Origin of the sequence: uncultured Henriciella sp. (genome assembly GCF_964005855.1) — a bacterium.
In the GTDB taxonomy this organism is placed as follows: Bacteria; Pseudomonadota; Alphaproteobacteria; order Caulobacterales; family Hyphomonadaceae; genus Henriciella.
This window is the reverse complement of sequence record NZ_CAXFSW010000002.1, coordinates 162,861-272,447: the sequence shown is the minus strand read 5'-3', so window position 1 is coordinate 272,447 and position 109,587 is coordinate 162,861. Positions and strand designations below refer to the sequence as shown.

Annotated in this window: 118 protein-coding genes (1 of these 118 cut by a window edge); 64 read left to right on the top strand and 54 right to left on the bottom strand. The window is 62.0% G+C overall.

What is annotated here, in order from left to right:
* The 4 genes from cobT to rpmB all read right to left on the bottom strand — a co-directional run.
* Window positions 1–453: the 5' portion of a cobaltochelatase subunit CobT gene (gene cobT, locus ABNU55_RS04455; protein ID WP_290752060.1), read on the bottom strand. Its footprint begins 1,551 nt before the window's first position; 453 of the gene's 2,004 nt are visible here — the first part of the coding sequence; the start codon lies at window positions 451–453; its stop codon lies beyond the left edge, outside the window.
* 59 nt (window positions 454–512) lie between these two features.
* Window positions 513–1,496: a cobaltochelatase subunit CobS gene (gene cobS, locus ABNU55_RS04450; RefSeq protein WP_290752063.1), complete on the bottom strand. Its 984-nt coding sequence runs from the start codon at window positions 1,494–1,496 to the stop codon at window positions 513–515.
* Window positions 1,497–1,586: 90 nt separating this feature from the next.
* Window positions 1,587–3,272, bottom strand: coding sequence for an amidohydrolase (locus ABNU55_RS04445; RefSeq protein WP_290752065.1), 1,686 nt, complete (start codon window positions 3,270–3,272; stop codon window positions 1,587–1,589).
* A gap of 118 nt (window positions 3,273–3,390) precedes the next feature.
* Window positions 3,391–3,684: a 50S ribosomal protein L28 gene (gene rpmB / locus ABNU55_RS04440; protein ID WP_290752067.1), complete on the bottom strand. Its 294-nt coding sequence runs from the start codon at window positions 3,682–3,684 to the stop codon at window positions 3,391–3,393.
* Window positions 3,685–3,893: 209 nt separating this feature from the next.
* Here rpmB and ABNU55_RS04435 point away from each other — a divergent pair, with 209 nt between their 5' ends.
* Together ABNU55_RS04435 and ABNU55_RS04430 are read left to right on the top strand one after the other, a co-directional pair.
* Window positions 3,894–4,760, top strand: coding sequence for a DUF3108 domain-containing protein (locus ABNU55_RS04435; protein ID WP_290752070.1), 867 nt, complete (start codon window positions 3,894–3,896; stop codon window positions 4,758–4,760).
* A gap of 72 nt (window positions 4,761–4,832) precedes the next feature.
* Window positions 4,833–5,651, top strand: a complete 819-nt coding sequence (locus ABNU55_RS04430; protein WP_290752073.1) for an exodeoxyribonuclease III — start codon at window positions 4,833–4,835, stop codon at window positions 5,649–5,651.
* A 6-nt stretch (window positions 5,652–5,657) separates the two neighbouring features.
* Here ABNU55_RS04430 and ABNU55_RS04425 read toward each other — a convergent pair whose 3' ends face one another.
* Window positions 5,658–6,356, bottom strand: coding sequence for a response regulator transcription factor (locus ABNU55_RS04425; protein WP_290752075.1), 699 nt, complete (start codon window positions 6,354–6,356; stop codon window positions 5,658–5,660).
* A gap of 98 nt (window positions 6,357–6,454) precedes the next feature.
* Between ABNU55_RS04425 and ABNU55_RS04420 the strand changes: the two genes are divergently transcribed.
* Window positions 6,455–6,970 (top strand): L,D-transpeptidase family protein, encoded by a 516-nt coding sequence (locus tag ABNU55_RS04420; RefSeq protein ID WP_290752078.1) that lies wholly within the window; start codon window positions 6,455–6,457, stop codon window positions 6,968–6,970.
* On the opposite strand, the gene ABNU55_RS04415 is transcribed toward ABNU55_RS04420, so the two are convergent.
* Entirely contained in the window at window positions 6,967–7,635 is a 669-nt protein-coding gene (locus tag ABNU55_RS04415) for a YggS family pyridoxal phosphate-dependent enzyme (RefSeq protein WP_290752079.1), read from the bottom strand. The two genes, ABNU55_RS04420 and ABNU55_RS04415, sit on opposite strands and share 4 nt — an antisense overlap.
* A gap of 7 nt (window positions 7,636–7,642) precedes the next feature.
* Between ABNU55_RS04415 and ABNU55_RS04410 the strand changes: the two genes are divergently transcribed.
* Window positions 7,643–8,245 carry a thiamine phosphate synthase gene (locus tag ABNU55_RS04410; protein WP_290752081.1) on the top strand — a complete coding sequence of 201 codons (603 nt, stop codon included), beginning with the start codon at window positions 7,643–7,645 and terminating at the stop codon, window positions 8,243–8,245.
* Window positions 8,246–8,257: 12 nt separating this feature from the next.
* Here the strand turns inward: ABNU55_RS04410 and ABNU55_RS04405 are convergent, their stop codons facing one another.
* Together ABNU55_RS04405 and ABNU55_RS04400 are read right to left on the bottom strand one after the other, a co-directional pair.
* Window positions 8,258–8,698 carry an NtrZ family periplasmic regulatory protein gene (locus ABNU55_RS04405; protein WP_290752083.1) on the bottom strand — a complete coding sequence of 147 codons (441 nt, stop codon included), beginning with the start codon at window positions 8,696–8,698 and terminating at the stop codon, window positions 8,258–8,260.
* A gap of 53 nt (window positions 8,699–8,751) precedes the next feature.
* Window positions 8,752–9,909 carry a porin gene (locus tag ABNU55_RS04400; RefSeq protein ID WP_290752084.1) on the bottom strand — a complete coding sequence of 386 codons (1,158 nt, stop codon included), beginning with the start codon at window positions 9,907–9,909 and terminating at the stop codon, window positions 8,752–8,754.
* A gap of 116 nt (window positions 9,910–10,025) precedes the next feature.
* Here ABNU55_RS04400 and ABNU55_RS04395 point away from each other — a divergent pair, with 116 nt between their 5' ends.
* Genes ABNU55_RS04395 through holA form a run of 4 tightly spaced genes read left to right on the top strand, consistent with a single transcriptional unit; the run spans window position 10,026 to window position 14,612 of the window.
* Entirely contained in the window at window positions 10,026–10,457 is a 432-nt protein-coding gene (locus ABNU55_RS04395; protein ID WP_290752086.1) for a DUF3576 domain-containing protein, read from the top strand.
* A 41-nt stretch (window positions 10,458–10,498) separates the two neighbouring features.
* On the top strand, window positions 10,499–13,060 hold the full coding sequence (gene leuS / locus ABNU55_RS04390; protein WP_290752089.1) for a leucine--tRNA ligase: 2,562 nt from the start codon (window positions 10,499–10,501) through the stop codon (window positions 13,058–13,060).
* Window positions 13,057–13,572, top strand: coding sequence for a hypothetical protein (locus tag ABNU55_RS04385; RefSeq protein WP_290752091.1), 516 nt, complete (start codon window positions 13,057–13,059; stop codon window positions 13,570–13,572). Before leuS ends, ABNU55_RS04385 begins: the two co-directional genes overlap by 4 nt.
* Window positions 13,569–14,612 (top strand): DNA polymerase III subunit delta, encoded by a 1,044-nt coding sequence (holA, locus tag ABNU55_RS04380; RefSeq protein ID WP_290752093.1) that lies wholly within the window; start codon window positions 13,569–13,571, stop codon window positions 14,610–14,612. Before ABNU55_RS04385 ends, holA begins: the two co-directional genes overlap by 4 nt.
* Here the strand turns inward: holA and ABNU55_RS04375 are convergent.
* The 8 genes from ABNU55_RS04375 to hemE form a co-directional block, all read right to left on the bottom strand.
* Complete coding sequence (locus ABNU55_RS04375; RefSeq protein ID WP_290752095.1) at window positions 14,609–15,514, bottom strand: ParB/RepB/Spo0J family partition protein; 906 nt, start codon at window positions 15,512–15,514, stop codon at window positions 14,609–14,611. The genes holA and ABNU55_RS04375 overlap by 4 nt on opposite strands.
* Entirely contained in the window at window positions 15,514–16,335 is an 822-nt protein-coding gene (locus tag ABNU55_RS04370; RefSeq protein ID WP_290752097.1) for a ParA family protein, read from the bottom strand. The genes ABNU55_RS04375 and ABNU55_RS04370 overlap by 1 nt, the downstream gene beginning before the upstream one ends.
* Window positions 16,328–16,945, bottom strand: a complete 618-nt coding sequence (rsmG, locus tag ABNU55_RS04365) for a 16S rRNA (guanine(527)-N(7))-methyltransferase RsmG (protein WP_290752099.1) — start codon at window positions 16,943–16,945, stop codon at window positions 16,328–16,330. Before rsmG ends, ABNU55_RS04370 begins: the two co-directional genes overlap by 8 nt.
* A complete protein-coding gene (gene mnmG, locus ABNU55_RS04360) occupies window positions 16,945–18,819 on the bottom strand; it encodes a tRNA uridine-5-carboxymethylaminomethyl(34) synthesis enzyme MnmG (RefSeq protein WP_290752101.1) in 1,875 nt (624 codons plus the stop codon). Before mnmG ends, rsmG begins: the two co-directional genes overlap by 1 nt.
* 83 nt (window positions 18,820–18,902) lie before the next feature.
* Window positions 18,903–20,225, bottom strand: a complete 1,323-nt coding sequence (gene mnmE / locus ABNU55_RS04355) for a tRNA uridine-5-carboxymethylaminomethyl(34) synthesis GTPase MnmE (RefSeq protein ID WP_290752103.1) — start codon at window positions 20,223–20,225, stop codon at window positions 18,903–18,905.
* Window positions 20,226–20,227: 2 nt separating this feature from the next.
* Entirely contained in the window at window positions 20,228–21,547 is a 1,320-nt protein-coding gene (rho, locus tag ABNU55_RS04350; protein WP_290752105.1) for a transcription termination factor Rho, read from the bottom strand.
* A 146-nt stretch (window positions 21,548–21,693) separates the two neighbouring features.
* Window positions 21,694–22,119, bottom strand: coding sequence for a CopD family protein (locus tag ABNU55_RS04345; RefSeq protein WP_290752107.1), 426 nt, complete (start codon window positions 22,117–22,119; stop codon window positions 21,694–21,696).
* A gap of 21 nt (window positions 22,120–22,140) precedes the next feature.
* A complete protein-coding gene (hemE, locus tag ABNU55_RS04340) occupies window positions 22,141–23,190 on the bottom strand; it encodes a uroporphyrinogen decarboxylase (protein WP_290752109.1) in 1,050 nt (349 codons plus the stop codon).
* Between the two features lie 360 nt (window positions 23,191–23,550).
* On the opposite strand from hemE, the gene ABNU55_RS04335 reads away from it, so the two are divergent.
* From ABNU55_RS04335 to dnaQ, 5 genes are read left to right on the top strand one after another with little or no spacing between them, the layout of a single operon-like run.
* A complete protein-coding gene (locus tag ABNU55_RS04335) occupies window positions 23,551–24,381 on the top strand; it encodes a pyruvate, water dikinase regulatory protein (protein WP_290752112.1) in 831 nt (276 codons plus the stop codon).
* Window positions 24,378–24,971, top strand: coding sequence for a Maf family protein (locus ABNU55_RS04330; protein ID WP_290752115.1), 594 nt, complete (start codon window positions 24,378–24,380; stop codon window positions 24,969–24,971). The genes ABNU55_RS04335 and ABNU55_RS04330 overlap by 4 nt, the downstream gene beginning before the upstream one ends.
* The gene (aroE, locus tag ABNU55_RS04325; RefSeq protein WP_290752118.1) at window positions 24,971–25,792 is read left to right on the top strand and encodes a shikimate dehydrogenase; all 822 of its coding nucleotides are present in this window, start codon (window positions 24,971–24,973) and stop codon (window positions 25,790–25,792) included. The genes ABNU55_RS04330 and aroE overlap by 1 nt, the downstream gene beginning before the upstream one ends.
* Window positions 25,789–26,394, top strand: a complete 606-nt coding sequence (gene coaE / locus ABNU55_RS04320; RefSeq protein WP_290752121.1) for a dephospho-CoA kinase — start codon at window positions 25,789–25,791, stop codon at window positions 26,392–26,394. The genes aroE and coaE overlap by 4 nt, the downstream gene beginning before the upstream one ends.
* Window positions 26,391–27,095 carry a DNA polymerase III subunit epsilon gene (dnaQ, locus tag ABNU55_RS04315; protein ID WP_290752123.1) on the top strand — a complete coding sequence of 235 codons (705 nt, stop codon included), beginning with the start codon at window positions 26,391–26,393 and terminating at the stop codon, window positions 27,093–27,095. The genes coaE and dnaQ overlap by 4 nt, the downstream gene beginning before the upstream one ends.
* Window positions 27,096–27,120: 25 nt before the next feature.
* Here dnaQ and secB read toward each other — a convergent pair whose 3' ends face one another.
* Complete coding sequence (gene secB, locus ABNU55_RS04310) at window positions 27,121–27,684, bottom strand: protein-export chaperone SecB (protein WP_348764240.1); 564 nt, start codon at window positions 27,682–27,684, stop codon at window positions 27,121–27,123.
* Window positions 27,685–27,806: 122 nt separating this feature from the next.
* Here secB and ABNU55_RS04305 point away from each other — a divergent pair, with 122 nt between their 5' ends.
* From ABNU55_RS04305 to ABNU55_RS04295, 3 genes are read left to right on the top strand one after another with little or no spacing between them, the layout of a single operon-like run.
* Window positions 27,807–28,412 (top strand): Tim44/TimA family putative adaptor protein, encoded by a 606-nt coding sequence (locus ABNU55_RS04305; protein ID WP_348764239.1) that lies wholly within the window; start codon window positions 27,807–27,809, stop codon window positions 28,410–28,412.
* Window positions 28,413–28,470: 58 nt separating this feature from the next.
* Window positions 28,471–29,766, top strand: a complete 1,296-nt coding sequence (locus ABNU55_RS04300) for an MltA domain-containing protein (RefSeq protein ID WP_290754594.1) — start codon at window positions 28,471–28,473, stop codon at window positions 29,764–29,766.
* Between the two features lie 9 nt (window positions 29,767–29,775).
* The gene (locus ABNU55_RS04295) at window positions 29,776–30,285 is read left to right on the top strand and encodes a Smr/MutS family protein (RefSeq protein ID WP_290754595.1); all 510 of its coding nucleotides are present in this window, start codon (window positions 29,776–29,778) and stop codon (window positions 30,283–30,285) included.
* On the opposite strand, the gene hisE is transcribed toward ABNU55_RS04295, so the two are convergent.
* The 4 genes from hisE to hisH are packed head-to-tail and all read right to left on the bottom strand — an operon-like array spanning window position 30,282 to window position 32,802.
* Window positions 30,282–30,638, bottom strand: coding sequence for a phosphoribosyl-ATP diphosphatase (gene hisE / locus ABNU55_RS04290; protein WP_290754596.1), 357 nt, complete (start codon window positions 30,636–30,638; stop codon window positions 30,282–30,284). The genes ABNU55_RS04295 and hisE overlap by 4 nt on opposite strands.
* A gap of 20 nt (window positions 30,639–30,658) precedes the next feature.
* The gene (gene hisF / locus ABNU55_RS04285; protein ID WP_290754597.1) at window positions 30,659–31,417 is read right to left on the bottom strand and encodes an imidazole glycerol phosphate synthase subunit HisF; all 759 of its coding nucleotides are present in this window, start codon (window positions 31,415–31,417) and stop codon (window positions 30,659–30,661) included.
* Window positions 31,418–32,161: a 1-(5-phosphoribosyl)-5-[(5-phosphoribosylamino)methylideneamino]imidazole-4-carboxamide isomerase gene (gene hisA, locus ABNU55_RS04280; protein WP_290754598.1), complete on the bottom strand. Its 744-nt coding sequence runs from the start codon at window positions 32,159–32,161 to the stop codon at window positions 31,418–31,420.
* Window positions 32,158–32,802, bottom strand: a complete 645-nt coding sequence (gene hisH / locus ABNU55_RS04275) for an imidazole glycerol phosphate synthase subunit HisH (protein WP_290754599.1) — start codon at window positions 32,800–32,802, stop codon at window positions 32,158–32,160. The genes hisA and hisH overlap by 4 nt, the downstream gene beginning before the upstream one ends.
* 107 nt (window positions 32,803–32,909) lie before the next feature.
* Here hisH and ABNU55_RS04270 point away from each other — a divergent pair, with 107 nt between their 5' ends.
* Together ABNU55_RS04270 and ABNU55_RS04265 are read left to right on the top strand one after the other, a co-directional pair.
* On the top strand, window positions 32,910–34,346 hold the full coding sequence (locus ABNU55_RS04270) for an amidohydrolase (RefSeq protein WP_290754600.1): 1,437 nt from the start codon (window positions 32,910–32,912) through the stop codon (window positions 34,344–34,346).
* A gap of 30 nt (window positions 34,347–34,376) precedes the next feature.
* Window positions 34,377–34,988: a class I SAM-dependent methyltransferase gene (locus ABNU55_RS04265; protein ID WP_290754601.1), complete on the top strand. Its 612-nt coding sequence runs from the start codon at window positions 34,377–34,379 to the stop codon at window positions 34,986–34,988.
* Here ABNU55_RS04265 and hisB read toward each other — a convergent pair.
* On the bottom strand, window positions 34,983–35,579 hold the full coding sequence (hisB, locus tag ABNU55_RS04260) for an imidazoleglycerol-phosphate dehydratase HisB (RefSeq protein ID WP_290754602.1): 597 nt from the start codon (window positions 35,577–35,579) through the stop codon (window positions 34,983–34,985). The genes ABNU55_RS04265 and hisB overlap by 6 nt on opposite strands.
* Before the next feature lie 235 nt (window positions 35,580–35,814).
* Here hisB and ABNU55_RS04255 point away from each other — a divergent pair, with 235 nt between their 5' ends.
* Genes ABNU55_RS04255 through hslU form a run of 3 tightly spaced genes read left to right on the top strand, consistent with a single transcriptional unit; the run spans window position 35,815 to window position 39,606 of the window.
* Window positions 35,815–37,683 carry a GGDEF domain-containing phosphodiesterase gene (locus ABNU55_RS04255; protein ID WP_290754603.1) on the top strand — a complete coding sequence of 623 codons (1,869 nt, stop codon included), beginning with the start codon at window positions 35,815–35,817 and terminating at the stop codon, window positions 37,681–37,683.
* Window positions 37,684–37,735: 52 nt separating this feature from the next.
* On the top strand, window positions 37,736–38,302 hold the full coding sequence (hslV, locus tag ABNU55_RS04250; protein WP_290754604.1) for an ATP-dependent protease subunit HslV: 567 nt from the start codon (window positions 37,736–37,738) through the stop codon (window positions 38,300–38,302).
* Window positions 38,302–39,606: an ATP-dependent protease ATPase subunit HslU gene (hslU, locus tag ABNU55_RS04245; protein WP_290759599.1), complete on the top strand. Its 1,305-nt coding sequence runs from the start codon at window positions 38,302–38,304 to the stop codon at window positions 39,604–39,606. Before hslV ends, hslU begins: the two co-directional genes overlap by 1 nt.
* On the opposite strand, the gene ABNU55_RS04240 is transcribed toward hslU, so the two are convergent.
* Window positions 39,596–39,943, bottom strand: a complete 348-nt coding sequence (locus ABNU55_RS04240; RefSeq protein ID WP_290755103.1) for a helix-turn-helix domain-containing protein — start codon at window positions 39,941–39,943, stop codon at window positions 39,596–39,598. The two genes, hslU and ABNU55_RS04240, sit on opposite strands and share 11 nt — an antisense overlap.
* A gap of 54 nt (window positions 39,944–39,997) precedes the next feature.
* On the opposite strand from ABNU55_RS04240, the gene ABNU55_RS04235 reads away from it, so the two are divergent.
* Both ABNU55_RS04235 and ABNU55_RS04230 read left to right on the top strand, forming a co-directional pair.
* On the top strand, window positions 39,998–40,720 hold the full coding sequence (locus tag ABNU55_RS04235; protein WP_290755105.1) for an SDR family oxidoreductase: 723 nt from the start codon (window positions 39,998–40,000) through the stop codon (window positions 40,718–40,720).
* Between the two features lie 21 nt (window positions 40,721–40,741).
* On the top strand, window positions 40,742–41,347 hold the full coding sequence (locus ABNU55_RS04230; protein ID WP_290755107.1) for a 2-hydroxychromene-2-carboxylate isomerase: 606 nt from the start codon (window positions 40,742–40,744) through the stop codon (window positions 41,345–41,347).
* Between the two features lie 74 nt (window positions 41,348–41,421).
* Here ABNU55_RS04230 and ABNU55_RS04225 read toward each other — a convergent pair whose 3' ends face one another.
* The 6 genes from ABNU55_RS04225 to ABNU55_RS04200 form a co-directional block, all read right to left on the bottom strand.
* Window positions 41,422–42,174, bottom strand: a complete 753-nt coding sequence (locus ABNU55_RS04225) for a response regulator (protein ID WP_290755108.1) — start codon at window positions 42,172–42,174, stop codon at window positions 41,422–41,424.
* A gap of 96 nt (window positions 42,175–42,270) precedes the next feature.
* Window positions 42,271–43,269: an adenosine kinase gene (locus ABNU55_RS04220; RefSeq protein WP_290755110.1), complete on the bottom strand. Its 999-nt coding sequence runs from the start codon at window positions 43,267–43,269 to the stop codon at window positions 42,271–42,273.
* An 81-nt stretch (window positions 43,270–43,350) separates the two neighbouring features.
* Window positions 43,351–44,001 carry a fructose-6-phosphate aldolase gene (gene fsa / locus ABNU55_RS04215; RefSeq protein ID WP_290755111.1) on the bottom strand — a complete coding sequence of 217 codons (651 nt, stop codon included), beginning with the start codon at window positions 43,999–44,001 and terminating at the stop codon, window positions 43,351–43,353.
* Between the two features lie 54 nt (window positions 44,002–44,055).
* Entirely contained in the window at window positions 44,056–45,006 is a 951-nt protein-coding gene (locus ABNU55_RS04210; RefSeq protein ID WP_290755113.1) for a UDP-glucuronic acid decarboxylase family protein, read from the bottom strand.
* Complete coding sequence (locus ABNU55_RS04205) at window positions 45,006–46,310, bottom strand: UDP-glucose/GDP-mannose dehydrogenase family protein (protein ID WP_290759605.1); 1,305 nt, start codon at window positions 46,308–46,310, stop codon at window positions 45,006–45,008. The genes ABNU55_RS04210 and ABNU55_RS04205 overlap by 1 nt, the downstream gene beginning before the upstream one ends.
* Before the next feature lie 151 nt (window positions 46,311–46,461).
* Window positions 46,462–47,979 carry a phosphomannomutase/phosphoglucomutase gene (locus ABNU55_RS04200; protein WP_290748410.1) on the bottom strand — a complete coding sequence of 506 codons (1,518 nt, stop codon included), beginning with the start codon at window positions 47,977–47,979 and terminating at the stop codon, window positions 46,462–46,464.
* Window positions 47,980–48,391: 412 nt separating this feature from the next.
* Here ABNU55_RS04200 and ABNU55_RS04195 point away from each other — a divergent pair, with 412 nt between their 5' ends.
* On the top strand, window positions 48,392–48,571 hold the full coding sequence (locus tag ABNU55_RS04195) for a hypothetical protein (protein ID WP_290748412.1): 180 nt from the start codon (window positions 48,392–48,394) through the stop codon (window positions 48,569–48,571).
* Window positions 48,572–48,575: 4 nt separating this feature from the next.
* Here ABNU55_RS04195 and ABNU55_RS04190 read toward each other — a convergent pair whose 3' ends face one another.
* From ABNU55_RS04190 to ABNU55_RS04180, 3 genes are all read right to left on the bottom strand, one after another.
* Complete coding sequence (locus ABNU55_RS04190) at window positions 48,576–49,307, bottom strand: glutamine amidotransferase (RefSeq protein WP_290748415.1); 732 nt, start codon at window positions 49,305–49,307, stop codon at window positions 48,576–48,578.
* Entirely contained in the window at window positions 49,307–51,175 is a 1,869-nt protein-coding gene (locus ABNU55_RS04185; RefSeq protein WP_290748417.1) for an ABC transporter ATP-binding protein, read from the bottom strand. Before ABNU55_RS04185 ends, ABNU55_RS04190 begins: the two co-directional genes overlap by 1 nt.
* Window positions 51,176–51,246: 71 nt before the next feature.
* The gene (locus tag ABNU55_RS04180) at window positions 51,247–53,001 is read right to left on the bottom strand and encodes a DUF885 domain-containing protein (RefSeq protein WP_290748419.1); all 1,755 of its coding nucleotides are present in this window, start codon (window positions 52,999–53,001) and stop codon (window positions 51,247–51,249) included.
* A 114-nt stretch (window positions 53,002–53,115) separates the two neighbouring features.
* Here ABNU55_RS04180 and sdhC point away from each other — a divergent pair, with 114 nt between their 5' ends.
* From sdhC to ABNU55_RS04155, 5 genes are all read left to right on the top strand, one after another.
* Complete coding sequence (sdhC, locus tag ABNU55_RS04175; protein ID WP_290748421.1) at window positions 53,116–53,517, top strand: succinate dehydrogenase, cytochrome b556 subunit; 402 nt, start codon at window positions 53,116–53,118, stop codon at window positions 53,515–53,517.
* Window positions 53,518–53,526: 9 nt separating this feature from the next.
* Window positions 53,527–53,919, top strand: a complete 393-nt coding sequence (gene sdhD, locus ABNU55_RS04170; RefSeq protein ID WP_290748423.1) for a succinate dehydrogenase, hydrophobic membrane anchor protein — start codon at window positions 53,527–53,529, stop codon at window positions 53,917–53,919.
* Window positions 53,920–53,952: 33 nt separating this feature from the next.
* Window positions 53,953–55,743, top strand: coding sequence for a succinate dehydrogenase flavoprotein subunit (gene sdhA, locus ABNU55_RS04165; RefSeq protein ID WP_290748426.1), 1,791 nt, complete (start codon window positions 53,953–53,955; stop codon window positions 55,741–55,743).
* 9 nt (window positions 55,744–55,752) lie between these two features.
* Window positions 55,753–56,535: a succinate dehydrogenase iron-sulfur subunit gene (locus ABNU55_RS04160; RefSeq protein WP_290748429.1), complete on the top strand. Its 783-nt coding sequence runs from the start codon at window positions 55,753–55,755 to the stop codon at window positions 56,533–56,535.
* Between the two features lie 118 nt (window positions 56,536–56,653).
* Complete coding sequence (locus tag ABNU55_RS04155; RefSeq protein ID WP_290748432.1) at window positions 56,654–57,337, top strand: glutathione S-transferase; 684 nt, start codon at window positions 56,654–56,656, stop codon at window positions 57,335–57,337.
* A gap of 70 nt (window positions 57,338–57,407) precedes the next feature.
* Here the strand turns inward: ABNU55_RS04155 and ABNU55_RS04150 are convergent, their stop codons facing one another.
* On the bottom strand, window positions 57,408–58,109 hold the full coding sequence (locus ABNU55_RS04150; protein ID WP_348764238.1) for a hypothetical protein: 702 nt from the start codon (window positions 58,107–58,109) through the stop codon (window positions 57,408–57,410).
* Window positions 58,110–58,457: 348 nt separating this feature from the next.
* Between ABNU55_RS04150 and ABNU55_RS04145 the strand changes: the two genes are divergently transcribed.
* Window positions 58,458–59,519, top strand: coding sequence for a hypothetical protein (locus ABNU55_RS04145; RefSeq protein ID WP_290755159.1), 1,062 nt, complete (start codon window positions 58,458–58,460; stop codon window positions 59,517–59,519).
* A gap of 2 nt (window positions 59,520–59,521) precedes the next feature.
* On the opposite strand, the gene ABNU55_RS04140 is transcribed toward ABNU55_RS04145, so the two are convergent.
* Window positions 59,522–60,514, bottom strand: a complete 993-nt coding sequence (locus ABNU55_RS04140) for an NADPH:quinone oxidoreductase family protein (RefSeq protein ID WP_290755156.1) — start codon at window positions 60,512–60,514, stop codon at window positions 59,522–59,524.
* 139 nt (window positions 60,515–60,653) lie between these two features.
* Here ABNU55_RS04140 and ABNU55_RS04135 point away from each other — a divergent pair, with 139 nt between their 5' ends.
* From ABNU55_RS04135 to folK, 6 genes are read left to right on the top strand one after another with little or no spacing between them, the layout of a single operon-like run.
* Window positions 60,654–61,526, top strand: a complete 873-nt coding sequence (locus ABNU55_RS04135) for an isoaspartyl peptidase/L-asparaginase (protein WP_290755153.1) — start codon at window positions 60,654–60,656, stop codon at window positions 61,524–61,526.
* A gap of 7 nt (window positions 61,527–61,533) precedes the next feature.
* Window positions 61,534–61,881: a hypothetical protein gene (locus ABNU55_RS04130; RefSeq protein ID WP_290755151.1), complete on the top strand. Its 348-nt coding sequence runs from the start codon at window positions 61,534–61,536 to the stop codon at window positions 61,879–61,881.
* A gap of 7 nt (window positions 61,882–61,888) precedes the next feature.
* The gene (locus ABNU55_RS04125) at window positions 61,889–62,371 is read left to right on the top strand and encodes an RNA methyltransferase (RefSeq protein ID WP_290755148.1); all 483 of its coding nucleotides are present in this window, start codon (window positions 61,889–61,891) and stop codon (window positions 62,369–62,371) included.
* Window positions 62,368–63,210, top strand: a complete 843-nt coding sequence (gene folP / locus ABNU55_RS04120) for a dihydropteroate synthase (protein ID WP_348764237.1) — start codon at window positions 62,368–62,370, stop codon at window positions 63,208–63,210. The genes ABNU55_RS04125 and folP overlap by 4 nt, the downstream gene beginning before the upstream one ends.
* Complete coding sequence (gene folB, locus ABNU55_RS04115; RefSeq protein WP_290755136.1) at window positions 63,197–63,565, top strand: dihydroneopterin aldolase; 369 nt, start codon at window positions 63,197–63,199, stop codon at window positions 63,563–63,565. Before folP ends, folB begins: the two co-directional genes overlap by 14 nt.
* Entirely contained in the window at window positions 63,558–64,046 is a 489-nt protein-coding gene (gene folK, locus ABNU55_RS04110; protein WP_290755134.1) for a 2-amino-4-hydroxy-6-hydroxymethyldihydropteridine diphosphokinase, read from the top strand. Before folB ends, folK begins: the two co-directional genes overlap by 8 nt.
* A gap of 316 nt (window positions 64,047–64,362) precedes the next feature.
* On the opposite strand, the gene ABNU55_RS04105 is transcribed toward folK, so the two are convergent.
* Entirely contained in the window at window positions 64,363–65,169 is an 807-nt protein-coding gene (locus ABNU55_RS04105) for a LytTR family DNA-binding domain-containing protein (RefSeq protein ID WP_290759623.1), read from the bottom strand.
* Window positions 65,170–65,308: 139 nt separating this feature from the next.
* Here ABNU55_RS04105 and ABNU55_RS04100 point away from each other — a divergent pair, with 139 nt between their 5' ends.
* From ABNU55_RS04100 to odhB, 8 genes are all read left to right on the top strand, one after another.
* On the top strand, window positions 65,309–65,857 hold the full coding sequence (locus tag ABNU55_RS04100; protein WP_290755131.1) for a DUF2306 domain-containing protein: 549 nt from the start codon (window positions 65,309–65,311) through the stop codon (window positions 65,855–65,857).
* Window positions 65,858–65,932: 75 nt separating this feature from the next.
* Window positions 65,933–67,120 (top strand): alkaline phosphatase D family protein, encoded by a 1,188-nt coding sequence (locus tag ABNU55_RS04095; RefSeq protein WP_290755129.1) that lies wholly within the window; start codon window positions 65,933–65,935, stop codon window positions 67,118–67,120.
* Between the two features lie 55 nt (window positions 67,121–67,175).
* Window positions 67,176–68,414 carry an MFS transporter gene (locus ABNU55_RS04090; RefSeq protein ID WP_290759629.1) on the top strand — a complete coding sequence of 413 codons (1,239 nt, stop codon included), beginning with the start codon at window positions 67,176–67,178 and terminating at the stop codon, window positions 68,412–68,414.
* A gap of 137 nt (window positions 68,415–68,551) precedes the next feature.
* A complete protein-coding gene (gene sucC, locus ABNU55_RS04085; RefSeq protein ID WP_290754920.1) occupies window positions 68,552–69,745 on the top strand; it encodes an ADP-forming succinate--CoA ligase subunit beta in 1,194 nt (397 codons plus the stop codon).
* A 9-nt stretch (window positions 69,746–69,754) separates the two neighbouring features.
* On the top strand, window positions 69,755–70,357 hold the full coding sequence (locus tag ABNU55_RS04080) for a hypothetical protein (protein WP_290754921.1): 603 nt from the start codon (window positions 69,755–69,757) through the stop codon (window positions 70,355–70,357).
* A 10-nt stretch (window positions 70,358–70,367) separates the two neighbouring features.
* Window positions 70,368–71,270, top strand: a complete 903-nt coding sequence (sucD, locus tag ABNU55_RS04075; protein WP_290754923.1) for a succinate--CoA ligase subunit alpha — start codon at window positions 70,368–70,370, stop codon at window positions 71,268–71,270.
* Window positions 71,271–71,362: 92 nt separating this feature from the next.
* The gene (locus ABNU55_RS04070; protein ID WP_290754924.1) at window positions 71,363–74,371 is read left to right on the top strand and encodes a 2-oxoglutarate dehydrogenase E1 component; all 3,009 of its coding nucleotides are present in this window, start codon (window positions 71,363–71,365) and stop codon (window positions 74,369–74,371) included.
* 31 nt (window positions 74,372–74,402) lie between these two features.
* On the top strand, window positions 74,403–76,025 hold the full coding sequence (gene odhB, locus ABNU55_RS04065) for a 2-oxoglutarate dehydrogenase complex dihydrolipoyllysine-residue succinyltransferase (RefSeq protein ID WP_348764236.1): 1,623 nt from the start codon (window positions 74,403–74,405) through the stop codon (window positions 76,023–76,025).
* A gap of 99 nt (window positions 76,026–76,124) precedes the next feature.
* On the opposite strand, the gene ABNU55_RS04060 is transcribed toward odhB, so the two are convergent.
* Entirely contained in the window at window positions 76,125–76,805 is a 681-nt protein-coding gene (locus tag ABNU55_RS04060; protein ID WP_290747960.1) for a class I SAM-dependent methyltransferase, read from the bottom strand.
* 173 nt (window positions 76,806–76,978) lie between these two features.
* On the opposite strand from ABNU55_RS04060, the gene ABNU55_RS04055 reads away from it, so the two are divergent.
* Window positions 76,979–77,647 (top strand): hypothetical protein, encoded by a 669-nt coding sequence (locus tag ABNU55_RS04055; protein WP_290747961.1) that lies wholly within the window; start codon window positions 76,979–76,981, stop codon window positions 77,645–77,647.
* Here ABNU55_RS04055 and pyk read toward each other — a convergent pair.
* Window positions 77,644–79,047, bottom strand: a complete 1,404-nt coding sequence (gene pyk, locus ABNU55_RS04050) for a pyruvate kinase (protein ID WP_290747964.1) — start codon at window positions 79,045–79,047, stop codon at window positions 77,644–77,646. The genes ABNU55_RS04055 and pyk overlap by 4 nt on opposite strands.
* 134 nt (window positions 79,048–79,181) lie before the next feature.
* On the opposite strand from pyk, the gene ABNU55_RS04045 reads away from it, so the two are divergent.
* On the top strand, window positions 79,182–79,913 hold the full coding sequence (locus ABNU55_RS04045; RefSeq protein WP_290747971.1) for a hypothetical protein: 732 nt from the start codon (window positions 79,182–79,184) through the stop codon (window positions 79,911–79,913).
* Window positions 79,914–79,987: 74 nt separating this feature from the next.
* Here the strand turns inward: ABNU55_RS04045 and ABNU55_RS04040 are convergent, their stop codons facing one another.
* The gene (locus ABNU55_RS04040; RefSeq protein WP_290747976.1) at window positions 79,988–80,551 is read right to left on the bottom strand and encodes an HNH endonuclease; all 564 of its coding nucleotides are present in this window, start codon (window positions 80,549–80,551) and stop codon (window positions 79,988–79,990) included.
* A gap of 171 nt (window positions 80,552–80,722) precedes the next feature.
* Window positions 80,723–81,373, bottom strand: a complete 651-nt coding sequence (locus ABNU55_RS04035) for a DNA-3-methyladenine glycosylase 2 family protein (RefSeq protein WP_290747978.1) — start codon at window positions 81,371–81,373, stop codon at window positions 80,723–80,725.
* A 127-nt stretch (window positions 81,374–81,500) separates the two neighbouring features.
* On the opposite strand from ABNU55_RS04035, the gene ABNU55_RS04030 reads away from it, so the two are divergent.
* Window positions 81,501–82,112, top strand: a complete 612-nt coding sequence (locus ABNU55_RS04030; protein ID WP_290747980.1) for an HD domain-containing protein — start codon at window positions 81,501–81,503, stop codon at window positions 82,110–82,112.
* Between the two features lie 79 nt (window positions 82,113–82,191).
* On the opposite strand, the gene ABNU55_RS04025 is transcribed toward ABNU55_RS04030, so the two are convergent.
* From ABNU55_RS04025 to ftsE, 3 genes are read right to left on the bottom strand one after another with little or no spacing between them, the layout of a single operon-like run.
* On the bottom strand, window positions 82,192–82,947 hold the full coding sequence (locus tag ABNU55_RS04025; protein ID WP_290747983.1) for a lysophospholipid acyltransferase family protein: 756 nt from the start codon (window positions 82,945–82,947) through the stop codon (window positions 82,192–82,194).
* A complete protein-coding gene (locus ABNU55_RS04020) occupies window positions 82,944–83,813 on the bottom strand; it encodes an FtsX-like permease family protein (protein WP_290747985.1) in 870 nt (289 codons plus the stop codon). Before ABNU55_RS04020 ends, ABNU55_RS04025 begins: the two co-directional genes overlap by 4 nt.
* On the bottom strand, window positions 83,813–84,526 hold the full coding sequence (gene ftsE, locus ABNU55_RS04015; RefSeq protein ID WP_290747988.1) for a cell division ATP-binding protein FtsE: 714 nt from the start codon (window positions 84,524–84,526) through the stop codon (window positions 83,813–83,815). Before ftsE ends, ABNU55_RS04020 begins: the two co-directional genes overlap by 1 nt.
* A 66-nt stretch (window positions 84,527–84,592) precedes the next feature.
* Here ftsE and ABNU55_RS04010 point away from each other — a divergent pair, with 66 nt between their 5' ends.
* Both ABNU55_RS04010 and ABNU55_RS04005 read left to right on the top strand, forming a co-directional pair.
* Window positions 84,593–85,282: an MJ0042-type zinc finger domain-containing protein gene (locus tag ABNU55_RS04010; protein ID WP_290747990.1), complete on the top strand. Its 690-nt coding sequence runs from the start codon at window positions 84,593–84,595 to the stop codon at window positions 85,280–85,282.
* A complete protein-coding gene (locus ABNU55_RS04005; protein WP_290747999.1) occupies window positions 85,279–85,812 on the top strand; it encodes a phosphoribosyltransferase family protein in 534 nt (177 codons plus the stop codon). Before ABNU55_RS04010 ends, ABNU55_RS04005 begins: the two co-directional genes overlap by 4 nt.
* Here ABNU55_RS04005 and ABNU55_RS04000 read toward each other — a convergent pair.
* The 6 genes from ABNU55_RS04000 to ABNU55_RS03975 all read right to left on the bottom strand — a co-directional run bounded on the left by ABNU55_RS04000 (window position 85,809) and on the right by ABNU55_RS03975 (window position 91,830).
* On the bottom strand, window positions 85,809–86,615 hold the full coding sequence (locus ABNU55_RS04000; RefSeq protein WP_290748001.1) for an alpha/beta hydrolase: 807 nt from the start codon (window positions 86,613–86,615) through the stop codon (window positions 85,809–85,811). The two genes, ABNU55_RS04005 and ABNU55_RS04000, sit on opposite strands and share 4 nt — an antisense overlap.
* 1 nt (window position 86,616) lies before the next feature.
* Window positions 86,617–87,135: an RNA pyrophosphohydrolase gene (locus ABNU55_RS03995; protein ID WP_290748011.1), complete on the bottom strand. Its 519-nt coding sequence runs from the start codon at window positions 87,133–87,135 to the stop codon at window positions 86,617–86,619.
* Entirely contained in the window at window positions 87,132–88,463 is a 1,332-nt protein-coding gene (locus ABNU55_RS03990; protein WP_290748013.1) for a divergent polysaccharide deacetylase family protein, read from the bottom strand. Before ABNU55_RS03990 ends, ABNU55_RS03995 begins: the two co-directional genes overlap by 4 nt.
* Window positions 88,464–88,544: 81 nt before the next feature.
* A complete protein-coding gene (locus ABNU55_RS03985) occupies window positions 88,545–89,870 on the bottom strand; it encodes a S41 family peptidase (RefSeq protein WP_290748016.1) in 1,326 nt (441 codons plus the stop codon).
* Window positions 89,871–89,893: 23 nt separating this feature from the next.
* Window positions 89,894–91,117: a peptidoglycan DD-metalloendopeptidase family protein gene (locus ABNU55_RS03980; protein ID WP_290748021.1), complete on the bottom strand. Its 1,224-nt coding sequence runs from the start codon at window positions 91,115–91,117 to the stop codon at window positions 89,894–89,896.
* Window positions 91,118–91,227: 110 nt separating this feature from the next.
* A complete protein-coding gene (locus ABNU55_RS03975) occupies window positions 91,228–91,830 on the bottom strand; it encodes a hypothetical protein (protein WP_290748024.1) in 603 nt (200 codons plus the stop codon).
* A 134-nt stretch (window positions 91,831–91,964) separates the two neighbouring features.
* Between ABNU55_RS03975 and ABNU55_RS03970 the strand changes: the two genes are divergently transcribed.
* From ABNU55_RS03970 to ABNU55_RS03955, 4 genes are read left to right on the top strand one after another with little or no spacing between them, the layout of a single operon-like run.
* Window positions 91,965–93,101, top strand: a complete 1,137-nt coding sequence (locus ABNU55_RS03970; protein WP_290748027.1) for an AGE family epimerase/isomerase — start codon at window positions 91,965–91,967, stop codon at window positions 93,099–93,101.
* A 52-nt stretch (window positions 93,102–93,153) separates the two neighbouring features.
* Entirely contained in the window at window positions 93,154–93,867 is a 714-nt protein-coding gene (gene gpmA, locus ABNU55_RS03965) for a 2,3-diphosphoglycerate-dependent phosphoglycerate mutase (protein ID WP_290748029.1), read from the top strand.
* Window positions 93,868–93,875: 8 nt separating this feature from the next.
* Window positions 93,876–94,730, top strand: a complete 855-nt coding sequence (gene purU / locus ABNU55_RS03960; RefSeq protein ID WP_290748031.1) for a formyltetrahydrofolate deformylase — start codon at window positions 93,876–93,878, stop codon at window positions 94,728–94,730.
* Entirely contained in the window at window positions 94,727–95,170 is a 444-nt protein-coding gene (locus tag ABNU55_RS03955; RefSeq protein WP_290748033.1) for a riboflavin biosynthesis protein RibD, read from the top strand. The genes purU and ABNU55_RS03955 overlap by 4 nt, the downstream gene beginning before the upstream one ends.
* On the opposite strand, the gene ABNU55_RS03950 is transcribed toward ABNU55_RS03955, so the two are convergent.
* The 3 genes from ABNU55_RS03950 to ABNU55_RS03940 are packed head-to-tail and all read right to left on the bottom strand — an operon-like array spanning window position 95,140 to window position 96,511.
* A complete protein-coding gene (locus ABNU55_RS03950; protein ID WP_290748035.1) occupies window positions 95,140–95,934 on the bottom strand; it encodes a glycosyltransferase family 2 protein in 795 nt (264 codons plus the stop codon). The genes ABNU55_RS03955 and ABNU55_RS03950 overlap by 31 nt on opposite strands.
* A complete protein-coding gene (zapA, locus tag ABNU55_RS03945; protein ID WP_290748037.1) occupies window positions 95,931–96,236 on the bottom strand; it encodes a cell division protein ZapA in 306 nt (101 codons plus the stop codon). Before zapA ends, ABNU55_RS03950 begins: the two co-directional genes overlap by 4 nt.
* Window positions 96,236–96,511, bottom strand: coding sequence for a DUF4164 family protein (locus tag ABNU55_RS03940; protein ID WP_290748039.1), 276 nt, complete (start codon window positions 96,509–96,511; stop codon window positions 96,236–96,238). The genes zapA and ABNU55_RS03940 overlap by 1 nt, the downstream gene beginning before the upstream one ends.
* A 99-nt stretch (window positions 96,512–96,610) precedes the next feature.
* On the opposite strand from ABNU55_RS03940, the gene tkt reads away from it, so the two are divergent.
* The 9 genes from tkt to thiE all read left to right on the top strand — a co-directional run bounded on the left by tkt (window position 96,611) and on the right by thiE (window position 105,536).
* Entirely contained in the window at window positions 96,611–98,581 is a 1,971-nt protein-coding gene (gene tkt, locus ABNU55_RS03935) for a transketolase (protein WP_290748042.1), read from the top strand.
* A gap of 80 nt (window positions 98,582–98,661) precedes the next feature.
* On the top strand, window positions 98,662–99,129 hold the full coding sequence (locus ABNU55_RS03930) for an ABA4-like family protein (RefSeq protein ID WP_290748045.1): 468 nt from the start codon (window positions 98,662–98,664) through the stop codon (window positions 99,127–99,129).
* The gene (gene purT, locus ABNU55_RS03925) at window positions 99,126–100,310 is read left to right on the top strand and encodes a formate-dependent phosphoribosylglycinamide formyltransferase (protein WP_290748047.1); all 1,185 of its coding nucleotides are present in this window, start codon (window positions 99,126–99,128) and stop codon (window positions 100,308–100,310) included. The genes ABNU55_RS03930 and purT overlap by 4 nt, the downstream gene beginning before the upstream one ends.
* Before the next feature lie 183 nt (window positions 100,311–100,493).
* The gene (gene gap, locus ABNU55_RS03920; RefSeq protein ID WP_290748049.1) at window positions 100,494–101,501 is read left to right on the top strand and encodes a type I glyceraldehyde-3-phosphate dehydrogenase; all 1,008 of its coding nucleotides are present in this window, start codon (window positions 100,494–100,496) and stop codon (window positions 101,499–101,501) included.
* Window positions 101,502–101,528: 27 nt separating this feature from the next.
* The gene (locus tag ABNU55_RS03915; protein ID WP_290748051.1) at window positions 101,529–102,737 is read left to right on the top strand and encodes a phosphoglycerate kinase; all 1,209 of its coding nucleotides are present in this window, start codon (window positions 101,529–101,531) and stop codon (window positions 102,735–102,737) included.
* A 34-nt stretch (window positions 102,738–102,771) separates the two neighbouring features.
* Window positions 102,772–103,665, top strand: coding sequence for a fructose bisphosphate aldolase (locus ABNU55_RS03910; RefSeq protein ID WP_290748054.1), 894 nt, complete (start codon window positions 102,772–102,774; stop codon window positions 103,663–103,665).
* 84 nt (window positions 103,666–103,749) lie between these two features.
* Window positions 103,750–103,980, top strand: a complete 231-nt coding sequence (locus ABNU55_RS03905) for a DUF1272 domain-containing protein (RefSeq protein WP_348764235.1) — start codon at window positions 103,750–103,752, stop codon at window positions 103,978–103,980.
* Window positions 103,981–104,042: 62 nt separating this feature from the next.
* Window positions 104,043–104,828: a glutathione S-transferase family protein gene (locus tag ABNU55_RS03900; protein ID WP_290748057.1), complete on the top strand. Its 786-nt coding sequence runs from the start codon at window positions 104,043–104,045 to the stop codon at window positions 104,826–104,828.
* A gap of 42 nt (window positions 104,829–104,870) precedes the next feature.
* On the top strand, window positions 104,871–105,536 hold the full coding sequence (thiE, locus tag ABNU55_RS03895) for a thiamine phosphate synthase (RefSeq protein WP_290748059.1): 666 nt from the start codon (window positions 104,871–104,873) through the stop codon (window positions 105,534–105,536).
* Window positions 105,537–105,539: 3 nt separating this feature from the next.
* Here the strand turns inward: thiE and ABNU55_RS03890 are convergent, their stop codons facing one another.
* Together ABNU55_RS03890 and ABNU55_RS03885 are read right to left on the bottom strand one after the other, a co-directional pair.
* Window positions 105,540–105,800, bottom strand: coding sequence for a hypothetical protein (locus tag ABNU55_RS03890; protein WP_290748062.1), 261 nt, complete (start codon window positions 105,798–105,800; stop codon window positions 105,540–105,542).
* A gap of 56 nt (window positions 105,801–105,856) precedes the next feature.
* Entirely contained in the window at window positions 105,857–106,144 is a 288-nt protein-coding gene (locus tag ABNU55_RS03885; RefSeq protein WP_290748065.1) for a DUF4282 domain-containing protein, read from the bottom strand.
* A gap of 159 nt (window positions 106,145–106,303) precedes the next feature.
* On the opposite strand from ABNU55_RS03885, the gene efp reads away from it, so the two are divergent.
* Window positions 106,304–106,870, top strand: coding sequence for an elongation factor P (gene efp, locus ABNU55_RS03880; RefSeq protein WP_290748068.1), 567 nt, complete (start codon window positions 106,304–106,306; stop codon window positions 106,868–106,870).
* Window positions 106,871–106,882: 12 nt separating this feature from the next.
* Window positions 106,883–107,695 carry an inositol monophosphatase family protein gene (locus tag ABNU55_RS03875; RefSeq protein WP_290748070.1) on the top strand — a complete coding sequence of 271 codons (813 nt, stop codon included), beginning with the start codon at window positions 106,883–106,885 and terminating at the stop codon, window positions 107,693–107,695.
* Window positions 107,696–107,703: 8 nt separating this feature from the next.
* Here ABNU55_RS03875 and ABNU55_RS03870 read toward each other — a convergent pair whose 3' ends face one another.
* Window positions 107,704–109,545, bottom strand: a complete 1,842-nt coding sequence (locus ABNU55_RS03870) for an ABC transporter transmembrane domain-containing protein (RefSeq protein ID WP_290748074.1) — start codon at window positions 109,543–109,545, stop codon at window positions 107,704–107,706.
* Window positions 109,546–109,587 lie beyond the last annotated feature (42 nt).

The window sequence follows — 109,587 nt, the reverse complement described above, 5'->3', positions numbered from 1 at the left end:
ACGCAGCAGGAACTCGATCGCCGGCGCAATCGGCGCATCGGTCCGGTCCTGCATGCGGGTATATCCGGCCTTCTCGCAGCGCGCGGCCAGCGCCGCATCGAGATTGGCGGCCGTGCCGTTCATCGCATTGGCGCCTATGGACTCGATGCGCGCACGCTCGGCGGCCTCATAGACCTGTCGGGCCATCTCGCCGCTCGGACGGTCTGCAAGGTGGGCCGCTTCATCATGGTGGGCCATGCGCAGCGACAGGGCATCTGCCTCCCCGCGCGCCCGCGCGGCCTGCTGCGGGGAAAGCTCCCGCGGCGGCGACTGCAGCATGAGGCGCCTGTCGTCAGCGCGGCCCGCTTCGGACACGAACGAGGTTTCGACGTCCCGCGTCTGGCTCATCGCCTTGGCGGTGGCCGCAAGCGCCTGCTTGAAGAGTTCGTAAGGCGTATCGTCCTTGTTTGCCATGAGTCTTACCTAGCGCCGGATTTCGCAGATGCGATGAAGAATGCAGGCTGGCCCAGCGATCAGGCCACCCGCACCATCAGGGCGCTTTCCGGCAGCTCCTCGCCAAAGCAGCGCTGATACATCTCGGCCACCAGCGGGCGTTCGAGTTCATCGCACTTGTTGAGGAAGGTCATCCGGAAAGAGTGCCCCAGATCGCCGAAGATCTTGTAGTTCTCCGCCCAGGTGATCACGGTCCGCGGGCTCATCACGGTAGAGATGTCGCCATTCATGAAGGCGTTCCGCGTGAGATCGGCCAGACGCACCATCTTGGACAGCAGCTCCTTGTCGAGGTCGGGCGCCTTGGTCGAGACGATCTCCACCTCGGCGTCATGCTCGAGATAGTTGAGCGTGGTGACAATGCTCCAGCGGTCCATCTGGCCCTGGTTGAGCTGCTGTGTGCCGTGATAGAGGCCGGTCGTATCGCCGAGGCCAACCGTGTTGGTCGTGGCGAAGAGGCGGAAATACGGGTTCGGCGAGATAACGCGATTCTGGTCCAGCAGGGTCAGGCGGCCGGAGGCCTCAAGCACGCGCTGGATCACGAACATCACATCGGGGCGGCCGGCATCGTATTCGTCAAAGGTGATCGCGACCGGGCGCTGCAGGGCCCATGGCAGGATGCCTTCGCGAAATTCGGTGACCTGGACGCCTTCCTTCAGGACGATGGCATCCTTGCCGACCATGTCGATCCGGCTGACATGGCTGTCGAGGTTGATACGGATCATCGGCCAGTTCAGGCGCGCGGCGACCTGTTCGATATGGGTCGATTTGCCGGTGCCGTGATAGCCCTGCACCATGACGCGGCGATTATGTTCAAAGCCGGCCAGGATCGCCATCGTGGTTTGCGGGTCGAACCGGTAGGACGGATCGATTTCGGGCACATATTCGGTCTTCGTCTCGAAGCCGTGAACGACCATGTCGGTGTCGATGCCGAAGACATCGCGGACGTTGATCTCCACGGTCGGCTCGAGCTCGGTCAGAACATCGGTATCGCTGGTCAGGCTCATAAAACTATCGTCCTCGAATTGGTCTCGCGGGTCTCAACAGGGGGTTCTAGCACGCGAATGACATGCGACTAGTGCGACGTGAGGTAAAGGTCACTCCGCCGCAGACCAGACGATTTCACCGTTGACGACTGTCATCACTGCATTTGCCTCCAGGATTTCGTCTTCAGGGACCGTCATCAGATCCCGGTCGAACACAGTGAAATCTGCAAGCTTGCCCGGCTCAATCGTTCCCAGATCATCCTCCATGAAGGCCGCATAGGCCGCTGAAGAGGTAAAGAGCGCCAGCGCATCCTGACGCGAGAGCGCCTGTTCTGGATGCCAGCCCTCACCGGAATTGCCTTCCAGATCCTCGCGCGCCACAGCAGCATAGAATTCGATCAGCGGGGAGCCGACCTCGACGGGCGCATCCGACCCGCCAGCTATCACCGCGCCGGCATCCAGCAGGTTCTGCCAGGCATACGCGCCGTCCAGGCGGTCGAAACCGAGCCGGGCAGGGGCGAATTTCAGGTCTCCAATGGCATGCGAGGGCTGCATGGAGGCAATCAGACCGAGCTCCGGGATACGGGCAATATCATCGGGGTGCAGGATCTGGGTGTGCTCGATGCGCCAGCGCCGGTCGGGGCTGATGTCCAGCTCCTCATAGACGTTCAGGATGCGGCGATTGGCAAGATCACCAATGGCGTGGATCGCGAGCTGAACGTCCTCTTCCTCAGCCTTCATCATGAGATTGTGCAGGCCCTCAGGCTCCAGAAGGGAGAGCCCGTTCGTATCCGGCCTGTCGGAATAAGGCTCTATCAGCAGAGCCCCGCGAGAGCCGAGTGCGCCGTCCATATAGAGCTTCACTGCCCGGTTCGAGATTGTATCGGTCTCGTACTCATGTCCGGCGGCGAGCGGAAAGCCGTCTTCCGACAGGGCATTATAAATTCGCACGGGCATCTCACCGGCCGCGTCCAGCTCCGCCATCAGCGGGGCATGCGCAGGCGGCACACTCATATTGTGAAGGCCCGTCCAGCCGCGCTCTGCATAGACGCGCGAACCCTCGACATAGGCGCGGCGGATTTCCTCCTCGCTTGGCTCGGCAACCAGGCCCCAGACGGGTGTCATCGCATTGTCGATGAGAATTCCCGTCGCCTTGCCATCGCTATCACGTTCGATCTTGCCGCCTTCCGGGTCAGGCGTCGTCTCATCGATGCCGGCGGCGTTGAGTGCAGCTGTGCTTGCCACAAGGGCGTGCCCGTCGGCCCGCATCAGGATAACCAGCCGGTCGCCCACCGCCGCATCGAGATCCGCGGCAGCCGGCATGCGGCCCTCCGGCCAGTCGGTCTCGATCCAGCCGCGCCCCACAATGATCGCCTCATCGCCAAGACCGCCGGCTTCCGCCTCTATCCGTGTCACCAGCTCTTCGAGCGAGGCGGTGTCAGCAAGATCGAGCGACAGCTCCCGCTGACCGATACCAAGAAGGTGAGCGTGGCTGTCTGTAAAGCCGGGATACATGAAATTATTGTCCAGCCAGACGAACTCAGCCCCCTCGATATCCACCTCTGCATCAAGATCGTCGATGGAGCCGGTCCAGACGATGCGGCCATCATCATCGACCGCCACTGTATCCACTGTCTCACCCTCGACACCCGTATAGATCGTGCCGCTTGCGAAAATGCGCGCCGCTACCGGCTGAACCGTTTCCGCAGACTCAGAGGGCCCCGCCGCTCGCGGCATGGAAGGCTGCGCACAGGCAGACAGGACAATGGCGGACAGAATGAAGGTGTTTCGCAACATGATGAGGGCTCCCCGGACTTTCCCCTTTCTGGCTGACCCATATATCCGCGCAACGCAAACAAAAACGCGCCCCGGGAAGGAGCGCGTTTTCAGAATGTTCAAAGTTCAATCGGGCGTCTTAGGCGCTTGCTTCAGCAGCCTGCTTCTGGATGTCCCGCTTGATCTTCAGCGCTTTCGGGGAAAGCGTGTCGTCCTTCGACTGGGCCAGATAGCCGTCGAGGCCGCCCAGCTTGTCGACCGTGCGCAGCGTCTTTGCGGCAATGCGCAGGGAAACGTTGCGGTCAAGGGCTTCAGAGCGAAGGGTGACGTTGACCAGGTTCGGCAGGAACCGGCGCTTGGTCTTGACGTTCGAGTGGCTCACTTTGTGGCCAATAATCGGCTTGACGCCTGAAAGTTCGCATTGGCGTGCCATGGGGCGCTCGCTTAAATAGTGTTAGATCAAATCCGAAGCGGCGCTCATACGCGCCGGGGGCGCCGACGTCAACCGCCACCCACAGCCCATCGCACAAGGCAGAACAGTGATATAAATGCGGCAAAGCACAGGCGCCCCTGTTCAGCCCGGGTTGAGGTGTGCACATTTATGACCGGCGTGCCGAAATGCCCAACAAGGACCAATCCCTTATGAAGAAGATGATCGCAGCCACCAGTCTCATTGCGCTGACCGCAGCAGGCGCCACCTCTGCCCAGAGCGCCTCTGGCGCCATGGCAACACCGCTGACCGATATCCGTGATGGCGAGCCGATGCGGCTCATCTATGAGGTCAAGGCGACCGCCTGGGCGCTGTTCATCCCGATCACGGGCAAGGCAAATTTCCGAATGGACCTCAAGCCCGACACCTATTCGATCAACGGGAATGTGAAGACCACCGGTCTTGCCGACATTCTGGTTAATTATGACCTTCGCCTGGCCGCCAGCGGCTATGTGAGGGAAGATCATCTCGAACCCTACGCCTATATTTCGCAGAACCGGGACGGGAAGAAGAACCGCCGCGTTGAAATGACTTATGGCAAGGATGATGTCGCCATGACCGCGACGCCGGCCTTCGGCAATCTTGGCGAACCTCCGGCCACACCTGCGCAGAAACTCGAAGCCGCCGATCCCCTCACGGCCTTTCTGGGTCATGCCTTCACCCCGCGCCCCGCAGACGGCAATCCATGCGGCGGCCCGATGAAGATTTTCGACGGCCGCCAGCTCACCCATCTCACTTTCGAGAATGCCGGCCTCAAGGACGTGAAGACTGCCGCCTATCGCGGCAAGGCCTATGAGTGTCACGTCTCCATGGACAAGGTGGCCGGCTATGACGCCGACGAGATCAGCGCCAAGGAAACACTGACCGGGATCGACGGCCCGCTCCGCATGTGGATGGCCCCGCTCGACAATGGCGCCTACATGCCTGTGAAAATCCAGGCCGATACGGATGATATCGGTACGGTCACGCTTCAGGTCTCGAAGCTGCGCTTTGAACCGCTGGATACGGAGTCAAACTAGCGTCCCGGCCGCCCTTCTCGTTTGCCAGCGTCTGCGTTGACCAGCCCGGGCGGCGCGGCTAAGGCCATCGCCATGCCTTCGACCCCGTTCAAGATCACCACCTGGAACATCAATTCGATCCGCCTGCGCGCACCGAATGTCCAGACCTTCCTGAAAGAGGAAGCCTCTGACGTTCTCTGCCTGCAGGAGATCAAGTGCCAGACCGATCAGTTCCCGCAGAAAGCTTTCCGCGAAATCGGCTACAATCACTTTCAGGTGCTCGGCCAGTCCGGCGGCCATCACGGCGTCGCCATTGTGTCACGCCATCCGATTGAACCGGTAGACCCCCATCCACTTTGCCGGGAGGGTCATGCCCGCGTGCAGACTGCGCGCATCAAGGGGGTGGAGATCCACAATATCTACCTGCCCGCAGGCGGCGATGAGCCGGATCCTGAGACCAATGACAAGTTCGCGCACAAGCTGGACTTTCTGGCCTGCATGGCCCGCGATTTTGCGCCGGCAGCGTCTGACAGTTCCCCGCGCCTCCTGGTCGGCGACCTGAATGTGGCGCCGCATGAGAATGATGTCTGGTCGCACAAGCAGCTTCTGAAAATCGTATCGCACACCCCCGCCGAGACCGAGGCACTGGAAAAGGCGCGGAAGGCTGGCGGCTTTACCGACATCGCCCGCGAGCGCCATTCTGACGACCAGAAACTCTATAGCTGGTGGTCCTACCGCGCCAAGGACTGGGCCGCCTCTAACCGTGGGCGCCGTCTGGACCATATCTGGGCCAATGACGCGGCGATGAGCGGCGCGGACCTGGACAGCTATGAGATTCATCTCGCCTGGCGCGGTGGATGGAAACCTTCAGATCACGCGCCTGTCAGCACCACTTTCCACATACAGAAATAAACCCGCTCAGGCCGGGTCGCCCGATTGCAGGCGATAGCCACCGGCCTCGGTCAGAAGAAGGCGCGCATTGGCCGGGTCGGGCTCGATCTTCTGGCGCAGGCGGTACACATGCGTCTCCAGCGTGTGGGTCGTAACAGCCGCGTTGTAGCCCCAGACTTCCGATAGCAACTCATCGCGGGCCACCGGCTTTCCCCCCGCGCGGTAGAGATATTTGAGGATGCTGGTCTCTTTCTCGGTCAGGCGCACCTTGCGGTCGTTTTCCATGACCAGAAGCTTCATCGCCGGCTGGAATTCATAGGGACCCAGCTTGAAGATCGCGTCCTCGCTCTGTTCGAAACTGCGAAGATGCGCCCTCACCCGGGCGAGCAGCACCGAGAAGCGAAAGGGCTTGGTCACATAGTCATTGGCCCCGGACTCCAGGCCGAGAATTGTGTCCGCATCACTATCCTGACCTGTCAGCATGATGATGGGGGCCCGAAGGCCGCGCTGACGCATCAGCTTGCAGGCCTCGCGCCCATCCATGTCCGGCATGTCGACATCAAGAAGAACGAGGTCCAGCCGCTGCGCCTCTGCTGTCTGCAGGGCTTCCGCCGCATTCGCCGCCTCAACGGCTTCGAACCCGTCATGCAGGCTGAACTGTTCGGCGAGCGCGCCGCGAAGCTCGTCATCATCATCGACGAGAAGGATGGTCTTGGTGCTGATCATGGTCTGTGCAGTGGTTGCTGGCTATGGCCCGGGCGCGATACACATAATACCGACTCGCCGTCGAATAACTAGGCGATCACGATTTTGGGAGCGGCCGCATGCCAACACGTTTCCGGGTGACCCCCGACAGGAAGATTTCAGGTCAGGGCCTGACCTTCCAGTGCGCCATCGGGCGCGGCGGTATGCTCGATGCCGACCGCAAGGTGGAAGGCGATGGCGCCTCACCGATCGGTCTCTGGGCGGTCAAGCGGGTCTTCTGGCGGGCCGACAAGTTCGACCGGCCGAGGACAGCCCTGCCGGCGACCCCCCTTCATCCGGACGATGGCTGGTGCGATGCACCCGGCGACCCGCTCTATAATTGCGCCGTCAAACGCCCCTATCCGGCCAGCCATGAGGTCATGTGGCGTGACGATGACCTCTATGACATCGTCGTCCAGCTCAGCCACAACACCGATCCGGTCGTGCCCGGCAAGGGGAGCGCCATATTCATGCATGTCGCAAAACCCGATTACGCCCCAACCGAGGGCTGTATCGCCCTCAGCCTCGACGATCTGCGCCAGCTCCTCGCGCGCTGCGAGAAGGATACGAAGATCGAGATCCTGCGCGCGAGCTAGGCCGTCTCGCGCTCGCCGAAGAAGGCACTGCCGACCCGCACATGCGTCGCACCAAGCTGCGCGCCCAGCACGTAGTCGGCACTCATCCCCATGGAGACCCAGGGCAGACCGGCCGCATCAGCCATCTTCTTCAAGAGCGCAAAGTGCGGCGCGGCCGGCTCATCCACCGGGGGTATGCACATCAGGCCCTTCAGCTCACCTGGATAGGTCTCGCGCGTATAGGCGATGAGATCATCGAGATCGCGCGGCAGCACACCAGACTTCTGCTCTTCCTCGCCCGTATTCACCTGGATGAGGAGGTCCGGATACCGGCCAAGCTTCTCGGCTGCTTCGGACAGGGTGCGCACGATCTTCTTGCGATCCACCGTCTCGATCACGTCGAAGAGGGCAACGGCGTCCTCCGACTTGTTGCTCTGAAGCGGGCCAATGAGATGCAGCCGCAGCCCGTCAATATCTCGACGCGCCTGCCAGTGCTCCTGGGCTTCCTGAACACGGTTTTCGCCAAAGACACGCTGGCCGCAATCGAGCGCGGCCTGCAGCCGCTCATCGGGCTGTTTCTTGGAGACAGCCACAAGCTCGACCTCATGGCTGGCGGCCTCGCTGAGTTCCTTGAGGATCCGCGCGCGGCTGGCTTCTATATCCGGCTCTGTATGGGTGCTAGTCATACCTGCGATGAAGCACGCCCCGGCCCGTTCCCGCAAGTTTCGAAACGCTGCGCGCCGCGCCAGCGCGCACACAGGGCCGCACCTGCCGGGCGGCTTTTTCCTGACAGACCCGGATCGTCTTTATAGCGCGCGCACCATAGCTGCCGGTCTTCCGGAAGGTATAGGCGTGATCATCCGCCACTTCGGACAGGCGGAGGCGATAGGGGAAGCCCGCGCCATTGTCGCCGACGCCAGACGGGCAGGGCGCATCGTTCTCATCGCGGCAGACCCGGCGCTGGCAAAAGAAACCGGCGCCGATGGGGTGCACTGGCCGTTTCGCCTGCAGCGGCAGATGCTGAAGCAACGCCATGAGGGCGGACTTCATACGATGAGCGTACATTCGGCCCATGAAGTCCGGGCCGCCACACGCTGCCGGCCGCACGCGCTGATCTATTCGGCCGTTTTCCCCTCATCCAGCCCCAGCGCCGGAGCGGCCAAGGGCCTCATGCGGTTTGCTGCCATAGCCCGACAGACCCAGTGCCCGGTCTATGCACTCGGCGGAATCACGCACATAAATGCCGAAAGAGCCGCGCAGTTTGGCGGCTTTGCGAGCGTGTCTGGTTTCAGGTGAAAGGCAAAATGCCTAGAATTTGAAGGCCGACCGCAGACGGATACCCGTCTCGATTTCCTCGTTCTGAAGCTGCTGCAGATTGTCGTCCAGCTCCGTCGCGCCCAGCGTCAGGACACCGCCAACACTGATGCGCGGCGTAATGCGGAACTCTGCCCCAGCGCGCATTTCTTCCTTCGCCAGTGGGGACTCTGCAGGACGCGAGGTCAGATCGACGCTCAGCTGCCACCGGTCGCCCTTCACCCAGGCGAGGCGGACTTCCTTGCTGGGCGCGCCTTGCCAGATCGGCGTGGCGTCGGATGGGGAGTTGAGCGTAAACTGGCGGTACCAGTCCGGCTCTGCCTCTTCCGTCTCGGAAACGGTTGGCGGCGACAGCTCAATAGGCTCGGATTGCGCCGCGGCCGGAAGGGCCGTGAACGCACCGAGCGCCGCAAGAGCTGTCAAAGAATATTTCATCTGCCACCTTGTTCTGAGCGGTTACATAATCAGACAGAAACGCGAAATGAATATTAATTCCTGCTCATCCGGAAAAAATCACTGCTGAGTGTGATTTCTACCACAATGCCCGCACCGGACCTTTCGCCTGCCGGAGTATCCAATTTCTCGTCCTGATAAGAAAGCGCGACGTCAAAACCGTCGGAAAGTTCCCGCGCGGCTGCGATATTGAAGCCTTTTGAGGAAAGGCGGGCCAGATTGTCATCGGCTTCTCCATAGCCAAGCGAGACCTCCGTCTCCCCGAAATCCCGCGCGATGCCGGCCTCCCAGGCTTCATAATCACCGCCCTGAAACCCGTTATCGCTGCCCAGCCAGGAAGCGCCGACGGAAAATTCGCTAAACTCGACATTCGCCCCCGCCGACCAGGTCTCCATCCGGCCGCGTGCGCCTGGCGCCGGACTGTCGATCTTGGCGCTGGACCAGCCCAGCGACGCCTCGATCCGCGTGCCGGAGCTGCGCAAAGTGCGGGAAAGATTGGCAGCAACCTCGAAGACATCGCTGAGGCCTGGCTGTTCGCGAAACTGCGACAGGCTCCGGTCAAGATGGCGCCCATCGCCATCCGGGGTGAAGGACGCCCCCGCGCGCAGCCCGAGGATGCGCGGCGTCGCATAGCTGAGCTTTACCGACGGCCCAGTCACGTCGTGATTGGTCCGGTTTATCTTCAGGCCCGTCGGATCGAGATACGGGTTGGAAACACCTGAAAAGACAAGGCTGGTCGGACCGCCTTCGTGAAATCGTGCCGCAACGCCCCGGTCCTTGCCAAGGCGCAGCTCGCCATAGCCGCCATCGGCGACAAGATAGGCTGTCTCCAGACGGCCCCGCGCGCCGGTCTCCTCGTCAGGGGCCAGGCCTGACAAGCCGCTATATCCGCCCGCCAGGGGAGCGCCCGTGTCGAACCGGCCTGCAAATCCCGGCCGGTCCGGATGGTCGCGCTGGCCGCGCAAGGTCAGCCTGGCGCCCAGCACTGTCCCGTTCTTCAGGATGGTTTCCGCCTCGGTGTCCAGCGTGATCTCATAGAGTATGTCCTCCGCGTCGCTGGCGTCTTCATCGAGCAGGCCGATCACGGTCGCCGCTTCGATCTCCGATTCAATATCGAGGGGCAGGGCGGCCGCAGGCAGGGCCAGCAGGGAGGTCCCGCCAAACAGGGCAGTGATGAGGGCGGTTCGTGTCATGGCAATCGGGTCCGGTCGGCTGGTATTGGTCGAGCACATATCAGCACTGGCCCGACGGGTCGCAGATGATATACAGGTCGGCGAACAAAGAAGATATTGCCGACAGGATTCTCGATATGAAGGCTTCCATCAAGATTGCCGCCGCCATGACCGGACTGTTTGCCCTCTCCGGGTGCCTGTTCGGTGGCAATAGCTCTGACCAGAATATCAGTGTGGCTGAAGATTTCGAAGGCGGGGTCAATCCGTATCTCTGGCGTGCCAGCCTCGATACGCTCGACACGCTCCCCCTGATGACGGCCGACCCGATTGGCGGCATCATCAATTATGACTGGAAGTCCTATCCCGGCGCGGAAGGCGAACGGATCCGCGCGACCGTCTACATCCTCGACTCCCGGCTACGGGCTGACGGTGTGAAAGTGTCGGTCTTCCGCCAGGTCCAGGAAAACGGAACATGGACGGATGCGCCGGTCGACCGGGCCACAGGACCCCAGCTGGAGAATGCCATCCTGACCCGGGCACGCGTTCTCAAATCTTCTGAACTCAGCTAGGCGAGCACGCCGGCACATAATCAATTCCAGGAGGGGCGCCCGTGACGTCTCGCTATGATCCGCAGGCTGCGGAAACCCGATGGCGTAAGGCCTGGGCCGATGCAGGGATATTCCGCACCCGGCCACCGTCCGAGGCCAAGGACCAGCCAAAATCCTATGTCCTTGAAATGTTTCCCTATCCCTCAGGGAAACTGCACATGGGACATGTGCGCAATTATGCGATGGGCGACGTCGTCGCCCGTCACCGCCGGGCAAAAGGCCATAATGTGCTTCACCCGATGGGCTGGGACGCTTTTGGCCTGCCGGCGGAGAACGCTGCCATCGAGCGCGGCGTGCATCCGGGCGAGTGGACCTACAAGAATATCGACGCGATGCGCGCCCAGCTGCAGAAGCTCGGCCTGACCCTCGACTGGGACCGCGAATTTGCGACGTGTGACACCGATTATTATGGCGAGCAGCAGCGTCTGTTCCTGAAGCTGCTCGAAGGCGGGCTCGCCTACCGCAAGGCAAGCAAGGTCAATTGGGATCCGGTCGACAATACGGTTCTGGCCAATGAGCAGGTCATTGACGGCAAGGGCTGGCGCACGGGCGCCCCGGTCGAGCAGCGGGAGCTGACCCAGTGGTTCTTCCGGATCACAGCCTATGCGGATGAGCTCCTTGAAGGCATAGAGACGCTGGACAACTGGCCTGAGAAAGTCCGCGTGATGCAGGCCAACTGGATCGGCAAGTCCAAGGGCGCCACCGTTCGTTGGGTTGTGGACGGTGACGACGCACAAGCCAGGTTCGGAAAAGAGATTGAGGTTTATACCACGCGGCCGGACACGCTTTTCGGCGCGAGCTTTCTCGCCCTGGCTCCCGATCATCCCATAACAAAGGCCCTGGCCGAGGACCGCCCGGATATCAAGCAGTTCATGTCTGACGCCGCAAAGATCGGCACGTCGGAAGAGGCCATCGAGAAAGCGCCCAAGCTGGGTATTGATCTTGGTCTCAGGGTTCAGCATCCGTTCAATCCGGAGTGGACCATACCTGTCTGGACGGCGAACTTTGTCCTTTCCGGTTACGGCACGGGCGCGATATTTGGCTCGCCCGCCGGCGACCAGCGCGACCTCGATTTCGCACGAAAGTACGGCCTGCCTGTACAGCCCGTCGTCCTGCCGCCCGATGAAGCGGCGGAAACCTACGAGGTTACTGACACAGCCTATACCGGGCCGGGCACGATCTTTAATTCTGATTTCCTGGATGGCATGGCCACAGACGAGGCCATCAGCGCCGCGATCGAGAAGCTTGAATCTCTTGGCCTCGGCGGAGGCAGCGTGAATTATCGCCTTCGCGACTGGGGCGTCTCGCGCCAGCGCTATTGGGGTTGCCCGATCCCGATCATCCATTGCGCCGCGTGTGGCTCGGTCCCGGTGCCAGAGGCTGATCTGCCGGTAAAACTGCCGGAGGATGTGAGTTTTGACAAACCCGGCAATCCGCTCGCGCATCACCCGACATGGAAAAAGGTCAAATGCCCGGAATGCGGCGGGGATGGCCAGCGTGAAACCGACACGCTCGACACCTTTGTCGATTCCTCCTGGTATTATGCCCGGTTCGCAGGGATCAAGGACCGGGAGGAGCGCGCCTACTGGCTGCCCGTCGACCAGTATATCGGGGGCGTCGAGCACGCTGTGCTTCACCTTCTCTATTCGCGCTTCGTCGCCCGGGCCCTTCATGCTCTGGGAGAGCTGGATCTGCCGGGAGGAGAGCCGTTTCTGGGCCTTTTCACCCAGGGCATGGTCACCCATGAGACCTATCGCACGGCCGATGGAAAATGGGTCGAGCCGGCTGATGTTGACCGCCGCGATGAGGGCCTCTTCCTGAAGGGCAGCGATGAACCGCTAACCGCGGGCCCGATCGAGAAGATGTCGAAATCGAAGAAGAATGTCGTCGACCCGGACGCCATTATTGCGACCTTTGGCGCGGATGTCGCCCGCTGGTTCGTCCTTTCCGACAGTCCGCCCGAACGCGATGTCGAATGGTCCCAGGCCGGGGCGGAAGGTGCCTCCCGTTTCGTTCAGCGTGTCTGGTCGATCTTCGCAGGGCTCGAAGGCACGGCGGCGTCCGGCAAGACCGATCCGACGCCGTTGCTGCGCTTCTCGCACCGGGCTGCCGCGGAGGTGGACAAGGCCATCGCAGAGTTCCGGCTCAACGCGGCCATTGCACTCTGCCACGACTGGGTGAACACGCTCAAAAAGGCGGAATCCTCAGACGCGGAAAACCTCGCCGCCCGGCGCGAAAGTGCGCGCATGCTAGCCCTGTGCCTCACACCCTTCATGCCGCACCTTGCTGAGGAATGCTGGCGCGCGCTCGGACAGGAAGGGTTTGCCTCAGACGCGGCCTGGCCGGTGTCCGACCCGGACCTCATGGTTGAAAACACCATGACCCTGCCCATCCAGGTCAATGGCAAACGCCGCGGCGAAATTGAGGTCGAACGGTCCGCCAGCAAGGACGACATTGAAAGCCTCGCGCTCGCCAGCCCCGACGTCTCCAGCTTCATTGAAGGCAAGGAGATCAAGAAAATCATTGTGGTCCCCGGCCGCATCGTGAATATCGTGGCGTCATGATCCGACTTGCCAGCCTGCTTGCCGCTATCGCGCTCCTTCCCGCCTGTGGGTTTCAGCCGCTTTACGCGGGCAGTGATTTCAGCGGCGTCAATTCGTCCGGGATCCAGATAGCCGAGATTCCGGGCAGGTCGGGCTATATGCTGCGGCGGGAGCTTATGCGCGAATTGTCGGTGGGCCTTCCGAATCTGGAAGAACCTGCGCAGCTGACAATATCACTCTCGGAATCCTATCCGCGGATCGCCCTGTTCCCGGACGGCGGCGTCTCCCGCTCCTATTATGATGGACGTGCCAATTATGTGCTGGCGACGAGCGACTCGACGCTGAACGGATCCGCCGGCGTTCAAGTGCCATTTGCGGCCGCGCCCTCTCCCTTTGCGGACGTCGCGGCCCAGACGCAGTCCGCCGAACAGGGCATGCAGCTGCTCGCCCGCCGGATCGTCGCGGACCTCAGAATCCAGCTGCAAAATGCCGACGACACCGATACGCGGCAACCCGACCCGACGAAGAAATGATCCTGAAAGCCGGACAGGTCTCCAGCCGTTTAGGAAAGTCCGACACATCTCCATGGTGCGCGCTTGTTTTTGGCGACGATGATGGCGTTGTGAATGATCTCGCAGATGAAATTGCGGACGTATGGACCAACAAGGCCAGCGGAGCGGCACGTCAGATCACGCTGGATGACGATGATATACGCCGCGAGCCGCACCTTCTGTCAGACAGGATTGAAACCGGCTCGCTTCTTGGAGAGATCGAAATCGTACGGGTGCGAACCTCGGGCGAGAAGATATCCAAACCGGTTCTCGACCTCATAGCCCGCGCCGATCAGATGTCGGCTGGTTTTGCCAACCGTCTTCTCGTCCTCAATGGCAGCCTGAACAAACGCTCCAAACTTCGAACGACGATAGAACAGTCGAAGTCGGCCGCGGCGATCCAGGTCTATTCGGATACCACTGAAAGTCTGAAATCCATTGTGCGGGACAAGCTCGCCGCCTTCGATGTGGAGATTGCCCCTGAGGCGCTGGAGGATTTCGTCGGTCTCCTGCCGGGGCATAGAGGACTTGCCAATCAGGAAACCGAAAAGCTTGCCCTCTATGGCAAGGGGCTCGGCCGGCCACTCTCGGTCAGTGACGTGCGCGAGGTTTGCCGGACCGATGCCGAGGACAGCGTCCGCGATCTGGCCCAGGCCGCCCTCAGCGGCGAGCCAAACCGCACCCAGGCAGAATATGAACGCGTCATCGAAAGCGGCACGACGACAATCAGCGTGCTTCGCGTGCTTGAGATGGAGATCCGGCGCCTCCTCCAGGCGCGCGGTCTACTCGGAACGGGCGGTGATATCGGCAAAAGACTGCGCCCGCCGGTCTGGGGCTCCGAATGGCCCGGTTTCAGAGCCCGGCTCGATCTCTGGTCGGCGACCTCGTTGACACGGCTGCTGTCTGCTGTCCACGACATGGAAATGCAGGCGAAGACAGCCGGCGCGGCAAGCGATCCGGCCCTGCGGCTGCTTCTACTTGATATCGTGCGGTCTGCGGCCGTTCGCCGAAAGCAGGTCTAGCGCTTCGCAGTCAGCCGGCGACACAGGTCGTCCAGCTGCTCTAGGTCACTGTATTTAATACGGATTTCGCCCTTATCGCCTTTGTGGCGGATATCGACATCAAGGCCAAGCGCCCGGCCGAGGTCGGCCTCAAGCGCCTCTGTATCGACATCCTTCTCCGCCCGGCGTACCCGGCCGGCGACGGCCTCGACGCTCCCATCATCCTTGGCCGAGCGTGAAAGTTTCTCGACCTCGCGCACGCTGAGCCCCTTGGTCACCGCCATCGCGATGACCGCGTCAGGATCCGGTGCCCCCAGCGCCGCGCGCGCATGGCCGGCAGAAATGCGGCCTTCGCGCAGATGGTTGCGCGCAACCTCTGAAAGGTTGAGCAATCTCAATGTATTAGCGATGTGCGCCCGGCTTTTTCCAACGCTTTCGGCAAGGCCTTCCTGCGTGCGGCCAAAACGCTTCATCAGCGCGCCATAGGCCTCGGCCTCTTCAATCGGGTTGAGATCTGTCCGCTGGACGTTCTCGATGATACCGATCTCGAGAAGCTCCAGCTCATCCATCTGGCGGATTGTGGCCGGAATCTCGGTCAGCCCCGCCTGTTTTGCCGCCCGCCAGCGGCGTTCACCGGCGACGATCTGATACTTCCCGCCGCTCTTCGGGTCCGGGCGCACCAGAATAGACTGAAGCACACCCTTCGCCCGGATGGATTCGGCCAGCTCCGCAAGGTCGGCCTCCGCGAAATAGCGGCGCGGCTGCTGCGGGTTTGGACGAATATCGCTGATCGCGATGGTCGACGCGTCGGTCTTTGCCTCCGGGTCGCGGCTTTCATAGCTGGAGGCCCCTTCGACCTCACCGATCAAGGCGGAGAGGCCGCGGCCCAGGCGGCTCGGCTTCTGCTTCGGATCACCAGACATCAGGCTGGCTCCATCGCGCGGGCGCGCTCTCTCTGCAGCACCTCAGAAGCGAGCCGGATATAAGCCTCACTCCCGGGACAACGATAATCATAGAGCAGGGCGGGTTTGCCGAAACTCGGCGCCTCGGACAAACGTACGTTGCGCGGGATCACGGTTTTATAGACCTTTGAACCCAGAACCTCACGTACCTCATCAGCCACCTGGTCGGACAGGTTGTTGCGCCGGTCATACATGGTGAGCACGATGCCCTGAATCTCAAGGTCCGGATTGAGACCGGAGCGCACAACTTCCACCGTCCGCAGCAACTGGCTAAGCCCCTCAAGTGCCAGGAACTCACACTGGAGTGGCACAAGCAGCGCATCCGCGGCTGTCATGGCGTTGATCGTCAGCGAGGAAAGCGAAGGCGGGCAGTCAATCAGGATGAAATCATACCGCTTGTCCGGGTCATTGGCGTACTTTTCCACATGGCCACGAATAGCATCCCGCAAACGATAGGAGCGCCGCGCCTCATCAGCGAGTTCGGTCTCCACACCAGAGAGGTTTTCGTCCCCAGGTACGATTTCAAGACGCGGGACGAGAGTTGGAAGGATCGCCTCTTCAAGCGGCAAGGCGTCGACAACCACGTCATAGCTGGTCAGCTTCCGGTCGGCCCGGCTGATGCCAAGTCCGGTGGAGGCGTTGCCCTGCGCATCGAAATCCACAACAAGGACGCGGCGGCCCACAGCGGCGAGCGCCGTGCCGAGATTGATTGACGTTGTGGTCTTGCCCACGCCGCCTTTCTGGTTCGCGATAGCCAGGATCCGGGTACCAGTCTTAGACACGGTGGGCCTCCTCGATCTTGAGTATGATCCCGGCCGGGTTGGTTCGACTCGGGATCGCTTCATGCCTCAAAGTCCAGTAATCTGAGGCATCCGTCAATTCTTCCTGCCACCGTTCGCCCTTGAAAAACAGCCCCGTCGCGCCACGTGAAATCCACGGATATGCGTAACTAAGGAGACGGGGCAGGGGGGCGAGCGCCCTCGCTGTAATAAAATCAACGCGTTCCGGAGGCGCAGACTCGATCCGCGCGTTGATGACCTTTGCCGGGAGCTTCAGATCGGCGATGACGGTCTGGAGAAATGCACACTTTTTTGCGGTCGACTCCACCATGGTCACGTCGCCGCCACGCGTCGCTGCCTCACAAGCGAGCACGAGACCGGGAAACCCGGCCCCAGATCCGATATCGACAATCCTCTTTTCCGGCCCCGTCAGCGCAATCATTTGCGCGCTGTCGATGATGTGGCGCGTCCAGATCTGCTCCATCTCACGCGGCCCGATCAAATTCATCCGCTGGCGCCACTCATCCAGTAGCGCGACAAGCCGCTCGAGCCGCTCGAATGTTTCACGTGAAACACCCAGCTGGCTGAGTTCGTTTTCAATATCTTTCTGCATCACCCAACCGAACGCAGCTTCTGGCTACGCTTTACATGAGAGAGAAGAGCGATGAGCGCGCCCGGAGTCACGCCTTCAATGCGCGAGGCCTGGCCAATCGTCGAGGGACGGATGGTTTCCAGCTTGGAGCGGGCCTCATTGGAAAGCCCGCCGACCCGCGCATAATCGAAGTCCTTCGGAATCTCGACTGCTTCGTCACGGCGTAAGGCCTCAACGTCGGCGCGCTGGCGTTCGATATAGCCCGAATAGATCGCTTCGATCCCAAGCTGGGTCTTTGTCGGCTGATCCAGATCTTGAAGTTCGGGAAAGGCGGTCTCGATCTCAGCAAAACCAATATCTGGGTATGCCAGATAATCCCAGGCGCTCCGCTTCTGGCCGTCCTGATTGATCTTCCAGCCCTGTTTAGCCGCCTCGTTTGGCGTGAGGGCAAGCGACTGCAGAACATCGCGCCCGCGAGAGAGCTTCTTATGTTTCACGTGAAACATCTCTTTTCTGGACCCATGCACAAGTCCAGTCTCGATACCCTTCGGCGTAAGCCTCTGGTCGGCATTGTCGGCGCGTAGGGCCAGACGGTATTCGGCGCGCGAGGTAAACATCCGATAGGGCTCGGTGACTCCATGTGTTGTCAGATCATCGACGAGCACCCCGATATAGGCCTCAGCACGATCGAACTCGACGGGTGAATGGCCCGCAGACGCCCGGGCCGCATTCATGCCAGCAACAAGCCCCTGAGCGCCCGCCTCTTCATAGCCCGTTGTCCCATTAATCTGGCCGGCCAGATAAAGCCCGCCGAGTGCCTTGACTTCCAGGCTGCGGTAGAGCGCGCGCGGATCAACATAATCATACTCAATGGCATAACCGGGCTGGATGATCCGGACATCTTCCAGACCCTCAATTGTGCGGATAAATGCCTCCTGCACATCTACGGGCAGGGAGGTCGAAATGCCGTTCGGGTAGACCGTGTCATCGTCCAGCCCCTCGGGCTCCAGAAAGATCTGGTGGCGATCCTTGTCCGCGAACCGGTGAACCTTGTCCTCGATGGACGGGCAATAGCGTGGACCCTTACCGGCAATCGCACCGGAATAGACCGCCGACTTGTCGAGGTTCTCCGCGATGATGCGGTGGGTCTCTGCATTCGTATAGGTGATCCCGCACGCGACCTGGGGCACATCAACGCTTTCGTTCAGAAACGAAAAGGGCACCGGGCGCTCATCTGCAGGCTGTTTTTCCAGCCGGTCCCAGGCAATTGTCTTGCCGTCGAGGCGGGCAGGCGTGCCGGTCTTCAGCCGCCCCATCGGCAGATCAAGCGCATAAAGCCTCTCGGCAAGACCGATCGCCGGCGCTTCACCAACGCGGCCGGCTTCGACTCTTTCGGTGCCGCGATGAATGATGCCGCGCAGAAAAGTGCCCGTTGTGATGACAACACAACGCGAAGACCAGCTCTCGCCCGAAAGTCCAACGACACCGGCAACATGACCGTCCTGAACAAGAAGATCGTCAACGCCATCTTCAATGATGGTCAGGTTCGGGTAGTCGGCTAGCTCCGCCTGCATCGCTTCGCGATAGAGTTTGCGATCAATCTGCGCACGCGGACCCCAGACGGCGGGACCCTTCGACCTGTTCAGAAGCCTGTACTGGATGCCGGCCTTGTCAGCGATCCGGCCCATGAGGCCATCGAGCGCGTCAATCTCACGTACAAGGTGACCTTTTCCCAGGCCGCCAATAGCCGGGTTGCACGACATCTCGCCGATGGTCGCCTTCTTGTGGGTGACGAGCGCGGTTCTTGCGCCCACTCGCGCGGACGCCGCCGCAGCCTCGCAACCGGCATGGCCGCCGCCAACCACAATGACATCGAAATCTTTTGCTGAGGGCATATTACCTCGCAGGCCTGACTATCTTACTTGTCTGAATGTCAGCGCCTATACCTTATCCGGGGGATAAAACACAGGGGCGCGAGTCATTTCCCGATGCAGAAGCTGGAGAAGACTTCGCCCAGAATGTCCTCCACACCGATCTGCCCGACCAGGCCGGAAAGCTTCTGGGCCGCCAGACGCACATCCTCAGATACCAGCTCAGCGCCAAACCCCGCTGCAAGATTTTGTCTGGCCTGTTTCACGTGAAACAATGCCGTCTCAAGGGCCAGCCTGTGCCGGCGACGCGTAATGACCGGGGCAGGGCGCCCCGACGTAAATGCCCTGATGCGCCTTTCAATATCATTCTCGAGGGCTTCAATCCCTTCGCCTGTCCGCGCCGAAACAAAGATTGTATTGCCGGACGCATCCGCAGGGCGGGTCTGATCCACCTTGTTCAGAACGATAATATCACCCTCATCCGCCTCATGATCGTAAGGTGTATCTGACGAAGACACACGGATACGGATATCCGAGGCCGAGGCCCGCTCCAGAGCACGCCGAACGCCCTCTGCTTCGACGATATCCCGCGTTTCACGAAGTCCAGCGGTATCCGCAATCCAGACGACCTGTCCCGCGATCTTCACGCGGACTTCCACCACATCGCGGGTCGTGCCAGGGATGTCGGTAACAATCGCTGCGTCCCGTCTGGCAAGACGATTGAGGATCGAGGACTTGCCGGCATTTGGCGGCCCGATAATCGCAATACGAAATCCATCCTGGATCCGTTCGCCCAGCTGATCGTCGTCCAGCGCTTTCGCAAGCGCCAATTCGAGCATATCAAGTTTCACGGCGACCGGACCGTCGGACTCGTCTGGCGCATCCTCCTCATCCGGGAAGTCTATGCTCGCCTCCAGAAGCGCCATTGCTTCCAGCAAATCACCACGCCAGCTCTGATAGGATTGCGAGAGACTTCCGCCCAGCTGCTCGAGGGCGAGGGATTTCTGGGCCCGCGTCTCGGCATCGATCAGATCCGCAACGCCTTCAGCCTCCACGAGATCCAGACGGCCATTCTCAAAGGCCCGCCGCGTGAACTCACCCGGCTCAGCAAGGCGTACACCATCAAACGCGCAGAGCGTGTCGAGCACATGCTCGATAACCGCAGCGCCGCCATGAAGGTAAAGCTCGGCTGTATCTTCCCCTGTATACGAATTAGGCCCCGGCATGAACACACCGAGGCCCTCATCTATTGTTTCACGTGACACATCAAGGAAGCGGCCAAACACCATCTTCCGCGGCGCGGGAACGCCATGCTCAAAAATCGCCGCGCAGATATCCCGCACGCCCGGCCCACTGATCCGCACAATTGCGATAGCAGATGGCGGCGGGCCAGAGGCCAGCGCGCAGATCGTATCTTGCGCGCCAGACATGCCTAGTTCTTCATTGCCTCAAAGAACTCGTCATTCGTCTTGGTCTGACGCAGCTTGTCGAGCAGGAAGTCGACCGCATCGGATGTGCCCATCGGATTGAGGATGCGGCGCAGGATGTAGATCTTCTGCAGCTGTTCCTTGGGTGTGATGAGTTCTTCCTTACGCGTGCCGGACTTCATGATGTCGATGGCAGGGAAGGTCCGCTTGTCGGCAATCTTGCGATCGAGCACAACTTCCGAGTTACCCGTGCCTTTGAATTCCTCGAAGATGACTTCATCCATGCGCGAGCCCGTATCGATCAGCGCCGTCGCAATGATCGTCAGCGACCCGCCACCTTCGATATTCCGCGCGGCACCGAAGAAACGTTTAGGGCGTTGAAGCGCGTTGGCATCGACACCGCCGGTGAGCACCTTGCCGGAGCTCGGAACCGTCGTGTTATATGCCCGCCCCAGACGCGTGATCGAGTCGAGCAGGATGACGACATCACGGCCGTGCTCTGCGAGACGTTTTGCCTTTTCGATAACCATCTCGGCCACTGCAACGTGACGCGTCGCCGGTTCATCAAAGGTCGAGGAAATGACCTCACCTTTCACCGAGCGCTTCATGTCGGTGACTTCTTCCGGCCGCTCATCGATCAGAAGGACGATGAGATAGCATTCAGGATGGTTTTCCTCGATGGATGCCGCGATGTTCTGCAGCAGCACCGTCTTACCGGTACGCGGCGGCGCCACGATCAGGGCCCGCTGACCCTTACCGATCGGGGACACAATATCGATGACACGGCCCGACCGGTCTTTCTTCGTCGGGTCCTGGCTCTCCATATGGAGGCGTTCTTCCGGATAAAGCGGAACAAGGTTGTCGAAGTGGACCTTCTGGCGGGCTCTTTCCGGTTCCTCGAAATTGATCGAATTCACGCTGGTCAGCGCGAAGTAACGCTCACTTTCACCCGGTTCCTTGATCGGGCCGTCAACCGTATCGCCGGTCTTGAGGCCAGCCTGCTTAATGACCTTCGGGCTGACATAGATGTCATCGGGACCCGGCAGATAGTTCGATTCCGGTGAGCGCAGGAAGCCGAAGCCGTCGACCAGAACTTCCAGAACACCCTGACCGATAATCACGATATCGCGTTCGGCCAGTTCCCGCAGGATCGCGAACAGCATGTCCTGCGTCCGCAGCGACGACGCGTTCTCGACCTCAAGGCTCTCGGCATAGGCCAGCAGCTCTGTCGGGCTCTTGGCTTTCAGGTCGCGCAGATAGACATGGCTCGGGGTTTCGGCACCGGGCGCAGCGGGAGAGTCGGGGGGCGTTTGGAGATCGGACATGAATTCTTCTGGATAAGGTCGGCCCGCAGGAAAGATCGCGTGGCCACTCGATTGATATCGGGAAGTGCGGCCCGCCAAGGACTGGCGGCCTCTTCTGCTGGCTTATGTGATCAAAGTGCCGTCCAGGTCAAGACTTTTCCGTCAGGTCAGAACGGCTTCACGATCACCAGGATCACGACAAGAATCATCAGAATGAAGGGAAGCTCATTGAGAAGCTTCAGTCTTTTCGCCGGGAAGTCCTCGCCGCGGTCGATCTTCTTGCCGATGCCGACGAAGTAGCCGTGCAGCCCGGACAGGATCAGGACCAGCAGCAGCTTCACATGAAGCCAGCCGGAACTCATCAGCGCCGGATTCATGAAGATCATCGTCAGGCCCAGCACCCAGACCATGATGATGCCAGGCGTCAGGATAATCTTGCGCAGCTTTGCCGATGCGGACTTCATCGTCTCGAATAGCGGCTCGCCCGGCGCCGACGACAGCTGGTGAAGCTTGTAGCGCGGATAGATGAGCATCGACGCCATCCAGGCGATGACGAAGATCAGGTGAAACGATTTGACCCAGAGATAAAGCATTTTCGCTCCGTATACGGAAATTTACTGGCTGGCTTTCCAGTCGCGCACAGTCTTCACTGCGCGCTCGACATTGGCAATCGGCGTCTCGGGTTTGACGCCATGGCCAAGATTAAAAATGTGCGGCCTGTTCTTGTAGGCTTCCAGTATGTCAACGATCCGGCGCTCCATGGCCTCACCGCCCGTCATCAGCAGCAACGGATCCAGATGCCCTTGAACCGGCATGGTTGCCGGCAGTTCGCGGTTCACAAAGCTCGGCAGCGCGGCGGTATCGAGCCCGACAGCACTTACCCCGGTCTGGGCGGCATAGTCTGGCAGCTGAACACCCGCGCCGCGCGGAAACCCGATGAGCGGGACGGTCACGCCGAGCTCTCTTAAGCGCTTCACCAGTTTCTGGTTCGGCCGGATGATGATCTGTTCGAAAATATCGTTGGGCAGACCCTCGGCCCAGGAGTCGAACATCATCAGCGCCTCGGCGCCGGCCTCTGCCTGCGCAGCCATATAATGGGCCGTCGCCTCGACAAGATCATCCAGAAGCAGGTCGAGCTCGGCCGGATACTTGTGCGCCCAGATCCTTGCGGTTGCCTTGTCGGTGCCGCCGCGGCCCTCAATGGCATAGAGCGCCACGGTCCAGGGCGCGCCTGCAAAACCGATGAGTGTCGTTTCCGATGGCAGGCGCGATTTTACCCGTGAGACCGTCTCATAAACAGGCGAGAGACGCTCCACCACGGTCTGCACAGGCACCTCATTGAGCCGCCCGCCGACATCGACCGCTTCCACGATAGGGCCGACACCTTTCTCGAACCGCACACCCCGGCCAAGGGCATCAAGGATCAGGAGGATGTCCGCAAACAGGATGGCACCATCCATCCCATAGCGCTCGATCGGCTGAAGCGTCGCCTCGCAGGCCAGAGACGGCGTATAACAGAAGTCCAGAAAGTTCTTCGCCCGCCCGCGCAGCTCCATATATTCCGGCAGATGCCGACCAGCCTGTCTCATCATCCAGAGGGGCACAGGGTCCTGACGTTTGCCATGCAGAACGTTCAGAAGTGGTTTTTGCGGGGCAGGGGCCATCTGGTCCTCTTTAATCCTTCAAGCATCTAATGCGCTCTTATCATTACTAAGCGCTGGATAAGGTGGACAAACAGTCCCAGGCAGGTTTGTCGACAGGTTTTCCACAGCGCATCCATAGGCGGGCTGTTCTGTTAACCATTCGTCAACGAATTGGAATCGCCGTTAATTCTTCGTTAACCATTTGCGAAATTCGCTGGTCTGGAACACCCGGTGAATCCGGCCTGTGAGTCCTTTGGGAATGTGGACAAGACGTGCATGGCTGCGGATGAAATTCTGTGCCCACAGGTCTTCCACAGGGGTTGTCCATTTTGTGAAGACACGGCAGGGTCCAGCCGGTTTCAACAGATTGGCGGGGAGCGGATGCGCCCGAGTATATATTTCAATGTCCATCTCGTCTCCGATTCGACGGGGGAGACATTGAATGCCGTGATGCGCGCCGCCGCTGCGCAGTTCGAGAATGTGACCCCGCTGGAGCACAATTACTATCTCGTCCGGTCCGATCGCCAGCTGGAACGGGTCATGCGCGATATCGAGGCGGCGCCCGGCGTTGTCTGGTTCACCGTGTCGGATGAGGCCCTGCGCCTCAAGCTCGAACAGTTCTGCCGCGCCCGTCACATTCCCACACTGGCCGTGCTCGACCCCTCCATTCATATGCTGAGCCGCCATCTCGGCGTGACGGCAAGCGACCGTGTCGCCGGACAGCACGCGCTCAACGCCGAATATTTCGAGCGGATCGAGGCGATCAATTTCGCGCTTGCCCATGATGACGGCCAGAACCTTCAGGGCCTTGCGGACGCCGATGTCATCCTTCTCGGGGTCAGCCGGACATCGAAGACCCCGACCTGCGTCTATCTCGCCAATCGCGGCGTCAAGGCCGGCAATATCCCGCTCGTGCCAGGCATGGCCATGCCATCCGTCCTCGATTCGATAGATCCCGTGACCGGGCCGATGATTATCGGCCTCAAGATCGGCGTGGAGCGCCTCGTCCAGATCCGCAGCCAGCGGCTCATGGCGCTCAATGAGAATTCGGTAACCGACTATACCGACGAAGAGGCCGTGCGCGCAGAAGTGACCGAGGCGAGCCGCCTTTTCCAGCGGCGCAAATGGCCGATCATCGATGTCTCCCGCCGCAGCGTCGAGGAAACCGCGGCAGCCATCCTCAACAAGCTCAATCAGAGGCATAGCCAGTGACGCGCGTCATCCTTGCCTCTGGCAGCGAGAGCCGCCGCCGCCTCCTTGCCAATGCCGGCGTCACCGCCGAAGCCGTGCGCCCCAATGTCGATGAGGATGCCGCCAAGGCCACATTCCGCGCCAAGGGCATGCGCGTGTCCGATCAGGCGATGCAGCTGGCTGAGCTGAAAGCCGTGAAGGTCTCGCAGCGCCGCGAAGGTCTCGTTATCGGCGGCGACCAGATGCTCAACCTCGATGGCGAACCGATCGACAAGCCAAAGGACATGACCGAAGCTGCCGGCCATCTGCGGCGGTTTTCAGGAAAGACCCACAGGCTCGAAACCGCCATCGTTATCGCGGAAAACGGAGAATCCGTCTGGCGCCACCTCGCCGCGCCAAAGCTGACGGTCCGCCCCTTGAGCGAAGCGTTCATCGCGTCCTATCTGGAGGCCAGCGGCCCAGGTCTGCTCAAGACCGTGGGTGCCTATATGCTCGAAGATCTAGGTGCGCAGCTATTCACAAGGATCGAAGGCGACTATTTCACCATTCTGGGACTGCCGCTCCTTCCACTACTCGACTATCTGCGCACGCGCGGCGTGCTGGAGGCCTGATGGAACGCCTAGCTGTCATTGGTGACCCGGTCGGTCATTCGCTTTCACCCCTGATCCACATGACCTGGATCGATACGCTGGGGCTCGAAGCCTCCTACGAATCCATTCGCGTGCCTGAAGGTCAGACAGCGAGCGCTCTCGATGATTTTCTGCGCGAAGGGTTCCGCGGGCTCAATGTCACCCTGCCGCATAAACAGGCTGTTCTCGACAAGGTGGCGCGCCGGTCCGAAGCGGTCGATGCCATCGGCGCAGCCAATACGCTGACCCATCTCGGGGATGAAGGCTGGCGCGCCGACAATACCGATGCGCCGGGCCTTATCATGGCTCTCGCCCGCATGGGCCTGAAGGACTTGTCCGGCAAGACGGTGCTGATCCTTGGCGCGGGCGGCGCCGCACGCGCAGCGCTCTTTGCCCTGGACCGGGCCGGTGCCGATATCTTCCTTCTCAACCGGACCGTCGACAAGGCCGCCGCCGTTCTCGCCGCGTGTTGCGAGCGCCCGCATCAACATGGTCCGCTGGATGATCTGACACGGCATGCGGACAGCGCCGACCTGATTATCAACACGACAAGCGCTGGTCATGGCGGTGCAGTCATCGAGCTGCCAGCCGGGAATGGCCGCCTCTTCTATGACATCAGCTATGGCGCCCCTGCCGCAGCGCAGCTCAGCCACGCGCGAGAGCAGGGCTGGGAGACCGAGGACGGTCTCGCCATGCTGGTCTGCCAGGCGGCTGAGAGTTTCGCGATCTGGTTTGACGGGACGCGCCCCGACCTGGAGGCGGCAATCACTGTCTGCCGCGACTATATGGAGGCGGGCGAGTGATCATATTGGGCCTTACCGGCTCGATCGGCATGGGCAAGAGCGCCACGGCCGCCATGTTCGCCGATGCGGGAATCCCGGTCTACGACGCCGACGCGGCTGTCCATTCCATCTATGCCGAGGGCGGCCTTGCCGTCGAACCGCTGGGTGAGCGCTTCCCCGGCGTGGTCGTGGACGGCGCCGTCAGCCGCCAGCGCCTGCGCGACATCGTCATGGAGGACCCGGACGCGATGAAGGATCTGGAAGCCATTGTTCATCCGCTGGTCGGCCGCACGCAGGTTGAGTTTCGCACCAAAGCATTGAAATCCGGCGCAAAACTCGCCGTCCTCGATATTCCCCTTCTCTATGAGACGGGCGGTGACCAGCGCTGCGACTATGTTGCCGTCGTGACGGCGCCGCCGGAAATCCAGCGTGAACGGGTCATGGCCCGGCAGGAAATGTCGGAAGCCGACTTCGAAAAGATCGTCGCGAAACAGGTCCCGGATGCCGAGAAGCGCGCCCGCGCCGATTTCATCATTTCGACAGCCTTCGGTTTCGATTTCACCCGAACACATGTACACGCGATCATTGACCTGCTCAGTGAAATGGACACCGAAAACCGATGAGCCAACCGCTCCGCGAGATTGCTTTCGATACAGAAACCACGGGCCTCGACTGGGCCGGTGAAGACCGCATCATTGAGCTTGGCGCCGTCGAACTCATCAATCATGTGCCGACCGGGCGCACCTTCCATGAGCGCATCAATCCGCGCCGTGCGGTCTCTGCCAAGACGGTAGAGATCACCGGCATCACCGACGAAATGCTGGTCGACATGCCGTTCTTCGAGGATCCCCGCATCGTCGATGCGCTTCTGGAGTTTATCGGGGACTCGCCGGTCGTCGCGCACAATGCCAGTTTCGACCGCGGCTTTCTGAACGCAGAGCTGGTGCGCTGCGGAAAGGCCGAAATCCCGCTGGAGCAGTGGGTGGATACGCTCGATATCGCAAAGAAGCGTCACCCCGGCGCGCCAGCCTCACTCGATGCGCTCTGCAAGCGCTATAATATCGGGCTTGAAGCGCGCACCCTGCACGGCGCGCTTCTCGACAGCCAGCTTCTGGCAGAAGTCTATCTTGAACTTCGCGGCGGCCGCGCGCGGGCGTTCGACTTTTCAGGCGATGAGGGCGGCGACGGCCAGGCGCGTTTCCGTCAGGCAAAAGTGCGCCCGCAGCCGCTCAGCCGCGAGCTCGATCCAGCTGAAGTCGAAGCTCACGCAGCCTTTATCGCCACGCTCGGCGATAATCCGATCTGGGCGCGCTATACCGGTTAAGTCCGGCGCGCGCCCTGTTCGGGACCTATTTCTCGTTGTCTTTGTTTTCCGGCTCGCCGGCAGGTGCATCGGCTGCGCCGGTTTCGACGTTCGGGGCAGGTGCTGCTGCAGCGCCGCCGCCATTCGTGGCCGGCTGCTGGGCACGGGCACGTTGCTGGCGATAGAGGGCAGTGAAGTCCACCGGATCGATCCGCAGCGGCGGGAACCCGCCTTCCTGTGTGAGGTCTGCAACCAGTCGGCGGGCGAACGGGAAGAGCAGGCGCGGGCATTCGATCAGAAGCATGGCTTCGGTATCGGCCTGCGAAGCGCCCTGAAGCTGGAACAGGCCGCCATATTCAAGCTCGACCAGGAAAAGGGCGGTATCTTTTGTGCCGGCGCGGGCATTTAGTTTCAGAACGACCTCATAGACGCCTTCGTCACGGTTCTGGGCATTTGCCTGGACATCAATGCCAAGATCGACATTCGGCTGCTCATTCACGCGGGCGCCAGGATTTTCGAACGACAGATCCTTGATATACTGATTAAGGATGCGAAGGCTCGGCCCGGTCGGCTGTTGCGGCTGCGCAGCGGTATCTGTCGTGTCTGACATTACAGGGAAATCCTCTGAAAACTGGGTTTCGCGCCTATCATGCAGCCCCTGCTTGCGCAACAACGGGTGGCATAGGGCAAAAGCTGACTATATGACTCCCTGTAAGCCCCCTTGGAGACGAAATGTCCTCTTCGATGATCGAACTTCTCCTCCTCACCGCAATTGCCGTCTTTGTCGGCTGGCGGCTCTATACGACGCTCGGAAGCGATTCCGGGTCGCCCGATGGACGCCCGCGCAATCAGCAGCCGTCCTCTCCGGCGACGCCAGCATCCCAGCCGCGTGAAAACCCGGCCGGGTTGCGCCCCGCTTTCACCGGGCCCGCCGCCAGCGGTCTTGAAACTATCCATGCGGCCGATCCCTCCTTCAATCCGAAGGAATTCCTGACCGGTGCGCGCGGCGCCTATGAAATGCTCGTGAAGGCCTTCGCAGACGGTGACCGCGAAACGCTGAAACGCTGGCTCGACACCGATGTCTATGAGGCATGGGACGCCGCTATTGCAGAGCGCGAGAAGACGGGCAGCGAAGCGCCCCAGCTCCTGCGCCTGCGCCAGAGCGAAATCGATGCGGCCGATCTTGATGAGCAGGGGGCCGCCCGGGTCACAGTGCGTTTCGAGGCGGAACTCGGCATCGGGGACATGACCCGGGGCTCCGAAGAATACTGGACCTTCATGCGCGACACCGGCTCGGATGACCCGAACTGGATACTGGATGATGTCGATACGCCATAAGGCCTGTCTGCGACTTCCCGGTTGTCGATAACGTCAAATCCGGTCAAATCTCGCCCTCATGAAAAGACTGACCGGCCTGATCTTCGCTGCTTGCCTGACCGCCTCCTGCGCCAGCAATCCGCAGGGTCCGGGACACACCGGACGGGGTGCGGCTCACACCGATGTCGCCATGGGTCATCCTGCGCCAACCCCCGACTCGCGCCGCCCGTCAGAACGCCCGCCTGAAAAGGAAATCACGCCGGGCGGTGCCCAGCAGATGCCGCCCGCGCCCGCGGCTTTCGCCAGCCTGCCGGGCTGGTCCGATGCAGATGTCTATCCCGGTACAATGGCGCTCCGGAAAAGCTGCAGCCTCTTCCGGGAAGGCGCGGCCGACGCACCGATTTCCGATGTGGCGCCATGGGCTGGCCGGACCCTCGACTGGCTGCCGGCCTGTGCGGCGCTGGAGGTGGTCGAGGACGAGGCCAGCGCCCGCGCTGTCATCCAGGCACTTTTCCGCCCGGTGGAGATCAGCGCCCCCAATGGCGAGTCGCGCTTTACCGGCTATTTTGAGCCTGTCTACGAAGCCCGCACGACTCCCCAGCCCCCCTTCACAGAGCCGATCCCTGCCTATCCGGCGGATCTGGAGCGGGAAAACGGGGTCGGCATCTTCCAGCGCCTGCCAAATGGCGCGCGCCGGCCCTATCCGGACCGTAAGGCCATTACGGAAGCGGGCGTCGAACCGCTCGCCTATGCCCATCCCGCCGATGTGTTCTTCCTTCAGATTCAGGGCTCGGGCAAACTCGTCTTTCCGGACGGGACCACAATGAAGGCTGTCTATGCCAGCCATAATGGTCATCCGTTCGCCTCGACCGCGAACTGGCTTCTGCAACGGGGCTGGATCTCGCGCGGTGAAGCCTCGATGCAGGGCATCCGCGCCTGGATGGACCGCGCCACGCCGGAACAGGTCCGACAGGCCATGAACGCCAATCCCCGCTATATCTTCTTTACGCTCGAAGCGCCCGAAGATGGCGAGACCGGGCCGAAAGGGGCCATGGGCGTGCCGCTGACCCCGCTCGGCTCGCTCGCCATCGACCGCGAACATAACCCCATGGGCGTGCCGATGTTCGTCAATACCAGCGCACCCGGTCTTGGCGGCGACTGGTCCGGCCTTCTGGTGGCGCAGGACACAGGCGGGGCCATTAATGGGGCTGTGCGGGGTGACATCTATTTCGGCACCGGCAAGGAAGCAGGTGAACGGGCGGGCACGATGAACGCCCCCGGCAGGCTTTGGGCCCTCTTGCCGCGCGCGGTGGCAGACCGCATTCCAGGCGTCGATGCCTATGCCGACCTTGGCCAGGGGCCCGCTTCCCACTAGATCGGGCCAATGAGCGACCGGCCTCTCAAACCCGAAGAAAAGAAAGCCTGGGAACAGGTGCGCCGGTCGGTCCGCCCGCTTCATGGCGGCAAAACCATGCCACGCGCGCGGGGACCCGCCGCCACAAAACCGCTTCTGGAGCAGCCGGCGGCCAAAAGCACTTCAGAAACACCGTCCGTGCACCGTCCAGACACCGTCCATGCACCGCGTGATCGCAGCGCCGACAGGGAGGTACGCAGGGGGAAAGTTTCCATCTCCGCCCGCTTCGACCTCCACGGCCATACCCAGGCTTCCGCCTGGAGCGCGCTGCCTGCCTTTCTCGCCCGCGAACAGGCGCGCGGCAGCCGCTGCGTCATCGTGATTACCGGCAAGGGCAAGGCAGGCGGTGGTATTCTGCGCCACAACTTCCTGCGCTGGATCGAAATGCCCGAAGCCCGGACGCTCGTTTCGGGCTTTGCCACCGCTCATCCAAAACATGGCGGGGCAGGGGCTTTCTACGTATTCCTCAGAAAACGCTAGTCTTTCTGGGTTCGAGCTGCCTTCTCGGCCAGGCCTGAAACGCCACGGCGCTCCGCCAGCGCATCGGCCACCATATCCAGCGAAACGCCCTTTGCCCGAAGGCCCACCAGCAGGTGAAACAGAAGGTCAGCCGTTTCCGACGCCACTTCCTTACGTCCCTGCGCGGCAATCGCCAGCGCCACTTCAGCGCCTTCCTCGGCGATCTTCTTGCCACAGCGGATCGGCCCGGACTTGATGAGCCGCGCCGTATAGCTCTTCTCGGTATTGCCGCCGACCCGGCTGTCCACGGTCTTCGACAGAAGGGCAATGAGCTCGTTCAGGCGTTTGGCAGAACCGAGTTCGGTCTTCGACATGTCGTTGTTTCCAGTCACTATTAGAGGGGGCGCACGGGCGCGCCAGCGTTCGATAGGGCGGCGCGAGCCTCGGCAAGGCTGACTTCGCCGAAATGGAAGATCGAGGCTGCCAGTACCGCCGTCGCTCCGCCGTCCAGTATGGCGGGCGCAAGATGCTCGGCAGACCCGGCCCCGCCCGATGCGATCACCGGCAGGCTGACAGCCGAGGTCACCGCTTGCAACAAAGCAATGTCATAGCCCGATTTGGTGCCGTCGCGGTCCATGGAGGTCAGCAGGATCTCGCCGGCGCCGCGTTTCTCGGCCTCTTTTGCAAATTCAACGGCATCGATCCCGGTCGGCTTTCGCCCGCCATGGGTGAAGATTTCCCAATGGTCGCCGCTCTGGCGCGCATCGATGGCGACGACGACCGCCTGACTGCCCGCGCGTGCTGCGCATTCAGAAATAACGGCTGGATTGGCCACAGCGGCCGAATTGATCGCGACCTTGTCTGCCCCGGACCGTAAGAGCTCAACAAGGTTGTCACCGCTGCGGACCCCGCCGCCCACGGTCAGCGGCATGAAGCACTGCTCAGCCGTTCGCCGGACCACGTCGAGCATGGTGCCGCGCCCTTCATGGCTGGCCGTGATGTCCAGGAAACAAAGCTCGTCGGCGCCCGCAGCGTCATAGGCTTTGGCAAGCGCCACCGGGTCGCCCGCGTCGCGAAGATCGACGAAATTGACGCCCTTCACAGTGCGCCCGTCCTTCACATCGAGGCAGGGAATGATGCGCGACTTTAGCATCTAGCGGGCCCCGGCCGCGTCGATCGCGGCTTGCGGGTCAATATCGCCATCATAGAGCGCGCGGCCGAGGATGGTGCCCGCAATGGGCCGCGCGCCGCCCGCTTTGCGCAGCGCTGAAATGTCCTCCACTCGCGCAAGGCCGCCAGAGGCGATCACAGGAATAGAGACCGCAGCAGCCATTTCGGCGGTAAAGTCGACATTGATGCCGGTCTTCGTGCCGTCGCGCGAAATGTCAGTCACGATAAGCGCCGCGACGCCGCAGCCCTCGAACCGTCTGGCAAGCTCGACCGCTTCCATGTCGGATGTTTCAGCCCAGCCTTCCACGGCGACACGCCCATCGCGCGCATCGATGCCGACAACGATCTGATTTTCGAAAGCCTTCGCCGCCGTCTTGACCAGGTCCGGGTCCCGCAGCGCGGCCGTTCCAAGGATCACCCGGCTAAGGCCGGCCTCCAGCCAGGCTTCGATCTGCGCACGTGTGCGTATGCCCCCGCCAAGCTGGACAGGCACATCGACGGCCGAGAGGATCGCGCGCACCGCATCGCCATTGGCGCTGTCGCCCGCAAAGGCGCCGTTCAAGTCGACCACGTGCAGCCGGTCGAAGCCCATCTTTCTGAACCGGGCGGCCTGGTCAGCGGGGTCCGGATTGAAGGCGGTCGCCTGATCCATGTCCCCGCGAAGCAGGCGCACACAGGTCCCGTCCTTGAGGTCGATGGCCGGCCAGAGTTCGAAATCGCGCATCATGACGGGTCCCATTCAAGGAAGTTCGAAAGAAGCCGCAGCCCGACGCGCTGGCTTTTTTCCGGGTGAAACTGTGTGGCGACCAGATTGTCCCGGCCGATGGCGGCGACCAGAGGTTCGCCATAATCGGTCGTGGCGAGAACGGAAGCCTCGTCATCGGCCCTGAAACTATAGGAATGGGTGAAGTAGACGTGCGGATCCTCGCCTAACCCCTGCAGGACGGGGTGGGCACGGCGGATATTCAGGCCGTTCCAGCCCATATGCGGCACCTTCAGACCGGGACCGGGCTGGATGCGATCCACCTCGCCGCCAATCCAGTCGAGCCCCGCCGTCACGCCGTCTTCAAGCCCGCGTGTCGCCAGAAGTTGCAGGCCGACACAGATACCGAGGAAGGGGATGCCGCGTCTCTGAACCGCTTCGGTCATAGCCTCCACAAGCCCCTGACGGGCAAAAAGCCCGCGCGCACAATCTGCGAAATGGCCCACGCCGGGAAGCACGATCCGGTCGGCGGCACGCACCTTTTCGGCGTCATCGCTGACTGTAATGGATATATCGCGCGCACAATCAAGCGCCGCCGTTTTCAGCGCGCGCTCTGCAGAATGCAGATTGCCGGAGCCGTAATCGATCAGGATGAGGTCAGCCATCGCCTGCGCTCTTAACGGGCCAATGCGACAAGGAAAAGTAGGCTTGGCTTGATTGATGTGCATCCCTGTCGCAAGGTCGCGCGATAATCGAAAGTGGAGACCCATTCATGCGCTTGATCCCCTCACTTGTGGCAATTGGTTTTGCCTCAGCGGCCTTCGCCCTTCCGGCGGCCAGCGACCCCTCGACAGAGACCGCTTCGGAGCTTGTCGAAGAACGCTCACAGATGACGGCTGAGATTGCCCAGAGCCTCTGGGACTGGGCTGAAGTCGGGTATCAGGAAACGCAATCCTCCAAACTTCTGCAGGACCAGCTTGCCGCAGAAGGGTTCACCATCGAGGCTGGCGTGGCCGATATCCCGACAGCCTTTATCGCCGAATATGGCTCTGGCGGCCCGATCATCGCGATCCTTGCGGAAATGGACGCCCTGCCGGGCATCAACCAGGACGCCTCGCCGACGCGCGAGCCCATTGAAAACAAGCATGCCGGTCAGGCCTGCGGCCACAATCTCTTTGGCGCGGGATCTGTTTCGGCTGCCGTCGCCATCCGCCACTGGCTGGAGGATACCGGCACCGAAGGCACTGTCCGTCTCTATGGCACCCCGGCTGAGGAAGGCGGCAGCGGCAAGGTCTATATGGTCCGCGCTGGCCTGTTCGATGATGTCGACATCGCCCTTCACTGGCACCCCTCCGACAGCAATTCCGCCGCCGCGAGCACATCGCTGGCCAACCGGTCGGCCAAGTTCCGCTTTACCGGCCAGTCCGCCCATGCTGCCGGCGCACCGGAGCGTGGCCGCTCCGCTCTCGATGGTGTCGAGGCGATGGATATGATGGCCAACATGATGCATGAGCACATGCCGCAGGATGCGCGGATGCACTATGTCATCACGTCAGGCGGCGAAGCGCCGAACGTGGTGCCGGACTTCGCCGAAGTCTTCTACTATGTCCGCCACCCCGACCCGAAAGGCGTCGAGGAGATCTGGGCCCGCCTTGAAAACGCCGCCCGCGGTGCCGCCCTTGGCACAGGGACGCAGGTCGACTGGGAGATCATTCACGGCAATAACCCGCTTCTGGTGAATGAGACGCTAGCCAAGATGATGGACAGCAAGCTGCGTGAGCTTGGCGGCATCACCTATACGCCTGAAGAGCAGCAATTTGCCGAAAGCATTGCATCCACCTTCGACAATCCGGACAATAAGCTTGGCTCCCAGGAAGAAGTACAGCCCTATGAGGTGTCGCTGGGCTATGGCTCCACCGATGTCGGTGACGTGTCCTATGCCGCGCCGACCGTTGGCCTGAACACCGCGACCTGGGTGCCTGGCACGTCGGCCCATAGCTGGCAGGCTGTCGCCGCGAGCGGCATGTCCATCGGTGAAAAAGGCGCAGAGCTTGCCGCCAAGACGCTGACGGCAGCTGCCATCGAGCTCTACCAGAACCCCGACCTCGTCGAGGCGGCGAAGGAAGAATTCGAGGAAAAGCGCGGCCCTGATTACGAGTACAAATCCCTGCTCGGCGACCGCGAGCCGCCACTGGACTATCGCAATTAGGCCGGCATGAAAAAGGCGGCCTGCCTCTCAATGATCGAAGCGGGAATGCGCGCGGTCTATGAGAGGCAGGCCAGCCATTGGCATGAAAAGCGCCGACGCGACCTATACGAACGCGTCTGGCTGGATCGATTTCTCAAAGAGCTTCCGGCAAATGGGAGGCTGCTTGATCTGGGATGTGGGACAGGCCAGCCGATATCGGCCTATTTTCTGTCGAGGGGCTTTGCCCTTACCGGGATAGATTATTCCAGCGCGATGATCGCGCTCGCCCGGTCAGATTTCCCCAACGAAGACTGGCGGTTACAGGATATGCGGCGCCTGACCGATACAGAGACCTTCGATGGAATCTGTAGCTGGGACGCTTTCTTTCACCTTGGCATCGAAGACCAGCGGCAGCTTCTGCCGGTGCTTGCGCGCGCCGTTCGGGAGGGCGGGGCAATGCTGCTCACAGTGGGGCCGTCGGAAGGCGAGGTGACGGGTACGGTTGGCGGCGAACCAGTTTACCATGCCAGCCTGGCGCCGTCCGAATACAAGCAGATTCTGACGGATGCAGGCTTTGGCGAGCTCACCTTTGTTCCTGAAGACCAAAGCACTGCCGGGCGAAGCGTCCTGCTTGGACGAAAACGAAAGACGTCCAGCCTATAAGCTGCCCTTGGTGCTCGCGGCCTTGCCGCCAAGGCGCGGATCCATGGTCACCGCCATGCGCAGGGCGCGGGCGACGGCCTTGAAGCAGCTTTCGGCGATGTGGTGATTGTTCTCACCGTAGAGATTTTCAATGTGCAGGCACATGCCGCCATTGCCAGCGAGGGCGTGGAAGAACTCCTTGAAGAGTTCGGTATCCATTTCGCCGATCTTGTCGCGCTGGAAATCGGCCTTCCAGACCAGATAGGGCCGCTTGCAGAGGTCGATCGAGGCACGGCTCAGCGTCTCGTCCATCGGGATATAGGCGTGGCCAAAGCGGGTGATGCCGCCAAAGTCGCCAAGCGCGTCCTTGATGGCTTGACCAATCACGATCCCGGTATCCTCAACCGTGTGGTGGGCGTCGATATGCAGGTCGCCCTTCGTCCTCACCTTGAGGTCGATGAAGCTGTGCCGGGCAAAGGAATCCAGCATATGGTCGAAGAAACCGACGCCGGTTTCAATATCGGCCTTGCCTGTGCCGTCGAGGTCGACAGTGACCGATATATCGGTCTCTCGCGTCTTGCGGCTTACGGTAGAAGTACGAGTCTTGGTCATCGTGCACCGAGATAGGACGTTTGAAGCTCAAGTGCTACTGCAGATTCATTCACAGAATTCTAAAGATTGTCGTTCATGGTCTTCTTCAGGTTGGACTGGGCCAACATGAATTGCGAGGTGTAAGCTGGCGAAGACATCCGGAATAGGGCGGCTGCTATCCAGGATCAGCTTTGCGAATGCTTTGCCAGCTGTCGCGGCAATTCTCGCGCTCCTTGTCGCGAGCGGGGCCTCCATCATGTATCTGACGGCCGCCGAACTGGCAGCTTCAAGAAAATCCGATGACATTGCCCGCCGGGTCGCCGACGGCCTCTATGTCGAGATTGCGTTCGGTGAGCCGGGCGACGCCCACGCTGTGCTTGAGCGTCTTTCTCCGGGCCGCGCCGCTGCCTTCTCAACGGACGGCACAGTGATCGCAGGCGACGCCAATGAACAGGTCCTCTCCGAGGGCCGGCGTTATCCCATTTCCGCAGGCGAGGACGTCGTTGGCGAGCTTGTGATGCTTCGGGCTCTTCCGGGCGACCTCAGCGTGCCATTGCCCCTGGTCGTAGGGATGATTCTGCTGACGACGGCGGCGGCCTATTTCTTCTCGAACATATTTGCCCAATCCGTCAGCCAGCAGGCCGACCGGCTGACCAGCCTGGTCAACCGGACGACACTGAAACGGGGCATGCCGGAAGAGGACCGGCCGGTCATCTTCTCAGAGTTCCGCCGTCTGCGCGCGAGTCTGATACGCCGTCTTCAGCATATGCAGCGCGAAAACGAGCGCCTGATGAGCACTGCGTATACCGATGAGCGCACGGGCCTTGGGAACGGGGCTGAACTGACCCGCCAGCTGACCCAGTTCATTTCGCGCTCCTCATTCGAATATCCCTCGGCTTTTATCCAGATCGACACCGAGCCTTTTCAGCATGACGGGGAGTATCACGACACCGCCTTTGCGCTGGAGTTGCAGACCACCATGGCGCGCCGCATCACCGGTTTTGTTGCCGAGCAGCAGAAGGTTTACAGCATGCCGGACGGGCGCTGGCCGGCCTTTTCGCTCGCCTCGGACGACTTCGGCGTCATTGTTGACCGCATCGGCTCGCGCAATGAAATCAACAAGTTCGCCAAAGCACTGATCGCACGGCTCAAGGAGCCTTATGCGATCGGCGGCAAGACGGTGAAATTCACTGCATTTGCCGGGATTGCGATGATTCCGGAGGACGGGCAGGCGCCGCAGGATATCCGCAAGCGCGCCTATACGGCCCTCATGCAGGCCCGCCGCAAGGAAGGCGCCGAGCTGCAATTCTATTCGCCCAAACTCGACCGCCAGAGCGCCGCGCGCAAACGTCTTGAGGCAGAGGTCCGCACAGCCGTGGAGTCCAACGCCTTCACGCCCGTCTTCCAGCCCAAGGTGGATCTCTCCACCGGCAAGATTGTCGGCGCGGAGGCGCTGGCGCGCTGGCAGCTGGAAAGCGGACGCATTGTCTCGCCGGGCGTTTTCATTCCAGTGGCGGAAGCCTGCGGCCTGATTGGCGATATCGGTGAGCAGATTACCCGCAAGGCCTGCGAAGGCGCGGCCCGGTGGAGCAATATGGGCTTTCGCGACATCTCTGTTGCGGTGAACGTCTCCCCACGCCAGTTCGAGAATGACGATCTCGGCACCATGCTGATCGACGCGATGACAACGGCGGGTCTCCTGCCACGGCTTCTCCAGCTGGAGATCACGGAAAGCGTCGCGGTGACCGATCCCGAGCGTCTGCGCCATGTGGTGGGTCCACTCAAATCCATGGGTGTGCGTCTTGCCATCGACGATTTCGGCACCGGCCATTCCAACCTGGCCATGCTGGGCCGTCTGCCCTTTGACGTCTTCAAGATCGACCGTGCCTTCATCTCGAACCTTGAGACCGACAAGCAGGCCCCGGCCATCGTTGAAATGATCCTCGGCATGGCGGAATCGCTTGGCATGGAAACGGTTGCCGAAGGGGTGGAGACCGAGGAACAACAGCAATTCCTGCGCCGGCGCGGCTGCGACCAGTATCAGGGCTATTTCTTCAGCCCACCGGTCGGGCTTGAGAAATTCATCGAGATGGTGCGTCAGAACCGTCAACCTGCCGCAGCCTGATACAGCGCTCGCCCTCTTGCAGAGTGGCCACCCCTGCGCCACATCACCGGGCGTGACAGATCAAGATAGACAGCGTTCGGCGCTCTGGCACGGGACAACGATCCTGGCGGTGCGCACCAAAGACCATGTCGTCCTCCTGAGCGATGGCCAGGTGTCGATGGGTCAGACCGTGATGAAGGGCAATGCACGCAAGGTGCGCCGCCTCGGCAAGGGCGACATCCTCGCCGGGTTCGCAGGCGCCACCGCCGATGCCTTCACCCTGTTTGAACGGCTTGAGCAGAAACTGGAACGGTTTCCGAACCAGCTCCAGCGCGCTGCGGTGGAGCTTGCCAAGGACTGGCGCACGGAGAAATACCTCCAAAAGCTCGAAGCCCTGCTCATCGTGGCAGACCGCGATGTGACTCTTGTGATTACCGGCGCGGGCGACGTGCTGGAGCCAGAGCATAATGTCGTCGCCGTCGGATCCGGCGGCAATTACGCCCTGTCGGCGGCACGCGCGCTCTACCCTTACGAAGCAGATGCCGAAAAGCTCGGCCGGCAGGCGATGGAAATCGCAGCCGATATCTGCGTCTACACCAATTCGAACTTCTCGATCGAGAAACTGGACCTGAACGACTGATGGATCTTCTGACCCCCAAGGAAATCGTTGCCGAGCTGGACCGCCATATTGTCGGCCAGGGCGATGCGAAACGCGCCGTAGCCCTCGCCCTGCGCAATCGCTGGCGCCGCAAACAGGCGCCTGAGGATCTGCGCGATGAGATTACGCCGAAGAATATCCTGATGATCGGCCCAACGGGCGTCGGCAAGACCGAAGTCTCCCGTCGGCTCGCCAAGCTTGCCAATGCGCCCTTCCTGAAGGTCGAGGCGACCAAGTTTACCGAGGTCGGCTATGTCGGCCGCGATGTTGAACAGATTGTCCGCGACCTGGTGGAATCTGCTGTCGGCATGGTGAAAACCCAGCGCCGCAAACAGGTTGAGGAACAGGCCCGCGAGGCGGCGGAAAAGCGCCTGCTGGATTCTCTTGTCGGGGAGGACGCCCACGACTCCACCCGTGAAGCCTTCCGTCGCAAATTGCGCGATGGCGAGCTTGATGACCGCGACATCGATATCGAGCTACAGGATACAGGCGGCGATCTGCCAATGATGGACATCCCCGGCGGGGGTGGCTCCATGGGCATGATCAATCTCAGCGATCTTCTCGGCAAGGCGATGGGCGGGCGCACCAAGCGTGTGCGCACCACGGTTCGCGACGCCTACAAGCCGCTGATCGGCGAGGAAGCCGACAAGCTCATCGATGAGGACAGCGTGACGCGTGAAGCGGTGCGCCTGGTCGAATCGGACGGCATTGTCTTCCTTGATGAGATCGACAAGGTCGCGGGCGGCAGCAATCGCAGCGGTGCCGATGTCTCCCGCGAGGGGGTCCAGCGCGACCTGCTGCCCCTCATTGAGGGCACGACTGTTTCCACAAAGCGCGGCCCCGTGCGTACCGACCACATCCTGTTCATTGCGTCGGGCGCCTTCCACGTCTCCAAACCTTCGGATATGCTGCCTGAACTTCAGGGCCGCCTGCCGATCCGGGTAGAGCTGAAACCCCTCAGCCGCGCCGACATGCGCCGTATTCTGGTTGAGCCGGAGGCTTCACTTATCCGCCAGCATCAGGCGCTGATGGAGGCCGAAGGCGTGACGCTGGAATTTGAAGACGCCGCGATCGATGCGCTCGCCGATGTGGCGGTCCGCGTAAATGACACGGTCGAGAATATCGGTGCCCGCCGCCTGCAGACCGTCCTCGAACGGCTGCTCGATGAGATCAGCTTCACCGCCAATGACCGCAAGGGTGAGACGGTGACAATCACAGCCGACTATGTCGATGCCCAGCTGTCCGACCTTGCCGGCAATAGCGATCTGTCGAAATTCATTCTTTAGTGGCCGACACCGACCGCCGCACCGGCATATGTTTCTTGCCCCAGTCCCTGAACGCAAGCAGGGCCGGGGCAAACTCCTTGCCCTTCTCGGTCAGCACATACTGATAGCGCTTGGGCCGCTCATTATAGAGTGTACGCTCGAGTATGCCGGTTGAAACAAGCCGCTTCAGACGGGATGCGAGGATGTGCCTGGTCGCCCCTGTGTTCTCTGCGAACTCCTCGAACTTCGAATAGCCAAGGAAGCAGTCACGCAGGATGAGCAGGGTCCAGCGGTCACCCACCACGGTAAGCGTGCGTGCGACAGGACACCAGTTTTCTTCAAGTTCGGCCCATTTCATGATGACAGGACATAGACTGATTTGCTAAAGTTCCAAAATGGAACGTGAAAGATCATGAAAACTGCTGCCGTTGTTATAGGTGCTGGAGATGCGACAGGCGGGGCGATCGCCAGACGTTTCGCAAAGGCGGGCTTTACCGCCGTCTGTACGCGGCGCACCCGCGAGGCACTGGATCCTCTCATAGCCGAGATAGAGGCCAAGGGCCATTCAGCTGTCGGGTTTGGCTGCGATGCCCGGTCGGAAGACGACATGATCCAGTTGTTCGACCGGGTCGAACGCGAAGTCGGACCAATCGAAGTTCTGGTCTTCAATATTGGCGCAAACGTGAATTTCCAGATCACAGAAACGACCGCTCGCGTTTACCGCAAGGTCTGGGAAATGTCAGCATTTGCGGGCTTTCTGGCAGGACGCGAAGCAGCGCGAGTGATGATCCCGCGTGAGACAGGCACGATCATTTTCACGGGCGCGACTGCATCTGTAAGAGGCGGCGCGGGGTTTTCGGCTTTTGCCGGCGCGAAGTTCGCCCTGCGTGCGCTCGCTCAGTCCATGGCCCGCGAATTGGGACCGAAAGGCATTCATGTCGCGCATGCCATTATCGACGGGGCGATCGATACCGCCTTCATCCGAGACAATTTTCCAGAGCGCTACAAACTGAAGAATATGGACGGCATCCTTGATCCGGATGCAATCGCGGACGCCTATTTCATGCTTCATAGCCAGCCGCGGTCAGCCTGGACGCAGGAACTTGACCTGCGGCCGTGGATAGAAAAGTTCTAAAAAGAAACGCACGAGGTTTTCATGTCAGCCAAGCTTGAATTCTATTTCGATTTCATCAGCCCGTTTTCCTATGTGGCTTACCATGCGCTGCCCCATGAACTTGGGGACCTCTCTGACCGAGTGGAGTTTCGTCCTCTATTTCTGGGCGCTGTCATGCAGACTACGGGCAATCGTCCGCCCGGCCTGGTCCCGGCCAAGGGCAAGTACATGCAGCGCGATCTTCAGCGATGCTGCGCGCGTTACGGGATTGAGTTTCGAATGAATCCGCATTTCCCCATGATGAACACCCGGCCAATGCTACGCGCCGCGATCGGCCTTGCCGACGATGCCGATACGCAGAAGCGCTTCATCGAAACCATATTTCACCATGTCTGGCGCGCCGAAGAGCCGTTGAAGACGGATGATCTGGAACAGGTTCGCGCGATCTGCGCATCTGCAGGCTTCGACGCAGACCGGATTCTAGGTCTTGCTGAAAGCGAAGAAACCAAAGCGCGGCTGAAGGCCAATACCGATAGCGCGATTGAGCGCGGCGCTTTCGGTGCGCCAAGCTTCTTCGTCGAAGATGAACTCTTCTTCGGGCATGACCGTCTTGATTATGCCAGAGAGGCTCTGATCGCAGCAGGCTGAACGGCCCCCGCATAGGTCAGTCGAAGCACTTATTCTCCAGCTTCGACACCCCCATCCTTCAGGCCGGCACGCCTTTAGGACGCCGGATAATTTTTAGACGGTTGGTCGGCAGCGCTCTGGATCAGCGCCTGGCTCATGACAGCCTTTAGCATATCCGGCCTGAACGGCTTGGCGATCAGATAGATGGGTTCGCCTATCCGGCCTGTCAGTAGCCGCTCAGAAAAGGCCGTTATGAAGACAACCGGAATATCAAGCTCGCGGGTGATGATGTTTGCCGCCTCTGCGCCAGACGAGCCATCGGCAAGCTGAATGTCTACCAGCAGCAAGGAGGGTTTCAACGTGCGGCAGGCCTCGACCGCCTGCTCACATGTCGTGGCATGGCCGACAACATTATGGCCCAGGCTTCGCGCGATCTGCTCGATATGAACGGCCACAATTGGCTCATCCTCAATGATGAAGACATCGGCGGCGAGAGAGGCGGTAAGGTCGTTCTCCGCATCGGTGATAAGCTGGCCGATCTCCTCATCTGCACATCCCATGATGAGGGCGGCGTCGCCCGGGGCAAACCCTTCCATAGCTGTCAGCAAAAGCGCGCGGCGCGGCAAGGAGGCCGTGTCCGTACCGGCGGTCGCAACAACAGATGCACGGATCGTCTGTTCCAGCCGCGTGAATATTTCCAGACGGCCTGTTGCGGGCGGCACATCATCGATGAATGAGACGAGCGCGGCCTCGACCAGCGCGTCGCCGCGCTCGCCAGACCCTGTGACGGCCCTGGCATAGCGGCGCATATAGGGCAGCTCACGCTCAAGATTGTCAGCCAGGCGCATGGGACACGATACCTCTACCAAATGTAGATATACAGCGCCCAATAGGTTTAGAAAAAATTAGCCGTGCTGAGTACCGGTCAACTACCGGTTGCGCGGCTAGATCTCGATACCGGCCTTGCGCGCCAGATCCGCATAGGGGGTTTCCGGACGCGGGCCATAGTGCGAAATGACCTCGGCGGCGGCGATATGGCCGAGCTTCGCGCAGGTTTCCAGAGGCAGGCCCTTGCTGACGCCGAACAGGAAACCGGCAGCATACTGGTCACCCGCCCCGGTGGTATCGACCACCTTGTCGACAGGTTCGGCAGGCACGGCCACGACGCCTTCCGGCCCGATGACCACGGAGCCCTTCTCCGAGCGTGTAATGGCAGCGAGCCCGGTATCGGCGCGCATGCGTTCGACGGCCTCATCGAAGTCTTCGGTCTGGTAGAGCGAAAGCGCCTCGTCTTCATTGGCAAAGACAAGATCGACATGGTTCTTGATGAGGTGAAGGAAGCTGTCGCGGTGGCGTTCGACACAGAACCCGTCCGACAGCGTCAACGCGACCTTCCGGCCCGCCGCCTGGGCGATCTCGGACGCGTGGACGAACGCAGCCTTGGCGTCTTCCTGATCGAAAAGATAGCCTTCAAGATAGAGGATGGCGGCATCCTTCACCATCTGCTCATTGATATCCGCCGGCGAAAAGAGGACCGAGGCGCCCAGAAACGTGTTCATGCTGCGCGCGCCGTCCGGGGTGACGAAGACGATACAGCGTGCGGTCGCAGGGCCATCTTCGAGAGCGGGCGTATCGAACGGAATACCGCTCTCATTCATGTCCTTGCGGAAGACATCGCCGAGCGTGTCCTTTGCGACCTTGCCGATATAACCGGCCCGGCCACCGAAACTCGAAATCCCGACAATCGTATTGGCACCGGACCCGCCTGAGAGCTGCGGGCCCTCCGGCGCGGCCTCGACAAGCGCGTCTGCGCGCGGCTCATCGATCAGCGTCATGCCATCCTTGCGGATTTCGTGCTCGGCGAGGAAGGAGTCCTCGACACTGGCAAAGACGTCAACAATAGCGTTTCCAAGGCCAACGACATCGAATCGGGTATCGGTCAAAAATCACCTCAACTGGTCTGTTTTCGCAATATGGCCCGCCAGAGTCCGGCGCGCCTTCAAAAGGTCCGCCGCGGCGGTGCTTTAGATCTCAATGCCCGCTTTTTCAGCATCGGCAAGGAAAGCGGCAAGCCCCTTGTCGGTGAGCGGGTGGTTCGCAAGGCCGCGCAGTACATTTGGCGGCACAGTCGCCACATCGGCGCCGGCCAGGGCCGAGAGCTTCACATGGTTCGGGCTGCGGATCGAGGCGGCGAGAATTTCGGTCTCGAAGCCGTAATTGTCATAGATGATGCGCATCTCCTCGATCAGCTCCATGCCGTCGATATTCATATCGTCCAGACGACCAATGAAAGGAGAGATATAGGTCGCCCCCGCCTTTGCCGCGAGAAGTGCCTGATTGGCGGAAAAGCAGAGCGTGACGTTCACGGCGGTGCCCGCATCGGCCAGCGTCCGGCAGGCCTTGAGTCCATCCATTGTCAGCGGCAGCTTGACGGCCACATTCGACGCGATCGCCTGAAGCTTCTTGCCCTCGCTGACCATCTTGTCGAAATCCGTCGCCACGACTTCTGCGCTGACATGGCCGGGGGTCAGCTCGCAGATTTCCGCGATCACGTCCGACATCTTGCGGCTGGACTTTGCGATGAGAGACGGGTTCGTCGTGACACCATCAATGAGGCCGGCCTCTGCCAGCGATTTGATCTCTTCGGTGTCGGCGGTGTCGACGAAGAATTTCATATTGGTCTCCTGCGGGGTGTCTGCAGGCGCTTTAGCAATGATAGGCCCGCCCGGCTAGGCGCCTTCGTGCAGCCGCTTGAAATAGGCGATGGTCTTTTCGAGGCCGTCGCGCAGCTTGACCGTCGGTTCCCAGCCCAGCGCCTGCTGCGCGCGGGTGATATCCGGCTTGCGCTTGCGCGGATCATCCTGCGGCAGCGGCTTGTTGACCAGTTTCGAGGGTGAGCCGGTCATCTCGACAACAAGTTCGGCCAGCTCCCGGATCGTGAACTCGCCAGGATTGCCGATATTGATCGGGCCGGTGACACTGCTGTCAGTGTCCATGAGCCGGATCAGACCTTCGACCAGATCGTCCACATAACAGAAGGAGCGCGTCTGCTGGCCGTCGCCATAAAGGGTAATGTCTTCCCCGCGCAGGGCCTGCATGATGAAGTTCGAGACCACGCGGCCATCATTCGGGTGCATGCGCGGGCCATAGGTGTTGAAGATCCGCGCGACCTTGATCTGCGTGCCATGCTGGCGGTGATAGTCAAAGCACAGCGTTTCGGCGCAGCGTTTGCCCTCATCATAACAGGATCGCGGGCCGATGGGGTTCACATTGCCCCAATAGCTCTCTTCCTGCGGATGAATTTCCGGGTCGCCATACACCTCGGAGGTCGAGGCCTGGAGGATTTTTGCCTTGGTCCGCTTGGCGAGGCCCAGCATGTTGATCGCCCCATGCACCGAGGTCTTCGTCGTCTGGACAGGGTCGAACTGGTAATGGATCGGGCTTGCCGGGCAGGCCAGATTGTAAATCTGGTCGATCTCGACAAAGAGCGGAAAGGTCACGTCATGGCGCATGAGCTCGAAGCGCGGATTGCCCATCAGGTGGGCGACATTGGTCCGCGTTCCGGTGAAGAAATTGTCCACGCACAAAACCTCGGCGCCCCGGTCGAGCAGACGCTCACACAGGAACGATCCGATAAAACCGGCCCCGCCGGTCACCATGATCCGCGGCGCGAGATGCATCAGGGGCGGCCCACGCTGTAATAGTCGAACCCGCGCTTCTTCATGTCTTCTGGCGAATAGATATTGCGCAGGTCCACGACGATATTGCTCTTCAGGTTCTCCTTGACGCGGCCAAAGTCGAGTGCGCGGAACTGGTCCCATTCGGTGATGATGACCATGGCATCTGCGCCATTGATCGCATCATAGGCGTTCTCGGCATAGTCGATACCGCTCATCAGCTTCCGCGCTTCATGCATGGCTTCCGGATCATAGGCGCGGACAGTTGCGCCAGCCTCGATCAGCGCGGGCACGATGTCGAGCGAAGGCGCATCGCGCATGTCGTCCGTATTCTGTTTGAAGGCGAGGCCGAGCACGCCGACCGTCTTGCCTTTCACATCGCCGCCCATCGCCTTGATGATCTTGTCGGCCATGGCGCGCTTGCGGGCGGCATTCACCTCGACCACCGTATCGACGATCCGCACGGGGCAATTGTGCTCATTCGCCGTCTTGGTGAGGGCCAGCGTATCCTTCGGAAAACAGGAGCCGCCATAGCCGGGGCCCGCGTTCAGGAATTTGCGCCCGATCCGGCCATCAAGGCCAATTCCGCGCGAGACTTCCTGCACATTCGCGCCCACTGCCTCGCAAAGGTCGGCCATCTCGTTGATGAAAGTGATCTTCACCGCCAGGAAGGCGTTCGCCGCATATTTGATCAGCTCGGATGTGCGCCGGCTGGTGAACAGGATCGGTGTCTCATTGAGGAAGAGCGGGCGATACAGCTCGCGCATCACTTCGCGGGCGCGCTCGCTGTCGGTGCCGACCACGACGCGGTCGGGGATCTTGAAGTCCTTGATGGCGGCGCCTTCGCGCAGGAATTCCGGGTTGGAGACCACAGCAAAGTCAGCATCCGGATTGGCCTGGCGGATGATCTCCTCAACCTCGTCGCCCGTGCCGACCGGAACAGTCGACTTGGTCACGACGACGGTGAAGCCGTCCATCAGCTCGGCGATTTCCTTGGCGGCGGCATAGACATAGGAGAGGTCGGCATGGCCATCGCCGCGCCGCGACGGTGTCCCCACCGCGATGAAGACCGCGTCGGCATCGGCAATCGCGTCCTTTGCCTCTGTCGTGAAGCTGAGGCGGCCTGCCTCAACATTCTGCGCGACGAGATCGTCCAGGCCGGGCTCATAGATCGGGATCTCACCCTGTTTCAGCCGGTCGATCTTGGAGGTGTCCTTGTCGACGCAGGTCACGACATGCCCGAAGTCGGCAAAACACGCCCCGCTTACCAGGCCCACATAGCCTGTCCCGATCATCGCTACGCGCATGCAAAACGTCCTGTATGCTGATTGCCGTCAGAAGTGGGCAATGGGTGCTAATTTTACGCGGCAAGGTCAAGTGAACCTCACCACTCATAGCTGGCTTGCAGCCATGGCCAGCTCGCCGGAAACGATTGCAGACGGCCTGGGGGCGCTGGACTCAGACTTCCTGATTGTACGCGCCGACTTCCTCATGCTTGCCAAGGCGGGGTTTGACCTCCTTGTGGAAGAGGTCGCGCATGTCCTCATCGGACTGCAGGCTCTCGACCACGACGACAAGTTCCGGCTTGTTCGACGAGGCGCGCACCAGGACCCATGAGCCATCGTCCAGCGTCACCCGTGCGCCATTTACCGTATTCACATCGGCGACTTTGCGGCCGAGGATTTCCTTGCCCGCCATGCCCTCATATTCAGCGACCATCTTGTCCACCACGGCGTATTTCAGCTCATCATCGCAGTGCGGCGACATGGTAAGCGAGGTATAGGCGATGCCCAGCTCTCCCTTCAGGTCTGCCATCGTCTTGTCAGGGTTGCGGTCCAGCATCTGCAGGATCGCGCCGGCCGCCACGATGCCATCGTCATAGCCAAGCCCGATGGGCGGGCGGAAGAAGAAATGGCCGGACTTCTCGAACCCGGCCAGCGCGCCGAGGTCCGTGGTGCGGCGTTTGATATAGGAATGGCCGGTCTTGTAGTAATCGACGCTGGAGCCGTTCTCCTTCAGCACGGGGTCTGTCTTGTAGAGGCCCGTCGACTTCACATCGACCACGAAATTCGCCCCCGGATGCACTTTTGAAAGGTCACGCGCCAGCATCAGGCCGATCTTGTCTGCGAAGATTTCATCGCCCGTATTGTCCACGACGCCGCAACGGTCGCCATCGCCATCAAAACCCAGCGCGACATCGGCGCCAGTCTCCTTCACGGCTTTCGCCATTTCGTGAAGCATCTTGGAGTCTTCAGGGTTCGGATTGTATTTCGGGAAGGTGTTGTCGAGATCGCAGTCCATCTCGATCACTTCGGCGCCCATGGCCCGCAGGGCGTCCGGCGCGAAGGCGCCCGCCGTGCCATTGCCACAGGCCGCGATGACCTTGATCTTGCGCTTCAGCGAGATGCCTTCCGACAGTGATGCAATGTACTTCTCACGCATGCCGTCGACACGGAAGGCGCCGCCGCCTGCGCGGGGCTGGAAGTCCCCGTTCAGGACGATTTCCTTCAGGCGACCCATTTCATCAGGCCCGAAGGTCAGCGGCTTGTTGGCGCCCATCTTCACGCCGGTCCAGCCATTCTCATTATGGCTGGCGGTGACCATGGCGCAGCAATCGGCCTCCAGTTCGAACTGCGACCAGTAGACCATGGGGCTAAGCGCAAGGCCGATATCCAGAACCTCGCAGCCGCCCGCGACGAGGCCCAGCTTCAGCGCGTTCTTGATCGGCAGCGAAATGGAGCGGAAGTCGTGGCCGGTGACGACCTTCGGCGTTACTCCCAGTTCATGGAACAGCGTCGCCATGCCAAGGCCGAGGGCTTCGGCCCCCAGAAGGTTGAGCTCTGGCGGCTTCTCACTGCCGGGAATTCCGAACCACCAGCGCGCATCATATTCGCGAAAGCCGGTCGGCTTCACCAGCGGCAGCGTCTCATATTCGATTGAATTGGGGGCAATGTCGGCGCGCGGTTTCGGCATCATGAGCCAAAGTCTCCCTGGCAAATCTCTGATTGTCACTTGGCACAATTAAGCGGCGGATGGCTAGAGGGCAGTCCAATTTGTGCCGGCGGCCCGCGCGCCTTATGGTTAATCCTGACGGTGTTAGATCGGCCTGAAACAGTATTTAAATAGTTCTACTATGAATAGATCATATTTGAATCACTAATAAACCCTTAATTCCATTGCGACTCCCTATAATCTGCTGTAACGGCAGGGTTTGAGGGCCACCTGCGGTGGCGAGGGTAGAGTATTCATCATCATGATTTCATATATTTCAGGTTGCAATTCTGCGACTAGCATGAAGGACTTGGCGGGGGCTATGGCTTCGGCACGACGGAGATCGGCGACGATCGCAACGGCCGGGTCGAGTCCGAGGCCAACACCATCTCCCTCTATGTCTCATGGCCGCTTCCGCCTCACCGCGGCCGGCTGGCTGACGGACTCGCTCAGCGGCGAGATCGGCACCGGCTATCTCTTTGCGAATGGCTGGATCGGCGCCCTCGACCTTGGCCTCGAGGCCGGCGAGGACACCCGCTACGGCACCGCCCGCCTCTCCGTGTCGAAGACCTTCTAGACCCCTAACTCTCCTGCGCTGGACCAGACCGGCGCAGGAAATTAGACATCCAGGCGCCGACAAGGGAATTGTCCACCGGCGTATCGAGGCTGCCGCAGGCGTCATCGACGCGCTCGGCGCTGAAGGCGGTGTTGCGGCGGACATTGTAGAGCGCGCAGCAAAAGCCCTGGCTGAATTCGGGGTGGCCCTGAAAACTGATCGCCGGGACACTGCCATAGTCGAGCACGGCATAGGGGCAGAAGTCGGAGCGTGCGACGACGCTGGCGCCGGGCGGCAGGCTCAGCACCTGATCCTGATGGCTGACGCCGAGCGAAAAAGTGTCGTCGGAGAAATCGCCCATCCAGTCCGGGCGCTCGCAGACATCATAGACATGGCGGCCAAGCCCCCAGCCCTTGTCAGACTTCTCGACCTTCGCGCCGAGGGCCTTCGCCACAGCCTGATGCCCGAAACAGACCCCGATCTGCGGCACGCCCTTGGCGGCGGCGCGCTGGATATAGTTGAGCAGCGGGTTCATCCAGTCATGAGCTTCATAGACCCCGGCCGCGGACCCGGTGACGAGAAGCGCATCAACCTCTTCCAGCTCTGGAAAGGGCGCGCCCTGGCTGATGGCGATGCTCTCACAGGTCAGGCCCGGCATGTGCGGGGAGATCAGCTCCTCAAACATGGCCGGGTAGCGCGGCCAGTCATCGCGGATCGCCTCTGGCGGCAGGCCGGTTTCGAGGATGGTGAGTTTCATCAGGTCGTCTCTTCTTCGTAATCTGTATCTGGCAGCGGCTCGGGCTCGACGAGGAAACCGCCGGACTGGCGCGACCAGAGGTCTGCGTAAAGCCCGCCGGCTGCGACGAGTTCTTCATGCGTGCCCTGTTCGACAATCTCGCCCTGGTCGAGCACGATGAGCCGGTCCATGGCGGCGATGGTGGACAGCCGATGGGCGATGGCAAGCACCGTCTTGCCCTGCATGAGCTCAAACAGGCTGCCCTGAATGGCGGCCTCCACCTCGGAGTCGAGGGCGGATGTCGCCTCGTCGAGGATCAGGATGGGCGCGTCCTTCAGGAAGATGCGGGCAATGGCGATGCGCTGGCGCTGGCCGCCGGAGAGCTTCACGCCGCGCTCGCCGACATGCGCATCCAGGCCAATACGCCCCTTGGCGTCTTCCAGGGTTTCGATGAAATCGAGGGCTTCGGCGCGGCGGGCGGCGGCAAGGATATCTCCATCGCTCGCGCCCGGGCGGCCATAGGCGATATTCTCGCGGATAGAGCGGTGAAGGAGCGAGGTGTCCTGCGTTACAACACCGATCTGGGAACGCAGCGAATCCTGCGTGACGCCGGCAATGTCATGGCCATCGATCAGGATGCGGCCGGCCTCGGCGTCATAAAAGCGCAGGAGGAGGTTGGTAAGCGTCGTCTTGCCCGCGCCGGACCGCCCGACAAGCCCGATCTTCTCGCCCGGCGCGATATTGAGGTTAAGCCCTTCGATCACGCCGCTGCCCTTGCCATAATGGAAGGTCACGTTCTCGAAGTGCACAGCGCCGCGGACAGGCGGGAGTGCGCCCGCGCCGTCGCGGTCTTCCACGGCGACCGGCTTTTTCAGCATCGACATCCCGTCAAAGACGACGCCGACATTCTCAAAGAGGGCCGCCACCTCCCACATGATCCATTGGGACATGGATTTTATGCGAAGCGCGAGGCCGACGGCGGCGGCCACAGCGCCTGCGCTCACCAGCTCACCCAGCCAGAGGTAAAGCCCACCCGTCGTGATCAGGAAGACGAGTAGCGAATTGTTGAGATAGACGATGGCGTTAAGGCTCGTGACCATGCGCATCTGGCGGTAAACGGTGCCAAGAAAGCCGGACATGCTCTGCCGGGCATAGTCTTCCTCAAGCCCGGAATGGGCAAACAGCTTCACGGTCTGGATGTTCGTATAGGAATCGACGATGCGGCCCGTCATCACGGAGCGGGCATCGGCCTGATCCTCGGCCACCTTTCCGAGGCGCGGGACGTACCACCACATGATAAAGCCGTAGACCACAGCCCAGAGGATAAGCGGCAGGGTCAGGCGCCAGTCCGCGCTCGCGACAAGGGCCAGCGCCGAGATGAAGTAGACGATTACGAAGACGAAGACGTCGAGCACCTTCATCACCGACTCGCGAACCGACAGCGCGGTCTGCATGACCTTGGTGGCGACGCGGCCTGCGAACTCGTTCCCGAAGAAGCCCATGGACTGGCCCAGCATCTGCCGGTGCATGCGCCAGCGTGCGCTCATCGGGACATTGCCCATCAGGCCCTGATAGACGATCAAACCCTGTATCAGTGTCGCCAGAGGAAGGCCGATGAGGAGCACACCGCCCATCAGGATCAGCGTACCGGCCTCACGCTGGACGAAACCGTCGCGGTCCGCCTCTGCCAGCCAGTCGACGATCCCGCCGAGAAAACCGAACAGGGCCACCTCTCCCACCGCGATAATGGCGGTGAAGATCGACATACCGATCAGCCACGGCACCGCGCCGCGAATATAATGCCAGACGAACGCCAGAAAGTTGCCGGGCGGCAACTCGTCCCGGCCTTCCGGGAAAGGATCTATGCGGCGTTCGAAGAAGCGATACATGGCTCGCCCATGTGGCGCGGGACCTGTGGCCGCGCAAGCAGTGACGATGCCTTATTTTTCCTGCGGCCGGGCTAGCGCGATCGGGCGCCTGACGTGGCCTCAGTTTTCGCATCGATCCACGCCATGATGCGGGCTTCCAGGGCGTCGAGTGGCAATGAGCCTGCGCCCAGAACCGTGTCATGGAATTCGCGGATATCGAAATCGTCGCCCAGCGCCTCTTTCGCGGCAGCGCGAAGCTCCAATATCTTCAGCTCGCCGATCTTGTAGGCGGTCGCCTGACCCGGCCAGCCGATATAGCGCGTCACTTCGGTTTCTATATTGAGCGGGGCGAGCGCCGAGTTTTCCTTGAAACAGGTTTCGGCCTCCTCGCGGCTCCAGCCATACCAGTGCATGCCGGTATCAGCGACGAGGCGGCAGGCCCGCCACATCTCCATTGAAAGCGCGCCGAACCGCTCATAGGGCGTCTGATAGAAACCGGCTTCCCCCGCGAGCTTTTCGGCATAGAGGCCCCAGCCTTCCCCGAAAGCTGTCGCGTAATATTGCTGGCGGAAGCGCGGCACGCCTTCCAGTTCCTGGGCAAGCGAGATCTGGATGTGATGGCCGGGCACGGCTTCGTGCGCAGACAGGGCGGGCAGTTCATAAAGCGGGCGCTGATCCAGCGCATAGGTGTTGACCAGATAGGTGCCGGAAATCCCCTTCTCCATATCGCCGCTGGAATAGCGCCCCGTCGTGTAGCCGGGCGCAATTTCTGCCGGGACCGGCTCAACGCCATAGGTGAGGCGGGGCAGCTTGCCGAAATATTGCGGCAGCAGCGCATCGAGGCGTTTCGACAGCCAGGCCGCCTTTTCCATCAGGGCCTGCGGGCTGTCGGCATAGAATTGCGGATCGGTGCGCAGGAAAGACTGGAAATCCTGAAAGCTGCCCTCAAAGCCGATCTCTTCGATGATCTCGTCCATGGCTGCCCGGATACGCGCGACCTCGCGCTGGCCGAGCTGGTGAATCTCTTCGGGTGAGTAGCCTGCGCCCGCCGTGTGGTCCTCAATGGCGGACTGGTAATAGGTCCGCCCCCCCGGCAGCGAGACGATGCCGGGTTCGGGGCGGGCATGCGGGGCGTATTCCTCCTCAAGGAAAGCCAGCGCCTTGCCATAGGCGGCGATGGCTGCGGCGGTGGCTTCCCGCCCTTCAGCCTGCAGGCGCTCTGCCGTTTCGGCATCGATCGTGTCCGGCAGACGGGTGAGCGGCGCGTAGAGGCCGCTTTCCTCCGGGCTCACACCCGCCTGCTCGCGGACTTGAGCGGTCGTCGTTGCCAGCGGGTCGGCGTGAGAGGTCCAGCCGGTTTCAATGCCGCGGCGCATATTCGCGATGTGGTCGTCGAAATAGCGTGGCAGGTCTTCAAGCCGCGCAATCCAGGCTTCGGCGTCGGCTTCATTCGCGATGCGCAGCTGGCGCGCGACAAAGAGCGGTTCGGCCTGAAAGCCCCAGTCGCCATTAAAAGGGAGGCGGGCCGTGTCGAACTCATCGGCAGCAATCAGCCGGTCGAGCAGGTGGGTGAGAATCTTTGCTTCGGGAGAAGAAGCGTCATCAAGGCGAAGAAGCTGGCGCTTCAGGGCGCGTGCCTCGCGGGCCATGCGAGAGATTTCCTGCGGGCTGATGTCGGACCACTCCCTCGGCGCGCGATCCTGCGCGCGGGCAGCTTCTTCCGGATCGGCCGACCGCAGGAGGGCTTCATATGCCTCTATGAGCGGCTGAATGCCCGCTGGCCGGGCGCTCTCCGCAGGTTCGGTTTGTGCGCTTGCGAAACAGGGCGACGCAAGGGAAAGTGCCATGAGACTGATGAATGTCCGGGAAATCATACGCAATTGACCTTTCTTGCCGCGTTGACACCGCGCTGCACCAATCTAGAACCCGGTGTCACAAGACATATGTTTCGGGAGACCCCAATGTCAGGTTCAGAGTGGACTGATCCACGCCCGATGTCACCACACCTTCAAGTGTGGAAGTGGCACTGGACGATGGCCTCATCGATCTTTCACCGCGTCAGCGGTGTTGGCAACTATCTCGGCGCGCTCCTGGTGAGCGCCTGGATCATCTCGCTGGCGACCGGGCCGGAGGCCTATGGCGCCGTCGAGGCGGTGATGCTGCATCCGGTGGGGCAGATCCTGCTCTTCTTCTGGCTGGTCTCTGTCCTCTTCCATCTTGCCAATGGCGTCCGCCACCTGATCTGGGACGGGCCGAAGGCCGGGTTTGAGCCGAAGACGGCAAGCCTCTGGTCTATCGTCAACTTCGCCTTTGGCATCGTTGCGGCCGCTATCACCTGGTCGCTCGCGACCAATCTGTTCTAGGGGACGAGGATGAGCACCAATTTCAAGACACCGGCCGCCGCCGCCCGCGGGCTCGGCTCCGCCAAGTCCGGCACCGGCCATCATATCAAGCAGCGCGTCTCTGCCATCGCGCTTGTCTTCCTGATCCCGTGGTTTCTCTATGCCGTCATTGCGGCGAGCCGCGGCGGCTATGAAGGCGCGACGGCCTGGCTGGCGCAGCCCTGGAATGCCATCCTGATGGTTCTCACGCTTGGCGCGGCGTTCTACCACATGCGCCTTGGTATGCAGGTTGTCATCGAAGACTATATCCAAAAGGCGGGTATGAAACAGGGACTCCTGATCCTGAACACATTTGCCTGCGTAGGACTCTTTGCGGCTACGGCCCTGTCGGTCCTCAAGGTCTGGATTTCGGCGGGCCTCTAAGAGCCGCCCCGCCACCGGAAGGAAAACGCCACCATGTCTGACTATAAATTTGTCGATCACACCTATGATGTCGTCGTTGTGGGCGCCGGCGGCTCCGGCCTTCGCGCCGCGCTCGGTGCCGCGCAGGCGGGACTCAAGACGGCCTGTATCACCAAGGTCTTCCCGACGCGGTCCCACACGGTGGCCGCGCAAGGCGGGATTGCCGCGTCTCTGAGCAATATGGGCCCGGATGACTGGCGCTGGCATATGTATGACACGGTGAAGGGCTCCGACTGGCTCGGCGACCAGGACTCCATCGAATATCTCTGCCGCGAGGCGCCCAAGGCCGTTTATGAGCTCGAGCACTGGGGCATGCCGTTCTCGCGCAATGAAGACGGCAAGATCTATCAGCGCCCCTTTGGCGGCCACACCACCGAATATGGCGAAGGCCCGCCCGTGCAACGCACCTGCGCGGCTGCTGACCGGACCGGCCACGCCATGCTGCACACGCTGTACGGCCAGTGTGTGAAGGAAGAGACCGAATTCTTCATCGAGTATTTCGCGCTCGACCTCATCATGGATGAGGAAGGCGCCTGCCGCGGTGTTACCGCCTGGAAACTGGACGATGGCACGCTGCACCGCTTCCGCGCCCAGAAGACGATCCTGGCGACGGGCGGCTATGGCCGCGCCTTCTTCTCCTGTACGTCGGCGCACACCTGTACCGGTGACGGCAATGCGATGACGCTGCGCGCCGGCCTGCCGCTTCAGGACATGGAGTTCATCCAGTTCCACCCGACCGGTATCTATGGCGCAGGCTGCCTCATTACAGAAGGGGCACGCGGCGAAGGCGGCTATCTCACCAATTCGGAAGGCGAGCGCTTCATGGAGCGCTATGCGCCCTCCGCGAAAGACCTTGCCTCCCGCGATGTCGTGGCGCGCGCCATGACGGTGGAGATCCGCGAGGGCCGCGGGGTCGGCGAAGGCAAGGACCATATCCACCTTCACCTTGAACACCTGCCGCCGGAAACGCTGGCCGAACGCCTGCCGGGCATTTCGGAAACCGCGAAAATCTTCTCCGGCGTCGATGTCACCAAAGAGCCGATCCCGGTCCTGCCGACGGTTCACTATAATATGGGCGGCATCCCGACCAATTATCATGGCGAGGTTCTCACCAAGAAGGGCGGCGACCCGGACAGTGTGGTTCAGGGCCTGATGGCTGTCGGCGAAGCGGCCTGCGTGTCGGTTCACGGCGCCAACCGTCTCGGCTCCAACTCGCTTATCGACCTTGTCGTCTTTGGCCGCGCCGCCGGTCTTCGCTGCGGCGCCACGCTGGAAGCCGGCGCCAGCCAGCCGGAAATCCGCGACAGCCAGACCGATGCGCACCTTGCCCGCTTTGACCGCATCCGTAATGCGACCGGCGACCAGCCGGTGGCGAAGCTTCGCGCCGACATGCAGAAGTCGATGCAGGAAAACTGCGCCGTCTTCCGCACCGGTGAAGTTCTCGACGAAGGCGTCGAGAAGATTGCTGGCATCTATGGCCGCGTCGGCGGCATGGATGTGAAGGATCGCGGCCTGATCTGGAACACGGACCTCGTAGAGGCGCTGGAGTTCGACAATCTGATCGCGCAGGCTGCTGTCACCGTGAACTCGGCCGCCAACCGCACCGAGAGCCGCGGCGCGCATGCGCGTGAGGACTATGCCGACCGCGACGATACTGAATGGATGAAACACACGCTTGCCTGGGTCGACGATGCCGGCAAGGTCACGATCGATTACCGCCCCGTGCATGAGTACACGATGTCCAACGACATTGAGTATATCAAGCCGAAGGCGCGCGTGTATTAGGGGAGCGATATGGTTCAGCTGACACTACCCAAAGGCTCTGCGCCCAAAAAGGGCAAGGAATGGCCAAAGCCGGAAGGCGCCAAGAACACCAAGGCGTTCAAGATCTACCGTTACTCTCCTGAAGAGGGCGGCAATCCGACATGGGACACCTACCATGTCGACATGGATCGCTGCGGGCCGATGGTTCTCGACGTCCTGATCTGGATCAAGAACAATATCGATCCAACCCTGGCCTTCCGCCGCTCCTGCCGCGAGGGGGTCTGCGGGTCCTGCTCGATGAATATTGGCGGGCGCAATACGATTGCCTGCACCAAGGGCTGGGACGAGATTGCCGGGTCGACCATTACCATCGCCCCGCTGCCGAGCCTGCCGGTGGTCAAGGACCTGGTCCCGGACCTCACCAATTTCTACGCCCAGCACGCCTATGTGCAGCCCTTCCTCAAGACCGATACGCCGGAGCCTGAGAAAGAGTGGAAGCAGTCCGAAGAACAGCGCAATGAGCTTAACGGCCTCTATGAGTGCATCCTCTGCGCCTGCTGTACGACCTCCTGCCCGTCCTATTGGTGGAATGGCGACAAGTATCTCGGCCCCGCCGCGCTGCTGCAGGCCTATCGCTGGCTGATCGACAGCCGCGATGAGGCGACGGGTGAGCGGCTCGACGATCTTGAAGACCCGTTCAAGCTCTATCGCTGCCACACCATCATGAACTGTGCGCAGGTCTGCCCGAAAGGTCTCAACCCGGCCAAGGCGATCGCCAAGATCAAGCACATGATGGTCGAGCGCGTCGCGTAACGCCGCTTGCCAGCCCATCAAAGATTATAGCCCGCGCCTTATGGGGTGCGGGCTATTTTTTTGCCGGGACATCGGGTGAGCGCGGGAACGGGGCGGGCGCGGCGCGCATTCGGTTTGCATGACCTATACGCTTCACTACTGGCAGGGCATTCCGGGGCGCGGGGAATATATCCGCCTCGCGCTGGAAGAAGCCGGTGCCGACTATCGCGACCAGAGCCCCGACTGGAATGCGGGAGACCCCGCAAAACCGAGTTTCGCGCCGCCCTTCCTGACCGATGGGGAGGTGACGGTCGGCCAGGTGGCGGCGATCCTCTTCTATCTCGGGCCGAAGCTCGGCCTCGTCCCCGACGATGAGACCGAACGGCTATGGATTCACCAAATCCAGCTCACCATTGCCGACCTTGTGGTCGAGGCGCATGACAGCCACCATCCGCTGGGGCCGGGCGCCTATTATGAGGACATGAAGGAAGAGGCAAAGACGCGCGCTCATGCCTTCCGGACCTCGCGCATCCCGAAATTCCTCGACTGGTTCGAGGAGGTGATCGAGAAGAATGATGCGGCGGGCGGCTGGCTTGCCGGCGAGCGTCTGACCTATGCCGACCTCTCCCTCTTCCATACGGTGGAGGGGCTGCGCCACGCCTTTCCCAACACGATGAACGCGCTGGAGGAGGATTATCCGCGTGTCATGAAGCTCGCAGAAGAGGTGCGCGCGCGCCCGAAGATTGCGGCCTATCTGGAAAGCGAGCGCCGCCAGCCGTTCAGCAATGGCATTTTCCGCCACTATCCAGAGCTTGATGCGTGACGCTTTGCGCCGGGGGATGACGGGCCGCCGGGCATGACTGGCGGCGCCCGTCTGAGATCAGATGGCGTGTCTAGCTGGCAGGTGCGATCAGATGTGGCGGTGGCCAGCCGCGAAGCTCGAATGCGGACATCTGCAGGCCCTCGCGCAGCCAGTCCGGGATTTGCCGCGACCGGGCACCGGGCGGCGACCCGGGCCGAAGCGGGGATCGGCGGCGCGCCCGGGTACCGGATGGCCGGGCGGCCAGCCTGCGGGCAAGCCGGCGGGCGGCGGTGTCCTTTGTCTCAAGCAGGTGACCCAGTGCAGCGAGACGGGCCTGCCAGACCGGCGTACGGGGCGTTTGGCCAGCCTCTGCTACAGGTGGCTTTTCCCCGAAAATATCGATGATGCGGGGTGCTCTGACGGGCCCGAACCGGCGTGTTGGCCCGCCCTCGATTTTTATGCAGCTGGACAGGGACGCGACAGGCTCGAACAGGGCAAAGCCGCGCGGGCGGGCTGTGGTGCCGTTGGCTTTCGTGGTTCTGGTGGGCGGAACTGGCCCGCGCGGGCGGGGCGTCCAGCCTGCCATATCCAGCTGACGCGCCTCGATCATCAGGAGCCGGCGGGCGAGCGCCTCTGCGGCCACCAGCGACGGGCGGAGCCAGCGCGGCAGATTGCTGGCGGGATCGCCTGTCTGCGCGTCCTTCACATGACCCATCATCGCGGCGACCAGTCCGGCAAGATGCTGCCAGAGGCGCACGAGCGTGCGGTCAAGAAGGGGGTTAGCGGTCACCATCGCCGTGCAGCATAGGCCGGGCCGCGAAGGGGGCGGATGAATTGGTTGGGTGGGCGGTGTGGGGACGTGAGGAGACGGGGTACGGACCGTGTTGTTCTGGGCGGCTGGGGGATATTTTCGTGTTTAGGCTTCGGTCTGGAGGAGGGGAGGTGGCCGTGCTGCCCGTCCTGTTTCAGGCCCTCACGGCCGGGCGGCTGACGCCGTGCCTTCGGCAGCCTTGACCGCCTGAAACAGACCGGGCTTTGGCTGGCTGTGGCCCAATGGCGGGGTCCCGCCATTGGGCGATGTCAAAACCTTACTTGCGTAGAATCGTGCTAAGCAACCAAGTAATGACAAGGGATTATTTCAATGGATTCATCTGTGCCGCCGGAATCTAGGAATATTGGCTCTGCTAACTTGAGAGACGCACTCATTCTCGCGGACGAATTGGTTACAGATATAGAACTTAGCCGGATCCCATTAAGTCACGCAGCCTTAAAGGCTAGCCGCCTCGCTCGTTTACTAAACGATGATGAGTCCAGAAAAATTTTTCAGTACGAAGCGGGTGGTTATCCGACGACTCCGCAAGGTGTCCCTCAAGAAATCTTTGAACTAGGACGCAAAGCAGGACGGGTAAGTCAGCAGAAAGAGAAAGATAAAATTCTCGAGAAAATGAAAACTCTCTCGATTGAAGCGATGGAAGCGCAACTGGAAGCCGCGAAATTGCGATTGGCTGCCGCAGTAGACGCACCCTCCCACGTATCCTCTGCCAATCCTCAGCAGTTTGTATACGGAGGCATGTCAAACAACCGCGAGCGCGAGAAGGAAAAAGCCGCCATAAGCACTATGGCAATAGCGCTTAGCGGGTGCAGAAGTCGTATCTATAGCTACGCGCTCGAGAAACTCGTTGAGTTGAAATACTCCTCAATAGCGAGCAACGCGTTTGATCGTATTCGTGCCGAAGCTGATGACCAATTAGCTATTCGAGTGCCGGAAACAGTAACCAAATTTTCTTCGATTTACGAAAATTTGGCCAGCGAGAATGCCGAGAATTGGGCCAACGCTGTGCACTCTTGTCGACGCATATTGCAATCTATCGCCGATGTTCTCTTTCCAAGTTCAGGCGAGCAATTGCGAAACGGCAAGACAATCAAATTAGGGCCCGATAATTATGTGAACCGGTTGATGTGCTTTGTGGAAGACAATTCTAATTCAGACCGGTTTACTGAGATTGTTGGCTCTCATCTGAAGTATATTGGCGAGCGATTGGACTCCATTTTTAAGGCTTCGCAAAAAGGGTCCCACGCCGAAATTTCGAGCAGACAAGAAGCAGATAGGTATGTCGTTTACACGTATCTCATAGTTCGAGATATTCTATCTATAGCTCCTTCAGCTGACGAGAAATCCGCCCCGTCAGCTGAAGGAGCATAAAGCTAGATCGTCACGACGACCTTCCCTTTAGCCTTTCTTTCCATCAGTTCAGTGATGGCGTCGGCGGCCTTTTCGAGGGGATAGGTGTTGGAAACGTGGGGTTTGATCTTGCCGGCTTCGTAAAGCTCGAAGATTTCCTTGATGTTCTGCTCATTCGCCTTCGGGTCGCGGGCGACCGCGGCGCCCCAGAATACACCGATAATGTTGCAGGATTTGAGCAGGGTGAGGTTGAGCGGCATTTTCGGGATGCCGGCCGGGAAACCGATGACGAGGAAGCGGCCGTCCCAGTTCATGGCGCGGAGCGCCGGTTCCGCATAGTCGCCGCCGACGCCGTCATAGATGACGTCCACGCCGCCGCCGCCAAGTTCCTTGATCTTGTCGGAGAGGGCTTTCTGCTGGGACTTGTCGAGGGGGCCGCGATCATAGACGAGTCCGTGCTTTGCGCCTTTCTCAATGGCAAGGTCTACCTTGTCCTGGCTTGAGGCGGCGGCGATGACTTCCATCCCCATGGCCGCGCCAAGCTCGACGGCGGCAAGGCCGACACCGCCGGCGGCGCCGAGGACGAGGAGCGTCTCGCCCTTCTTGCACTGGCCGCGATCCTTCAGCGCGTAATAGGAGGTGCCATAGGTCATGAGGAGGGCGGCGGCCTCTTCAAAGGACATGGAGTCCGGGAAGGGGCGCACGCGGGCTTCGTCCACCTTGGCTTCTTCGGCCATGCCGCCCCAGCCGATGGAGCCCATGACGCGGTCGCCGACCTTGACCTTGGTGACGCCTTCGCCAACCGCCTTGATGACGCCCGAAAGCTCGCCGCCCGGAGAGAAGGGGCGTTCGGGTTTGAACTGGTACATGTCCTGGATGATGAGGACGTCGGGATAGTTCACGCCGACGGCTTTCACGTCGACAATGACCTCGCCCTTGCCGGGCTCAAGGGCGGGCACGTCCTCCAGGACGAGGGAGTCGGGTTTACCTGGGCTCTTTGAGAGAATGGCTTTCATGGACGTGTTCCTCTTGCTGTGTCCCTTGGCAGTCGCCTCTGGGACTTGTAATTGACGGGCCGAACGTATCCGTGGCACCGCGCGCTGTGAAGCGTGACGCGGCGAAAAAGCTGAACGCGATTTCTGGAGCACTGACGAGATGGCAAAGAGCTGGGCGCTTGCCCTTCATGGTGGAGCCGGACCGCTGCGCAAGCGCGACCATGCGGCGGCAGAGCAGCATATGGCGGAACTCTTGCGCGAGGGCGAAGCGCGCCTGGCACGCGGGGAGGCGGCGCTGGACGTGGTGCACACGCTGGTGATCGCGCTGGAAGAGTGCGGCCATCACATTGCCGGGCGCGGCTCATCGCCCAATGCCATCGGCCAGTGGGAGCTGGACGCCGCCATCATGGACGGGCGCAAGCGCAATGCCGGGGCGGTTGCCTCGCTGCGCGGCTACAAATCGCCGGTGACGGCGGCGCGCCTCGTCATGGAGAAGACGCCGCATGTGCTGATCGTCGGCAAGGGCGCGGCACGGATCGCGCGCGAGCACAAGCTGGAGCGGGTGCATAATCCGAAAGCCTATTACACCCCCGCGGTGAGCCGCCCGGTGAAGAAGGGCGAGCTGGCGCATGGCACGGTTGGCGCGATTGCGCTGGACACTGAGGGGCGGCTGGCGTCTGCGACCTCGACCGGCGGGCTGCTGGGCAAGACGCCGGGCCGGGTGGGCGATACGCCGATAATCGGCGCGGGCCTCTGGGCGGATGAGCGCGTCGCGGTGTGCTGTACGGGGCAGGGGGAGTATTTCCTGCGCACCAATGCGGCCGCCGATGTCTCCTCGCGCGTGCGCTATGGCAAGCAGAGCCTGAAACAGGCCGCCGAGGGTTCGCTTGAGGACCTCGCTATCCTGGGCGGGGATGGCGGCATGATCTGTCTCGATGTGCTCGGCCATGTCGAGGTCGTGTTCAACGCCGAGACCATGAAGCGCGGCGTCGTGACGAGCGCGGGCCGCTTCGATGTGGCGACGATGAGGTGATGGGGCGATGAGCGGGCAGACGCTGGGCTTTTTCATTGCCGGGGTGCTGGTGGCCTTCGCCTTTGCGCTGGCGCTGCAGATGCGGCTGATGACGGGTCTGGTCCTGCGCCGGGCGGCGCGGGCGAAATTCGATGAGCTGGAAGACGGCACGGCGCGCTTTGCCGTGGTGCATGCGGTGGCCGGGACCGGGCTGGAAGAGGGCGATACGGTCGGCGAGGCGGCGAGCTGGCTGCGCGCCGAATATCCGCGCGCCATCGGCCATATCAGGCTTGCGCGGCGCGCGACGGCGGTGACGGGCGTGCTCTTCCTGGCGGTGCTGATTGGCTGGCGGGTCACCGCCGGGGCAGAAGGGTAGAGAGACGATGCGGGGCTATTTCGCCATCGGGGCCGAAGGCATTTCCAAGCCGATGAACCTTGGCGCGCTGATGCGCACGGCCAATGCGTTCGGGGCGAGTTTTGTGTTCTCGGTCGCCGCGGCAGACCGGCTGAAAGTTGCCTATAAGGCGGACACATCGAAGACGTTCGAGAGCGTGCCCTATTATCAGTGGGATGCGATTGGCGATATCGCGCTGCCCAAGGGCTGTCAGATGGTGGGCATCGAGCTCACCGAGGATGCGATTGAGCTGCCGGAGTTCCGCCATCCGAAATCGGCAGCCTATGTTCTCGGCCGCGAGCGGGGGGATCTGTCGCCAGAGATGCTGGCGCGCTGTGACCATGTGGTGAAGATCCCGACGCGGTTCTGTATCAATGTGAGCCTTGCCGGCGCACTGGTCATGTATGACCGGGTGCTGTCCATGGGCGGCTTTCGCGACCGGCCGGTCATGCCGGGCGGGCCGAAGCCGTGAGTCTGGCGCGCGCAGACCGGACCCGCCTGCGCGATACGCTGCTGGCCGAGGCGCGGCGGCGCACGCTGATCATGGGGATCCTCAATGTGACGCCGGACAGTTTTTCCGATGGCGGCCGGTTCGATGAGGCGGGCGCGGCGCTCGCGCATGCCGATGCGATGGTGGCGGCCGGGGCGGACATTCTCGATGTGGGCGGGGAGTCGACGCGGCCGGGGGCGACCCCTGTCAGCGAAGCCGATGAGCTTTCGCGCACTGTGGCGGTGGTGGAGGCACTGGCCGCGCCGGGCCGGGTGCCTGTCTCGATCGACACCTACAAGTCGGGTGTTGCCCGGGCGGCGTGCGAGGCCGGGGCGGTGATCGTCAATGATGTGACGGCGATGTCGGACCCGGAGATTGCGGGCGCCGCGGCAGATGCGGGCGCGGCCTATGTGCTGACCTATCATCGAGGGGTGAAGGATGAGGCGCTGGATGCGGGCCGTGACATGCTGCGCTTCTTTGAGGAGGCCGTGCACCGTTGCGAGGCCGAGGGCCTGAAGCGCGATCATGTGATCCTCGATCCGGGTGTCGGGTTCGCGAAGACGTATGAGCAGAACTTTCAGGTGCTGGCAGCGGCGGGCGATCTTGTTGGCCTTGGTCTGCCTGTGCTGATCGGCGTGTCGCGCAAATCATTTATCGGCAAGCGGCTTGGGATCGAGACGGCGGCAGAGCGCGACACTGCGTCTGTGGCTGTTGGTCTCGACTCGGTACGCCGGGGGGCGCATATGCTGCGCGTCCATGATGTGGCCGCTCACCGGGCCGCGCTCGACCTATGGGAGACAATCGACAATGCGGCGCACTGAACGGGTCTTCGTCGAAAACCTCGGCATTCACGGCTTTCACGGCCTCATCGCGGAAGAGCAGAGGCTCGGCCAGAAATTCTATGCCGATATCGAATGCCTCGTCGCGCGGCAGGAAGCCCCTTCCGACACGATGAAGGATGCGGTCGACTATGGCAAAGTCTGCGATCTTGCGCATGAGATCTCTGCCAGCGGACCGTTCAATCTGATCGAGACGCTGGCCGAACGGATCGGGCAGGGCGTGATGGAGACCTTTCCGCTGGTCTCGCGCGTGCGGGTGCGTATCCGCAAGCCGAACGCGCCGATCCGGCATTTCCTCGACCATGTCGGGGTGGAGATCGAACTCAGCCGTGACTGAGCTGCGGCAGGCCGCCCTCGCCTTCGGGTCGAACCTTGGCGACAGCGCCGGGATGATCGGCCGGGCGATGGAGGCGCTCGACGCGATGGATCGCTTGTCGGTGACGGCGCGCTCCTCGCTCTATGCAACGCCGCCCTGGGGGGTCGAGGACCAGCCTGATTTCATAAATGCCTGCGCGCGGGTGGAGACGGATTTTGCGCCGCTGGACCTGCTGGCAGCTTGCAAGGATCTGGAAGTGGCGCTGGGGCGTGAGCCGGGTGTGCGCTGGGGGCCGCGCCTGATCGATATCGATGTGCTGTGGATGGAGGGTGTCGCGCTGACAAGCGAGCGGCTGACCCTGCCGCATCCGAGGATGACGGAGCGGGCCTTCGTGCTGGTGCCGCTGGCGGAGATTGCGCCGGATCTGGTTGTGGAGGGGCAGGCTGTGCGCGAATGGGCGGGGTCTGCCGACGCCGATGCGATTACGAGAATTGGAGCCTAGGGGGTGGCTGGTCTACCCTCTCATCATGAGGGCGGCCGTTCAGCCCTGATAGATTGAGCCGGATGGGGTGAAGGCCATGACCAGTGTGAGGGCTGCGATGACGCCGAGCATGGCGATGATGGCGGTTTTTGAGATGCCCTGGGTCATGTGACCCACTTTGTGCGAATGCGCCGCCCCATGCGGCCTGTCTTGCTGGGGCGCCAGATAGGGGCGCGATCCTGACAGCAGTATGCGTGGCGGGGGCATATGTTCCATGCCGGGCAGGTATGGACGGATTTGCCCGTCACAGCGTGGTTTTCGGGAGACACCGGCGCCTTCAGCCGGTGAAGCCCGCATCCTTGACCGCGGCCTGATAGGAGCGGGAGACGGGCACGTCCTCACCGGAATGAAGGTAAAGCCGGATCCGGCCATCGCCGCGTTCGGCGCGCGCGACGCCCTTGCGCGCCACCCACCATGAGCGGTGAACGCGCAGGCCGTCTGCGCTGGCAAGTTCGCGGTCCGCATCGCTGAGCCGCATCAGGATGAGCTCACTGCCGAGCGAAGTGTGGACGCGGCAATAATGGTCCTCAGAGGAAACGGCCCAGAGGTCAGCGGTGTGAAAGCGCACCGGCAGGCGTTTGAGGAAATCGCTCACCGCATCGCCTTCATCTGCGGCCTGGGCAAAGTCCGGGCCGGCGAGGTTGAAGGCGCGGCTGACCGTATAGCCGATCAGCGTCATGGCCGTCGCGATGACGAGGACATAGAAATAGATGATGTGGACCGGCCCGTCCCCGACCACAATGTATCCCCCGGAGAGGAATTCGAGACCGTAGATGACGCCGGTCACGCCGACGGCAGTGACAAGCGAGGTGATGATAACCATCAGCCAGTCAGGGCCGTTCGGTCTCAGGCGGTAGAAGACATGCACCGTCAGTTCCCCGACGAGCGTGCCCGACCCGATCAGGAGCAGCCAGACGCCGAAATTGAGGAGGAAGGGCGCATTGGCGTTGCTGCCATAGGGGCGGACAAAGGCAAGGAAGAGCGAAATCCCCATCAGGATCAGCGCTTCCCGGCTGCGTTTCTTCCAGTCGATGGCGCTGCGCAAGCTGTGGGCCCCTCTCCATTCGCGCTTCGTGAATGACATTGGCTGCATTTCGCGAAGGATTCCAGACCTCTCGCGTAGTCCAGCTCGCAGGCCGGGGCGGGGCGGGCGATCTCTGTCGTCAAGGCGCACGGGCGAGCAGATGCCCGGCGCCGGTCTGACAGAAGACAAGGAGCCGACAATGAGCCTCACAGACACAGTTATCCGCCCGCGTTTCCTCCCCCGCCTGCCAAAGTTCTCGCGGACGCAATGGACATTTGCCATCGCCCTGCCTGTCTATGCCGGTGTGAGCGCGCTGACCCTGATCGATGCGGGGTCGGTCCCCCGCTTTCGCTTCGATCTGCAGCCACTGATCGAGTCCGGCATTGCGATCCAGATCCATGTCGCCGCCGCGCTCACCACACTGGCGATCGGTGTCTATCTGATGATGGCGCGCAAGGGCCTGCGCCTGCACCGCATTTTCGGCTGGGCCTGGGTCATCTGTATGGCGCTGACGGCCGGCTCATCCTTTTTCATCATGACGCTGTTTGAGAATTTCTGGAGCCCGATCCACGCCCTGTCGGCCTGGACGCTGATCGGCCTGCCGGTCGCCATCGCGGCGGTCAAGCGGCGCGATGTGAAGAAGCATCGCAAGGAAATGACCAATCTGTTTGTCGGCGGGATGCTGGTTGCCGGGCTTTTCACCCTGCTGCCGGGCCGCATGATGTGGCACATCTTCTTCGCCCTCTAGGCGAGCGGACCTTTATCTATACAGCGGCGTTCTGCATAACAGCATTGCGTCTTTGTTAAGTGAGAGGGTCTGTTCATGCATCTGAGGTCTCTGGCCGTATTTGGAGCCTTCGGGCTTGTTTCCTGTGCCTCGCAGGGTGGGGCGCCGTCCCTGCCGTCGATCTTTGAGGGACCGCCGCAATCGGCAGTGGAGGCCCTGAACCGGTATTATGACACGATAGACCCAACGACCCTGCCGCAGGCGCCAGCCGGTGTTTCTCTGCCGCTGAACGAGACGCTGACGAGCATCCTGCTGGCCTCCTGCAATGATGAGGAGCTGGACAGCCCCACACTGGCGCAGCTGGCCAGAGAGGATGCCGATCTATTCCTGATGATCGGCGACAATGTCTATGGCGACCGCGACGGGCGCGACTATGCCAACAACCAGCCGGAGCTGGACGAGCTGCGTGAGAGCTTTGAGGAGCTGGCCACCCGGCCGGAATTCCAGGCGGTGCGCGCGAAATTTCCGATGATGGTGGCCTGGGACGACCATGATTATGGCACCAATGATGGCGGCAGGGATTTTCCGTTCAAACAGTATGCCGAACTGATCCACGAGACCTTCTGGGGTCTTGTCGATGATGAAGTCGGCCAGTATCCGGGCACCTACTATGAGCGCACCTTCGGGCCGGAAGGCCAGCGCGTGCAGGTCATCGTGCTGGATACCCGCTTTTTCCGCTCCGATCTGACACCGACCGATGACTATGGCGCCGAGGGCAAGGAGCGCTATATGCCCGCGCCGGAGGGCAGCTATCAGGACATGCTGGGCAGCGCGCAGTGGACCTGGCTGCAGAACCGTCTTCAGGATGAGGCGGAGCTTCGTTTCATCGTCTCTTCCGTACAGGTGATGCCGACGGTGCATGGCTGGGAGTCTTGGGACAAGCTGCCTGCCGAGCGGGAGCGCCTGTTCGAGCTGGTCCGCGAGAGCGACGCGGGCGGTGTCGTCTTCCTGAGCGGCGACCGCCACACCGGCTTCATCTATGAGGAGCAGGGCGTGCTGCCCTATGAGGCCAATGAGCTGACCGCCTCCTCGCTGAACGTCGCCTTTGCCGAGGAAAGCCCTGAGATGGACCCCCGTCAGGTTGGCGCGCCCTTTCCGCCGGAGAATTATGGCGAGGTCGAGATCGACTGGCAGGGGCGCCAGCTTTCCTTGCTACTGAAGAACAGCGAAGGTGAAACTGTACGGGAAAACGTGATTGCGTTTGACGATATTGGCGTGAAATAAGCCCGGCAAACATCAAGACTGACCTGAACAGGGGCTAAAGGAGCCCAGCCTGCCAATGAGCGATTATCGGAACGTCTGGGCGCTGATTGCTGCCGCGGCCTTTCTTCAGCTCGGCGGCGGGATACTCGGTGTTGTGACGCCGCTCGGCCTTGAGACTCTCGGGGTCAGTCCCGGCCTGATCGGGGCGATTGCGGCCGCTTATGCGCTGGGCTTCATGGTCGGCGCCTATACCGCGACCAATGCGGTGATCCTGTTCGGTAATATCCGCGTCTTTTCGGCCGCCGCAGCAACCTGCGGGGCGAGTGTTCTGGTCATGCAGCTGGCGCTCGACCCGTGGAGCTGGACGGTTGTGCGGATCCTGCAGGGGGCGGCCTTTGCGTGGATGTTCTCCAGTATCGAAGCCTGGCTGGGTGCCACCGTCTCGATGAAGAACCGGGGCAGTGTCAGCGGCTTCTATCATCTCATCGCCAAGGTCGCTCTGGTGGTCGGGCCGTTCTTTGTGGCCGGTCTCGCGCCGGTCGATTTCAGGCCGTATCTCTGGGCGGCCATCTTCCTCACGCTGTCGCTGCTGCCGGTCTGCCTGACGCGGCGCGGTGAGCCGCCGGCGCCGAGCGTCGAGCCGCTGGCCTTCCGGCGCCTGTTCGAGATTGCGCCCTCTGCCGTGATCGCGGTGTTTCTGGCCGGCCTCATCAATAGTGGGACGCTGGCCCTTCTGCCGCTCTATGCCGGTGTGGCGCTGCCCGATGTCCCGGGCGGCTCGACAGGCGCTGCCGCCGTGGCGGCGGCGGCCTGCTGGACCGGCGGGCTGATCAGCCAGTGGCCGGCGGGGCGGATCTCCGACCATATCGACCGGCGTGTCGTGATCGCTGTCATGGGCGGAATTTCCGCGGCCGCGGCGCTGGTGCTGGGTCTCTTTCCGGGGCTTCCCGAAAACTGGATCGTGATTGCGCTCGGCGTCTGGGGGCTGGGTTCGCTCTCCTTCTATGGCATCGGTGTCGCGCATGCGATTGACCGCTCGGATACGGCGCAGATCTCACGCGTCATGTCAGGGCTGCTTTTCGTCTGGGCCGCCGGGTCCGTGATCGGGCCGCCGCTGTCTGGCTATGCCTTCCGGGTGCCGTTTACAGAGGGCGGACTGTTCCTTCTGGCTGCAATTCTGTCGATCGTGCTGACGGTTTCCATGATGTATCGTCGCACGCGCCGGCAAGACGTGCCCAAGGATGCGCAGGAACCGTGGATGATTACTCTTCCGAGTACGGCAAATACGGGCGAAATTGACCCGCGAACGGATTAGCGGCGCTTTGGGTCCACCATGCGAACCCATCTGGTTGCGCCATGGAATGTCAGTGTTATAAGGCCACGAGTTTCTGAGCGGGTGGCGTCTCGCGCGTCCCCGTCCCGCCGACGATATACAAGAGGCTGAATTTCCCCATGAACATCCATGAATACCAGGCCAAGGCCGTGCTGAAGACCTATGGTGCGCCCGTTGCTGACGGCGCGCCCGTGCTTTCGATCGACGATGTGGAAAAGGCGGTCGACCAGCTGCCCGGACCGCTCTGGGTCGTGAAAAGCCAGATCCATGCGGGTGGCCGCGGCAAGGGCAAGTTTGTGGAGCCGGCTGCAGGTGAGAAGGGCGGCGTTCGCCTCGCCTTCTCCAAGGAAGAGGCCGTCGAGCACGCCAAGGCGATGTTCGGCAACCACCTCGTCACCGCGCAGACCAACAAGGACGGCAAGCAGGTCAACCGCCTCTACATTGAGGATGGCGCTGACATCGACCGTGAGCTTTACCTCTCTGTCCTCATCGACCGCGCCACCGGCAAGCCGGCTTTCGTCGCCTCGACCGAAGGCGGCATGGACATCGAGGAAGTCGCCCATTCCACGCCGGAAAAGATCCTGACCCTGCCGATCGACCCGATGGCCGGTGTCACCGACAAGGACAGCGAGAAGCTGTGCGATGCGCTGAAGCTGGAAGGCGACGCGCGCAAGGACGGCATGAAACTCTTCCCGACGCTCTACAAGGCGTTCACGGAGAAGGACATGTCGATGCTGGAGATCAACCCGCTCATCGTCATGGAAAATGGCCATCTGCGCGTTCTCGACGCCAAGGTCAGCTTCGACACCAACGCCCTCTTCCGTCACCCGGACATCGTGGAACTGCGCGACAAGACCGAGGAAGACGAAAAGGAAATCGAGGCGTCTGAATGGGACCTCGCCTATATCGCGCTCGACGGCACGATTGGCTGCATGGTCAACGGCGCGGGCCTCGCCATGGCGACGATGGACATCATCAAGCTCTATGGCGAAGAGCCGGCGAACTTCTGTGACGTTGGCGGCGGCGCCAACAAGGAGAAGGTCGCAGCCGCGTTCAAGATCATCATGAAGGACCCGAATGTGAAGGGTATCCTGGTGAACATCTTCGGCGGCATCATGAAATGTGACGTCATCGCCGAAGGCGTGATCGCAGCGGTCAAGGAAACCAATCTTGGCGTGCCGCTGGTCGTCCGCCTGGAAGGTACGAATGTCGATGAGGGCAAGGCCATCATCAAGAATTCGGGCCTCAACGTGATCCCGGCCGACGATCTCGACGACGCGGCCAAGAAGATCACCGACGCGGTCAAGGGGTAATCCGGCCCGATGGTTCGTTCTTCTCTCATCTGTCTTACGGCCGTCTTGCTGGCCGCCTGCGAGAGCGCTGGCGGCGACGGCAAGCTTACCCCGACGCTGGAGGGCGGGATTTCGGCCCCGGAAGGGGCTTCACCCGTCCTCGTGGATTTCGTCAATGTCTGTTCTTCCCTCGTGCTGGAAGCGCGCGATCCGGGCGTGGTTTTCACCGCGCTGGGATGGGAGATCCCTGACGGGACCTCCCCTGAGGAGATGGCGGCCTTTGGCGGCGCGGTGGCGGAGAAGGAGATGACGGCCGACATGCCGCTCATGCTCCAGCTCATGCCGATGGACTTTCCTCACGTGGACGGAATGACCTGTAGCGTCACCGGCTACGGCGCCAATGACATCGCCCGCGTGGATATTGCGGGCCTTGACGGCATCGAAGGCATGATGGGCAAGGTCGACACCTATGAGAAGGACGGCGACTCTGTGGGTCTGGGCCGCTGGAGCGGCGTGACCCAGGACGGGTCGGTGGTCACCATCTATGCCATGAGGGCCAATCGGGGGGAGGTGCTCAACCTCTCCCTCAACAAAACAAAGCCGGTAGAGCCGGCGCTAAACGCTACGAAGTAGGAAGCACTGAATGTCCATCCTTATCGACTCCAATACCAAAGTCATCGTGCAGGGCCTGACCGGCAATACCGGCTCGTTCCACACCAATCAGGCGCTCGAATATTACGGCACCAAGATGGTCGCCGGGACGCACCCGAAGAAGGCTGGCCAGAAATGGACCGCCGATAACGGGACCGAGCTGCCGATCTATGCGACGGCGGGTGAGGCCAAGGAAGCCACCGGCGCCAATGCTTCGGTCATCTATGTCCCGCCAGCCGGCGCGGCAGCGGCCATCGAGGAAGCCATCGATGCGGGGATCGAACTGATCACCTGTATCACCGAAGGTGTGCCGGTCATGGACATGGTCCGCGTGAAGGCAAAGCTCGAAAAATCCAATTCGCGCCTGATCGGGCCGAACTGCCCGGGCGTGCTGACCCCTGAGCAGTGCAAGATCGGCATCATGCCGGGCAAGATCTTCAAGAAGGGCTCTGTCGGCGTCGTGTCGCGTTCGGGCACGCTGACCTATGAGGCCGTGTTCCAGACCAGCCAGGCCGGTCTTGGCCAGACGACCGCTGTCGGCATTGGCGGCGACCCCGTCAACGGCACCAACTTCATCGACGTGCTGGAGCTTTTCCTCGCCGATGACGAGACCAAGTCGATCATCATGATCGGTGAGATCGGCGGCTCTGCCGAGGAAGAAGCTGCACAATTCCTGAAGGATGAGGCCAAGAAGGGCCGCAAGAAGCCGATGGTCGGCTTCATCGCTGGCCGCACGGCGCCTCCGGGCCGTACCATGGGCCATGCCGGTGCCATTGTTTCGGGCGGCAAGGGCGATGCCCCGTCCAAGATCGAGGCGATGGAATCTGCTGGCATCAAGGTGTCACCGAGCCCTGCGCGTCTCGGCGATACCATGGTAGAGGTTTTGAAAGGATAGCCGCGGACACTAAGTGTCCGCATGGCGGCCAGACGAGGCCTGAGACACGACCCCGCCGGGCCGTCCAGTGAAACAACAGGACGGTATAAACCATGGCAGATGACGGTTCCCCGATTACGGGCAAGCGGAGCGCAGCAAACAGCGCGATGCTTGAGACTGCCTTTCTTTATGGCGGCAGCGCGGTCTGGATCGAAAAGATGCAGGCCGCGTATGCGCGCGACCCCAAATCGGTTCCTGACAGCTGGCGCGACTTCTTTGCCCAGCTGGGTGATGGCGATGAGGCGGCGACCCGCAATGCGGATGGCGCAAGCTGGAAGCGTGAGCGCTGGCCCAAGCCTGCCGATGCCGACCAGGTCGCTGCCTTCGACGGCAACTGGACGCTGCTTGAGCCCAAACTCAAGGAGAAGATCAAGTCCGACGCCCCGGCGGCGAGCGCCGAGGATATTGCCAATGCGGTCAAGGATTCGATCCGCGCGCTGATGATGATCCGCGCCTATCGGGTGCGGGGCCATCTCGCGGCAAATCTTGACCCGCTGGCCATCGATAATGACGCGACCCAGCCCGAGCTCGACCCGGCCAGCTATGGCTTCACCGATGCGGACATGGATCGCAGCATCTATATCGATGGCTATCTCGGCCTCGATTATGCGACCATTCCTGAAATGGTCGACATCCTTCGCCGGACCTATTGCTCGACCGTCGGGATCGAATTCCAGCACATCTCCTCGCCTGAGGAGAAAGCCTGGCTTCAGGAACGTATCGAGGGCCCGGACAAGGGCGTTGCGTTCACCCCGGAAGGCAAGAAGGCGATCCTCGCCAAGCTGATCGAAGCGGAGACGTTCGAGCGCTTTCTGCACCGCCGTTATCCCGGCACCAAGCGCTTCGGCCTCGATGGCGGCGAAGCAGCCGTGCCGGCGCTGGAGCAGATCATCAAGCGCGGCGGCGCACTTGGCGTCAACGAGATCGTGGTCGGCATGCCGCACCGTGGCCGCCTCAACATGCTGGCGGCCGTCATGGGCAAGCCGTATGAGAAGATCTTCCACGAGTTTCAGGGCGGCTCCACCCAGGGCGCCGAAGGCTTTGGCTCCGGCGATGTGAAATACCATCTCGGCGCATCGTCTGACCGCGCTTTCGATGGCAATGAAGTTCACCTCACCATGAACGCCAACCCGTCTCACCTCGAGGCGGTGAACCCGGTCGTTCTTGGCCGGACCCGCGCCAAACAGGCGATGGAAGCTGATGAGACGGGCACGCTCGACCGGTCGCACAAGCTGCCGCTTCTGCTGCATGGCGATGCGGCCTTTGCCGGCCAGGGTGTCGTGTCTGAGTGTTTCGCGCTGTCTGGCCTTGCCGGCTATCGCACGGGCGGCACGATCCACTTCATCGTCAACAACCAGATCGGCTTTACGACAAGCCCGATGTATTCGCGCTCATCGCCCTATCCGTCCGACGTGGCGCTGATGGTGCAGGCGCCGATCTTCCATGTGAATGGCGACGACCCCGAAGCAGTGACCTATTGCGCCAAGGTGGCGACCGAGTACCGCCAGAAATTCGGCAAGGACGTCGTCATCGACATGTTCTGCTACCGCCGGTTCGGCCACAATGAGGGTGACGAACCGATGTTCACCCAGCCGGTCATGTACTCGCAGATCAAGACGCATGAATCGACGCGGGAAATCTATGCCAAGCGCCTCGTTGAAGAGGGGCTGGTCTCCGAGGATGAGGTCAAGCAGCAGATCAAGGATTTCGAGGATTTCCTCGACAAGGCCTTTGACGATGGCAAGACCTTTGAAGCGACCAAGGCCGACTGGCTCGATGGTGAGTGGTCCGGCCTCGGCCTGCCTGAGGATGACGAGCGGCGCGGCAAGACCGGCGTCGCGATCAAGAAGCTGAAGGAAATCGGCGAGACGATCACCACGGTGCCGGACAATGTGGACATCCACAAGACGCTGCGCCGCGTGATCGATGCCCGCCGTGAAGCCATCGAGACCGGTCACGGCCTCGACTGGGCGACCGCAGAGCATCTGGCCTTTGCCACGCTGCTCGAGGAGGGCTTTCCGGTCCGCCTGTCGGGTCAGGATTCCGGTCGCGGCACATTCTCCCAGCGCCACAGCCATTTCGTCGACCAGACCAGTGGTGCGCGCTATACGCCGCTCAACAATATCGCAGACGGCCAGGCCAATTACGAAGTGATCGACTCGCTCCTCTCCGAGGAAGCGGTGCTCGGTTATGAGTATGGCTATTCGCTCGCCGATCCGAACTGTCTGGTCCTCTGGGAGGCACAGTTCGGTGACTTCTCGAACGGGGCGCAGGTCTTCTTCGACCAGTTCATTTCCTCGGCCGAACGCAAGTGGCTGCGGATGAGCGGTCTCGTCTGCCTCCTGCCGCATGGCTATGAAGGCCAGGGGCCTGAACATAGCTCGGCGCGTCTTGAACGCTTCCTGCAGATGTGCGCGGAAGACAATATGCAGGTGGTGAACCTCACCACGCCTGCGAACTATTTCCATGCACTTCGCCGCCAGATCCACCGCGACTTCCGCAAGCCGCTGATCATCATGACGCCGAAATCGCTGCTGCGTCACAAGCTGGCGACGTCCTCGCTGGATGATTTCAACACGAAATCCTCCTTCCACCGCGTGCTGTGGGACGATGCCGAGACGCCGGGCCGCGAAGGCAAGGTGAAACTGACCGGCGATGACAAGATCCGCCGCGTCGTGATGTGTTCGGGCAAGGTCTATTACGACCTGTTCGAGGCACGTGAGGAACGCGGGATCGATGACGTCTATCTGCTCCGGATCGAGCAATTCTATCCGGTGCCGCGCAAGTCAATCATGGCGGAGCTGAAGCGCTTTACCCAGGCCGAGATGGTCTGGTGCCAGGAAGAACCGCGCAATATGGGCGGCTGGACCTTCATGCGTGACGAGATCGAATGGGCCTGTAACCAGGTCGGTGCGCAGAACCCGCGGCCGAAATATGCGGGACGTCCGCCCTCGGCAGCGACGGCAACCGGCCTACTTTCGCAACATAACAAGGAAAAGGATGCTCTCATCGCCGCCGCGCTGGGTGACCAGCCGGTCGAAGACAGCATCGTTTCCGCCTGAACAGAACGATACCTAACGGAAACGGAAGCATATGACTGATATCGTAGTCCCTCAGCTCGGCGAGAGCGTGACGGAGGCCACAGTGGGCCAGTGGCTCAAGAAAGCTGGCGACAAGGTCTCCAAGGATGAGGTTCTGGTCGAGCTGGAAACCGACAAGGTTTCAGTTGAGGTTGCCGCAACGGCAGACGGCACGCTGAGCGAGATCGTCGCCAATGAGGGCGACACGGTCGAGATCGGCGCGGTTCTGGGCCGTCTTGGCAGCGGCGATGGCGCAGGCGCGGCGAGCGAGGACAGCGCGCCGGAAGCCGACAAGGATAAAAGCGCCGAGAAGGCCGGTGAGCAGGAAGCCGCGCCCAAGGGCGATCCCGGCCGCTCAGGTGGCGGCAATGAGGGCGGCGACCTCACAGATGTCGTCGTGCCCGCCATGGGCGAAAGCGTCACCGAAGGCACGCTGGGCGAGTTCCTGAAGAAAGTCGGCGACCGCGTCTCCAAGGATGAGACGATTGCCGAGATCGAGACCGACAAGGTCGCGCTGGAAGTCCCGGCATCGGCCGACGGCACGATTGCCGAACTGCTGGTTTCTCCGGGCGACACTGTGACACCGGGATCGGTCATCGCACGTATTTCCGGCGGGGCCGGCGGCAGCGCGGGCGCCTCGTCTTCGAAATCCTCCGGCGGCACTGAGGCCAAGGAAGCCCGCGTGTCCGAAGGCGCGACGACCAGCCAGACCCCGGCAGAGACCGGCGAGTCCGCCTCCGGCCAGGAAGACCGTCCGGTCTCCCCATCGGTGCGCCGCGTGGCATCCGAGGGCGGCGTCAATCCGCAGGACATTCCAGGCACGGGCCGCGATGGCCGGGCCACCAAGGCCGACGCCATCGACTTTGTGAACAAGGCCGCACAGGCACCGAAGCAGGAAAGCAAGCCGCAGGCGGCTGCCTCCCAGCGTGAAATCGGCCCGCGTGAGGAACGGGTGAAGATGACCCGTCTTCGCCAGACCATCGCACGCCGCCTGAAAGAGGCGCAGGACACGGCCGCGATGCTGACGACATTCAACGATGTCGATATGTCCGCCGTGATGGCGCTTCGGTCCAAGTACAAGGATAGCTTCGCTGAGAAGCATGGCGTGAAGCTTGGCTTCATGGGCTTTTTCACCAAGGCGATCGTCTCTGCGCTGCAGGAGATCCCTGCTGTGAACGCCGAGATCGACGGCACCGATATCATCTACAAGAACTTCTACGATATCGGCATGGCGGTCGGAACCGACAAAGGCCTTGTCGTGCCGGTGATCCGTGACTGTGATGAGCTGTCGATTGCCGGGATCGAGCGTGAGCTGGGCAACCTTGCCCGCAAGGCGCGCGACGGTGAGCTGACGATTGGCGATATGCAGGGCGGCACGTTCACCGTGACCAATGGCGGCGTCTATGGCTCGCTGATGTCGACGCCGATCCTGAACCCCCCGCAGTCCGGCGTGCTTGGCATGCACCGGATTGAGCAACGTCCTGTCGCTATCGATGGCAAGGTCGAGATCCGCCCGATGATGTATCTGGCGCTGTCCTATGATCACCGCATCGTCGACGGCAAGGAAGCCGTGACCTTTCTCGTCCGCGTCAAGGAAGCGCTGGAAGATCCGGAACGTCTGCTTCTGGACGTCTAGGCGTCTGATTGCACAACGGTTTTCAAGAGCGCCCGGCCAGACATGGCCGGGCGTTTTCATGTGTGGGCAAAAGGGCGGGGAAGACGGGCTGGACGCTGGTCAGGTGCGGCTCGTGACCCAGCCGCGGATGAGCATGCCCTGAAAGATCTGCACCGGCGCCTCAAAGCCGGCGCCCTGTATCAGGGCTTCGACCTCTGACGGGGAATGGGCGGCGAAGGCTGTGCCGAAATCCGCCCGGTAATTGTCTTTCATGTCACTTGTCGCATTGCTGGTCTGGATGCCCGTCAGCCAGACCTCCATCAGCCGGTCGAAGCGAGGGTCGCTGCGGTCTGCGGCAAGGTCCGCGTCGACCAGCGTGCCGCCGGGTCTAAGGCGGACGGCGATCTCCCGGAAATAGGCCTCGCGCTCGTTTGTCTCCGTCAGGAAATGCGAGACGAGAAGAGAGGTCGCGCCATCGAAGCGTTCGCCGGGCGGCAGGCTGTCTAGGTAGCCTTCATGGAAGGTGCAGCGCTCAAGCAGGCCGGCCGAGCCCAGTTTCCTGCGCGCCACGGCCAGCATGGCGGGCGCTGGTTCTGCAAGGCAGAAGCGCCAGCCGGGATGCGCGGCGGCGAGGGCCAGAACTTCCGTGCCTGTGCCAGCGCCGGCGCAGAGGACGGGCGCATCCTCCGGCAGGACGTCGAGAGCGAGGTTCGTGATCAGGTCCAGGCTGTCGCGAATGGGCGCCATATCGCCAAACTGGGTGTCGTAGACAGCTGCGTGTTCTTCACCGAAAGGGACCATCTGAATTATCCTAAATTGTAATAAGATTACATTACGGAGTGGTCGCCTACTGTCAAGGATTGGCGACGCAGGTGTGCAGTGGTGTGGCGCTGCGGCAGTTCGCTGATGGCGGCGCAGACAACAAGGCAGAATATGCTAGCTTGGCATTCGTGCTCCATTGGCCTTTTTGAAACATGCATACCGCAGACAGGGATCAGATACGCTCGTTTGGTGTCAGTGTGGGGGTCGGCTACGTCCTTCTCTCGGTGGCCTATGCTGGCGTGCTGGCGGTAGGGCTCGGATCCTTGGCGTTCAGGGATGATCCCATCGGCGACCCCTATTTCACTGTGCTGGAAATCCTCATCCTGCTGATGTGTCCCATGCTCGTCGCGTTGTTTGCCGTTATTCACCTGAGGGCACCCAATAGCCGGCGCGGCTTCAGCCTGACCGCGCTTGTCTTTGCGGCGTTGACGGCGGGCCTGACGGCCAGCGTGCATTTTGCCATCCTGACACTCAGTCGCGCGCCCGCCTTCGCGAACATGGCCGGGCACGACCTTGTGTTTTCGTTTCACTGGCCGTCGCTTGTCTATGCGCTCGACATTCTCGCCTGGGATGGCTTCTTCGCCGTGGCTGCACTTTGCGCCGCGCGGGCGGTTCATCCGGGTCCGCTCTCGTCATGCGTCAGCGCACTTTTCCTGGGGAGCGGGGTGCTCGCTCTGGCGGGACTGACGGGAGTCGTTCTGAACGACATGCAGGTCCGCAATATTGGCGTGTTCGGCTATGTGGGTGTCTTTACCGTCGCCGTATTTGTCTACGTCCTGCACCTGCGCCGCAGCCTCGTCGCGGACTGGGAGCAGGCTTAGCCCCGCTTGATGCCCATCTCCCAGGCGGTGTCGTCGCCGCCGCCTTTCCAGGCGGCATAAGCGACGGCGCCGTCGAGACCGGCCGCATCCATCAGGGCGCGGGGCCAGTCGCCCTGCTCGATATGTTCGACATGGATGGGGTGGACGCCCCAGAGAAGCTGGGCGCGGCGCAGGCGCGTATCGTCGGCAGAGCCATAAAGGATGAAATAGCGCCCGCGATGCTTGGCGAACTGGGCGAGGCGCCGGGCCGAGCCGGTGCGCAGGGCAAGCGCCCGTGCCTTGACCGCGAAGGCGAGCGACTGGGCGGCGCGCGCGACAATATCGATGACGCGCTCCTCATTCCGGTCGCCCATGAACTGGCGCAGGGAGTCGCGATAGTCGGGCGCCTCTTCGGTGGCCTTTATGATCCGGTCCATGATGGCGACGGCGGTGGGCGGATGCCGGCCGATGGCGGTTTCAGCCGAGAGCATGACCGCATCAACCCCCTGATAGATGGCTGTGGCGACGTCCCCTGTCTCTGCGCGCGTGGGGGCCGCATTCTCGATCATCGACTCCAGCATCTGCGTTGCGACGATAACGGGGCGCCCCACCTCGCGGGCCTCGCGCACGATCCGCCGCTGGATGATCGGGACCTGTTCCAGCGGAAATTCGACGCCGAGGTCACCGCGCGCGATCATCACGCCGTCCGAGGCGCGGATGATGGCGTCGAGATCTGCGACGGCGCCGGGTTTTTCGATCTTGGCGATGAGCGGCGCGCGGCCATTGATGGCGGACTTGGCCTCACGAATGTCATCGACCGACTGAACGAAGCTCAGCGCGACAAAATCGACGCCAAGTTCCAGCGCGAAGGCGAGGTCGTCGTGGTCTTTTTCCGTCATTGCCTTCAGGGGCAGGGTCTTTCCGCGAACGGTGAAACCCTTGCGGTCTGACAGGGCCGCGTTGAAGGGGGTGGTGACGCGCGGTGTCTCGCCGGCCTCACTGACCGTGAGGCGCACCTTGCCGTCGTCGCAGAGGATCTCGTCGCCCTCTTCGAGGGAGGCGAGGATTTCAGGGTGCGGGACAGGAATGGTGTCGCGGGCGCTGGTGGTCTCCTCGGGGCTCAGCGCATAGGTCTGGCCGCGCTTCAGGTCCAGTGCGCCGTCCGGGAAGGTGCCGACACGGATCTTTGGGCCCTGCAGGTCTGCGAGGATGGAGAGCGGGCGGCCCAGCGTGGCTTCGGCCGAGCGGATCGCCTCGAAGACGGCGGCATGGGTCTCATGCGTGCCATGGCTGAAATTGAGGCGGAAGAGGTCGGCGCCCGCTTCGGCCAGCAAGCGGATGGCGCTGGGGCTCGCGCTCTTCGGTCCGATCGTGGCGAGGATCTTGGCGTTGCGGCCGCGCAGGCGGGAATTGTCGGTCATATGCGAACACTGGACCGGTGCGCTGGGGGCGGCAAGCCGGAGACGGCGTGAACGCGAATTAAGGATGGCGCCAGGAACAGCGCTGCGGCGCGCCCGTTTATCCGGTCCAAGGCAGAATGCTGAAAGGAAACGCTATGAAACGCACCCTTCTGACCGCGAGCGCCGCGCTTGCCCTGATGGCAGCCCCGGCCCTTGCACAGGCCCCGACCGCCGATGTCACCGCAGAGACAGAGGCCGATGTCACGACAAATGTGCCGGATGTCGCCATTGAGGGCGAGACCGGCGCAGAGATGGATGCCGACACCCCCACCGCCTCAACGCCCAGCTGGGACGGTGACGCCGAGCTCGATACGCAGACCAACATCGATGATGGGGTCGACGGCGAGTTCTATGAGAATGACGACGATACCGTCACCGGGTCCGATCTCAATACCAGTACCGGTGTCGAGGTCGATACGCCGGCCGCCGATATCGAGGCTGAGTCCGAGACGGAGCTGGACGTGGAGTCCAAGTCCAACATGAATGAGGAATACGGTCAGGGCGGCACCTATTATGAGAACAAGGAAGCCGCAGAAGCCGACGCCGACCTCTATTCAGACGAGGCCGAGACGCTGAAGGACGAGAAAGACGTCCAGACAGAGCTCGAGACCGAAACGGAAGGCCAGTATGAAGAGGATGGCATGGGCGGTCCTGAGGCCGCAGACCGTGATGATGCGGCCGCGCGCTATGGCGACCTCAACCGCGTCGACAATCCGGATGTCGATGTCAAAGGCCTGACCGAATATGAAGAAGAGCAGATCGAGAAAGCCGGTGAAGACGCCGCGCAGGATATCGACAAGCTCGAAAAGGACAGCACCCAGTACTAGTTCGAAGTGACTGACCAGAAACAAAGCCCCGCGCCATCTGGCTGCGGGGCTTTTTGTTTGGGTGGTAAAAGCGGTCAGGCTTCGAGTTCGACGTCCCAGTAGAGATAGTCCATCCACGTCTCATGGAGGTGGTTGGGCGGGAAGCGCCGGCCGATTTCCTGAAGCTGGTAATTGGTCGGGCGGACCGGCTTTCTATGCGGGACCATCCCCGCATCGGTAGGCATGCGCCCGCCTTTCTTCAGGTTACAGGGCGAGCAGGCCGCGACGATATTGGTCCAGCTGGTGCGCCCGCCGCGCGAGCGGGGGACCACATGGTCGAAGGTCAGCTCTTCATGCGCACCGCAATAGACGCACTGGAAGCCGTCGCGAAGGAAGACGTTGAAACGGGTGAAGGCGGGCGAGCGGTCCTGGCGGACGAATTCGCGCAGCGCGATGACAGAGGGCAGGCGCATCTCAAAACTGGGGCTGCGCACAACGGTGTCATATTCGGCGATGATGTCGACCCGGTCGAGGAAGACGGCTTTCACGACATCCTGCCAGGGCCAGAGCGAGAGCGGATAGTAGGAAAGCGGCCGGAAATCGGCGTTCAATACAAGGGCGGGTCGCCCATTTGGTGGGCTTGTCAGGACTTCAGGCATCGCTGCCTCCAAGCTGTCCCTTTGTAGCGGCTGACGAAAAGTCAGTGAACACGCGCCTCCATCGGTTTGATCGGGATCATTACTGATTCCCTGAGACCACTTTATGACAGTTTCGGCCTTTGACCAGCACCAATGCGCAAATTCCGCCCCTGCTGTAATGATTGCTCCAGATCAGGCGTCCTCGCCGCCGCTCGCGGAATAGGCTTTTGCGCGCTCTGCATTGATCCAGCCCCAGAGAAGATGGGCCGCGACGCCGCGCCAAGGGCGCCATGATTCGGCAAGCTGGGTGAACGCCTTTGGGGCGTAACGGTCCTCATGCCCGCTCAGCAGGCGGTAGGCTTCCATGAGGCCGACATCGGCTATGGGGAACGCATCCAGCCGCCCGCAGGAGAGAAGGAAGAGATCGGCCGTCCATGGGCCGATGCCCTTTACGGCCAGAAGCTCTGCGCGCGCGGCGTCCATCTCCCCATGATAGACGCGGGTGAGGTCCAGGGCCCCGCTTTCGACGGCCTCGGCAATGGATTTGAGGTGGCGTATCTTTGGCCGCGAGAGGCCGCATGCGCGAAGCTCATCCTCGCTGGCGGCAAGCATCGCGGCGGGCGTGACCTCGCCCAGCGCAGCTTCGACGCGGGCCCAGATGGAGGCAGCGGCCTTGGTCGTGATCTGCTGAAAGGCGATCATCCGGGCAATCGTGCGATAGAGGGGCGGGCTATAGCGCCAGTCCGGCAGGCCAATGACGGCAAAGGCGGCCTGAAAGGCCGGGTCACGGGCCATGAGCTCGTCGCAGGCCTGTCTGAGCGTCGCGTCGTCTGGTGTTGTCATCTGTGGCCCGTCTTCCGTCTTGCCGGGCCACCCTAGCGCAAGGGATGGCGCACCGCGAGGGAGAGGCTTTGACCATGGTCCAGGCTGCGCCTATCCTGTGCCGCAGATAAAAGACGGGAGAAACGGCATGGCAGACCGACACGGCATGGGCGAGCGCGCCCAGTTTCGCGAGATGATGGAAGGCACGAAGGAAGACTGGGAGATCATCTCCGAGCATTCGCGTATCTTCAACAAGGGCCTTGCCAAGCGGGTGCTGGACCATCTGCGCCTGCTGGATGGTGACTTTGGCGGATTTCCCGTCGACCGTCTGGAGCATTCCCTGCAGACCGCAACGCGTGCCCATCGCGATGGCCGGGATGAGGAATACGTCGTCTGCGCCCTGCTGCATGATATTGGCGACACGCTTGGCAGCATGAACCATCCCGACGTTGCTGCTGCGATCCTGAAACCTTTTGTGTCGGAAGAGAACCTCTGGATGGTCGCCAATCATGGCATCTTCCAGGGCTATTATTTCTTTGAGCATCTGGGACTGGACCGGAATATGCGCGACCAGTTCAGGGACCATCCGCACTTCCAGCGCTGCGCCGAGTTCTGCCATAAATACGATCAGGCCGCGTTCGACCCCGACTATAAGAGCGAACCGCTCGAATTCTTTGAGCCGATGGTGGCGCGGGTGTTCTCAAAGCCGAAGAATTCGATCTATCTGCGCAGGAAGGAAGGCGCTGAAAGCGCCGCCTGAACCCTTGAGCCCTCAAGTCTGGCAAGATGCTGGGTCCCGGACATTTGCGGCGCAAATTCCGGGATGACGATTTACCGGATCAGGTCAGTTTGAGTGTTTCGCGTGTGCGGTTCTGGGCGGCGAGGCCTTCGTCGAGCAGCTTCTCGGAAGCCGCTTCCAGTTCGTCCTTCATGCGGGCAAACATCTGTTTGCGGTCGAGACCGGCAGGGATGGGCGGCAGAACCTCATAAACGACAAGGCCCGGACGCCGGGTCATACCGCGCGGTTTCCAGCAGAGGCCGGAATTGGTCGCGAGCGGAATGACCGGCACATCGAGCTGGCTGTAGAGGGCGGTAATCCCGGCCGATTTATAGTCGAGCGTGGCACCCGCAGGCTGTCGTGTCCCTTCGGGATAGATGAGGATCTGGCGGCCCTGCTCGCTGCGGGTCTTGGCATCGCGCAGCATCTTTTTCAGCGTCTTCGATGTGCCGCCCCGGTCGATAGGGATCATCTTCGTCTTCAGCGCATACCAGCCGAGTGCCGGATACCAGAGAAGTTCTTTCTTGAGGATGATGGCTGGGTCGGAAAACAGGATGAAGGGGATGAAGACGTCCAGCATGGCCTGGTGCTTGCCGGCGATGAGGGCGGCGCCTGGCTGGATGTTCTCACGCCCGCGAAGCTCTACACGCACCCCGCAAAGCAGGCGCAGGCCGACGCGGATATACTGCGCGTAGAGGCCGATGGCGCCGATGGCGAACTTGCGGGGTAAAAGCAGGGTGGGCAGGCAGGCAATGCCGATCACCGCCATCCCGCCATAGAGCCAGATCACGAAGAGAAAGGAGCGGATCGTATTCAAAGCGAACTCCTCAGAGAGCGGCCAACCGTGATGCGCGCGGCGATACGGGCCGCCAGCGCGCCGGCCACCGGTGCGACGGCAAGGATGATGAGGTCCCCGGCATCAAGCGAGAGCTTGGGCAGAAGCTCACTCGGTGCGCTGGAGCTCTGCGCCGAAAAGACGATCATGGCGGTGACCGCAAGTGCTGCGACGGAGCCCGCCGCGCCCGCTTTCAGGCCGAGCAGCCAGAAGCGGCGCTCAAACAGGCGGGCAATGAAGCGGTCCTCGGCCCCGGCAAGGTGAAGGACATCGACAATGTCCTTGCGGGCCAGAAGCGCGGCATGGGTCGCAAAGGCGATCACGGATATGGCCGTCATGGTGAGCAGGAGGACCATGCCGATGGCGGCGGCGCGCAGCGTGGCGAGCGCCTTGCGGACCTCGGCGGCATAGGCCGAATGGGCCTCGGCATGCCCGGTAATGCCTTCAGCGGAAAGCTGGTCATTAATCGCAGCCGCTAGTGTTAGGGCGTCGCCGGAGGCATCGACAGCGATGAGAAGCGGCAGCGGAATGCCATCCGGAATGCCGCCCGGCCCGAAACTGGGCGCAAGAAGCTCGTTCAGCTCTTCCTCGGTGAGGACATGGGCCGCATCGACGCCGGGCATGCCGGCGATCAGGGTTGCAGCCTCTTCGGCGCCGCGCCGGTCGGTATCGCTGATCCGGACCGTCATCTCGCCTTCGACCTGTGCGGTCCACGCCTTGGCGGCGGTATAGGTGCCGCGGGCCGTCAGTGTCGCCAGGACGGCGAGGAAGCAGAGCGCGGCCACGACGAAGAAGAGCGCGGCTTCACGCGCATCGCTGGCGGGCAGGAGGGGGTTCATCTTCTGCATCAGGCCTGCTCATAGGCGGAGTCTGCGAAGAGCAGCCCGTCCTGCAGTTTGAGCACGGGGGAGTTGAACTCCCGGATGAGGTGCATGTCGTGGGTCGCGATGATCACGGTGGTGTTGAGGCGGCGGTTAAGCTCTATGAACAGACGGAAGATACGCCGTGCCATGTCCGGATCGACGTTGCCGGTCGGTTCGTCGGCAATGAGAAGATCCGGCTTGTTGATCAGGGCGCGGGCGATGGCGAGGCGTTGCTGTTCGCCGCCCGACAGCGCCTGCGGGAAGGCATTGATGCGTGCGCCAAGGCCGACCCAGCGGATGAGATCGACAACCTCGTCTGTGTATTGTTCCGGCTTCTCGCCGCTGACGCGCAGGGGCAGGGCGACATTCTCAAAGGCGGTGAGGTGTTCGAGCAGGCGGAAGTCCTGAAAGACCACGCCGATGCGGCGGCGCAGGGCCGAGAGCTGTTTGCGTGAGAGGTCTGCGGTGCGCTGGCCGAACAGGCGGACCTCTCCCTCGCTGGGCGCGTGCGCGAGGTAGAGAAGCTTCAGGAGCGAGGATTTACCGGCCCCGGACGGGCCGGTGAGAAAGGTAAAGGTCCCCGGCTTCAGGCGGATATCCAGATCGCTGAGGATGGTGTCGGCGGTATCATAGCGCAGGCTGACGCCGTTCAGTTCAACGGCGGGTTCACCGGACAGAGGGGGTCCTTCTTCTGTCATCAGCTCCCTTTCGAATCCGCAGCGCTCCAATCGACTATTCCAGAGAATTGGGCGAAACTCCAAGCCATGATTCTCACCTGTCCGAATTGCGAGACCCAGTATTTCGCACAAGACTCAACGATCGGTGAGGCCGGGCGGACGGTGAAGTGCGCCGCGTGCGGACATTCCTGGTTTGTCGGTGAGGGCGAGCAGGCGGCTGCTTCCGGCACGCGCACAGGCGGGGCACATGAAGCCTATCGCAGCCGGGTGAGAGAGCGGCGCAAGCGGGCAAGCCGCCGGGCGGCTATTGCGGTGTGGGCGGTGAGTTTCCTTGTTCTGACTGGCCTTGCGGGGGCGGCGGTGCTGATGCGCAACCAGGTGGTCCAGACCTGGCCGCAATCGGCCTCGGCCTTCAGCGCGCTGGGCCTCAAGGTCAACCGGTTCGGGATGGAATTTGTCGATGAAAATGCAGAGCGCTTTCTTGAGGGGACGACGCCTGTGCTTGAGATCACCGGAGCGGTGCGGAACTTTACCCGTCAGACGCGTGAGGCGCCGCTGATCGAGGTGCGGCTGCTGGACGATGCGGGCGTGCAGATCGGCGCCTATTATGCCGAGGTCGACCCCGGTGAAATCGCGGCAGGCGGGCTCGGCCGGTTCGTCAAGCGCGTCGAGAACCCGCCGTTTGAGGCATTCCAGCTGGAGCTTGCCCTTGCCGCCGAGGGGGAGACCCGGCCAGAAGAAGCGCAGGCCCTGGCTGAGACGGATGAGACATCTTGAGTAACGAGACACCTGACATCGATATTGTGCTGGACGAACAGGACCTGATGGCACGGGTCGACAAGCTGGCCGAAGTGCTGGCGCCGCGTCTTGAGGGTGAATGGTCCGCGATCAATATCCTGATCGGGGCGACGCCCTTTACCAGCGACCTCATGAAGGCGCTGGCGCGGCGCGGGATACATCCCGTGCTCGATGCGCTGTGGCTGGAAAGCTACCGCGACGAGCGCGAGAGCTCTGGCCGGGTGAATGTGCGCGCCGACATCACGCGGCCCGTTGAGGGGCGCGGTGTCCTGCTGATCGATGATGTGTTCGATACCGGCCGCACGCTGGCCTTTGCGCGCAAGCATTTCCTGACCAAGGGCGCGCGTGAAGTCATCACCGTTGCGCTGGCGCGCAAACCGTCAGCGCCGGGCGGGGCCGACGATGTCGATTATCACGCCTTCGACGCGCCCGAGCGGTTTCTCGTCGGCTATGGCATGGACGACAAGGGCAAGTATCGCGGCCTGCCCTATATCGGTGCGCTGGATTAGGCGGCGGGGGCCGGTTGCGGCGCGGTGTCCGTGGCAAGTTTCCGGTCCAGCCAGGCGAGGATGTCGGCCGCAACCCTTTCGGTGCCCGGCTCATCCAGGATCCAGTGCGCGTGCTGGGGGTATTCGATATAATCGCCCGGCACGGCCGCGCCCTGATACTTCTGACCGACGCGGCGCACCGCCTTGACCGGGGTCGCCCGGTCCTTGCCGGCCCCGATGGTCAGCGTCGGGACGGCGACGGTCTTTTCATCAATGGGCGCGGGTTCTGCGAGGTCGCGGTAGACCTTGCCGGAATCGAAGCGGGCCTTGGCATAGATCTCGTCATGGCGGGCTTTGGGTACCTCGTTCAGCACGCCCCATCTGAAGCCGAACCTGCCCACCTTGTGGCTGTTCTCCGGCACTTTCTTGCGGCCGGATTTCAGGATGCTCCAGAAGGTGATCATCAGGCGCAGGTCCTGGACCTGACAGTCCGGCGTCTGGGCGGGCGTCAGGAAGATGGCGGCGGCGGCGTCGCCCCGCGCAGCGAGGTGCTGGGTGATGAGGCCGCCCATGGAATGGCCCATGATAACGGGCTTCTGGCCGGTTTCGCTTTCCAGCTCGCGCGCCTTGGCGGACATGGCGTCGATATAGTCTGAAAGGGTAAGGTCCTTCAGCGTCTCAGGCGGATTGTCGATGGTGCGCTGGTCGCCATAGAGGGTGGGGGTCTCGACGCGCCAGCCAGCGGCCTCGAAGTCGCGGCGCATCCGGTCCCATGCGTCGCCGCCACAGCCCACACCGTGGATCATCAATATTGTCCGGCTCATATCACTCCCCCTTGTCAGCCCTCATGGCATAATTGTCTCCCGCCCAGGGCCGGAAGCGCTCTGCGACGGCCTGATAGACCGGGCGCTTGAACGGCACGATGGCGCCGGGGGCCTCACTGAGACGGGCCCAGCGCCAGGCGTCGAATTCCGGTGTGTGGCGGTCGAGGCGGATGTCGCTGTCCGAGCCCTTGAAGCGCAGCGCGAACCATTTCTGGCGCTGGCCGATAAAGGGGCCCGGCATGCGCCGGCGCACTTCCGTGGGAAATTCATAGTGGAGCCAGTCGGAGGTCTCCTCCAGCACATCAACCAGCTTGGCCGAAACGCCAACTTCTTCCTCAAGCTCTCTCAGCGCGGCCTCGTGCGGGCTTTCGCCTTCATCGATTCCACCCTGTGGCATCTGCCACTGGAAGGCGCCGCGGCCATTTATGCGGCGGCCAAGAAAAATGTAGCCGCTGCCCGAGAACAGGGCGAGGCCGACATTGGGGCGATAGAGTTTTGGATCAGGGGTCTGCGGTTTCACCCGGCCTTGTCTAATGCCTCTTGGGGCGCTTGCCCACCCGCTTGCGTGGCCGTGTCCGCAGTTTCAGCCGCAAGAGGCGCCGCCCGCGTCACTGCAGAGACCGGGGCGAGCGCCAGGCCCTTGGAGGCGAGGCCGTCTGTCCAGTCCTTCAGGATGTCGATGGTGACGGGATAGGCGAAGCCGGAGCCGACGGAGGTGCCGTTTTCCAGCGCGAGCGTTTCAAGCTCCAGCAGCTTGGCCTGAATGTCGCTGCCGTCCGGCTTGGTATCGATGGGCGTGTCTGCCTGTCTGTAGCGAAGGCCGGCGGCGCCTGCAGCGCCTGAAAAAGCAGAACGTGACAGGCTGCCATCCTCGACAAAGGCGAGACCGCGCCCGGCGACAAGCGATGTGAGGGCGGCGCTGGCGGCTTCGTCGCGCGCGAGGCGGCCGCCCTGATAATTGGTGATGCCGAAATAGCCCGAGGCGCTGGCCAGGATGCCGTTCAGACCCGCTTCCATGCGGGCAGCGTCCATGCTGGCTGAAAGTGTCTGCGGATGGGGCCGTTCGGTGCCGGTTTCGTAGGCTTCCATCGGCACTTCGAGGAGAACTTCATGACCTGCGGCCCGGGCGCGGTCGATCCAGCCCTGGAGGTCGCGCGTGGTGGGCGCGAAGGAGAGCGTGACCTCGGCGGGAAGTTCATCGATGGCCGAGCGGGTATGGGTGTGGTTGATGCCGAGACCGCCAAGGACGATGGAGACGGTGGGGCGGCCTTCGGGATTGGAGAAGGGGCGGCCATAGACCCCGGCAGGCGTGCGCCCGTCTGCGGCTGTTTTCGGCAGGCGGCCATCCGGCGTGATCTCGCTGACCGCGTCAACCGGCGCAGGGGGCAGAGCTTTGGCGGTGCGCCGCTCCTGCCAGGACTGACCCGTCGAGACGCTGATACCATTTATGCGGACGGCTGGCTCATCGCTTGCCGGGGCCGAGGCCCGAAGGACCCGCGAGACACCATTGGTGTATTCGACGCCAAGGTCAGGCGCGGGGGCGGTCGCATCGGTATAGAAGGGCGGCGGCGTGTCCTCTTCCGCCACAGGCGGGGGCGCGCGCCGGGCGACAGGCGCTTCGGCGGTAGCAAGGCGTGCTTTCAGTGCCGGTGCTGGAGAAGCCGCCTCGGGGAGGTCGGCTTCGAAAAGCGCGATCTGGCGCACGGGGGTTGCTGAAGCATCGTCGCCCCAGACATGGATCGCGCCAATTGCCGCGAGCACCAGCCCGGCCAGAAGCGAGACGCTGAGACCGCCATGCAGGGCCGCGCTGCGCAGCGGGGAAGGGTCGCGGGTCACCCGTTGGGGCATGAGGCGTGTCTCCGGTCGTCTGCCAGTGTCCAGTTTCAACCAGAGACTGGCAGCGACCCGTTAAGACAACGCAAATATCGGTTAACCCGCCTGCTGTGTTTCCGCCGCGCTCATCTGGCCACCGCGCAGCACCTCAACCGCCCGGTCGAGCTGATAGTCGTCGCCTTCATAGTCTTCCGGCGGCTGCTCATCCGGCAGGTGCGGGATTTCACGCTCAACGCCGTCCTCATTGGTAAGGGCGTTGGGCAGGTCGGCTTCGGAGAAGCGGCGGATACGCTCCAGCTCTTCTTCGCTGACACGGGTCTGGGCGACTTCCATGTCCGGAACGATGCCGGTCGCCTGGATCGAGCGGCCCGACGGGGTGTAATAACGCGATGTGGTCAGGCGGATCGCGCCCCGGTCGGTGCCAAGCGGGATAACGGTCTGGACCGAGCCCTTGCCGAAGCTGGTCGTGCCGAGCACCGTGGCGCGGCCACGGTCCTGCAGGGCGCCGGCGACGATTTCCGAGGCCGAGGCGGTGCCATTATTGATCAGCACAAGGATGGGCACATTCTGGAAGACCTCACCGGAGCGGGCATTGTAGCGGGCAATATCGCTTGGCCGGCGGCCGATCGTGGAAACGACCTCACCGCCGGAGAGGAACTTGTCCGTGACGGAGATCGCCTGGTCGAGCAGGCCGCCGCCATTGTTGCGCAGGTCGAGGACGATGCCATCGGGGCGCCCGTCAATCGCCTGAGAGCCTTCTTCGATGGCGTCTTCAAGCAGATCGGTCGTGCGCTCATTGAAGGTCGAGATCCGCAGATAGAGGATATCGTCGTCAATAGTCTTCCAGTTGACCGATTTCGGCCGGATGACTTCACGCTCCATGGTGACGTCGAACGGGTCTTCGCCGTCGCGCATCACCGTGACGATGATCTCAGAGCCGGGCGGGCCGCGCATGTCCTCGACGGCGTCGTCGATATTGAGGCCAACGATCGGCTTGCCATTGATGGCGGTGAGCAGATCGCCGCTCTTCAGGCCCGCGCGGCTGGCCGGGGTGTCGTCCATTGGGGTGATGACTTTCACGAAGCCTTCTTCCATCTGCACTTCGATGCCGAGGCCGCCATACTGGCCGGAGGTCTGCACCTGCATGGACTGGAAGTCTTCGGCCGAGAGATAGGAAGAGTGGGGGTCAAGCGAGCCGAGCATGCCGTTAATGGCCGCTTCCATGGCTTTGGCTTCGTCGATTTCGGTGACGTAGTCGGCGCGGGCGCGGGCGAGAACTTCTGCAAACAGGTCGAGCTGGCGATAGGTCTCGGCGCGGCTGTCGGATGCAGTTGTGCTTTCGGGCCAGGCCACAGCGGACACGCCAACCGCGACTCCGCCCATCACGACACCGATTGCAGCCCCCGTAAGCATTGCTCTCATGGTCATCATTCTCCTGTGGCGGCTTATCCGCCTTGCATCCAGCGGGCCGGATTCATCGGCACACCTTCCCGCCTGACTTCAAGATAGAGTTCAGGCGGCGGGTTTTCACGTCCCGACATGCGTCCCACCGGTTCGCCGGCGCGGACAGTCTGTCCGGGGGTGCCGTAAATACGGTCCATACCGCTTAGCAGGATATGGTATCCATCACTTGTCGAAATGATCAAGAGCTGACCGTAGCTTCGGAAGGCTTCGGCATATTCGATTGTGCCGTCCACGGGCGCGACAATGTCGGCGTTCGAGCGTGGCTGGATGTAGAGACCCTTCGCCGTTTCGCCCCCCGGCAAGTCATCGCCCCAGCTGCGGGAGACGAGCCCGGAGACAGGCTGCATCAGCCCGCCCAGTGCCTCGCGGCCCAGCGGACGCAGATTGGAAATGGCGGCGCGTGATGGGTTGGACGGGGCGTCCGTAATGGCGTTCGAGGTGCGCGCGGCGGCGACCTGGATCTGGGCGCGCGGCTTGATGGCCGGCGCACGCGGCGCCGAGGATTCCAGGGCGGTGAGCAGGTCGCGCAGGGTTTCTGCCTCGCCGGCGATCTTGCGCACGCGGGCCCGCAGGGCTTCAGCCTCTCCCGAGACGCTTTCATACTGAGCGCGCTTGGCGGCGACGAGGGTCTCGATCTCGGCCTGCTTGGCTTCCAGGCGTTCCTCGGCCTCTGCGAGGCGGGCCTGTTCCTCGCGCACCGATTGTTCAAGCGCCTGCAACTGGCTGATCTCTTCGGTGAGCTGTTCGGTGCGGGCATTGATCTCTGGCGCCACGCCGCTCATCACGATGGCGGCCCGGATGGCGGCATTGGCTTCCTTGGGAGATGCGACCAGAGCGGGCGGGCGGTGACGGCCGGAGACCGCAAGGTTGGCCATGATGTCTTCAAGGTTTTCATTGCCCTCGATCAGCGCTTCGCGGGCAGAGGTGCGGCGTGTCTCCAGGTCGATGAGTTTCAGCTCCGAAGCGGCTGCCTTCTCCTCGCGTCTGCGGCTCTCGAGTGCGGCGGAGATGAGCTGGCGCTCAAGTTCGGTGACATCGCGCCCGCTGGTGGCTTCGGCATTTTCGAGCGCTTCCAGCTGGCGCACGGCGGCCTGGCGCTGGGCTTCGAGGGCGGCCAGTTCCTCGCGCGAATATTCGCGCGGCGCTGCGGCGGCGAGACAGCCTGCGAGCGGGAGGACAAGGAGACGGTGAAGAGGTATGCGCATGACAGACCGGTCATGGCATGAGGCGGGTGACTGTATCCTTAACAGACGTCCACCTTGTGGTAAGGATTGCAGCCAATTTTCAGGACTTAGGGTCCGGCCGAGTTCGCCTGTCAGCCGCCGGCGCCCTGCGGCGGTCCGAGCGGTTCGAAGGTCACCGAGGAAATGAGGAGGGCGCGCTGTTTCTCCGGGACCACTGGCCGGATGGCGAGATAGTCATAACGGGCTTCGTCATCGGCGCGGGGCGGCAGTGTATAGGTGAAGCTGGTGTCCTCGAACTGGCGCGTCACCGGCAGGATCTGCCAGCCGGATTCGTCGTCATTGTTGACAACATAGTTAACCCGCATCTCCTCTGCGCCATATTCCTCTGCGGCGCGCACGCGGATCGTGACCTTCAGCTCGCGACCGGCAAAGACGGTTTCAAGGTCGCGGTCCAGCACGAAATGAGGGCCTTGTAGCGGGGCTTCGCTGAGCACGTCATGGGTGACTGCGACACGAAGCACGGTCTGGCCGTCGATACGTTCGAGCGAGATGTCTGCATCGCCGCCCGCCACGAAGCGGTTGAGCTGGTCGCCGCTGACCGTGATGCGCTGATAGTCGGTATTGCCGCCGCTGACCGGTCCTGTCGGCAGCGCACCCAGACCGGGCAGGAGGGCGATGGCAACCAGAAGCACGGCTGCGGCGAGGGCGCTGGGGAAGAAAACGCGATCTGTCATGACGTTGGTGGCAGGCCCTGGAAGCGTGGACGCGAAAAATGTGGTCTCTGGAAGCTGGAAAACACGTTGGGCAGTTGATAGCAAGCTGGCAGCCGACAGCTCTTGGCGAAGGCGCGTTCTGCACGGAGGGTGACATGACATCGACAGCCCTTGCCCGGCGGGCGCGCGAGGCCCGCGAATGGATGCTGGATCAGTGTTTCGACCTGTGGAGCCGCGAGGGTGTGCAGGGGGGCAATCTGTTCCGCGAAGCGCTGGACATCACCCACCGGCCGATTGACAGCGACACGGTCCGCGCCCGCGTCCAGGCGCGCCAGACCTATGTGTTCACGCAGGCAAAGCGTCTTGGCTGGGAGGCTGACCGGGCCGACCGGCTGATCAATTATGGCGTTGAGGCGCTGGCCAAGTCGGCCCGCCGGCCGGACGGGTTGACGGGGCGGCGGATTTCGCCGGACGGAAGCGGGCTGAGCGAGGACACGGCCGACCTTTATGATATCGCCTTCGCGCTCTTCGCGCTCGCCCATGCCGCGCAGGCTGGCCATGAGACGGCCGGCGCCTATGCACGCCAGCTGGCCGCAGACCTCGATGCGAAGATGGAAGACGTACGGGGCGGCGGGTTCTTCGAGACGCTGCCGCACGGCGACAAGCGCCTGCAGAACCCGCATATGCATCTTCTGGAAGCAAGTCTGGCCCTCTACGCCATTGAGGAAAAGCGCGATCATCTGGACCGGGCCCGCGCGCTGGTGAAACTGTTCGACGAGAAGATGCTCGACCAGACCAGCGGCACGATCGCAGAGACGTTTCAGGCGGGCTGGGCGCCGGAGACGTCGAAGGCGGGGCTCTATGTCGAGCCCGGCCATCAGTTCGAATGGGTGTGGCTGCTGAAATCCTATGCCGATGTGTCGGGCCGCGACCTTAACCCCGCAATTGGCCGGCTCTATGATTTCGGGCTTCGCACGCTGGACGCAGAGGGGCGTGTCTTTGCCAAGGCCACGCGCGAGGGTGAGATTGTCGACGGCTCCCGGCGGCTCTGGATGCAGACAGAGGCGCTCAAGGCCCACCTCGCGATGCTGGAGCTGGACGCCGACGAGCATTGCGACGCGCGCGCCGTCGAGTGTTTCGATGTGCTGATGGATGAGTATCTCACCCCCGAAGGCGGATGGATCGATGCCTACCATGCCGACGGGCAGGTGGCGGCTGACACGATGCCCGCTTCAAGCGGCTATCACGTCGTGCTGGCGTTTTGCGAGCTGTTGCGCGTAACCGGCGTCTGAGCTTAAACCTCCCCGTGACACCTACACACCGCTTGCAACAGGAATGCCGCACATGCCCAAACTCGCCCTTATCCGGCACGGACAGAGCCAGTGGAATCTCGAGAACCGGTTTACCGGATGGTGGGACGCGGACCTGACCGCCAAGGGCGAGGCTGAGGCGAAGCAGGCCGGCGAGCTGCTGAAGGATGTCGGTTTCGAGCCGCAGCAGGCCTTTACCAGCATGCAGACCCGCGCCATCCGCACGCTGTGGATCGCATTGACCGAGATGGATCGTGTCTGGCTGCCGGTGGAAAAGAGCTGGCGGCTCAATGAGCGCCACTATGGCGGCCTGACCGGCCTCGACAAGAAAGAGACTGCCGAGAAGCATGGCGAAGACCAGGTCCATATCTGGCGCCGTTCCTATGACACGCCGCCGCCGCCCATGGAGGCTGGCAGCAAGTACGACATGTCGAAAGATCCGCGCTATGCCGGTATCGACATTCCGGCGACGGAAAGCCTTAAACTGACCCTGGAGCGGGTGCTGCCCTATTGGCACGAGACGATTGCCGCGCGCCTTCGCCATGGCGCCGACATCGTCATCGCCGCGCATGGCAATTCCCTGCGTGCCTTGGTGAAACACCTCTTCCAGGTCGAGGACGACAAGATCACCGGTGTGGAGATCCCGACGGGCAATCCGCTCCTGATCGAGCTTGGCGACGGGCTGAAGCCGACATCGGCGAAATATCTCGACGGCGCACGGGCCACCGATCTGCCGGCCCTGCCTTAGGCCGTAAAATGCCTCAGCAGCGTTATATCCTGCGGGCCGCCGCGCCCGACGCAATCGGCATTCTGGCCGATATTGCGGGCTTCCTCGCGGCGGCGGGTCTGAACGTCGTGGAGAGCCAGGACTTTGGCGACAGCGAAACGCGGCGTTTTTTCGTCTGGGTCGAGTTTGAGACGCCGGACGATTTTTCCCGGGAAGGATTCGAGGCTGGGTTCGGAACGCTGGCGCAGAAACGTCAGATCGACTGGACACTGCGCCGGAAGGCAGACCAGCCGCGTGCGCTGATCATGGTGTCGAAAGGCGATCATTGCCTGAACGACCTGCTCTACCGTCACAGACGCGGCCAGCTTGGCGCCGAGGTGAGCGCTGTCGTTTCAAACCATGAGGATGCGCGCTGGCTGGCCGAGCGCCATGAGCTTGATTTCCATCATGTGCCCGTCACCCCGGAGACAAAGCAGGAGGCCGAGGCGCGCCTTCTGGGCCTTGTCGAGGCAACGCAGAGCGATTTCGTTGTGCTTGCCCGCTATATGCAGGTCCTGTCCGATGATCTGTCACGCGCGCTGGAAGGGCGGTGTATCAATATCCATCACTCCTTCCTGCCGAGCTTCAAGGGCGCGCGGCCCTATCATCAGGCCCACCGGCGCGGGGTGAAGCTGATCGGCGCGTCGGCGCACTATGTCACCGCCGATCTCGATGAGGGGCCGATCATTGCGCAGGATGTCTCCCCGGTCGATCACCGTATGACGCCGCAGCGCATGGCGGAAATCGGCCGCGACATTGAAGCGCGTGTCCTCTCGCGCGCGGTTACGGCACATGCAGAAGGGCGGGTTTTCCTGAACGGACTGCGGACGGTGGTATTCGAATGAGCGCTGAGCACACAAGTTTCATGCGCCGGGCGATTGAACTTGCCCGGGCCCAGCATGGTCGGACCGGGGCGAACCCGGCTGTGGGCTGCGTGCTCGTCTCTGCGGCCGGCAAACGCCTGTCAGAGGGCGCGACCGGCGATGGCGGGCGTCCGCATGCCGAGCAGCTGGCGCTTACCGCGATCGAAGGAAAGCTGCCGCCTGGCACGACTGCCTATGTCACGCTGGAGCCCTGCCTTGAGCGGTCGACGGGGGAAGCGGCCTGTTCTTCCCGTCTGATCGATGCGGGCATCAGCAAGGTGTTCATCGCGGTCATGGACCGTCACCCCAAGGGGGCGGGCGGCAAGGCGGCCATAGAGGCCGCGGGAATTGAGGTCGAGACAGGCTTTCTCGAAGAGGACGCCGCAGGCCTCTATGAGGACTTCTTCGCCTCGCTCGGCTGAGCTTCTTTCATGTAGAAGGGCGCGCGCGGGTCATTCCATTCGGCAGCGATGCCGGGCTGGCCGCGGCGCACCAGCCAGAACATGCCGACCAGGTCGCCGGTCCCGGCCCCGAGACGTCCTAGAAAGCCGTATTTCGAGCTGCCATGCCAGCGGCGCCGGTCATTCACCCGCTCTTCGCGCACCTCCCATCCGGCCCGTTTCATGAGGGCGGGAAGAAAGCGGTGCATCGAGGCGAAATAGGGAAGTTCGCGGAAGGCATCGGTCCGCATCAGCTTCCAGCCGCAGCCTGTATCGGTGGCGTCATCGCGCAGCATGAAGCGCCGAACGCCATTGGCGACACGCGACTGCAGCCATTTGAAGCCGCTATCATTGCGGCTGTTGCGCTTGCCCGCGATGAGGCCGAGCCGGCCGGTATGGCCCGGCGCGACAATCTCGGCCCAGAGGCGTTTTGTGTCGGCGATATCGTTCTGGCCGTCGCCGTCCAGAAGCTGGGTCCAGCGTCCGTTCACCTCACGCAGGCCTGTCATGAGCGCTGCGGACTTGCCGGCCCGCACGACATGGGTGCGCACGATAACGCGGTCCGGGTGGGCGGTTCTTGCCTCTTCAAGCTCAGCCGCTGTGGTGTCGGCGGAGCAATCGTTCACGCAGACAATTTCATAGTCGATCCCGGCAAGCGCGCCGTGAATTTCGTCGAGCAGCGGCAGGACATTTCCGGCTTCGTTGTAGAATGGGATGAGAACGCTGAGGTCGCGCGATTGCGTCACTGGCCGGCCTCAATGCGTTCCGCGAGGGCCCGGATCCGTGCGGCAGCATCGCCAATGGCAGCAGCGGCCCTGTCAGCCCCCGCAATGGCGGGCGTGGCCGATTTTGCTTCATCGAGCTCATCAAGCAGCGCGAGCGCGGCGATCAGCAGAAGTTTCTCCTCACCGATATCGCCCACGGCCTCGGCGATCTGGCGCACGCGCACATCGAGATCCTTTGAGAGATCGACCAGACGTGCTTCCTGGCCGGGCGCGCAGGCGACCGAATAGAGCTTGCCCTGTATGGTGATATCGGCCTTGGCCATCAGGCTTCCTTCTCGCGGTTCAGCGCGGCGCGCACTTCTTCGATGGCAGATCCCAGCGCTGCAGACGCCTCATCCGCGAGGGCCTGCAACTGTTTCTCGCGCGCCATGGAGGCGTCGAGATCTTCAGCAAGCCGAGCCCGGTCGGCGACCATGGCGGCGAGTTCCCGGCGTGCAAGGCCGGGGTCGCCTGCGGTCTCGAAAAGCCCCTCAAGTGCATCTTCAAGACGTGAGAGGGCGTCGTCGAGTTCCTGGCTGGCTGATTGAAATTTATCCATCACAATTTCCGATAGCAGGATGCAGCCCTGCGTGCCAAGCTGGTTGACAGCCAAGCCCGGCAACGTCCAAAGCGTTTCGCAAAATCATGAGGGTGTATTATGGCGGTTGAACACAAGGATATGGCCAATGCCATCCGCGCGCTTTCCATGGACGCGGTGGAGCAGGCGAAGTCCGGGCATGTCGGTCTTCCACTGGGCATGGCGGATGTCGCGACCATTTTGTGGACCCGTTACCTGAAACATGATCCGGCCGATCCCTTCTGGCCTGACCGCGACCGCTTCGTCCTGTCGGCGGGCCACGGCTCGATGCTGATCTACTCTCTCCTGCATCTGACGGGCTATGATAGTGTCAGCCGCGACGATATCCGCAATTTCCGCCAGCTGGGCGGCAAGACTCCGGGCCACCCGGAGAATTTCGTGACACGGGGCGTTGAGACGACCACCGGCCCGCTTGGGCAGGGCATTGCGACGGCTGTCGGCATGGCGATTGCCGAACGCCACCTCAATGCGCGCTTTGGCGACGACCTGGTCGACCACAAGACCTGGGTCATCGCGGGCGATGGCTGCCTCATGGAAGGTATCAGCCAGGAAGCGATCACGCTGGCTGGCCATATGAAGCTGAACAAACTGGTCGTCCTGTTCGACGACAATGCCGTGACCATTGATGGCGGGACGGATCTTGCCGATTCGACCGACCAGTGCATGCGGTTCGAGGCGGCCGGCTGGATCACCAGGCGCATCGACGGGCACAATACCGAAGAGATCCATGAGGCCCTCAGCTGGGCGCAGAGCCAGGACAAGCCGGTCATGATCGCCTGCAAGACGATCATCGGCTATGGCGCCCCGACCATTGCCGGTACCGGCAAGGCGCATGGCGGCCCCTATGGCGCGGATGAGATTGCCGGCATCCGCAAGAATATCGGCTGGGATCATGAGCCCTTCATGGTGCCGGACGAGATTGCCGACGCCTGGAAGCGCGAAGGCGCGCATGCCGCGAGCCAGCATGGCGAATGGAAAAAGCGCCGGGACGCCTCCGCCAAAAAGGGTGCGTTCGATGCGGCCATGGCGGGTGAGCTTGGCGATATTGAAGCCATCGTCCGCGCCCACAAACAGGATGTCGTCGACAGCGGCAAGGATGATGCGACCCGCAAATGGTCAGGCGCGGTGCTTGAGAAACTCACCGCCTCCATCCCGGAAATGATTGGCGGCTCGGCTGACCTGTCGGGCTCCAACAATACAAAGGCGAAATGCCAGGAGCCGATGACGCCGGACAATTGGGGCGGGCGCTATATCCATTATGGCGTGCGCGAGCATGGCATGGCAGCCGCGATGAACGGTATGGCCCTGCACAAGGGCATCATCCCTTATTCTGGCACCTTCCTCGTCTTTGCCGACTATTCGCGCGCGGCGATCCGTCTTGGCGCGCTGATGGGTGAACGGGTCATCCATGTGATGACCCATGATTCCATCGGTCTTGGCGAAGACGGCCCGACCCACCAGCCGGTCGAGCATGTCGCCAGCCTGCGGGCCATGCCGAACATGCATGTCTTCCGCCCTGCGGACGGCGTCGAAACGGCCGAATGCTGGGAACTGGCGCTGAAGAAGACAGATGGCCCGTCGACCATGGCGCTTACCCGTCAGACGGTTGGCAGCGTGCGCAAGGCGCATACCGACGAGAACCTGTCGGCCAAGGGCGGCTATGTCCTCTCTTCCGGCGATGGCGAGGAAAAGATTGTCCTCATCGCGACGGGCTCCGAGGTCGATATCGCCGTGCAGGCGCAGGAGATGCTGCGCGAGGCGGGGATCAGCGCGCGCGTGGTGTCCATGCCGTGCATGGAGCTGTTCGCCGAGCAGACACCTGCCTATCAGGAAGAGACGCTGGGCAAGGACCTGCCGCGAGTGGTGGTCGAAGCCGGGGTCCGCTTTGGCTGGGACCGCTGGATCGGCGCGCGCGGCGGCTTTGTCGGCATGGACAGCTTCGGCGCCAGCGCCCCCTATCAGGACCTCTATGAGCGCTTCGGCATCACACCGGAAGCGGTGGCAGAGATGGCAAGGTCGCTCGTTTCCTGAGAGGGTCGCCGTCCGGAATTCGGGTGGAGCAGGGGTCCAAACTGATCTAGGTCTGTGAAAACAGGCTGGGGGAGACGGAGATGGACTGGAACCTGCTTTACATGCTGATCAACGCGCTGGTGATTCCGGCGTGGCTGCTGCTTTTGCTGGCGCCGGGCTGGCGGACAACTGCGATCGCCGTGCATTCGGGCATTTATCCGCTGGCCTATGGTTCGCTTTATACGATCTGCCTGATCGCCTCGATTTTCTTCGGCCAGTCGGCCGAAGGTGTTGGCATGGGGTCGATTGCGGCGGTTTCGGCGCTGTTCGATCATCCAAATGGCGTCATCGTTGGCTGGTCGCACTATCTGGTTTTCGATCTTTTTGTCGGAGCCTGGATCGGGCGCGATTCGCGGCGCCGCGCCATTCCGCACCTCGCGGCCGCGCCCTGTATTCTGGCGAGCTTCCTGTTCGGGCCGGTGGGGCTTCTGGCCTATATGCTGGTGCGGATTTCGCGCGGCGAGGGGATCAGCCTGTTCGAGACTCCAGAGGAGACGCCGCGCCCATGACCTCTATTGGAACACCGCTTTCGCCATCTGCGACCAGGATCATGTTTCTGGGTTCCGGGGAGCTTGGGAAGGAAGTTGTCATCGAGCTGATGCGCCTCGGCGTCGAAGTCGTGGCCTGCGACCGCTATGCCGACGCGCCGGCCATGCAGGTGGCGCATCGCTCAGCGGTGTTCGACATGACCGACCGTACCGCGCTCCGGAAAGTGGTTGAGGACGAGAAGCCGCATTTCATCGTGCCCGAAATCGAGGCGATTGCCACGGACGAACTTGCGAAGATCGAAGCGGAGGGGCTTGCGACCGTTATTCCAACGGCGCGGGCAACGCAGCTCACCATGAACCGCGAAGGCATAAGGCGGCTGGCGGCCGAGGAGCTTGGCCTGCCGACCAGCGCCTATGCCTTTGCCTCTTCGGGCGAGGAGCTGGCAGAGGCGGCAGACAGGATTGGCTATCCGGTCTTTGTGAAGCCGGTCATGTCATCCTCCGGGAAAGGCCAGTCCTTTGTGAAATCGGCAGAGGAGATAGGGGCCGCCTGGGACACCGCGCTCAATGCAGGCCGCAAGCGCGAGACCCGCGTCATCGTCGAAGGGGCGGTGGATTTTGATTTCGAGATTACTTTTCTCACCGTGCGCGCCGTCAATGGTACGCATTTCTGCGCGCCTGTGGGCCACAGGCAGGAGAATGGGGATTATGTCGAGAGCTGGCAGCCCCAGCCGATGAGCGATGCGGCGCTGAAAGCGGCCGAGGACATGGCTCGCAAGGTGACCGATGCGCTGGGCGGGCTCGGCCTTTTCGGGGTGGAGATGTTCGTGAAGGGCGACAAGGTCTGGTTCTCTGAAGTCAGCCCCCGCCCGCATGATACAGGGCTCGTAACGCTCGCCACGCAGGCGCAGAGCGAGTTTGCCCTGCATGCCCGCGCCATTCTGGGCCTGCCGGTGGATACCACGCTCCTCACGCCGGGTGCGAGCGCGGTGATCTATGGCGGGGTGGAGGCTGAAGGTGTGGTCTTCGAGGGTCTGGACGAGGCGCTCAGCGTGCCGGGCAGCGAGCTTCGCCTGTTCGGCAAGCCGGTGAGCTATGAGCGCCGGCGGATGGGGGTGGTTGTGGCGCGGGGAGAGCGAATCGAGACCGCCCGGGAGCGTGCCCGCGAAGCAGCCGCAAAGGTCCGTGTGCGGGCAAAGTGAGCGCGATTTCAGGCGGCGACAGATCAGGTGGGCGAAAATCGCGCCTAATTCTGCACCTGCCCATGCGGCATAAGCGGTTTCCGGGGGCGGTCATGCTGGACGCGAGCGGTCTGGACAGCTAAACCCCGGCGTCAAGAACTCTAGGCGTCTAGCCTCAAAATTTGCCGGAATGGAGAAGACAACATGGCAGTTCGTGTAGCCATCAACGGATTTGGCCGGATTGGCCGGAATGTACTGCGTTCGATCCTTGAGTATGGACGTGACGATATCGAGATCGTCTCGATCAATGATCTGGGGCCGGTCGAGACCAACGCACACCTTCTGAAATACGATTCGGTCCACGGCACGCTGCCGATGGACGTTTCGGTCGATGGCGACACGATCAAGGTTGGCGGCCAGTCCTTCAAGGTGACCGCGATCCGTGACCCGAAAGAGCTGCCGCACAAGGAAAACAACGTCGACATCGCCATGGAGTGTACGGGCATCTTCGCCTCCAAGGAAAAGGCGTCTGCCCACCTTGAGGCCGGTGCCAAGCGCGTTCTGGTTTCCGCCCCCGCCGCAGGTGCCGACAAGACCATCGTCTATGGCGTGAACCATGAGACGCTGACCAAAGAGGACCTCGTCGTCTCCAACGCGTCCTGCACGACCAACTGCCTCTCGCCGGTCGCAAAGGTGCTGAACGACACGATCGGTATCGAGAAAGGGATCATGACCACGATCCACTCCTATACCGGCGACCAGCCCACGCTGGATGCCATGCACAAGGACCTCTATCGCGGCCGTGCGGCTGCGATGTCGATGATCCCGACCTCGACCGGCGCAGCCAAGGCTGTGGGCCTCGTCCTGCCGGAACTCAACGGCAAGCTCGATGGCTTCGCGATGCGTGTGCCGACGCCGAACGTGTCTGTGGTGGACCTCAAATTCATCGCCAAGCGCGACACGACGGTCGAAGAGATCAATGACGCGATCCGCAAGGCTGCCGATGGCCCGCTCAAGGGTGTGCTCGGCTATACCGATGCGCCGAACGTCTCCATCGACTTCAACCACAATCCGCACTCGTCGGTCTTCCACATGGACCAGACCAAGGTGATGGACGGCAATATGGTGTCGATCCTGTCCTGGTATGACAATGAGTGGGGTTTCTCCACACGCATGAGCGATACCGCCATCGCGATGTCGAAACTTATCTAGACACCCCTTCACGCAAGGAGCGTCCCCATGTCCGACTTCAGACGGATCGAGGATATCGAGGACCTGGCCCTGAAGACGGCGCTCGTCCGCGTCGACTTCAACGTGCCGGTCGACGATGCCGGCAAGGTGACCGACGATACGCGGCTGCGCGCCGCGCTGCCGACGGTTCAGTATCTCACCAATAAGGGCGCCAAGGTTGCGCTTCTGGCCCACTTTGGTCGCCCCAAGGGTGAGGTAAAACCAGAGCTTAGCCTGAAGCCGGTGGCCGAGGCCTTCTCCGGCGTCCTCGGCGCGCCGGTCGGCTTTGCGTCCGATTGTGTTGGCGAGGCGGCCGAGAACGCCCTGGCCTCCATCCAGGGCGGCGGCGTTGTCCTGCTGGAGAACACGCGGTTCAAGCCGGGTGAGACCAAGAATGACGACACGCTCGCCGATGGGATGGCCAAGCTTGGCGACGTTTACGTCAATGACGCCTTTTCTGCCGCGCACCGGGCACACGTCTCCACAGAGGGGCTTGCCCGGCGCCTTCCGGCCTATGCCGGCAAGGCGATGCAGCGCGAACTCGATGCGCTTGAAGCGGCGCTCGGCAGCCCTGAGCGCCCGGTTCTTGCCGTGGTGGGCGGGGCGAAGGTTTCGACCAAGATCGACCTGTTGAAGAACCTTGTTTCCAAGGTCGACGCACTCGCCATTGGCGGCGGCATGGCGAACACCTTCCTCGCGGCGCGCGGCCATTCTGTCGGCAAGTCGCTGTGTGAGCATGACCTGACCGACACCTGCCGTGAGATAGAGAAGAACGCGGCCGCGTCCGGGTGCGATATCCTCCTGCCGCAGGATGTGGTCGTGGCGAAGGAATTCGCCGCCAATGCAGACCATCGCATCTGCTCGACTGGTGAAGTTGCCGACAATGAGATGATCCTGGATGCCGGGCCGCAATCGGTGGGTATTCTTGCGATCGCCATGGATGCGGCCAAGACGCTCGTCTGGAACGGTCCGCTCGGCGCGTTTGAGACTGTGCCCTTCGACAAGGCGACGGTCGAGGCTGCGCGCGCGGCAGCCAGCCGGTGCCGGGATGGCGAGCTTGTCGCTGTGGCCGGCGGCGGCGACACAGTCGCGGCGCTGAACCATGCCGGTGTCGCAGACGATTTCACCTTTGTTTCGACCGCGGGCGGCGCCTTCCTGGAATGGATGGAAGGCAAGCCGCTGCCGGGTGTCGAGGCGCTCAAGAAAAACCAGAACTGATCAGATCGCACGACGGGGAAGAGGACCGCACGAAATGGCAAATGCAGAGATGAGAAAACAGGCCGCAACAAAGGACGGCTTTATCGCAGCACTGGACCAGTCCGGCGGGTCCACACCCAAGGCGCTGCGTCTCTATGGCGTCGAAGAAAGCGCCTATACCAATGACGACGAGATGTTCACCCTCGTCCATGAAATGCGCGCCCGTATTATCACCGCGCCGGCATTCAACGGTGAAAAAGTGATGGGCGCGATCCTCTTCGAAAAAACTATGGACGGTGAAGTCGATGGCAAGCCGACGGCGAAATATCTCTGGGAAGACTGCGGCGTCGTCCCTTTCCTGAAGGTCGACAAGGGCCTTGCGGACGACAAGGGCGGCGTTCAGGTCATGAAGCCGATGCCGGATCTCGACGCGCTGCTTGAGCGCGCTGTTTCCAAGGGCATCTTCGGCACCAAGATGCGCTCGGTCATCAACGCGGCGACCCGCGAGGGTATCGCGGAAGTGGTCAAGCAGCAGTTCGAAGTCGGCAAGCAGATCCTCGGCCACGGCCTGGTGCCCATCATCGAGCCGGAAGTGACCATCACCATTTCCGACAAGGCCGAAGCGGAAGACATCCTGCTGGAAGAGATCACCAAGGAGCTCGACAAGCTGTCAGAAGGCCAGGAGGTCATGCTGAAGCTGACCCTTCCGGAGAAGAACAATCTCTACAAGCCGCTGGTCGACCATCCGCGCGTGATGCGCGTCGTGGCCCTGTCGGGCGGTTATTCACGCGAGGAGGCCTGTGCCCGCCTCGCCAAGAATACCGGCATGATCGCCAGTTTCTCGCGCGCCCTGACCGAAGGGCTGTCGATTGCCCAGTCTGACGAGGATTTCAACGCCAAGCTTGGCGATTCCATCGACAATATCTGTGAGGCCTCGCGCGCCGGTTAGCTGTGCCAGCCTCTGCAAACAGGGAAGGCGTCACCGTCGCGGTGGCGCCTTTTCTTTTCGGGAAAAGCGGCTAAGCCTTTGGGTATGCTTGAGATGCGGCCCAATTGTGAGACCTGTGACCGGGACCTGCCGGCGGACCGGAAAGGGGCCGTTATCTGTTCCTTTGAGTGCACCTTTTGCGAGCCTTGCGCCGATGAGGTTCATGCCGGGGCCTGTCCAAATTGCGGTGGTGGCTTCATGCCCCGGCCGACACGTGCTGGGGAGGCGCTTGAACGATTTCCGGCCAGCACAAAACGGGTCCTCGCCTCAAAATAGTGTTGCCTTCCGCTGGGCCAGCCAAGGTCCATTGTGCGCAACACAATTGGAGGCCGCTGCAAATGCTCATCGTCTATGAACACCCGCTTTCGCCCTATGCGCAGAAAGTGAAAATCTCGCTGCGTGAGAAAGGGATCGATTTCGAGACGCGCCTGCCTGCGGGGATCGGGACCGGCTCGACGTCTGACGATTTCATGACAGGTAATCCGCGCGGTGAGGTGCCCTTCCTGCGCGATGGCGATGCGGCCATCTTCGATTCGACCATCATCCTTGAATATATCGAGGACAAATGGCCGACCCCGCCCATGCTGCCGGACACGCCGCTGGACCGGGCGCGGGTGCGCCTGATCGAGGATGTCATGGACTGCCATTATGAGCCGATCAACTGGGGTCTTGGGGAGCTGAACAGTTTCAAGCGCGCGACCGGCGCGCTGGCAGACAGGATCACGGCGCGCGCAGGCGAACAGGTCGCCGGGCTGCACCAGTGGCTGGAACGCGAGCTTGGCGACCGCGACTGGTTCAATGGCGGGACTTTTGGCTGGGGGGACCTGTCGGTCGTGCCCTATATCAATGGCTCTGCCGGGTTCGGCTTCACGCCGCCCAAGGGCAGCAAGCTGGAGGCCTGGCACAAGCGGGCGATGGACCGGACAAGCGTATCGACCTCCGCGCAGGAGGCCGTAGACAGCGTGTCCGGCATGCAGGATGTCAGCGGCGCGGTCGAAGCCGGGCTGTTCAAGCGCGAATATCGTGACCACCGGCTGGAATGGATGATCAAGTCCGGTGGTCTCGATGTCGTTCTGAAAGGTCTGGAGAAGGACAATATCCGGTTTACGCCGGACTTCAGCTAGGCAGGCTTTGCGCGGGGCGCCGAAACCATTACCTAGGCGCCCATGACCGACATCACGCGAGAGCGCACCCGCCTTTATCTCATCACTCCGTCCAGCGTGCCGGACGTTGCCGCCTTTGCAAAGACATTCGAAGGCGCGCTGGAAGGCGGCGACGTTGCCTCGCTGCAGGTGCGCATCAAGCCGGACGGCCTGGTCGATGAGGCGGCGACGGAAGCTGTCGCGCGCGCGCTTTTGCCGATCTGCCGCGAGCAGGATGTGGCTCTCATCATCAATGACAGCGTGGATGTGTGCGAGAAGGTCGGGGCAGACGGGGTCCACCTTGGTGCACTGGATATGCGGGTGAAGGATGCGCGCAAGCGTCTTGGCAAGCAGCCGATCATCGGCGCGACCGCCAAGAATTCACGCCATGTCGCGATGGAAGCGGGCGAGCAGGGCGCCGACTATGTCGCGTTCGGAGCCTTTTTCCCCAGTGAAACCAAGGCCGATACGGTGCCCGCAGATACCGAACTTCTGACCTGGTGGCAGGCGGTGATGGAGCTGCCCTGCGTCGCGATTGGCGGGATCACGGCCGAGCGCGCCCGGGAGCTCTCGGCGGCAGGCGCGGATTTCCTGGCCGTGAGCGCGGGCGTCTGGGCGCATCCGGACGGGCCGGCCGCAGCGGTGCGCGCGTTCAATGCCGCGCTGGATGAAGCGGCAGACGCTTTCTGAGACTTAGTTGTGCGACTTGTCCAGGCGCAGGACCGCCAGAACGCATTCGGCGAAGACGCGCAGGATCAGCAGCTGGACGGCGACGATGACCGGCGTCTTGAGGACGCCCCAAAGGGCCATGCCGAAATTCTCACCGAAATAGGTGAGATAGAAGACGAACGTCTCCACACCCCGCCAGAGGGTGAAAATGATGAACAGATAGAAGAGGAGCCGCGTGAGCAGTTCGCCCAGCGGCTTCTCGAAGCTCAAATAATTGGAGAGCATATTCACCGCTCTTATACTCCATTCTGGTTAGCGGAGCGGCTGCCGGAACAGGCCCCTTAAAGGTCCCTTTCCTTTTCCTTCATTGCGCGGATGGCCGCAAGATTGTCGCTGATGCGAAAGATGACGATCATCATTTCACACAGGATGCGCACATAGATAACGCTCAGCGGCAGAAAAATCAGGCCGACGATAAACATGCCGAACTGGCCCGTGAACAGGCTGTTCAGGACGAAGTATATATCGAAAAGGATGACGAGAACGAGCAGGATATAATACAGGAACTTGACGATTGTCCCTGTAATCATCTTGTCGAAGCTCAAAAAGCGACCAAGCAAACCATCCATGGCATTCCCCTTTGCTGTTCAGTTGCCTTTGCCCCCGTACATGATTTGCCGAGGCGTTGGAAGCCAAAGTCAGGCTGCCCCCAAAATGCGCCCTCTGCTTGACCATATGGGCTGCCACAGCTACCTCGCGCCCATCATCGACTTACAGGAAATTCGCGCATGGCCAAGATCAATGGCAATGAAATCAAGCCGGGCAATGTCATCGAGCATCAGGGCAGTGTCTGGCGCGCGGTCAAGACCAATTCGGTGAAGCCCGGCAAGGGCGGCGCCTTCAACCAGGTCGAGCTGCGCAATCTGATCAACGGATCGAAGCTCAATGAGCGCTTCCGCTCTTCGGAGACGGTCGAGAAGGTCCGCCTTGAGCAGAAGGACTATCAATACCTCTTCGATGCGGGCGAAGCGCATGCCTTCATGGATCAGGAAACCTTCGAGCAGATCGAGATCCAGAAGGATTTCATTGGCGAGCAGGAAGCCTTCCTTCAAAGCGAAATGGTCGTCGTTATTGAGTTCTATGAAGAAAAACCGATCGGTATTTCCCTTCCTGATCAGGTCATTCTCACCATCGAGGAAACCGAACCGGTGGTGAAGGGCCAGACGGCCGCAAACAGCTTCAAGCCGGCGACCTGCGAGAACGGTATCCGCGTCATGGTCCCACCCTTCGTCGGACAGGGTGAGCGGATCGTGGTGCAAACCGAAGACTCTACCTACCTGAAACGCGCCGACTAACAGGCTTTTTCAATGTCCAAACCCTCACCCGTCGGAACCGTCATGATTGCGGCCGCGCGCGCCGCAGGCCGCTCGCTTGCGCGCGATTTCGGGGAAGTGGAGAACCTGCAGGTTTCCAAGAAGGGCCCTGCGGACTTCGTTTCCAATGCCGACCACCGCGCCGAGCAGATCATCTATGACAGCCTGACCAAGGCCCGGCCCGGCTATGGCTTCCTGATGGAAGAGCGCGGCGTGGTCGAGGGGTCGGACAAGTCCAACCGGTTTATCGTCGATCCGCTGGATGGCACGCTGAACTTCCTGCACGGCCAGCCTCACTATGCGGTGTCCATCGGGCTGGAGCGGGAAGGCAAGCTGCTGGCCGGTGTCGTCTATGACGTCGCCAAGAATGAGATTTTCTGGGCAGAAACCGGCCGGGGTGCCTGGCTGGACCAGCGCAAGCTTCTGGTGGCCGGGCGCAAGAATACCGAAGAAGCCGTCCTTGCCATGGGCTCGCCCTGGGTCGGACGCGGCGCCAATGCGCACCGCCTGTTCGCAGGTGAGCTTGGAGCCCTGACACCGGTGACAGCCGGGCTTCGCCGCAATGGCTCGGCGGCGCTGGACCTTGCTTGGGTGGCAGCCGGCCGGTTCGATGGCTTCTGGGAACGGGGCCTGAAACCCTGGGACATCGCAGCCGGTATCGTTCTGGTGCGCGAAGCTGGCGGTTTTGTCGAAGAGATCGATGGCGGCGACGTGCTGGAGACCGGCAATATCCTGGCGGCGAATGAGCCGCTCATGCCGAAGCTGCGCGAGCGCCTGCGCAAGGCGAAAGCTTTCATGGACGGCTGAGGCGAGGCCTATTCGGCCGCTTCTGCAGCAAACTGCATTTCAGCGAGGCGGGCATAGAGCCCGCCTTTTTTGACGAGTGTATCGTGGCTGCCTTCTTCCACGATGCGCCCTTGATCCATGACGAGGATGCGGTTGGCGCGCCGGATCGTGGAGAGGCGGTGTGCGATGACGAGCGTGGTGCGCCCTTCCGCAGCGGTCGCAATCGCCTTCTGGACGAGGCCCTCGCTCTCACTGTCGAGGGCTGAGGTCGCCTCATCGAGGAGCAGGATAGGCGCCTTGCGCACGAGCGCGCGGGCAAGCGCGACGCGCTGACGCTGGCCGCCCGACAGGCTGCGGCCCTTCTGGCCAAGGTCCGCGTCGAGACCGCCGCGTTCTTCCAGAAAACGCCAGGCTTCGGCCATGCGCGCTGCCTCGATAAGCTCCTCATCCGGTGCTTTGCCCTCCTGCGCGCCGAAAGCGATATTCTCACGGGCCGTGCCCGTGAAGAGAGCCGATTCCTGAGGCGCATAGGCAAACTGGGCCCGCCAGAGGGCAGGGTCCGTCTCGGGGGCTTCGACACCATCGACAATTATGCGGCCTGTCTGCGGATCAAACAGGCGGAGGGCGAGGCGGAAGACGGTGGATTTGCCGGCGCCGGACGGGCCGACGAGCGCCACGAACTCTCCGGGCTGTACATCCAGGCTGAAATCATGAAGGGCGGGGGCATCGTCGGTGCGATAGGAGAAATCGACATGGTCGAAGACGAGGTGGCCTCTGGAGGGCGAGGCAACCGGCTTTGCCTGCGGTGGCGGCAGGATTTCCGGCGTCTCGCGCAGGATTTCGCTGGCCCGGTCACTGGCGCCGGCGGCGCGCATGACTTCGCCCCAGACCTCTGCCAGCATCCCGAAGCCGGAGCCTGCGTAGAAGGCATAAAGGATCATCTGGGTCAGCTCGCCCGGCGACATCTGGCCTGTCGCCACAGCACGGGCGCCGAGCCAGAGAATGCCGACCATGCCGCCCAGCAGCATGATGGAGACCGCGAGGATCATGAAGGCCCGCGCGGTAATCCGTCTGAGCGCGGCCTGGAAAACGGCTTCTGCGGCAGCGGCAAAACTGCGTTCGCGCCGGCTTTCCTGACCATAGGCCTGCACCAGCTCGATGGCATCGAGCGCCTCTGAGGCCTGCGCGCCCGCATCAGCAAGACGTGACTGCGCCCGGTTCGACGCACCGCGAATGATGCGGCCGATGATCATGACCGGCAGCATCGCCACCGGGATCATCAGGAGAAGCGTGCCGCCGAGCTTCCAGTTGGTAATCAGCATCATGGCGATGGCGCCGGTGGTCGATAGCAGGGTGCGGGTCGCCAGCGAGGCCGATGTGCCGAGGAATTGCTCGATCAGGGTCACATCGGCTGTGAGACGGGACACACTCTCGCCGGAGCGCATGCCGGCATGGAAGCGCGGACCGAGGCTGAGCAGTTTCGCATAGAGGTCGGTGCGCATATCTGCGGCCACACGTTCGCCGAAGCGGGAGACGAAATAGAAGCGAAGCGCGCTCAATACGCCCATGAGAATGGCGGCCATGAGGACGTAGAGAAAATAGCGGTCAATCGTGTCGAGAAGTGCGGCGCCGTCTGCGCCCCCTGCACCGGCATCGACCGCCCGGCCAAACAGCCACGGAATGCTGAGGGCGGCGAGGGTCGATACCACAAGGAAGAAGAGAGCTACGAAAACCAGTGTCAGATGCTTGCGCACATAGGGCCAGAGCAGGGCGAGCGGCTTGATACTGCGCGCCTTGGGCCGGTCTGCGCCGCCCTGGTTTGGAAGCGTTTCGCGCCGGTCGTCGCTGATCTGGGTTGAGCGGTCGCTCATCTCTTGCACCTTCCTTGGCATCCGGCCCCTTGCGGGCTGGGC

Bases quoted from the DNA above. Each gene is read 5' to 3' on its own strand.
- aroE (WP_290752118.1), top strand. From the start codon at position 24,971: ATGGAACGCCTAGCTGTCATTGGTGACCCGGTCGGTCATTCGCTTTCA.
- ABNU55_RS04255 (WP_290754603.1), top strand. From the start codon at position 35,815: ATGTATCTGACGGCCGCCGAACTGGCAGCTTCAAGAAAATCCGATGAC.
- ABNU55_RS04185 (WP_290748417.1), bottom strand. From the start codon at position 51,175: ATGTATCGCTTCTTCGAACGCCGCATAGATCCTTTCCCGGAAGGCCGG.
- ABNU55_RS04160 (WP_290748429.1), top strand. From the start codon at position 55,753: ATGGTTCAGCTGACACTACCCAAAGGCTCTGCGCCCAAAAAGGGCAAG.
- ABNU55_RS04090 (WP_290759629.1), top strand. From the start codon at position 67,176: ATGAGCGATTATCGGAACGTCTGGGCGCTGATTGCTGCCGCGGCCTTT.
- sucC (WP_290754920.1), top strand. From the start codon at position 68,552: ATGAACATCCATGAATACCAGGCCAAGGCCGTGCTGAAGACCTATGGT.
- ABNU55_RS04070 (WP_290754924.1), top strand. From the start codon at position 71,363: ATGGCAGATGACGGTTCCCCGATTACGGGCAAGCGGAGCGCAGCAAAC.
- ABNU55_RS04150 (WP_348764238.1), bottom strand. From the start codon at position 58,109: ATGGTGACCGCTAACCCCCTTCTTGACCGCACGCTCGTGCGCCTCTGG.
- ABNU55_RS04345 (WP_290752107.1), bottom strand. From the start codon at position 22,119: ATGCTTTATCTCTGGGTCAAATCGTTTCACCTGATCTTCGTCATCGCC.
- ABNU55_RS04405 (WP_290752083.1), bottom strand. From the start codon at position 8,698: ATGAAATATTCTTTGACAGCTCTTGCGGCGCTCGGTGCGTTCACGGCC.
- dnaQ (WP_290752123.1), top strand. From the start codon at position 26,391: ATGAGCCAACCGCTCCGCGAGATTGCTTTCGATACAGAAACCACGGGC.
- ABNU55_RS04040 (WP_290747976.1), bottom strand. From the start codon at position 80,551: ATGCCTGAAGTCCTGACAAGCCCACCAAATGGGCGACCCGCCCTTGTA.
- ABNU55_RS04140 (WP_290755156.1), bottom strand. From the start codon at position 60,514: ATGAAAGCCATTCTCTCAAAGAGCCCAGGTAAACCCGACTCCCTCGTC.
- ABNU55_RS03915 (WP_290748051.1), top strand. From the start codon at position 101,529: ATGTCCGACTTCAGACGGATCGAGGATATCGAGGACCTGGCCCTGAAG.
- ABNU55_RS04010 (WP_290747990.1), top strand. From the start codon at position 84,593: ATGATTCTCACCTGTCCGAATTGCGAGACCCAGTATTTCGCACAAGAC.
- ABNU55_RS04425 (WP_290752075.1), bottom strand. From the start codon at position 6,356: ATGATCAGCACCAAGACCATCCTTCTCGTCGATGATGATGACGAGCTT.
- ABNU55_RS04095 (WP_290755129.1), top strand. From the start codon at position 65,933: ATGCATCTGAGGTCTCTGGCCGTATTTGGAGCCTTCGGGCTTGTTTCC.
- zapA (WP_290748037.1), bottom strand. From the start codon at position 96,236: ATGGCCAAGGCCGATATCACCATACAGGGCAAGCTCTATTCGGTCGCC.
- ABNU55_RS04155 (WP_290748432.1), top strand. From the start codon at position 56,654: ATGACCTATACGCTTCACTACTGGCAGGGCATTCCGGGGCGCGGGGAA.
- ABNU55_RS04305 (WP_348764239.1), top strand. From the start codon at position 27,807: ATGTCCTCTTCGATGATCGAACTTCTCCTCCTCACCGCAATTGCCGTC.
- ABNU55_RS04045 (WP_290747971.1), top strand. From the start codon at position 79,182: ATGAAACGCACCCTTCTGACCGCGAGCGCCGCGCTTGCCCTGATGGCA.
- ABNU55_RS04190 (WP_290748415.1), bottom strand. From the start codon at position 49,307: ATGAAACTCACCATCCTCGAAACCGGCCTGCCGCCAGAGGCGATCCGC.
- ABNU55_RS04230 (WP_290755107.1), top strand. From the start codon at position 40,742: ATGTCAGCCAAGCTTGAATTCTATTTCGATTTCATCAGCCCGTTTTCC.
- hisE (WP_290754596.1), bottom strand. From the start codon at position 30,638: ATGTCGAAGACCGAACTCGGTTCTGCCAAACGCCTGAACGAGCTCATT.
- ABNU55_RS04210 (WP_290755113.1), bottom strand. From the start codon at position 45,006: ATGCATCTCGCGCCGCGGATCATGGTGACCGGCGGGGCCGGTTTTATC.
- ABNU55_RS04395 (WP_290752086.1), top strand. From the start codon at position 10,026: ATGAAGGCTTCCATCAAGATTGCCGCCGCCATGACCGGACTGTTTGCC.
- ABNU55_RS03940 (WP_290748039.1), bottom strand. From the start codon at position 96,511: ATGGATAAATTTCAATCAGCCAGCCAGGAACTCGACGACGCCCTCTCA.
- ABNU55_RS03980 (WP_290748021.1), bottom strand. From the start codon at position 91,117: ATGCGCATACCTCTTCACCGTCTCCTTGTCCTCCCGCTCGCAGGCTGT.
- ABNU55_RS03990 (WP_290748013.1), bottom strand. From the start codon at position 88,463: ATGCCCCAACGGGTGACCCGCGACCCTTCCCCGCTGCGCAGCGCGGCC.
- ABNU55_RS04375 (WP_290752095.1), bottom strand. From the start codon at position 15,514: ATGTCTGGTGATCCGAAGCAGAAGCCGAGCCGCCTGGGCCGCGGCCTC.
- ABNU55_RS04030 (WP_290747980.1), top strand. From the start codon at position 81,501: ATGGCAGACCGACACGGCATGGGCGAGCGCGCCCAGTTTCGCGAGATG.
- hisB (WP_290754602.1), bottom strand. From the start codon at position 35,579: ATGACCAAGACTCGTACTTCTACCGTAAGCCGCAAGACGCGAGAGACC.
- pyk (WP_290747964.1), bottom strand. From the start codon at position 79,047: ATGACCGACAATTCCCGCCTGCGCGGCCGCAACGCCAAGATCCTCGCC.
- sdhC (WP_290748421.1), top strand. From the start codon at position 53,116: ATGTCAGGTTCAGAGTGGACTGATCCACGCCCGATGTCACCACACCTT.
- sdhA (WP_290748426.1), top strand. From the start codon at position 53,953: ATGTCTGACTATAAATTTGTCGATCACACCTATGATGTCGTCGTTGTG.
- ABNU55_RS04145 (WP_290755159.1), top strand. From the start codon at position 58,458: ATGGATTCATCTGTGCCGCCGGAATCTAGGAATATTGGCTCTGCTAAC.
- ABNU55_RS04135 (WP_290755153.1), top strand. From the start codon at position 60,654: ATGGCAAAGAGCTGGGCGCTTGCCCTTCATGGTGGAGCCGGACCGCTG.
- gap (WP_290748049.1), top strand. From the start codon at position 100,494: ATGGCAGTTCGTGTAGCCATCAACGGATTTGGCCGGATTGGCCGGAAT.
- ABNU55_RS04385 (WP_290752091.1), top strand. From the start codon at position 13,057: ATGATCCGACTTGCCAGCCTGCTTGCCGCTATCGCGCTCCTTCCCGCC.
- ABNU55_RS03930 (WP_290748045.1), top strand. From the start codon at position 98,662: ATGGACTGGAACCTGCTTTACATGCTGATCAACGCGCTGGTGATTCCG.
- fsa (WP_290755111.1), bottom strand. From the start codon at position 44,001: ATGAAATTCTTCGTCGACACCGCCGACACCGAAGAGATCAAATCGCTG.
- ABNU55_RS03875 (WP_290748070.1), top strand. From the start codon at position 106,883: ATGTCCAAACCCTCACCCGTCGGAACCGTCATGATTGCGGCCGCGCGC.
- ABNU55_RS04125 (WP_290755148.1), top strand. From the start codon at position 61,889: ATGCGGGGCTATTTCGCCATCGGGGCCGAAGGCATTTCCAAGCCGATG.
- ABNU55_RS03885 (WP_290748065.1), bottom strand. From the start codon at position 106,144: ATGGATGGTTTGCTTGGTCGCTTTTTGAGCTTCGACAAGATGATTACA.
- ftsE (WP_290747988.1), bottom strand. From the start codon at position 84,526: ATGACAGAAGAAGGACCCCCTCTGTCCGGTGAACCCGCCGTTGAACTG.
- ABNU55_RS04300 (WP_290754594.1), top strand. From the start codon at position 28,471: ATGAAAAGACTGACCGGCCTGATCTTCGCTGCTTGCCTGACCGCCTCC.
- gpmA (WP_290748029.1), top strand. From the start codon at position 93,154: ATGCCCAAACTCGCCCTTATCCGGCACGGACAGAGCCAGTGGAATCTC.
- ABNU55_RS04225 (WP_290755108.1), bottom strand. From the start codon at position 42,174: ATGCGCCTGGCTGACAATCTTGAGCGTGAGCTGCCCTATATGCGCCGC.
- ABNU55_RS03890 (WP_290748062.1), bottom strand. From the start codon at position 105,800: ATGCTCTCCAATTATTTGAGCTTCGAGAAGCCGCTGGGCGAACTGCTC.
- ABNU55_RS04035 (WP_290747978.1), bottom strand. From the start codon at position 81,373: ATGACAACACCAGACGACGCGACGCTCAGACAGGCCTGCGACGAGCTC.
- ABNU55_RS03975 (WP_290748024.1), bottom strand. From the start codon at position 91,830: ATGACAGATCGCGTTTTCTTCCCCAGCGCCCTCGCCGCAGCCGTGCTT.
- ABNU55_RS03900 (WP_290748057.1), top strand. From the start codon at position 104,043: ATGCTCATCGTCTATGAACACCCGCTTTCGCCCTATGCGCAGAAAGTG.
- ABNU55_RS04400 (WP_290752084.1), bottom strand. From the start codon at position 9,909: ATGACACGAACCGCCCTCATCACTGCCCTGTTTGGCGGGACCTCCCTG.
- ABNU55_RS04195 (WP_290748412.1), top strand. From the start codon at position 48,392: ATGTCTCATGGCCGCTTCCGCCTCACCGCGGCCGGCTGGCTGACGGAC.
- folB (WP_290755136.1), top strand. From the start codon at position 63,197: ATGCGGCGCACTGAACGGGTCTTCGTCGAAAACCTCGGCATTCACGGC.
- ABNU55_RS04420 (WP_290752078.1), top strand. From the start codon at position 6,455: ATGCCAACACGTTTCCGGGTGACCCCCGACAGGAAGATTTCAGGTCAG.
- ABNU55_RS04415 (WP_290752079.1), bottom strand. From the start codon at position 7,635: ATGACTAGCACCCATACAGAGCCGGATATAGAAGCCAGCCGCGCGCGG.
- hisA (WP_290754598.1), bottom strand. From the start codon at position 32,161: ATGATGCGCGATTTCGAACTCTGGCCGGCCATCGACCTCAAGGACGGG.
- hslU (WP_290759599.1), top strand. From the start codon at position 38,302: ATGGATCTTCTGACCCCCAAGGAAATCGTTGCCGAGCTGGACCGCCAT.
- ABNU55_RS04235 (WP_290755105.1), top strand. From the start codon at position 39,998: ATGAAAACTGCTGCCGTTGTTATAGGTGCTGGAGATGCGACAGGCGGG.
- holA (WP_290752093.1), top strand. From the start codon at position 13,569: ATGATCCTGAAAGCCGGACAGGTCTCCAGCCGTTTAGGAAAGTCCGAC.
- ABNU55_RS03985 (WP_290748016.1), bottom strand. From the start codon at position 89,870: ATGAGAGCAATGCTTACGGGGGCTGCAATCGGTGTCGTGATGGGCGGA.
- sdhD (WP_290748423.1), top strand. From the start codon at position 53,527: ATGAGCACCAATTTCAAGACACCGGCCGCCGCCGCCCGCGGGCTCGGC.
- ABNU55_RS04100 (WP_290755131.1), top strand. From the start codon at position 65,309: ATGAGCCTCACAGACACAGTTATCCGCCCGCGTTTCCTCCCCCGCCTG.
- ABNU55_RS04295 (WP_290754595.1), top strand. From the start codon at position 29,776: ATGAGCGACCGGCCTCTCAAACCCGAAGAAAAGAAAGCCTGGGAACAG.
- ABNU55_RS04105 (WP_290759623.1), bottom strand. From the start codon at position 65,169: ATGTCATTCACGAAGCGCGAATGGAGAGGGGCCCACAGCTTGCGCAGC.
- ABNU55_RS04435 (WP_290752070.1), top strand. From the start codon at position 3,894: ATGAAGAAGATGATCGCAGCCACCAGTCTCATTGCGCTGACCGCAGCA.
- odhB (WP_348764236.1), top strand. From the start codon at position 74,403: ATGACTGATATCGTAGTCCCTCAGCTCGGCGAGAGCGTGACGGAGGCC.
- secB (WP_348764240.1), bottom strand. From the start codon at position 27,684: ATGTCAGACACGACAGATACCGCTGCGCAGCCGCAACAGCCGACCGGG.
- ABNU55_RS03910 (WP_290748054.1), top strand. From the start codon at position 102,772: ATGGCAAATGCAGAGATGAGAAAACAGGCCGCAACAAAGGACGGCTTT.
- mnmG (WP_290752101.1), bottom strand. From the start codon at position 18,819: ATGCCCTCAGCAAAAGATTTCGATGTCATTGTGGTTGGCGGCGGCCAT.
- ABNU55_RS04180 (WP_290748419.1), bottom strand. From the start codon at position 53,001: ATGGCACTTTCCCTTGCGTCGCCCTGTTTCGCAAGCGCACAAACCGAA.
- cobS (WP_290752063.1), bottom strand. From the start codon at position 1,496: ATGAGCCTGACCAGCGATACCGATGTTCTGACCGAGCTCGAGCCGACC.
- ABNU55_RS03905 (WP_348764235.1), top strand. From the start codon at position 103,750: ATGCTTGAGATGCGGCCCAATTGTGAGACCTGTGACCGGGACCTGCCG.
- ABNU55_RS04080 (WP_290754921.1), top strand. From the start codon at position 69,755: ATGGTTCGTTCTTCTCTCATCTGTCTTACGGCCGTCTTGCTGGCCGCC.
- ABNU55_RS04000 (WP_290748001.1), bottom strand. From the start codon at position 86,615: ATGAGCCGGACAATATTGATGATCCACGGTGTGGGCTGTGGCGGCGAC.
- sucD (WP_290754923.1), top strand. From the start codon at position 70,368: ATGTCCATCCTTATCGACTCCAATACCAAAGTCATCGTGCAGGGCCTG.
- tkt (WP_290748042.1), top strand. From the start codon at position 96,611: ATGGCGGTTGAACACAAGGATATGGCCAATGCCATCCGCGCGCTTTCC.
- rsmG (WP_290752099.1), bottom strand. From the start codon at position 16,945: ATGCAGAAAGATATTGAAAACGAACTCAGCCAGCTGGGTGTTTCACGT.
- hemE (WP_290752109.1), bottom strand. From the start codon at position 23,190: ATGGCCCCTGCCCCGCAAAAACCACTTCTGAACGTTCTGCATGGCAAA.
- ABNU55_RS04055 (WP_290747961.1), top strand. From the start codon at position 76,979: ATGCATACCGCAGACAGGGATCAGATACGCTCGTTTGGTGTCAGTGTG.
- ABNU55_RS04430 (WP_290752073.1), top strand. From the start codon at position 4,833: ATGCCTTCGACCCCGTTCAAGATCACCACCTGGAACATCAATTCGATC.
- rho (WP_290752105.1), bottom strand. From the start codon at position 21,547: ATGTCCGATCTCCAAACGCCCCCCGACTCTCCCGCTGCGCCCGGTGCC.
- efp (WP_290748068.1), top strand. From the start codon at position 106,304: ATGGCCAAGATCAATGGCAATGAAATCAAGCCGGGCAATGTCATCGAG.
- ABNU55_RS04445 (WP_290752065.1), bottom strand. From the start codon at position 3,272: ATGTTGCGAAACACCTTCATTCTGTCCGCCATTGTCCTGTCTGCCTGT.
- ABNU55_RS04335 (WP_290752112.1), top strand. From the start codon at position 23,551: ATGCGCCCGAGTATATATTTCAATGTCCATCTCGTCTCCGATTCGACG.
- ABNU55_RS04265 (WP_290754601.1), top strand. From the start codon at position 34,377: ATGATCGAAGCGGGAATGCGCGCGGTCTATGAGAGGCAGGCCAGCCAT.
- ABNU55_RS04060 (WP_290747960.1), bottom strand. From the start codon at position 76,805: ATGGTCCCTTTCGGTGAAGAACACGCAGCTGTCTACGACACCCAGTTT.
- ABNU55_RS04205 (WP_290759605.1), bottom strand. From the start codon at position 46,310: ATGCGCGTAGCGATGATCGGGACAGGCTATGTGGGCCTGGTAAGCGGG.
- ABNU55_RS04270 (WP_290754600.1), top strand. From the start codon at position 32,910: ATGCGCTTGATCCCCTCACTTGTGGCAATTGGTTTTGCCTCAGCGGCC.
- ABNU55_RS04130 (WP_290755151.1), top strand. From the start codon at position 61,534: ATGAGCGGGCAGACGCTGGGCTTTTTCATTGCCGGGGTGCTGGTGGCC.
- hisF (WP_290754597.1), bottom strand. From the start codon at position 31,417: ATGCTAAAGTCGCGCATCATTCCCTGCCTCGATGTGAAGGACGGGCGC.
- ABNU55_RS03955 (WP_290748033.1), top strand. From the start codon at position 94,727: ATGAGCGCTGAGCACACAAGTTTCATGCGCCGGGCGATTGAACTTGCC.
- ABNU55_RS03970 (WP_290748027.1), top strand. From the start codon at position 91,965: ATGACATCGACAGCCCTTGCCCGGCGGGCGCGCGAGGCCCGCGAATGG.
- ABNU55_RS04020 (WP_290747985.1), bottom strand. From the start codon at position 83,813: ATGCAGAAGATGAACCCCCTCCTGCCCGCCAGCGATGCGCGTGAAGCC.
- ABNU55_RS04410 (WP_290752081.1), top strand. From the start codon at position 7,643: ATGAAGCACGCCCCGGCCCGTTCCCGCAAGTTTCGAAACGCTGCGCGC.
- ABNU55_RS03870 (WP_290748074.1), bottom strand. From the start codon at position 109,545: ATGAGCGACCGCTCAACCCAGATCAGCGACGACCGGCGCGAAACGCTT.
- ABNU55_RS04240 (WP_290755103.1), bottom strand. From the start codon at position 39,943: ATGAAATGGGCCGAACTTGAAGAAAACTGGTGTCCTGTCGCACGCACG.
- purU (WP_290748031.1), top strand. From the start codon at position 93,876: ATGCCTCAGCAGCGTTATATCCTGCGGGCCGCCGCGCCCGACGCAATC.
- thiE (WP_290748059.1), top strand. From the start codon at position 104,871: ATGACCGACATCACGCGAGAGCGCACCCGCCTTTATCTCATCACTCCG.
- purT (WP_290748047.1), top strand. From the start codon at position 99,126: ATGACCTCTATTGGAACACCGCTTTCGCCATCTGCGACCAGGATCATG.
- ABNU55_RS04200 (WP_290748410.1), bottom strand. From the start codon at position 47,979: ATGATGCCGAAACCGCGCGCCGACATTGCCCCCAATTCAATCGAATAT.
- rpmB (WP_290752067.1), bottom strand. From the start codon at position 3,684: ATGGCACGCCAATGCGAACTTTCAGGCGTCAAGCCGATTATTGGCCAC.
- hisH (WP_290754599.1), bottom strand. From the start codon at position 32,802: ATGGCTGACCTCATCCTGATCGATTACGGCTCCGGCAATCTGCATTCT.
- mnmE (WP_290752103.1), bottom strand. From the start codon at position 20,225: ATGTCTGGCGCGCAAGATACGATCTGCGCGCTGGCCTCTGGCCCGCCG.